The sequence below is a fragment of the Sporacetigenium mesophilum DSM 16796 genome (assembly GCF_059569055.1).
This window is the reverse complement of the sequence record NZ_JCANUR010000013.1, coordinates 1-88,487: the sequence shown is the minus strand read 5'-3', so window position 1 is coordinate 88,487 and position 88,487 is coordinate 1. Positions and strand designations below refer to the sequence as shown.

Annotated in this window: 102 protein-coding genes and 4 riboswitches; of the genes, 16 read left to right on the top strand and 86 right to left on the bottom strand. The window is 30.2% G+C overall.

The annotated features are described in order from the left end of the window. The 4 genes from BS62_RS11120 to BS62_RS11105 all read right to left on the bottom strand — a co-directional run. On the bottom strand, positions 1 to 476 hold a 476-nt coding region (locus tag BS62_RS11120), incomplete at its 3' end, for a cobalamin B12-binding domain-containing protein (RefSeq protein ID WP_496491349.1). Between the two features lie 38 nt (positions 477 to 514). Then, entirely contained in the window at positions 515 to 1,324 is an 810-nt protein-coding gene (locus BS62_RS11115; RefSeq protein WP_496491348.1) for a methyltetrahydrofolate cobalamin methyltransferase, read from the bottom strand. 199 nt (positions 1,325 to 1,523) lie between these two features. Further along, positions 1,524 to 2,528 carry an NADH:flavin oxidoreductase gene (locus BS62_RS11110; RefSeq protein ID WP_496491347.1) on the bottom strand — a complete coding sequence of 335 codons (1,005 nt, stop codon included), beginning with the start codon at positions 2,526 to 2,528 and terminating at the stop codon, positions 1,524 to 1,526. A 62-nt stretch (positions 2,529 to 2,590) separates the two neighbouring features. Further along, positions 2,591 to 3,013: a PH domain-containing protein gene (locus tag BS62_RS11105; protein WP_496491346.1), complete on the bottom strand. Its 423-nt coding sequence runs from the start codon at positions 3,011 to 3,013 to the stop codon at positions 2,591 to 2,593. Positions 3,014 to 3,150: 137 nt separating this feature from the next. Here BS62_RS11105 and BS62_RS11100 point away from each other — a divergent pair, with 137 nt between their 5' ends. Beyond that, complete coding sequence (locus tag BS62_RS11100) at positions 3,151 to 3,660, top strand: flavin reductase (RefSeq protein WP_496491345.1); 510 nt, start codon at positions 3,151 to 3,153, stop codon at positions 3,658 to 3,660. A gap of 50 nt (positions 3,661 to 3,710) precedes the next feature. On the opposite strand, the gene BS62_RS11095 is transcribed toward BS62_RS11100, so the two are convergent. The 11 genes from BS62_RS11095 to BS62_RS11045 all read right to left on the bottom strand — a co-directional run bounded on the left by BS62_RS11095 (position 3,711) and on the right by BS62_RS11045 (position 13,840). After that, complete coding sequence (locus tag BS62_RS11095; protein ID WP_496491344.1) at positions 3,711 to 4,562, bottom strand: GNAT family N-acetyltransferase; 852 nt, start codon at positions 4,560 to 4,562, stop codon at positions 3,711 to 3,713. Between the two features lie 2 nt (positions 4,563 to 4,564). Beyond that, complete coding sequence (locus tag BS62_RS11090) at positions 4,565 to 5,956, bottom strand: Na+/H+ antiporter NhaC family protein (protein ID WP_496491343.1); 1,392 nt, start codon at positions 5,954 to 5,956, stop codon at positions 4,565 to 4,567. 171 nt (positions 5,957 to 6,127) lie between these two features. Next, the gene (locus BS62_RS11085) at positions 6,128 to 6,679 is read right to left on the bottom strand and encodes a fascin domain-containing protein (protein ID WP_496491342.1); all 552 of its coding nucleotides are present in this window, start codon (positions 6,677 to 6,679) and stop codon (positions 6,128 to 6,130) included. A gap of 111 nt (positions 6,680 to 6,790) precedes the next feature. Further along, positions 6,791 to 7,393, bottom strand: a complete 603-nt coding sequence (locus BS62_RS11080) for a nitroreductase family protein (protein WP_496491341.1) — start codon at positions 7,391 to 7,393, stop codon at positions 6,791 to 6,793. A 213-nt stretch (positions 7,394 to 7,606) separates the two neighbouring features. Then, entirely contained in the window at positions 7,607 to 8,281 is a 675-nt protein-coding gene (locus tag BS62_RS11075) for a DUF4397 domain-containing protein (RefSeq protein ID WP_496491340.1), read from the bottom strand. 200 nt (positions 8,282 to 8,481) lie between these two features. Further along, positions 8,482 to 9,084 (bottom strand): nitroreductase family protein, encoded by a 603-nt coding sequence (locus BS62_RS11070; RefSeq protein ID WP_496491339.1) that lies wholly within the window; start codon positions 9,082 to 9,084, stop codon positions 8,482 to 8,484. 196 nt (positions 9,085 to 9,280) lie between these two features. Next, complete coding sequence (gene ftsH, locus BS62_RS11065; protein ID WP_496491338.1) at positions 9,281 to 11,113, bottom strand: ATP-dependent zinc metalloprotease FtsH; 1,833 nt, start codon at positions 11,111 to 11,113, stop codon at positions 9,281 to 9,283. A gap of 13 nt (positions 11,114 to 11,126) precedes the next feature. Next, on the bottom strand, positions 11,127 to 12,413 hold the full coding sequence (locus tag BS62_RS11060) for a sensor histidine kinase (protein WP_496491337.1): 1,287 nt from the start codon (positions 12,411 to 12,413) through the stop codon (positions 11,127 to 11,129). Next, complete coding sequence (locus tag BS62_RS11055) at positions 12,410 to 13,084, bottom strand: response regulator transcription factor (RefSeq protein WP_496491336.1); 675 nt, start codon at positions 13,082 to 13,084, stop codon at positions 12,410 to 12,412. Before BS62_RS11055 ends, BS62_RS11060 begins: the two co-directional genes overlap by 4 nt. Positions 13,085 to 13,266: 182 nt before the next feature. Then, complete coding sequence (locus BS62_RS11050) at positions 13,267 to 13,467, bottom strand: cold shock domain-containing protein (protein WP_490142172.1); 201 nt, start codon at positions 13,465 to 13,467, stop codon at positions 13,267 to 13,269. A 172-nt stretch (positions 13,468 to 13,639) separates the two neighbouring features. Beyond that, on the bottom strand, positions 13,640 to 13,840 hold the full coding sequence (locus BS62_RS11045; RefSeq protein ID WP_490142173.1) for a cold shock domain-containing protein: 201 nt from the start codon (positions 13,838 to 13,840) through the stop codon (positions 13,640 to 13,642). Positions 13,841 to 14,036: 196 nt separating this feature from the next. Here BS62_RS11045 and BS62_RS11040 point away from each other — a divergent pair, with 196 nt between their 5' ends. After that, a complete protein-coding gene (locus tag BS62_RS11040) occupies positions 14,037 to 14,411 on the top strand; it encodes a DUF3221 domain-containing protein (protein ID WP_496491335.1) in 375 nt (124 codons plus the stop codon). Between the two features lie 92 nt (positions 14,412 to 14,503). On the opposite strand, the gene BS62_RS11035 is transcribed toward BS62_RS11040, so the two are convergent. Then, a complete protein-coding gene (locus BS62_RS11035) occupies positions 14,504 to 15,835 on the bottom strand; it encodes a putative bifunctional diguanylate cyclase/phosphodiesterase (RefSeq protein WP_496491334.1) in 1,332 nt (443 codons plus the stop codon). A 361-nt stretch (positions 15,836 to 16,196) separates the two neighbouring features. Between BS62_RS11035 and BS62_RS11030 the strand changes: the two genes are divergently transcribed. The 4 genes from BS62_RS11030 (at position 16,197) to BS62_RS11015 (ending at position 19,017) form a co-directional block, all read left to right on the top strand. Then, positions 16,197 to 17,033 carry an arsenic resistance protein gene (locus tag BS62_RS11030; RefSeq protein WP_496491333.1) on the top strand — a complete coding sequence of 279 codons (837 nt, stop codon included), beginning with the start codon at positions 16,197 to 16,199 and terminating at the stop codon, positions 17,031 to 17,033. Positions 17,034 to 17,195: 162 nt separating this feature from the next. Further along, positions 17,196 to 17,534: a PadR family transcriptional regulator gene (locus BS62_RS11025; protein ID WP_496491332.1), complete on the top strand. Its 339-nt coding sequence runs from the start codon at positions 17,196 to 17,198 to the stop codon at positions 17,532 to 17,534. Between the two features lie 4 nt (positions 17,535 to 17,538). Then, complete coding sequence (locus BS62_RS11020) at positions 17,539 to 18,543, top strand: HAAS signaling domain-containing protein (protein WP_496491331.1); 1,005 nt, start codon at positions 17,539 to 17,541, stop codon at positions 18,541 to 18,543. Between the two features lie 87 nt (positions 18,544 to 18,630). Then, entirely contained in the window at positions 18,631 to 19,017 is a 387-nt protein-coding gene (locus BS62_RS11015; protein ID WP_496491330.1) for a DUF2500 domain-containing protein, read from the top strand. A gap of 30 nt (positions 19,018 to 19,047) precedes the next feature. On the opposite strand, the gene BS62_RS11010 is transcribed toward BS62_RS11015, so the two are convergent. The 3 genes from BS62_RS11010 to BS62_RS11000 all read right to left on the bottom strand — a co-directional run bounded on the left by BS62_RS11010 (position 19,048) and on the right by BS62_RS11000 (position 20,923). Beyond that, on the bottom strand, positions 19,048 to 19,605 hold the full coding sequence (locus tag BS62_RS11010) for a histidine phosphatase family protein (protein WP_496491329.1): 558 nt from the start codon (positions 19,603 to 19,605) through the stop codon (positions 19,048 to 19,050). 129 nt (positions 19,606 to 19,734) lie between these two features. Continuing rightward, complete coding sequence (locus BS62_RS11005) at positions 19,735 to 20,046, bottom strand: hypothetical protein (protein ID WP_496491328.1); 312 nt, start codon at positions 20,044 to 20,046, stop codon at positions 19,735 to 19,737. Between the two features lie 19 nt (positions 20,047 to 20,065). Then, positions 20,066 to 20,923, bottom strand: a complete 858-nt coding sequence (locus BS62_RS11000) for a PhzF family phenazine biosynthesis protein (protein WP_496491327.1) — start codon at positions 20,921 to 20,923, stop codon at positions 20,066 to 20,068. Positions 20,924 to 21,170: 247 nt separating this feature from the next. Here BS62_RS11000 and BS62_RS10995 point away from each other — a divergent pair, with 247 nt between their 5' ends. Beyond that, positions 21,171 to 21,905, top strand: a complete 735-nt coding sequence (locus tag BS62_RS10995) for a TrmB family transcriptional regulator (protein WP_496491326.1) — start codon at positions 21,171 to 21,173, stop codon at positions 21,903 to 21,905. A gap of 1 nt (position 21,906) precedes the next feature. Then, on the top strand, positions 21,907 to 22,797 hold the full coding sequence (locus BS62_RS10990; protein ID WP_496491325.1) for a PhzF family phenazine biosynthesis protein: 891 nt from the start codon (positions 21,907 to 21,909) through the stop codon (positions 22,795 to 22,797). Positions 22,798 to 22,838: 41 nt separating this feature from the next. Here the strand turns inward: BS62_RS10990 and BS62_RS10985 are convergent, their stop codons facing one another. The 16 genes from BS62_RS10985 to BS62_RS10910 form a co-directional block, all read right to left on the bottom strand. Continuing rightward, positions 22,839 to 23,405, bottom strand: a complete 567-nt coding sequence (locus tag BS62_RS10985; RefSeq protein WP_496491324.1) for a bifunctional transcriptional activator/DNA repair enzyme AdaA — start codon at positions 23,403 to 23,405, stop codon at positions 22,839 to 22,841. A gap of 14 nt (positions 23,406 to 23,419) precedes the next feature. Then, positions 23,420 to 24,073, bottom strand: coding sequence for a (Fe-S)-binding protein (locus BS62_RS10980; RefSeq protein ID WP_496491323.1), 654 nt, complete (start codon positions 24,071 to 24,073; stop codon positions 23,420 to 23,422). A gap of 92 nt (positions 24,074 to 24,165) precedes the next feature. Continuing rightward, positions 24,166 to 24,666: a GNAT family N-acetyltransferase gene (locus tag BS62_RS10975; protein WP_496491322.1), complete on the bottom strand. Its 501-nt coding sequence runs from the start codon at positions 24,664 to 24,666 to the stop codon at positions 24,166 to 24,168. A 74-nt stretch (positions 24,667 to 24,740) separates the two neighbouring features. Beyond that, on the bottom strand, positions 24,741 to 25,907 hold the full coding sequence (locus BS62_RS10970; RefSeq protein WP_496491321.1) for an outer membrane protein assembly factor BamB family protein: 1,167 nt from the start codon (positions 25,905 to 25,907) through the stop codon (positions 24,741 to 24,743). A 66-nt stretch (positions 25,908 to 25,973) separates the two neighbouring features. After that, the gene (locus BS62_RS10965; RefSeq protein ID WP_496491320.1) at positions 25,974 to 26,357 is read right to left on the bottom strand and encodes a hypothetical protein; all 384 of its coding nucleotides are present in this window, start codon (positions 26,355 to 26,357) and stop codon (positions 25,974 to 25,976) included. A 146-nt stretch (positions 26,358 to 26,503) separates the two neighbouring features. Next, positions 26,504 to 27,367, bottom strand: coding sequence for a cysteine ABC transporter substrate-binding protein (locus tag BS62_RS10960; protein WP_496491319.1), 864 nt, complete (start codon positions 27,365 to 27,367; stop codon positions 26,504 to 26,506). Positions 27,368 to 27,392: 25 nt separating this feature from the next. Further along, the gene (locus BS62_RS10955) at positions 27,393 to 28,151 is read right to left on the bottom strand and encodes an amino acid ABC transporter ATP-binding protein (RefSeq protein WP_496491318.1); all 759 of its coding nucleotides are present in this window, start codon (positions 28,149 to 28,151) and stop codon (positions 27,393 to 27,395) included. A 2-nt stretch (positions 28,152 to 28,153) separates the two neighbouring features. Beyond that, positions 28,154 to 28,831, bottom strand: coding sequence for an amino acid ABC transporter permease (locus BS62_RS10950; protein WP_496491317.1), 678 nt, complete (start codon positions 28,829 to 28,831; stop codon positions 28,154 to 28,156). Next, complete coding sequence (locus BS62_RS10945) at positions 28,812 to 29,477, bottom strand: amino acid ABC transporter permease (protein WP_496491316.1); 666 nt, start codon at positions 29,475 to 29,477, stop codon at positions 28,812 to 28,814. The genes BS62_RS10950 and BS62_RS10945 overlap by 20 nt, the downstream gene beginning before the upstream one ends. A gap of 198 nt (positions 29,478 to 29,675) precedes the next feature. Then, positions 29,676 to 30,548, bottom strand: a complete 873-nt coding sequence (locus tag BS62_RS10940; RefSeq protein ID WP_496491315.1) for an AraC family transcriptional regulator — start codon at positions 30,546 to 30,548, stop codon at positions 29,676 to 29,678. A gap of 93 nt (positions 30,549 to 30,641) precedes the next feature. Then, positions 30,642 to 31,253 (bottom strand): YgaN family protein, encoded by a 612-nt coding sequence (locus tag BS62_RS10935; RefSeq protein WP_496491314.1) that lies wholly within the window; start codon positions 31,251 to 31,253, stop codon positions 30,642 to 30,644. Beyond that, entirely contained in the window at positions 31,250 to 31,759 is a 510-nt protein-coding gene (locus BS62_RS10930; protein ID WP_496491313.1) for a GNAT family N-acetyltransferase, read from the bottom strand. Before BS62_RS10930 ends, BS62_RS10935 begins: the two co-directional genes overlap by 4 nt. Positions 31,760 to 31,791: 32 nt before the next feature. Continuing rightward, positions 31,792 to 32,244, bottom strand: coding sequence for a GNAT family N-acetyltransferase (locus BS62_RS10925; RefSeq protein WP_496491312.1), 453 nt, complete (start codon positions 32,242 to 32,244; stop codon positions 31,792 to 31,794). A gap of 10 nt (positions 32,245 to 32,254) precedes the next feature. Next, entirely contained in the window at positions 32,255 to 32,425 is a 171-nt protein-coding gene (locus BS62_RS10920; RefSeq protein WP_496491311.1) for a hypothetical protein, read from the bottom strand. Positions 32,426 to 32,595: 170 nt separating this feature from the next. Further along, a complete protein-coding gene (locus BS62_RS10915) occupies positions 32,596 to 33,342 on the bottom strand; it encodes a hypothetical protein (RefSeq protein WP_496491310.1) in 747 nt (248 codons plus the stop codon). A gap of 68 nt (positions 33,343 to 33,410) precedes the next feature. After that, positions 33,411 to 33,776, bottom strand: a complete 366-nt coding sequence (locus BS62_RS10910; RefSeq protein WP_496491309.1) for a DUF6483 family protein — start codon at positions 33,774 to 33,776, stop codon at positions 33,411 to 33,413. Between the two features lie 149 nt (positions 33,777 to 33,925). On the opposite strand from BS62_RS10910, the gene BS62_RS10905 reads away from it, so the two are divergent. Then, positions 33,926 to 34,399, top strand: a complete 474-nt coding sequence (locus BS62_RS10905) for a hypothetical protein (protein ID WP_496491308.1) — start codon at positions 33,926 to 33,928, stop codon at positions 34,397 to 34,399. Positions 34,400 to 34,428: 29 nt separating this feature from the next. Here BS62_RS10905 and BS62_RS10900 read toward each other — a convergent pair whose 3' ends face one another. From BS62_RS10900 to BS62_RS10780, 25 genes are all read right to left on the bottom strand, one after another. Further along, on the bottom strand, positions 34,429 to 35,112 hold the full coding sequence (locus BS62_RS10900; protein ID WP_496491307.1) for a hydrolase: 684 nt from the start codon (positions 35,110 to 35,112) through the stop codon (positions 34,429 to 34,431). A gap of 279 nt (positions 35,113 to 35,391) precedes the next feature. Further along, the gene (locus BS62_RS10895) at positions 35,392 to 36,822 is read right to left on the bottom strand and encodes a potassium/proton antiporter (protein WP_496491306.1); all 1,431 of its coding nucleotides are present in this window, start codon (positions 36,820 to 36,822) and stop codon (positions 35,392 to 35,394) included. Positions 36,823 to 36,865: 43 nt separating this feature from the next. Continuing rightward, on the bottom strand, positions 36,866 to 37,471 hold the full coding sequence (locus BS62_RS10890; protein ID WP_496491305.1) for a TetR/AcrR family transcriptional regulator: 606 nt from the start codon (positions 37,469 to 37,471) through the stop codon (positions 36,866 to 36,868). A gap of 157 nt (positions 37,472 to 37,628) precedes the next feature. Next, entirely contained in the window at positions 37,629 to 38,807 is a 1,179-nt protein-coding gene (locus BS62_RS10885) for an acetyl-CoA C-acetyltransferase (RefSeq protein ID WP_496491304.1), read from the bottom strand. A gap of 105 nt (positions 38,808 to 38,912) precedes the next feature. After that, the gene (locus BS62_RS10880; RefSeq protein ID WP_496491303.1) at positions 38,913 to 39,755 is read right to left on the bottom strand and encodes a 3-hydroxybutyryl-CoA dehydrogenase; all 843 of its coding nucleotides are present in this window, start codon (positions 39,753 to 39,755) and stop codon (positions 38,913 to 38,915) included. 11 nt (positions 39,756 to 39,766) lie between these two features. Further along, positions 39,767 to 40,531, bottom strand: coding sequence for an enoyl-CoA hydratase-related protein (locus BS62_RS10875; RefSeq protein ID WP_496491302.1), 765 nt, complete (start codon positions 40,529 to 40,531; stop codon positions 39,767 to 39,769). After that, a complete protein-coding gene (gene kamE, locus BS62_RS10870) occupies positions 40,528 to 41,334 on the bottom strand; it encodes a lysine 5,6-aminomutase subunit beta (protein ID WP_496491301.1) in 807 nt (268 codons plus the stop codon). The genes BS62_RS10875 and kamE overlap by 4 nt, the downstream gene beginning before the upstream one ends. Further along, positions 41,334 to 42,890: a lysine 5,6-aminomutase subunit alpha gene (gene kamD / locus BS62_RS10865; protein WP_496491300.1), complete on the bottom strand. Its 1,557-nt coding sequence runs from the start codon at positions 42,888 to 42,890 to the stop codon at positions 41,334 to 41,336. Before kamD ends, kamE begins: the two co-directional genes overlap by 1 nt. Further along, on the bottom strand, positions 42,880 to 44,370 hold the full coding sequence (gene kamC, locus BS62_RS10860; RefSeq protein ID WP_496491299.1) for a lysine 5,6-aminomutase reactivase ATPase KamC: 1,491 nt from the start codon (positions 44,368 to 44,370) through the stop codon (positions 42,880 to 42,882). The genes kamD and kamC overlap by 11 nt, the downstream gene beginning before the upstream one ends. Then, complete coding sequence (gene kamB / locus BS62_RS10855) at positions 44,363 to 45,388, bottom strand: lysine 5,6-aminomutase reactivase subunit KamB (protein ID WP_496491298.1); 1,026 nt, start codon at positions 45,386 to 45,388, stop codon at positions 44,363 to 44,365. Before kamB ends, kamC begins: the two co-directional genes overlap by 8 nt. After that, complete coding sequence (gene kamA, locus BS62_RS10850; RefSeq protein ID WP_496491297.1) at positions 45,363 to 46,640, bottom strand: lysine 2,3-aminomutase; 1,278 nt, start codon at positions 46,638 to 46,640, stop codon at positions 45,363 to 45,365. The genes kamB and kamA overlap by 26 nt, the downstream gene beginning before the upstream one ends. Positions 46,641 to 46,662: 22 nt before the next feature. Next, entirely contained in the window at positions 46,663 to 47,691 is a 1,029-nt protein-coding gene (gene kdd / locus BS62_RS10845; protein WP_496491296.1) for an L-erythro-3,5-diaminohexanoate dehydrogenase, read from the bottom strand. Positions 47,692 to 47,709: 18 nt separating this feature from the next. Continuing rightward, positions 47,710 to 48,381 carry a 3-oxoacid CoA-transferase subunit B gene (locus BS62_RS10840; RefSeq protein WP_496491295.1) on the bottom strand — a complete coding sequence of 224 codons (672 nt, stop codon included), beginning with the start codon at positions 48,379 to 48,381 and terminating at the stop codon, positions 47,710 to 47,712. 1 nt (position 48,382) lies between these two features. Next, positions 48,383 to 49,036, bottom strand: a complete 654-nt coding sequence (gene atoD / locus BS62_RS10835) for an acetate CoA-transferase subunit alpha (RefSeq protein WP_496491294.1) — start codon at positions 49,034 to 49,036, stop codon at positions 48,383 to 48,385. After that, positions 49,020 to 49,862, bottom strand: coding sequence for a 3-keto-5-aminohexanoate cleavage enzyme (gene kce, locus BS62_RS10830; protein ID WP_496491293.1), 843 nt, complete (start codon positions 49,860 to 49,862; stop codon positions 49,020 to 49,022). The genes atoD and kce overlap by 17 nt, the downstream gene beginning before the upstream one ends. Before the next feature lie 12 nt (positions 49,863 to 49,874). After that, a complete protein-coding gene (gene kal / locus BS62_RS10825; RefSeq protein ID WP_496491292.1) occupies positions 49,875 to 50,255 on the bottom strand; it encodes a 3-aminobutyryl-CoA ammonia lyase in 381 nt (126 codons plus the stop codon). Positions 50,256 to 50,276: 21 nt separating this feature from the next. Continuing rightward, positions 50,277 to 51,305 (bottom strand): electron transfer flavoprotein subunit alpha/FixB family protein, encoded by a 1,029-nt coding sequence (locus BS62_RS10820; protein ID WP_496491291.1) that lies wholly within the window; start codon positions 51,303 to 51,305, stop codon positions 50,277 to 50,279. Positions 51,306 to 51,322: 17 nt separating this feature from the next. After that, complete coding sequence (locus BS62_RS10815; protein WP_496491290.1) at positions 51,323 to 52,105, bottom strand: electron transfer flavoprotein subunit beta; 783 nt, start codon at positions 52,103 to 52,105, stop codon at positions 51,323 to 51,325. A gap of 16 nt (positions 52,106 to 52,121) precedes the next feature. Next, on the bottom strand, positions 52,122 to 53,261 hold the full coding sequence (locus BS62_RS10810; protein WP_496491289.1) for an acyl-CoA dehydrogenase: 1,140 nt from the start codon (positions 53,259 to 53,261) through the stop codon (positions 52,122 to 52,124). A 127-nt stretch (positions 53,262 to 53,388) separates the two neighbouring features. Next, positions 53,389 to 53,567, bottom strand: a riboswitch (Lysine riboswitch). 193 nt (positions 53,568 to 53,760) lie between these two features. Further along, a riboswitch (Lysine riboswitch) is annotated at positions 53,761 to 53,940 on the bottom strand. Between the two features lie 143 nt (positions 53,941 to 54,083). Next, positions 54,084 to 54,262: riboswitch (Lysine riboswitch) on the bottom strand. Between the two features lie 157 nt (positions 54,263 to 54,419). Then, a complete protein-coding gene (locus BS62_RS10805; RefSeq protein WP_496491288.1) occupies positions 54,420 to 55,175 on the bottom strand; it encodes a class I SAM-dependent methyltransferase in 756 nt (251 codons plus the stop codon). 33 nt (positions 55,176 to 55,208) lie between these two features. Then, a complete protein-coding gene (locus BS62_RS10800; RefSeq protein WP_496491287.1) occupies positions 55,209 to 55,673 on the bottom strand; it encodes a GNAT family N-acetyltransferase in 465 nt (154 codons plus the stop codon). A gap of 37 nt (positions 55,674 to 55,710) precedes the next feature. Further along, positions 55,711 to 55,899: a hypothetical protein gene (locus tag BS62_RS10795; RefSeq protein WP_496491286.1), complete on the bottom strand. Its 189-nt coding sequence runs from the start codon at positions 55,897 to 55,899 to the stop codon at positions 55,711 to 55,713. A 40-nt stretch (positions 55,900 to 55,939) separates the two neighbouring features. Continuing rightward, a complete protein-coding gene (locus tag BS62_RS10790) occupies positions 55,940 to 56,455 on the bottom strand; it encodes a GNAT family N-acetyltransferase (RefSeq protein ID WP_496491285.1) in 516 nt (171 codons plus the stop codon). Positions 56,456 to 56,526: 71 nt separating this feature from the next. After that, the gene (locus tag BS62_RS10785; protein ID WP_496491284.1) at positions 56,527 to 56,949 is read right to left on the bottom strand and encodes a GNAT family N-acetyltransferase; all 423 of its coding nucleotides are present in this window, start codon (positions 56,947 to 56,949) and stop codon (positions 56,527 to 56,529) included. 109 nt (positions 56,950 to 57,058) lie between these two features. After that, positions 57,059 to 57,223 carry a hypothetical protein gene (locus tag BS62_RS10780; protein WP_496491283.1) on the bottom strand — a complete coding sequence of 55 codons (165 nt, stop codon included), beginning with the start codon at positions 57,221 to 57,223 and terminating at the stop codon, positions 57,059 to 57,061. 155 nt (positions 57,224 to 57,378) lie between these two features. Between BS62_RS10780 and BS62_RS10775 the strand changes: the two genes are divergently transcribed. Continuing rightward, positions 57,379 to 58,119: a metallophosphoesterase family protein gene (locus tag BS62_RS10775; RefSeq protein ID WP_496491282.1), complete on the top strand. Its 741-nt coding sequence runs from the start codon at positions 57,379 to 57,381 to the stop codon at positions 58,117 to 58,119. Between the two features lie 53 nt (positions 58,120 to 58,172). On the opposite strand, the gene BS62_RS10770 is transcribed toward BS62_RS10775, so the two are convergent. From BS62_RS10770 to tenA, 4 genes are read right to left on the bottom strand one after another with little or no spacing between them, the layout of a single operon-like run. Next, a complete protein-coding gene (locus BS62_RS10770) occupies positions 58,173 to 59,165 on the bottom strand; it encodes an ABC transporter substrate-binding protein (RefSeq protein WP_496491281.1) in 993 nt (330 codons plus the stop codon). Continuing rightward, positions 59,146 to 59,928, bottom strand: coding sequence for an ABC transporter permease (locus BS62_RS10765; protein ID WP_496491280.1), 783 nt, complete (start codon positions 59,926 to 59,928; stop codon positions 59,146 to 59,148). The genes BS62_RS10770 and BS62_RS10765 overlap by 20 nt, the downstream gene beginning before the upstream one ends. Continuing rightward, positions 59,895 to 60,689, bottom strand: a complete 795-nt coding sequence (locus tag BS62_RS10760; RefSeq protein ID WP_496491279.1) for an ABC transporter ATP-binding protein — start codon at positions 60,687 to 60,689, stop codon at positions 59,895 to 59,897. Before BS62_RS10760 ends, BS62_RS10765 begins: the two co-directional genes overlap by 34 nt. Next, positions 60,690 to 61,358 carry a thiaminase II gene (gene tenA, locus BS62_RS10755; protein WP_496491278.1) on the bottom strand — a complete coding sequence of 223 codons (669 nt, stop codon included), beginning with the start codon at positions 61,356 to 61,358 and terminating at the stop codon, positions 60,690 to 60,692. An 89-nt stretch (positions 61,359 to 61,447) separates the two neighbouring features. Continuing rightward, positions 61,448 to 61,547: riboswitch (TPP riboswitch) on the bottom strand. Between the two features lie 181 nt (positions 61,548 to 61,728). Between tenA and BS62_RS10750 the strand changes: the two genes are divergently transcribed. Next, positions 61,729 to 61,887: a hypothetical protein gene (locus BS62_RS10750; protein WP_496491277.1), complete on the top strand. Its 159-nt coding sequence runs from the start codon at positions 61,729 to 61,731 to the stop codon at positions 61,885 to 61,887. 61 nt (positions 61,888 to 61,948) lie between these two features. Here the strand turns inward: BS62_RS10750 and BS62_RS10745 are convergent, their stop codons facing one another. The 6 genes from BS62_RS10745 to BS62_RS10720 form a co-directional block, all read right to left on the bottom strand. Continuing rightward, positions 61,949 to 62,695: an ABC transporter permease gene (locus BS62_RS10745; RefSeq protein ID WP_496491276.1), complete on the bottom strand. Its 747-nt coding sequence runs from the start codon at positions 62,693 to 62,695 to the stop codon at positions 61,949 to 61,951. Then, entirely contained in the window at positions 62,695 to 63,351 is a 657-nt protein-coding gene (locus BS62_RS10740) for an ABC transporter ATP-binding protein (protein WP_496491275.1), read from the bottom strand. The genes BS62_RS10745 and BS62_RS10740 overlap by 1 nt, the downstream gene beginning before the upstream one ends. 330 nt (positions 63,352 to 63,681) lie before the next feature. Then, on the bottom strand, positions 63,682 to 63,993 hold the full coding sequence (locus BS62_RS10735) for a PadR family transcriptional regulator (protein ID WP_496491274.1): 312 nt from the start codon (positions 63,991 to 63,993) through the stop codon (positions 63,682 to 63,684). A gap of 253 nt (positions 63,994 to 64,246) precedes the next feature. Next, complete coding sequence (locus BS62_RS10730; RefSeq protein WP_496491273.1) at positions 64,247 to 64,933, bottom strand: DUF4397 domain-containing protein; 687 nt, start codon at positions 64,931 to 64,933, stop codon at positions 64,247 to 64,249. A 264-nt stretch (positions 64,934 to 65,197) separates the two neighbouring features. Next, on the bottom strand, positions 65,198 to 65,845 hold the full coding sequence (locus tag BS62_RS10725) for a cyclase family protein (protein WP_496491272.1): 648 nt from the start codon (positions 65,843 to 65,845) through the stop codon (positions 65,198 to 65,200). A gap of 142 nt (positions 65,846 to 65,987) precedes the next feature. Further along, on the bottom strand, positions 65,988 to 67,052 hold the full coding sequence (locus tag BS62_RS10720) for a PQQ-dependent sugar dehydrogenase (protein WP_496491271.1): 1,065 nt from the start codon (positions 67,050 to 67,052) through the stop codon (positions 65,988 to 65,990). A gap of 160 nt (positions 67,053 to 67,212) precedes the next feature. Here BS62_RS10720 and BS62_RS10715 point away from each other — a divergent pair, with 160 nt between their 5' ends. Further along, a complete protein-coding gene (locus tag BS62_RS10715) occupies positions 67,213 to 67,824 on the top strand; it encodes a class I SAM-dependent methyltransferase (protein ID WP_496491270.1) in 612 nt (203 codons plus the stop codon). 58 nt (positions 67,825 to 67,882) lie between these two features. Then, positions 67,883 to 68,116 carry a hypothetical protein gene (locus tag BS62_RS10710; protein ID WP_496491269.1) on the top strand — a complete coding sequence of 78 codons (234 nt, stop codon included), beginning with the start codon at positions 67,883 to 67,885 and terminating at the stop codon, positions 68,114 to 68,116. Positions 68,117 to 68,142: 26 nt separating this feature from the next. Here the strand turns inward: BS62_RS10710 and BS62_RS10705 are convergent, their stop codons facing one another. From BS62_RS10705 to BS62_RS10660, 10 genes are all read right to left on the bottom strand, one after another. Beyond that, positions 68,143 to 68,829: a hypothetical protein gene (locus BS62_RS10705; RefSeq protein ID WP_496491268.1), complete on the bottom strand. Its 687-nt coding sequence runs from the start codon at positions 68,827 to 68,829 to the stop codon at positions 68,143 to 68,145. An 86-nt stretch (positions 68,830 to 68,915) separates the two neighbouring features. After that, complete coding sequence (locus tag BS62_RS10700) at positions 68,916 to 69,818, bottom strand: GNAT family N-acetyltransferase (protein ID WP_496491267.1); 903 nt, start codon at positions 69,816 to 69,818, stop codon at positions 68,916 to 68,918. Positions 69,819 to 69,918: 100 nt separating this feature from the next. Then, positions 69,919 to 70,374, bottom strand: coding sequence for a hypothetical protein (locus BS62_RS10695; protein ID WP_496491266.1), 456 nt, complete (start codon positions 70,372 to 70,374; stop codon positions 69,919 to 69,921). Positions 70,375 to 70,460: 86 nt separating this feature from the next. Continuing rightward, on the bottom strand, positions 70,461 to 71,198 hold the full coding sequence (locus BS62_RS10690) for a CPBP family intramembrane glutamic endopeptidase (RefSeq protein ID WP_496491265.1): 738 nt from the start codon (positions 71,196 to 71,198) through the stop codon (positions 70,461 to 70,463). 712 nt (positions 71,199 to 71,910) lie between these two features. Beyond that, a complete protein-coding gene (gene hcp, locus BS62_RS10685; RefSeq protein WP_496491264.1) occupies positions 71,911 to 73,563 on the bottom strand; it encodes a hydroxylamine reductase in 1,653 nt (550 codons plus the stop codon). A gap of 804 nt (positions 73,564 to 74,367) precedes the next feature. Next, positions 74,368 to 75,150, bottom strand: a complete 783-nt coding sequence (locus tag BS62_RS10680; RefSeq protein WP_496491263.1) for a SagB/ThcOx family dehydrogenase — start codon at positions 75,148 to 75,150, stop codon at positions 74,368 to 74,370. A gap of 25 nt (positions 75,151 to 75,175) precedes the next feature. Continuing rightward, positions 75,176 to 75,298, bottom strand: a complete 123-nt coding sequence (locus tag BS62_RS10675; RefSeq protein ID WP_496491262.1) for a hypothetical protein — start codon at positions 75,296 to 75,298, stop codon at positions 75,176 to 75,178. A gap of 116 nt (positions 75,299 to 75,414) precedes the next feature. Next, positions 75,415 to 77,175, bottom strand: a complete 1,761-nt coding sequence (locus BS62_RS10670; RefSeq protein WP_496491261.1) for a putative bifunctional diguanylate cyclase/phosphodiesterase — start codon at positions 77,173 to 77,175, stop codon at positions 75,415 to 75,417. 169 nt (positions 77,176 to 77,344) lie between these two features. After that, positions 77,345 to 78,055, bottom strand: coding sequence for an LEM-3-like GIY-YIG domain-containing protein (locus tag BS62_RS10665; protein ID WP_496491260.1), 711 nt, complete (start codon positions 78,053 to 78,055; stop codon positions 77,345 to 77,347). Between the two features lie 33 nt (positions 78,056 to 78,088). Next, the gene (locus BS62_RS10660; RefSeq protein ID WP_496491259.1) at positions 78,089 to 78,424 is read right to left on the bottom strand and encodes a hypothetical protein; all 336 of its coding nucleotides are present in this window, start codon (positions 78,422 to 78,424) and stop codon (positions 78,089 to 78,091) included. 231 nt (positions 78,425 to 78,655) lie between these two features. Between BS62_RS10660 and BS62_RS10655 the strand changes: the two genes are divergently transcribed. Then, complete coding sequence (locus tag BS62_RS10655; protein WP_496491258.1) at positions 78,656 to 79,381, top strand: DUF421 domain-containing protein; 726 nt, start codon at positions 78,656 to 78,658, stop codon at positions 79,379 to 79,381. 119 nt (positions 79,382 to 79,500) lie between these two features. On the opposite strand, the gene BS62_RS10650 is transcribed toward BS62_RS10655, so the two are convergent. Further along, complete coding sequence (locus BS62_RS10650) at positions 79,501 to 80,004, bottom strand: CarD family transcriptional regulator (RefSeq protein ID WP_496491257.1); 504 nt, start codon at positions 80,002 to 80,004, stop codon at positions 79,501 to 79,503. A 141-nt stretch (positions 80,005 to 80,145) separates the two neighbouring features. On the opposite strand from BS62_RS10650, the gene BS62_RS10645 reads away from it, so the two are divergent. Continuing rightward, positions 80,146 to 80,577, top strand: coding sequence for a MarR family winged helix-turn-helix transcriptional regulator (locus tag BS62_RS10645; protein WP_496491256.1), 432 nt, complete (start codon positions 80,146 to 80,148; stop codon positions 80,575 to 80,577). A gap of 92 nt (positions 80,578 to 80,669) precedes the next feature. After that, positions 80,670 to 80,879: a hypothetical protein gene (locus tag BS62_RS10640; protein WP_496491255.1), complete on the top strand. Its 210-nt coding sequence runs from the start codon at positions 80,670 to 80,672 to the stop codon at positions 80,877 to 80,879. A gap of 46 nt (positions 80,880 to 80,925) precedes the next feature. Here the strand turns inward: BS62_RS10640 and BS62_RS10635 are convergent, their stop codons facing one another. The 5 genes from BS62_RS10635 to BS62_RS10615 form a co-directional block, all read right to left on the bottom strand. Further along, on the bottom strand, positions 80,926 to 82,119 hold the full coding sequence (locus BS62_RS10635) for a glycosyltransferase (protein WP_496491254.1): 1,194 nt from the start codon (positions 82,117 to 82,119) through the stop codon (positions 80,926 to 80,928). Positions 82,120 to 82,364: 245 nt separating this feature from the next. Further along, positions 82,365 to 83,189: a class C sortase gene (locus tag BS62_RS10630; protein ID WP_496491253.1), complete on the bottom strand. Its 825-nt coding sequence runs from the start codon at positions 83,187 to 83,189 to the stop codon at positions 82,365 to 82,367. A 112-nt stretch (positions 83,190 to 83,301) separates the two neighbouring features. After that, a complete protein-coding gene (locus BS62_RS10625) occupies positions 83,302 to 84,207 on the bottom strand; it encodes a class C sortase (RefSeq protein WP_496491252.1) in 906 nt (301 codons plus the stop codon). A 122-nt stretch (positions 84,208 to 84,329) separates the two neighbouring features. After that, positions 84,330 to 85,808, bottom strand: coding sequence for a SpaH/EbpB family LPXTG-anchored major pilin (locus BS62_RS10620; protein WP_496491251.1), 1,479 nt, complete (start codon positions 85,806 to 85,808; stop codon positions 84,330 to 84,332). A gap of 51 nt (positions 85,809 to 85,859) precedes the next feature. Further along, positions 85,860 to 88,487, bottom strand: a 2,628-nt coding sequence (locus BS62_RS10615; RefSeq protein WP_496491250.1) for a VWA domain-containing protein, incomplete at its 5' end; no start/stop codon positions are given.

The window sequence follows — 88,487 nt, the reverse complement described above, 5'->3', positions numbered from 1 at the left end:
TCTTTCATTGCATCTATTGCAAGTGTTAATACTCCACTCATTCCTATTATTTGAGGTTTTACTTCTTTTACTTTTTCTATAAATGCATCTGCAGTTACATCTATACCTAAGTCATATACTTCAAATCCTGCAGCCTCTGACATGCTTTTAAATATATTTTTTCCTATATCATGAAGATCTCCACTTACTGTTCCAAGTACTATTGTTCCTACTTTTTCAGTGTTATCTGAACCTATTACAGGTTTAAGTACATCTATAGCTCCTGATAATACTTCACCAGCAAATATTAAGTCTCCCACAAAGTACTCTCCTTGATCGAATAAATCTCCTACTATTGCCATACCCCTTTGGCATGCATTTACTACCTTTTGAGCTTCTTCTTCAGTTGGGTTTGAAGCAACGAATTCATTTAACATTTCTACTACACTTTCTTCATCTAACTCCCCAACATATTGTGTTAATAAATTTAAATCCATAATTAAAATCCCCCTTAATTTTAGTTATCTATTTAGCCTTACGCTTCTTTTATAGGTCCTATTTTATTTTTTCTATATGCAGTAGAATATTTTCTACAGTGTCTATCTTTTCCTAAAAGAGCTTCTGTTGCAAGAAGTGTTGCTAAAAGATCTCTGTTGCATGGATCTATAATTGCAGAGTCCATACCTGCAAAAGCAGCAAGAGTTAAGAAGCTTTGGTTTACAACTTTTCTAAGTGGCATACCAAATGATATATTACTTAAACCTGAAGTTATTTTTATTGAAGGATACATTTTTTTTATAGTTTTGGTTGTTTCAGCAAAGTTAAGAAGTGACGTGTTATCTGCTGAAAGCGCCATAACAAGTGGATCTATATGTATTCTATCTGGAGTAATTCCATATTTTTCTGCCTTTTCTACTATTGTCTTTGTTATATCAACTCTTGTTTGAACATCACTTGGTATACCATTGCTATCACAAGTTAATGCTACTACTTGCCACTGTGTTCCTTGGATTAAAGGGAATATAACTTCACATTTATCTCCCTCTTCAGATACAGAGTTTATTATTCCTGGTTTTTTTGCATATTTAAATACTTCTGCAATTGTATTTGCATTCGGGCTATCTATACATAATGGAGTATCTACAGTGTCTTGTATAATATCCATTAACCATTTTAATGTTTCTACTTCAAATTCTGGTGCAGTACTTGCACATACATCTATATAATTAGCTCCTGCATCTACTTGTTTAATTGCTAAATTTCTTATAAATTCTTCATCTCTTGCTTCAATTGCTTTTTTTACACTTGGTATAGTTCCGTTTATTTTCTCCCCTATAACTATCATATAAATTCTCCCCTTTATTTTTAATATTTTTAACGTATACACTTGTGTATACAGGTTAATCTAAGTCTTAAACTTTTTTTGCTGATACTTATATATATGCAAGAAATTTTAGAGGTAGTACCAAGAATTCACAAAATTCACAAAACAAAAAGACTATATAAACACGGTTTAACTGTGTTTATATAGTCTTTTTTAATTATTAAATATTATTAACTTTGTTGTATTTTCTTCTTCCTGGACATTTAGATGAATCTATAAACCATTGACATGTTGAACATCCCATACACTCAACACTTAATTCTTTATTTAAAACTTCATTAGCCCAATTTGGATTTGTAAGTATTCCTCTTCCTATAGCTACAAAGTCTGTTAAGTTATTTTTTATTAAGTAGCTTGCTTGATTTGCAGTTTTTATTTCATTTACAACTATTATTGGAATATTTATAGCATCTTTTATCTTTGTTCCATTATAAACAATTGCGTTACAAGGAAAATTCTTTGGAACATTTGATTCTTCTTCTAATAAATTTCCAAAACCAGTTGAAATATGTAATATGTCTGCTCCTGATTTTTCTAAAGTTTTTGCAACTTCTTTTGCTCCATTAGAATCTGGAATATTACATCCCATTCTAACTCCAATAATAAAATCATCACCACAAACTTCTTTAACTTTTGAAATTATCTCTGATACAATTCTAATTCTATTTTCTGTACTTCCACCGTATTCATCACTTCTTTTGTTAGTTCTTTCATCAAAAAATCTATTAATTAAATATCCATGAGCTCCATGTATTTCAATTCCATCAAGTCCTGATTTTTTTGCTCTTATAGCTGCACTAACATACGATTCTTTGATATCACTTATATTATCCTTTGAAAGTAAAGCAATTTCACTATCATCTGCAAAACTAAGTTGAATTATTGCCAATGCTTCATTTTCTTTTATACTTTTTGCAAGTTTACTAATTCCTTCAATTTGTGAATCATCCCAAAGGCCTAGTCTATTACTTATAGGATTAACTGCAGTTGATTCTATTATAATAATTCCAGCTCCACCTTTAGAACAATCTTCGTAGTGTTTAATATGTATGTCTAATACTTTACTAGTTTCATCAGCATAACCAAAGGTTACCATTGGTGGCATAACTATTCTGTTTTTTATTTTGTGGTTTTTAATTGTAAATTCTGAGTTTAAATTATTCATAATACACCTTCTTATTTTATATTTTTACATTAGTATTATATTACCATATATCCAAAGGTTATCTATAAATGAATTTTAATATTTGGAGACTTTTCTGATAGTACTTTTACAAACTCTAATTTATCCTTTGGAGAAATATATGTTTTCAAACGACCATTACAATATATAGCAAGTCTATCAAGGGACAAGGCTGCAGATGACCAAGGTGCATTAGTAGATTTAACATCAGTTATATACTTATAGTAAATTTTTTCTTTTATAGGACCTGATCTAACCAAAAGATAATCATCTTCAAACTCATAGTATGTTCCAACCCACAGCCATGCCATAAATCCTATTATTAAAATCCAAAACATTGCCATTATACCAAAAATTTCTGTTCCTTTTATTATCTCCACAATAAATAACGCAAAACTAAATAACATTGGTACCCAAGCCAATAAAGTCAGCCATAGATCACGTTTTGAATAAAATCTTTTTTGCATATTCATCACCCCTATACTCTTATCTTTTTTACCTATATATTAAGTTTATTCATATGGATTGAAATTTCTATTTATTTATATAATAATATATATAAATATACTTTGCAAAACAGTATATATTACTAAAGGAGGCATATATGAATAATTTTGTTGAAGTAAAACCTGAAGAACTAAACAAAAGTCCATTTCAACTTATAGGTAATGAGTGGACTCTTATAACTGCCGAGAAAGATAATAAAGTGAATACAATGACTGCATCTTGGGGCGGTTTTGGTATTATGTGGCACAAAAATGTAGTTAATGTTGTCATAAGACCTCAACGTTATACTAAAGAATTTGTTGATAACTCTGATACTTTTTCTTTAACATTCTTTGATAAAAGCTTCAAAAAAGAATTAGGATACCTTGGATCTGTATCTGGTAGGGATGAAGATAAACTTTCTAAAATTAGTTTAACAGTTGGTCATATAGAAAATACACCTTACTTTGAAGAAGCAAACCTTGTTCTTATATGTAAAAAACTTTATGCACAAGATTTCAAACCTGAGTGTTTTATTCAGGAAGGACTTGATGAAGAGTTCTACTCTAATAAAGATTATCACACAATGTACATAGCTGAAGTACAAAAAGTTTTTATAAAAGAGTAGATACAAAAAGAGTTGCACAAATCAAACTGTGTAACTCTTTTTATATTTATTTATATAGTTAGATACATTTCATATTGAGAAATTTCATCTTTTTCGAATTTAACATGTTTTAAAAAACCTTCTATGTTAATATTGCTTGGAAAGCTTATATATAGTTTTTCTAAATTAAGGTCATCTACAGCTTTAGTTATAAGGCTTTGAGCAACTCCTCTATTTCGATATTCAGCCTTAGTATATATATAGTATATCTTTCCTCCTGGACTTACACTTATTGCCCCTATAAGTTCTGAGTTTTCATAAACTCCATAGTGTATTACGTTTTTTAAAGCTTTAATATAATCAAAATCATTTTGCCAATTCATGTGTGTATTGCCAGCCATATGTGATATGTTAACAATATCTTCAAAATCAACTTCTTTAATGTCCACAATATTATCTATTTTTCTTTTTATAACTTCAGTATCTTTGGTGTAGTAATATTTAAGGTCATAAATTTTATCATATCCGTATTTTTCATAGAACTTAATAGCCCTATCATTACCTTTAATTACTTCCAAAAACATCTGCTTGCATTTATTGTCTAGTGCAATATTCTTATGTAATTCAAATAGTTTATCACTTATCCCTTTCCCTCTATACTCTGGGTGAACACAAAGAGTCCCGCATCTAATAGTTTTAACCCCCTCATAATCCTTAATTCCCCCTAGGATTAATCCAACAGCTTTTTCTTCATCTAATGCTATAAATGAATACTCTAGTTTATTTCCTTCAGGTCCAAAAAAATGACTTGAGAAAACTTCCTTAGACATATCAAATTTTATAATATAATCTGAAAACCCTATTGAAAATGCCTTATATACTTTATCAAATTCAACTTCAGTGCAATTTTTATATTTAATCATAATCAATCTCCTTTTTCTATTTTTTCTGTAAAACATCTTGTATCGTTCTTTTGATCTATACTTCCAATAATAAGTGTTACAATTGGAGAAATATAACACAATACTGCAAATATAGCATACCCAGAAGTAACCCCTACTACAGTACCTATAATTAATGCATTTACATTCCAAGGCATTAACGGTGCAATAATAGTACCTGTATCCGATATAGTCCTTGCTAAAATATTTTTGTCTACGTTAAGTTCATTGTATTTATCCTCTAAAAGTTTCCCCGGAATTACAATCCCAGTTGTTTGATCACAAGTTACAATAGTTAAAGTACTACTTATAAAACTAGTTTTAGCTATAAGTTCCTTTTTTGAGTTTATCTTTGAAATAATTTTATTTGTAAAATAATCAATAACTCCAGTACCTTCTAAAATACTACTTAATGCAATTGCCCCCATAACAATAAACAAAACCTCAATCATAGATATAACCCCACCACTTATTAATATCTCATTTAACTTAGCTGATGTGGTATTCCCCCTATATCCTAAAAATATAGATTTAAGTATTTGAATAAGTGTCATGTTTTGATAAACAAAGCTTACTATTACTCCTCCAAGGAGTCCAGTTAAAATTGAATAAACCATTTTTACACCTAAAAATGACATTATCATAATTAACACAGGCATTAATAGCAGATATGGAGATGTATAAAAGGCATCTTTAATTGATAATTGAAACTGGATTATGCTATTTGTATCTATGTTTGTATCATACTTAATTCCAAGAAAGTAATATACAATAGATGTTAATATAAGAGTTGGTATTAAAGTTACAATCATTGACTTAAAAGCTTCTTTGTAATTTGTATTTGTTGTTGATAAAGTAAGATTTAAAAGCCCTGAAATTGGAGAAATCTTATCTGCTATAAATGCACCTGATACTATAACACCTAAAAGCACATAGCTTGGAATACCAAATCCCATTCCAATTCCCAAAATTGCAACTCCTATAGTACTTATCGTTCCAACTGCAGTTCCCATAAACACTGCGCTAATTGATATTATCAAGAAAGCTACAAATAAAAAGTTCGTTCCTTTCATATATTCAAATCCATAATATATCATAGATGGAACAACTCCAGAAGAAAGCCAAATAGACACTGTAGCTCCTATAAGAAGAATTACAATATATAAAATTCTACATTCTCTTAACGCCTTAGTCATCATCCACATTAATGCCCTAAGAGAAAATCCCTTTTTAGTAAATATAAAGCAAGATAATATAATGCTTGTACTAAAACCAATTACAAGGGAAATATTTAATAATACACACCCACCTATTGAAAGAAGACATGATCCTAATATAAGAAAAATGTCTTTCTGGTCTAAATTATCCTTTGTCATAATCTATCCCCCAAATTATTGAATTCATATCTATATTATACATGACTTTTTGCATATTAAATAACACCTTAGGTAAAATAGCTAAATATGTGTCAATTATATGTAGTTAAAGGAATATACCCTATACTCCTTTAACTAATAAAATATTAATATGGATTATATTATTCATTATTACATTACAAACATTCCTTGTTTTTCATATATAGGTACTATTGTAAATCTTTCCCAATCTCCTATTGCAAGTCTATTTGCCAATAATAAATTCGATGGCTCCTCAGCTACTAAGTAGTGCCCATTTTGAGTTCTAATTGCTATACTCTCTGGATATAATGGTATTATTTCAAATATTTCTTCTAATGTCGAACCAATATACGCTTTATTGGCATTTAGAGTTGATCCTCCACCGCCTGTAGCTGATAAAAAGTAACCGCCGGATGTCCTTATAGCACCTCGTCCTTGCTCAGGCCCTCTAGGTATTAACGTAAAAATTTCATATCCACCTATTTCATCTTTATTTGCAAGTAATATACTTCCTCCTCCATTCACTGCAGAAACATATTTCCCATTATGAGCTCTAAGTGCCATTTTTCTTATCATTCCTTTTCTTAAATCGAGAATTAACTTATATGTCTCAGTTTCATATATTTCTTGTAAATACTCAGGTATAATTTCATCTGATTCTGGCCTAAGATATTTTTGAGGTACTCTATTGTAAATATACATTTATACAATCACTCCTTTACTAGTATAGTATGAACTAGTATAAAGGTAGTGTAATAATTTTATAATATAAAAGCACCCATTTTCATGGATGCTCATATTTTAATAAATTGTTTATTTAAAAACCATAATACGTTCTTCTAATGGCATAAATTCCTTTTCTCCAGGGTATGCTTCTGGCTTACCAAATGGCATTTGTCCAATTAACTTCCAATTACTATCAATATTCCATTCTTTCTTAACTTCATCGTCAATAAGTGGATTATAGTGTTGTAGTGATGCTCCAAGACCTTCCGCTTCTAATGAAGTCCACACTACAAGTTGAAGCATACCTGATGATTGTTCTGACCATACTGGGAAATTTTCTTCATATAGTGGGAATTGTTCTTGAAGTGACTTAACTATATTAGTATCTTCAAAGAATAAAACTGTTCCATATCCAGCTCTAAATGAGTTCATTTTTTCTTTTGTAGGACCAAACTTATCTTCTGGAACAATCTTTCTTAAAGTTTCCTCTGTTATATCCCATAATTTATCGTGACTTTCTCCAAGTAAAACTACAACTCTTGCAGTTTGTGAATTAAATGCAGATGGAGTGTACATTACTGAATCTTCTACTAGTTCTATTATTTTTTCATCTGATATTGTTGTTTCCTTACTAATTGCGTATATACTACGTCTTTCTTTTAAAGGTTTTATAAATTTTTTGTATGACATATTGATTCCTCCCTTTATGTTTATTTTGCCTAGTTAGTATATGTATTTATATAATTTTAAGGTATTTATATACTAAGGCTATCCTATATATTTATATGAATATTCTTTTAAATTGTTACTATATTAATACCCATGGTTTTAAGTTCCAAACTTTTATTTCGGAATTATTAAAAAATTTATAATTAAAAAAGAACCTATATAAGGTTCCTTAATTTAAAATACATCACATTTTTTTAATACAGTGTTTCCATCTACAACCTGTAGTATTTGATATATATTATAAAATTTATATTCTGGAGAATTTGGGGGTACACTTTCAAGAACATATATTGTGTATATTTTCCCTGGATTTATACTTACTGTTATTGATATCTTGTGACTTCTGTGAGGTGGACGAATTTCTAATTTATAATCACCTGAAGACATTTTTATATACTCTGTTCCTTTATTAGATAATAATCCACTATATATGTTACCAATACTATATGTTAAATAATCATGAGTTAAGTTAAAAATTCTAACCATAGATTCATCTGGTTTTATAGTCTGATTAATATCATCTACTGCTGTTACTAGTTCTAAATTGTCTGCAGTTCCTACAATTAATACTGTAAGTATTTGATCTTGATATATTTGTACTTGTTTTAGTTCAACTATAGGATTATCTTTTGTACCAGTTAAATAAATTTGTATATTATATACACCTGATTGAAGTGGAAAATAAGGAGTTATTCCTTTATATGCTATATTCCTAGCTATTATAAATTCATCATTTATATATATATCTAAAGCTGGTGATTCTGGCATTGAGTTAAATAATCTAATAAATGAGTAGTTATGGATTAAACAAGGAATTATCAATTCATCTATTAACTCACGGTGATACATATTATCACACCTTTTATATTAATATAGTATAGTTATACTATATTAATATATGTTAATTAAGTATTAATTGTTAACTTATTGATAAGTATCAAAATATTTCTTAATATCATATCAAAGTAACACATTTAAAAGTATTATTTATTGGAATAATTAAAAAAAGAAACCAAATTGGTTTCCTCATATTATCTTTAATAACTTTTCTATTTAAAAATCTTAATACGTTCTTTTAGGGGCATAAATTCCTTTTCACCAGGATATGCTTCTGGCTTACCAAATGGCATTTGTGCAATTAACTTCCAATTACTATCAATATCCCATTCTTTCTTAACTTCATCGTCAATAAGTGGATTATAGTGTTGTAGCGATGCTCCAAGACCTTCTGCTTCTAGTGCAGTCCAAACTACAAGTTGGTGCATACCTGAAGCTTGCTCTGACCATATTGGAAAATTATCTTTATATGATCGAAATTGTTCTTGAAGTGATTTAACTATACTAATATCTTCAAAGAATAAAACTGTTCCATATCCAGCTCTAAATGAGTTCATTTTTTCTTTTGTAGAACCGAACTTGTCTTCTGGAACAATCTTTCTTAAAGTCTCCTCTGTTATATCCCATAATTTATCGTGACTTGCTCCAAATAAAACTACAACCCTTGCAGTTTGTGAATTAAATGCAGATGGAGAATACATTACTGCATCTTCTACTATTCCTATTATTTTTTCATCTGATATTGTTGTTTCCTTGCTAATTGCGTATATACTACGTCTTTCTTTCAAAGGTTTTATAAACTCTTTATATGACATGTTAATTCCTCCCTTTATTTCTCTTTTGTCAAGTTAGTATATGTACTTATAGAAATTTTAATTATTTATATACTAAGTCTATCCTATATATTTATTTCACTATTCTTTTAACTTGTTAATATATCAATACCCCTGGTCTTAAGTCTCAAACCTTTACTTCTGAATTTTTTTAAAAAAAGGAAACCAAATTGGTTTCCTAGCTTTCTAATATTCTCATGAATTCTTCTCCAGTTATAGTTTCCCTTTCTATAAGGTATCTAGATAACTGGTGAAGTTTATCAATATTGTCCTTTAATATATTAATTGCCTTTTCATGTGCTTTTTTTATAATATCAAGTACTTCTTTATCTATTTTGGATGCAGTTTCAGGTGAGCATATTAAAGATGCGTCTCCTCCAAGGTACTGATTAGAAACAGTTTCTAATGCCATCATATCAAAATCTTTACTCATTCCTAAACGTGTTACCATAGATCTTGCAATTTTGGTTGCCTGTTCTATATCATTTGATGCTCCTGATGTGTAATTTCCAAAAATCAATTCCTCTGCAGCTCGACCACCTGTATAAGTTGCAATTTTATTAAATGCCTCATCTTTTGTCATAAGTACATTTTCTCCCTCTGATATTTGCATAGTATATCCAAGGGCTCCTGACGTACGAGGAATAATTGTAATCTTATGAACAGGTGCTGATTCCATTTGCTTAGCTGCAACTATTGCATGACCTATTTCATGATATGCAATAATTTGTTTTTCTCTTGGTGAAATTACAGCTCCTTTTCTTTGATATCCAGCAATTACAACTTCTATAGATTCTTCTAAATCACTTTGTATTACATATTCTCTACCACATTTTACAGCTCTAAGAGCTCCTTCATTTATAATATTAGCAAGTTCTGCACCAGATGCTCCTGAGCTTGCTCTTGCTATTGCATTAAAGTCAATATTTGTATCTAACTTTACATTTTTAGCATGAACTTTTAAAATGGCTTCACGACCTTTAAGGTCTGGTAATTCTACTGGTACACGACGGTCAAATCTTCCTGGACGAAGTAATGCCTTATCAAGAGATTCAGGTCTATTTGTTGCTGCAAGAATTACAACACCTTTTTCCCCATTAAATCCATCCATTTCAGTTAATAACTGATTTAGAGTTTGTTCTCTCTCGTCATTTCCACCACCTATACCTCCGTTGTCACGTTTTTTACCAATTGTATCAATCTCATCTATAAATACAATACAAGGAGCCTTAGCTTGTGCTTGTTTGAATAAATCACGTACCCTAGCTGCACCCATACCTACAAACATCTCAACAAATTCAGATCCTGAAATTGAGAAAAATGGTACTTTGGCTTCACCTGCCACAGCCTTTGCTAGCAGTGTTTTTCCAGTACCTGGAGGCCCTACAAGTAAAGCTCCTTTTGGCATAGTTGCACCGATGTTTTTATATTTACTTGGATTGTGAAGAAAATCTACTATTTCAGTAAGTGCTTCCTTAGCTTCATCTTGACCTGCAACATCTGCAAAAGTCTTTCCGGTTTGGGCTTCAACATAAACCTTGGCGTTACTCTTTCCAAAGCTCATCATATTGCCACCACCCATTTTGCCTCCCATTTTCTTTTGTATAGAGTTTGCCAGCATTTGCCCAAGACCAATAAAAATAATAGCTGGTAAAATCCAAGTCATAATAAAATTCACAAGTGGTGAATTTTCTTTTGGTATAACTTTAGAAAATTCAACCTTTGACTCGTAAAGACGGTTTACAAGTTCTGGATCATCCATACGTCCTGTTACATATACCTTTTCTTTATCTTTTTCATCTTTTTTTACAAATGCTATTTGCTTTTCCTGTATTTCTACAGTTTTTACATTTCCACTATTAATTTCAGATAAAAATTTACCATAATCCACCTGAGTAATATTTTTACTAAACATAAATGGCAAAACAAATGTATTTAAAATCAATACAGCAACCATTATTACAACATAATAGTATGCTACTGACTTTTTAGGACCGTTCCGTTTTTTCATAAAATAACCCCCTCTATAATGGCAAATCAACAGTAAAGGTAGATCCTTCGTTTAATTTGCTTTTAACATGAATACTCCCACCACATAAATCTACGATACGCTTTACAAGAGATAATCCAAGGCCACTACCTTCATGCGAACGAGATTTATCACCTTGATAAAATTTTTCAAATATTCTACTTTGGATTTCTTCACTCATACCTATTCCATAATCAGTAATTTCAACTTTTATTGCTGATTGTGTTTCATAAAGCCTTACTTTTATATTACTATTCATATTTGAAAATTTTATTGCATTGTTTAAAAGATTAATCCAAACTTGTTGGAGTAATTCTTCATCACCTTTGTACTTAACACTATTTAGTCCAATGTCAAACTCAATATTTTTTTTGCTCCATTCATGTTCTAGTAACAAAATACTTTTTCTTATTTGTTCATCTAATGAAAATACATTCTTATTCTCTATAGTTTCTTGATTTTCAAGTTTTGAAAGCTTTAATATATTCGATGATAAATTAGATAATCTATTTGTTTCTTCTACAATAATACTTGTATATTCCTGTATTTCATCATTTGACAAGCTGTTATTTTGTAAAAGCTTTGCAAATCCTTGAATAGATGCTATTGGAGTTTTGAACTCATGGGATACACTACTTATAAAGTCCTTACGAAGATATTCTATACTCTTTAGTTCTCTTGTCATTTTGTTAAAATTCTTAGTAAGTTGACCAATTTCATCATCGCTTTCATTTGCAATTTGTATATCAAAATTACCTTTTGCAACTTCTTTAGTAGCCTCGGTTAATTTTAATATTGGCCTAACTGCTATTTTTCCTAGTAAGGTAATTAAGCAAGCTCCAATAATAACATATGATGTAAGAGTAAATCCTACACGGGAAGCAACAAGTTTAAATATATTGTTATTTGGATGAAGACTAATTTTAATATAATAATCATCTAACATTACTATTGTAGCTCCATGGGATTTTGGCGATGATAAAGGAACTATCTCATTATTTTGGATTTTATTTAGTTCCTCATTATTTATATCTAAGGAGTCAATATTTTCAACTATATCTACATTGTACATGGAAGTAGATGTTACACTAACAATTTCATCTATACCTAAATCTGTTTTTTGACCCATTTTCAATATAGAAATTGCTATTGCCTCTTGATCTAGTTTTATTTCACTTCCTATACTATTTGTGAAAAAAGTTAATACAACAAAAGATAAAATAGATGAAGTACACATAAGAGAAATGAAAAATAGTGCTAATTTCACTTTAATATTTCTCATATTTTCTTCTCTGCCTTATATCCAAGTCCACGGACTGTAACAATTTCAAATTCATCAAAATGTGCGAACTTTTCTCTAAGTCTTTTAATATGAACATCTACTGTTCTTTCATCAGCTTCTGCATCCATGCCCCATATTTCATCCATTAGTTGTTGTCTTGTAAATGTTTTTTGCGGATAACTAAGCAATTTAAATAAAAGATAAAACTCTTTCTTAGGCAGTAATATTGAATTATTGTTTTTGATTACAGTTAAATTATTATAATCTAGTACAACATCTCCAATTTTTAGTCGAGATTCATTTACAATATTAGATCGGCGTAGTAGTGCTGCTACTCTTAAAATCATCTCATCCATATCAATAGGCTTTACCATATAATCGTCAGTTCCAACTAGAAATCCCTTCTTTTTATCCTCAAGGGTTTCTTTAGCAGTTACCATTAAAATAGGTAGGTTGTAATTTGATTGTCTAAGTACATTAGTTAACTCATATCCATCTAAGTTTGGCATCATAATATCGCTAATTATTAAGTCTATATGTGATTTATCTAATATATCTAATGCTTCTAATCCATCTTCAGCACCTAAAGGGTTATAGCCATTTTGTTTTAAAACTGCCATCATTAGCTTCTGAAGGTTTTTGTCATCTTCAACTACTAAAATATTAACCATAATATCACCTCTGCCTACTATTATAATTTAAATAGAGTTAGTATAAATATATATTATTATATAAATGTGAATTTATTATGAATAAAAAATTCGAGTTTCTCACGTCTTAAGTAGTTATACTTATATAATTTGTGGCATAAAAAAAAGACCCTAAGGTCTTTTTTTGAATTAGAACATATATATTATAATATAGTTATGTTTTCAGCTTGTGGTCCTTTAGCTCCGTTAACTATATTAAAGCTTACTCTTTGTCCTTCTTCTAATGATTTGAAACCATCAGTTTGTATAGCTGAGAAGTGAGCAAATACATCATTTCCGCCTTCTACTGTTATAAATCCAAATCCTTTTTCGTTGTTAAACCATTTTACTATTCCGTTAGTCATTATTCATTCTCCTAAACCTGTTATCAAGTTAAACTTGATGTTATTTTTTATTACTTAACTAGTATAACATATGATATCTAAAATAGCTATATTTATTTTAAAATATTTTTCAAAGTATTTTAGATGTAAAAAAAAGACCCTAAGGCCTTTTTTGAATTAGAACATATATATATTATAATACAGTTATGTTTTCCGCTTGTGGTCCTTTTGGTCCATTAACTATATTAAAGCTTACTTTTTGTCCTTCTTCTAATGATTTGAAACCATCAGTTTGTATAGCTGAGAAGTGAGCAAATACATCTTTTCCACCTTCAACTGTTATAAATCCAAATCCTTTTTCATTGTTAAACCATTTTACTGTTCCGTTAGTCATTTATATAATCTCCTAAACCATTATCAAGTCTTGCTTGATTTTATTTTTTATTACTCACTTAGTATAGCATGGGTTTTATAAAATAGCTATCTTTATTTTAAAATCTTTGTAATTAATTGTATTACTACTATATCTTATATTCATAATACCTTATAATATAATTACTAAAAGTACATATAAAACTGGAGGTATTTCTATGAAAAGCAAATTAAAGAGAATAACTCTTCTAGTATTAGTCACTATCCTTACCTTTTCTATTATTGGATGTACTAAATCCGATGATAGCGCTAATAATATTAGCATTAGGGGTATCGTAACTCACATCACAGAAAAAAATGAAGAAGGCCAAATCTTTGTAGAAGGTAAAATTGAAGCCGATACAAGTCATGATAAAGCAAGTATCCGAGTAACTAAGGATACACTAATCAAAAAAGATTCATTAAGTAAATCACTTAAATTATCAGATATTAAATTAGGAGACAAAGTTGAAGTTGTGTTTAAAGGTCCTGTAGCAGAAAGTTATCCAGTACAAGCTAATGCTGGTAGTATTAGAATAATAACTTCAAAGTAGTCTATTATAATTGTTTTTTTGCATATTTTTATCCTACGATTAGATTTACAATATTAATTATACATTTAATCGTAGGATAATCTATTCTTATATTACTCAATATAGTTTTGAGTAAATTCATTTAAAAATATTTCTATTTCATTTATTGGAAGTGGCTTACTAAATAAATAACCTTGCACTTTATTGCAACTTTTGCATTTAAGAAATTTTAATTCTTCTTTATTTTCTATTCCTTCTGCAATAAAATCCATACCTATATTTTGCGCTATATATATTATTCCCTCAATAATAGCTGTTTTAGTGGAACAAGTAAATATTTGTTGGATAAAAGACCTATCAATTTTAATAGTATCTATTGGGAATTTATTCAAATATATCAATGATGAATACCCTGTTCCAAAGTCATCTAATGATATTTTAACTCCCATGTCTTTTAGCTCATTTAATATCATTTGAGCTTCTTTCATAGATTTTATTAATATACTTTCTGTAATTTCAAAGTCTATTAAAGATGGATTGACATTAGTTTCACTAAGTATTTTTTTTACAATATCTAAAAAATCTTTGTCTTGTAATTGAATAGCAGATATATTTATAGATGTCTTAATGTTAAGACCAACGTCTTGCCAATTTTTAGCCTGTATACACGCTTGTCTTAATACCCATTCACCTATTTCTATAATAAGTCCACTTTCTTCTGCAAGTGGTATGAATTTAGCCGGTGGCATATATCCTCGTTTGTAAGAATTCCATCTTAAAAGAGCTTCTACTCCATATACTTTATTCATCTGTATATCTATTTGTGGTTGATAATGTATAACAAATTCATTATTATTTAATGCATGCCTCAAATCTCTGGTCATTTCTTTTTTCTCAATCATGTCTCTATATATACTGTCTTCAAAAAAGTAATACTTATTGATACCTAACTCCTTTGATTTATACATTGCAACTTTAGCATTATTAATTAGCTCATTTAAACTATGCCCATGCCATGGGTAAATACTTATACCCACATTAGCACTATTATAAATATCACTTTCAGCCATTTCTGTTAATTGATCTAAATTTTTAAGTATTTTCTTTAGATTATTCTTAAAATAATTTATATTATCTATATCATATAACGCTATTAAAAATTTATTTTCACTAAGTCTATAAAGTTCGCCTCTATTTTGAATATGGGCTTCATATTTTTTTGTAATAACTTCTGAAAACCTATCTATATAATTAAAACTTAAGATATCATTTGTACCATTAAAATGATCTAAATCAACAAATAAAATAAATACTCCTTTAGAGTCTTTTCTCGATTTATTAAGCTCTTTATTTAACTTTTCTTCAAAAATATTTAAATTAGGTATTATTGTTAGTTTGGATTTAAGCGCAAAAATATTAGTTAAATTTGAAGTTTTGTTCTGCATACCCCTCACCTACATCCCCTTAATAGTTATTAAATATTTATACCCTGTTTTTTCCAAATATAATCGCTTAAATTGTGCTGATTTAGCCAAGGTCAATTAATTGCATTTTCTATTCATTTTATGATATCTGTTTTTATGAAATATGTAAACGAGTATCCTACAAAAGATAAACCTATCTTAATGGTATTTATTGTAATGTTGATAATGATAATTCATATCACATTATGTTATTATATAAAATGAGGTGATCTATGTGGAAAATATAAATAAATTTCAAAGTTTTATAATATTAGGGATGGTTTTCATTGGAATAATACTCGGTTAATTGCCATTTGTACAAAACTATTCAGAGTACATAATAATGCCATCGTTAATAATAATGCTATTTTTGGTATTTATCCAAATTCCATTAAAAGACATAACTAAATCATTTAAGAATATTAAATTTACATTTACAGCAGTCTGTATTAATTTTATATGGACACCAATAATAATATCAATACTTGGTAAATTATTTTTAGGAGATAGCCCTGAATTATTAATTGGATTTATTATGCTTATGGTAACCCCTTGTACAGATTGGTATCTTATTTTTACTGGAATAGCTAAAGGAAATGTTGCTCTAGGAGCATCAATTCTTCCCCTCAATTTTTTATTACAATTAGTATTACTTCCAGTCTATGTATTTGTAATTGGTGGCTCAAGTGTACAAATAGATATAGCTAACCTTACCCAAGGAGTACTTGTAAGTTTACTCATACCTTTACTAGGAGCTGTAATATATAGAAAGATTATTATACATAAGAAAGGTATAGAAAACTTTGAAGAAAATATAGTTCCTAGGGCTTGTGATTATCAAGGATATTTTTTAAATATAGCAATAGTTGCTATGTTTGCATCACAAGGAAAACTTCTTTTACAAAATCCTCAAGTGCTACTACAACTTTTAGTTCCTGTATTGTTGTTCTTTATAATTAATTTTTTTACTAGTCAGTTTGTAGGAAATAAATTGAAATTAACTCGTGAAGATAATATCGCTTTAAACTTAACTACCCTAGCTAGAAATTCACCAATAGCACTTGCAATAGCAGTTGCTACATTTCCTGACAAGCCATTAATATCACTTGCTTTAATAATTGGACCATTAATAGAGCTTCCAGTGTTGTTTTTAGTATCAAAAATATTATTATCTAAATAATTTATACACTTAATAACATGAGTATTTCCAAGGGTTGCATTAGTTTTTCTAATGGAACCCTTTTTTAAAACAATAATAAATTGTTAATAATATAAAAATATTAATATTAAAGTATTCACAATAGTGTACGTCATACAGTATAATAAACTAAGAGGTGATTAAATGAGTAATATAAATGAACAAATGGCTTCCCTTATAGTTGAACTTAGAAGAGGTACTCTGGTACTTTCTGTTCTTAGCCAACTTCATAATCCAGAGTATGGTTATTCTCTTGTTCAAAAATTGGAAAAGAAAAACGCACCAATTGAAGCTGGAACTCTCTATCCCCTACTTCGCAGATTAGAAAAACAACAACTTTTGACAAGTAGTTGGGATACAAGTGAAAGTAGACCACGTAAGTTTTACGTTTTAAGTGATGAAGGAAAACAAGTATACGAGCGATTAAAAAATGAGTGGAAATATATTTCAATCCAGATGTACGAATTATTAAAGGAGGACTAAAACAATGAAATTAATTGATCGTTATGTATATGCTGTTACCCAGCGTTTACCTGAAAACTCCCGTGAAGATGTAAGTAAAGAACTACGTGCTAATATATATGATATGCTACCTGAAAATCCATCTGAAAATGATGTTCGTAAAGTTCTTGAAGAACTAGGAAACCCAATAAAACTTGCTGATGAATATAATACAACGAAAAGATATTTAATAGGTCCTAGCCTATATGATAATTATATTTCAATACTTAAATTAGTATTGGGTATTGTTATATCTGTATTTGTATCTATAAATTTACTTAATGAATTATTCACTCAATCAGCAGATGTTGGATTATTTGAGATGGCAATTGATATTTTAGTTAGTACGATCCTTGCTGTAATTGAAGGAATAACTCAGACATTCTTATGGGTAACTTTAACATTTATTATACTCGAGAAAACTGGAGTTAACGGGAGTGATATCCCATTTGCAAATAAAAATTGGACTCCTGATGATTTACCAGAAATACCAGCTTCGACAACTGGAAAGATATCTCGTGTCGAAACAATATTTTCTATGTTTTTTACAATATTATTTACATCACTATTGTATTCTGCCCCTAAGCTCATCGGTATATATACAAAGGTTGGTGGAGAACTTACTTTAGTTGAACCATTATTTAATACTCAGCGTCTACAGTCTTATATTACTTTAATTATTGTATTTGCCATAGTTCAACTTATTATTTCTATTTATAAGTTTGTTACAAGGTACTGGAATTCTCCTTTAGCAGTTGTTAATTCAATTTATAATATAGCATCTTGTATACTTGTATATTTCATTGTAAATGATCCATCTTTGTTTAATCAAGGATTTATATCTTATATTGCAAATTTAACAGGAGCTTCAGTTTCCCAGCTGTCATCAATCTGGTTACTAATTAATACCCGAATATTTATAGCAGTTTTCGTAATAATTGCTATTTGGGATAGTATAAACGGATTTAGACTATCTAAAAAAAAGGCTTAATATCTTTATACTAAAATTTTTTATCTACTTTATAATAGATTAAACATATAATTTAAGTAAATAATAAAAAATTTGGATGGTGATTTTGTGAACCCATATGATACCTTTATGTTTGATATTTTCCCTGTTATATTTGTTATTATTTTTTTTATTGTTATAGGATCCATTGTCACAACTTCCGTAAAAGGAATATCTCAATGGTCTCATAATAATAAACAACCTATACTTGATATAAACTGCAAGGTTGTTTCTAAAAGATTTGAAGTTTCAAGAACTGCAGGACATACTGACTCCAATGGTCTGCACCACTCAGGGCGTACTTATACTACCTATTATGTAACCTTTGAGTTTGAAAGTGGCGATAGAATGGAGTTTAAAGTAAGTGACAGTGACTACGGTATGATAGTTGAAAAAGATGTAGGAAAACTTACTTTTCAAGGCACAAGATTTTTAGGATTTAATAGGAAAATATAGCAAAGCTCCCTAAAATCAAGGGAGCTCTTTTTATATTTGTTTATCTATATTATACTGAGCTAAGTCTTCTAATGAGAATCTACCTACAATTTCATACCCATTTCCTTGTCCTAGGGGTTTAATAATAACACTTCCCATATTTGGAATTTCATCTAATCCAATACCTTTTTTAAAGTTGTGAGCAATAATAACCCTATTAGTCCCTTGAGGTGGTTTTAGTTCTAGAATCGACTTAAAAGTGTCGAGTATTCTTTTACGTTCCTCATCTGATATGTTTTCATTTAATCTATGAAGTTCAGATAAAAATGGATAAATTTGAATACTTTCTATTCCAAAAGCCAGTTGTGCAGTTTCTAAAGTTCTACAATAAGGACTTGCTAAGATTGGGTAACCAATAGGAATTTGTAGTCTACGGAAAAGTCCCCCATAGTAAATTGCTTGTAGTCTACCTAATTCTGAAAGATTTCTTTGGGTAGAACAGTGCCAAAAATTCAAGTCTGGTTGATCTTCTCCAACTATTGCCTCCCCATGTCTAACATATAGTATATAACCGCCTTGCATTAGTAAATCTATTGGTAATCTATTCAAATTAATTTCCCCTTTAAATAAATTTTTATCATTTACTAATACAATATGATATTCATCTTGATGGTTGACCTATAATTTTTAAAAAATAAAAACCGAAAATTACGTAGCCTATATCCATAACCTTACTTTTTAAATAATTGTGCGTAGATAAAAGTATATAAGTAAGGAAATAACTCCGAAAATAATGCTTAATATTTTATCTTTTTTGTTAACCGCTGTTTCAATAAATAATACAGCCGCCAATAAAATCCATATCCTCTCAAAAAAAAACAACCCTAAAAGTGTCAGAATTGAAAATCCAAATATGGGAAGCACCAAAACTAATGATACTATAAAAAGTACACCTAAATAGAATAGTCTTGTCTTAAGTGGATGTTGTTTATAATATGAAAATGCTAAAAAGCATATAACAATTAGTAAAGCTATCCATTGAATAATCATCTACAAGTCCTCCACTTTATTAAACTAATTCACCCTTAGTTAAAATAACTGCTTTTCCACCAACCATAATTCTTGGATTATCTTTGTTTACAATTTTTGTCGTTATATTTGAAGGCCTACCCATACTGTGTCCCTGAAGGAAAGTATACTCATAATCAAAATCCTTTATAACATTATTTTTATATAGATAATATGTTAAAGCTCCATTTGATGTTCCTGTGGCAGCTTCTTCGTCAATTCCTAAGAGTGGTCCGAAGTTTCTACAAAGTGCAACTCCATCTTCAGTATCTAAAGTAAATGCATGAACACCGCCTACATTATTTATATCAGAGTATTTGGCAAGTTCTTCAAAGTCAGGATTAAGATCATACAAGGCATCCTTTGATTTCAATGGAAGCATAATATCCCAAAGTCCTGTACTTACAGATTGAGGAACTAAATTGTATTTAATATCACCTATGTAGTTTTTATCAATTTTAAATATATTAGATAAAGCTTCATAATCATCAAACTTTTCCCCAAGCTCAGGACTTGCTTGTTCCATCATAATAAATGAATTGTTAATATAAACAGGCAATGTGCCAGCGAGAGTTTTCATATAATATTTATTATTATCATCTATATGTTTACTGTCTAACAAAGCTTTAAATGAAGCAACTGTAGCATGACCACAAAGGTCAACTTCTGCAGCTGGTGTGAAAAATCTTATTTCAAAATTTAATTCATCAATTTTTTTAATAAAAGCCGTTTCTGAAAATCTAACCTCAGCAGCAAATTTTTGCATAAAGTCTTCACTTAAATCTTCATGAATCACTATCCCTGCTGGATTACCCCCAAATTTTGTTTCAGTAAAAGCATCAATTACATAATATAACATTTTAAATCACCCCTTATCTAACTATTATATCATATTCATATAACTACCTATAGTTAATATAGAACGGTATTAGTGCCTATTGTAACTTTTAATTTATTATTAATAATCCTAAAGTATATTGACAAAATTAATAAAAGAATGTATTTTCATTTTAGTACCTACTATAGTAGTTACTAATTCAATATGTAATTATTAATAAACAAAATAACAATTTATTATATTGATTTTTAAAGTAGGAGAAAACCATATGGAAGAATTAGTTAAAGAAATGCAGAAAATTGGTTTTACAAGTTATGAAGCAAAAATATATATAGCCTTACTTAAGCAAAATCCATCTACCGGTTATGAATTGAGTAAAATTTCTGGAGTACCACAGGCAAAAGTTTATGAAAACATTTCTCGTCTTATTAATTCAGGAGCAGTTATAACTGTTGGTAGTGAACCAATTAAGTATGTTTCCCTACCTCCTGAAGAATTATTAAAAAGTGTCCATATTAATTTTGAAAAGTCTATAAGCACAATACAAGATACATTATCAAAGCTAAGTACAACTCAAAATATAGAATATGTCTACAACATTAAAGGATACACTCAAACAATGGAAAAGGCCAAAGAAATAATTAATAATTGTAAGAATAGATTAATTCTTTCTTTATGGGAAGATGAAGCTTTGTATCTCTTTGAAGACCTTTCTAAAGCTATTTTCCGTGGAGTTATTGTTGATATTCTCCTTTATGGAAGTACTAAACTAGAAGGAATTGACAATGTTTATTATCATGGAAGCGATGAAAATCTCCAAGAATTAGCAGGTGGAAGGTGGTTAACTTTAGTATCTGATAGAAAAGAAGTTATTACAGGACAAGCTATATCTGAAAATGATGGGATTTCTATATGGACTTCTAATCCTAGTATTGTATTTATAAGTTCAAGATATATTGAGCATGAAATATACATTTCAAAAAAATTGAATGGAGGTAATTAAAATGAAAAAAGTTGGAATTATACAAGTAGATGCATTTACAAGTATTCCTTTTGGTGGAAATCCTGCTGGAGTTGTTTTAGATGCAGTATGTCTAAGTGATGATGAAAAACTAAAAATAGCAAGAGAAATGAATCTTTCTGAAACTGCATTTGTTTCTCCATCACAAGTTGCAGACTTTAAGGTGCAATTTTTCACTCCTAAATTTGAAGTAGACTTATGTGGTCATGCTACTATAGGTACATTTTCTGCTCTTTGCGAAGAAGGAAAATTAGATTTAAGTAAAAATAAGTTTTTTCAAGAAACAAAAGCAGGTGTTTTACCTGTAGAGTTAGTAGATATCGATGGTGAAAAAGTATTTATGATGACTCAAACAAATCCTAAGTTTGAAGCTTTTGATATGCCTAAAAGTGAAGTTGCAAAACTGTTAGGTCTTAGTAAAGAAGATTTATTAGATGTACCTGCCATGAAAACAAGTACAGGTCTATGGTGGTTAGTATTTGGAGTAAAAAGCTTAGATAAACTTATGAATGCAAAACCAGATTTAAATGCTATTCATAAAATAAGTGTAGATAATAATTTAATAGGAATTACACCATTTTGTATAGAAACATTAGATGAAAAGTATAGTTATCATTTAAGAGCTATAGCTCCACTTGTTGGTGTTGCTGAAGATCCTGTTTGTGGTACTGGAAATGGAAGTGTTGCATCTTATATTATACAAAATAAATTAATAGAATGTAATGATACTATTGATTTAATAGGTGAAGAAGGGATGGAAGTAGATAGACCAGGTTGTGTATATGTAAGTATTTCGAAGGAAAATGATGAAATATGTGAAGTAAAAATAGGCGGCACCGCTGTTACTGTTTTAAATGGAGAATTAATATATTAATCTAACTATGTAAGAGTATTTAGGCCTCTTTTATAAGAGGCTTATTTTATACTACTTTTTTTGTATTTAATTGGGGTATATCCGGTATGTTCTTTAAAACACTTATAAAAATTAGATAAGCTTTTAAAGCCTGTTGTATAAGCAACATCAATAATGCTTAAATCATTTTGATTTAGAAGTTCTTTGGCTTTATCTACCCTTTTTTTAGTAATATACTGCATAGGAGTAACACCGCTATACCCTTTAAAAAGCCTTATTAAATGATTTATACTAACTCCAAGCTCTTTTGAAACATCGCTTAAATTAATTTGCTTATTATAATCTACATCAAATATATCCTCAGCCTTTTTTATAAAATCTAATTCAGGCTGAAAAACTACTTTATCAGGACAACACCTTTTACATGGACGAAATCCCTTCTCTATTGCATTTGTTGCATTATCAAAAAAATTTACATTGTTACGTATAGGAGTTCTTGACTTACATGATGGTCTACAAAATATTTTAGTTGTTTTTACTCCATAAAAAAACAACCCGTCATAACTTCTATTACAACTTACAACCGCTTGCCATTTCTCATTATCAGAAATGCTACTAGGCTTTTTCATAATTTTTCTCCTTACTAATGCTCATCTATGAACTTTTGTAATTCATCATGCCATTTATCAGGTTCAAATGTACCTATTTCCGTTTCCTCTTTAAATAAAAGATCTACAATATAGCGTGGCTTTTTACCCCCTATATGCATTGCCTTAATACAGGAAACACAGTACACAACCACATTCTCACAAGGCATTTCATCTGATCTTTTTTTCATCTGCTCCTTTATAAGTTCTACGGGCAATGTAGGATAAAAACTATCACCGCAGCATATTGCTTTAGTACGAGTATTTTTTGGTTCAATAATTTCTATGTTCATTCTTTCAAGAAGTTTTCTTATTGCATCATGTACTCTTTTCTCAGTTTTTGTAGGACATGCATCATGTATTGTCATCTTCATACCATTATAGTTAGGAAACAAAAACGAATCGCTATTAGCTAATATCTCCCAAAGTGATATTGTGTTTATTCCATCATATAGTTCTCTATATCTTCTATCACAACCTGCACATGTGTTAATTACCTGTGTACCACTCTCCAGATTAGGTTCATGTCTACAGCAGATTAAATGTTCAGGAATACTTCCTAAATCATTATTTAAAAACTCTTGTACTTTTTTAGCAAGACTTGGTTTATAAATCATAAAGGCACAACCAGGTGCATAAACTTGTTTCATTTCAATCCCTCCAGTAATTTTAATTATAAAGATATTTTACATGAATCGAAACTATAAATCTTCCTATATTTCACCTAGTAATTCTATATGCCCTACACCCCTACTATTTTGCTTCTTCTTTCCATAAGTACTGTATCTTGCCATATTCCGTTACTATCACGACCAATTTTTTCTCTAATGCCCACAATTCTAAAACCACATTTTTTATGTAATGCTATGCTCGCTTCATTAATAGCAAATATTCCTGATTGTAATGTCCATATTCCTTTTTTTTCACTTTCTTCAATAACTTCATTAAGAAGTTTGTATCCCAAATTGTTTTTTCTGAAGGATTCACTAATATATACACTTACTTCAGCAACACCTTTATATACACATCTACTACTTGTAGGACTTAATGCTACCCAGCCTACAACTTTATCTTGATTATCAACTGCAACAAATCTTCCAATTTTAAGATGTCCTTTATCCCATTCTTCGTATTTAGGTGCTTCTGTCTGAAATGTAGCTACTTTTGTGTTTATTCCTTGGATATATATATCAACAACACTGTTCCAATCTTCTTTTTCCATTGTACGTATGTTAAACTCCATTTAATAACCTCCTTCCAATATATAACAAAAGGCTATCCATTTGGTTAGCCTTTTATTTAGGTTTTGCTAATGTATTATTTTATCTCTAACCCATATATTTTCATATTTCTCGTTGCTACTACCATATAGTCATTGAAAATAGCAGGAGAACTTTCTATGTTTCCATTAAGTGTAATCGTATTTAATGTTTCTGAAGTTTTTGGATCTATTAAATGTATTTGACCGGCTGAATCACATTGTATTAAATATGCCTTTCCATCTTTTTTATAAAAATCTACTGGTGAAGACCACATATAATTATCAAATTCTTTTTTCCAGATTTCCTCTCCTGTGTTTTTATCAAGGGCAACCATAACACCTTTATTAAATTCCTTGTATCTAGCAAGTGAAAATATAACCATATTGTCTATTTCATTTTTACCAATTACATTTGTAGATAAAAGGCCGCCATTTACAGGATGTGCTCCTAACTGTGATAAGCATTCATATTCCTTTTCCCATATAACGTTTCCACTTATACCATCTATCTTCTTAAGCTTTGCTACACCCCTAGTCCCTTGGAAATCTACTTCATTTCCTGCATAGATATATGGCTTATTATCCTTTACCTCAACTGTTAAACTAGCATCAATATCGTCACGTCCATCTATACTCCATACAGGCTTTAGTGTATTTAAATCTACACAATGTATATATCCACTGTTATCAGCAAAATAAACTAAATTTGCATATACAGCAACTGAATTTTCTATTCCTAGCTTTCCTTTTCTACTACTGTCATTTATTTTATATCTGTATTTAGTAATTTTAGGATCTATACTAATTTTATTATTTTCTTTGTCATAATTAGAATTTAATTTTACTAGATACAATAGACCATTTTCCCCACCTACAATTAATGTATCTGTATCTTTACTTACAATAGTCGATGAGTCAAATGCACCCCATCTTCTATATGCATCAGTATCTGAACCATTTATTGAATATAGTTTTTGGCAATCTATTAAACTATATATATTGTATTCCATTGACTTCTTTTCAGCTATTCCTTCTCCTACATATAAAAGAGGTAATCCCCTTGGATCAATGCTTAAACTACCTTTTATAGGATTTCCTATTCTAATCTTTTCTCTACTAGGTAATCCACTTTTTAAATCTAAGAAGTATATGTTACCATCTAAAGAAGAATATATTACTTCTGTGAAATCATCGTCATTTTTAAATTCTTCTTTTATATTCATCTTTTCTCTTATTTCTTTTGGCCATTTAACTATTGAAGGTTGTCCTGTCCAACCTGCTCCTCCACCTCATGAACTTGAAGATGTTGTATACTCCCATATTGTACTTAATTTCTTGTCTTTTATATTGCTATAACCGTAAGACGCTGAATCTCTATAATTGTTTCCCCTAAAACCCAATACTCCTTCAAGTTCATTGTATTTATCTTTGAATAATATGTTTTTAAAATCCACGTTTTCCCCATTTAAAACATCGGATTTTATTAGGTCAGAATTTAAGTAGTTTATAACCTCTACTTTATTTATAACTGGTTCTTCTACTTTTGGTTTCTCACTTTGTACACCATCAACCTTATTTACAGGTTCTTGAGTTTGTACATTGCTACTACACCCCACCATTAAAGCGCACAACAAAGTAATAGATATTAATCTATTTATTTTTCTACTTTTCATCTTTATCCCCCTGAAATCAAAAAAGTTCTATATATATTTACTTTAAATATTCGCTTTTTATATACAATTTCCTTTTATTTTATGGTAATTCGTCTTATTTGCAAAAAAATAGACAGTAGAATATTTATCTACTGTCTATTTAGCCATTATTTTAATTTTCCACCTTCGACTATAAGATCTTCAGGACTAACATCATCACCATATACTGGCTTTAATGTTTCTTCATAAGCCTTACGTACAAAATTTTCTTTACCTATTGTTTCAAGTTCAGCATTTATCCAATCTAAAAGTTCTTTATTTCCTTTTTTAACAGCTGGAGCAATTGTATCTTGGCTACCTAATGTTGGTAATCCAACAGTGAATCCTGGATTTGATTTAGCCCATGCAAGAACTTCCGTATTATCGTGTGCTAAAGCAACGCCACGACCATCTTTTAGTGCTTCAAAAGTTTCTGTATTTTGATCATACTTTAATAGTTCAATATCAGGATAATTTTTTGTGAAATAATCTTGTGCAGTAGTACCTTTATTAACCAAAAGTTTTTTTCCTTTTAGTTGATTAACAGAAGTTATTTGAGCACCGTCTGGTGATACTATACCAAGAGAAACCTTCATATAAGGGTTTGCATAATCAACCTTTTCTTTTCTTTCATCAGTAACAGTAAAGTTAGCCATTATTATATCAACCTTGTTTGATTCTAAAAACGGTACTCTATTTGCTGCTTCAACTAATACAAATTCAACCTTTGATTCATCCCCTAAAAGGTCCTTTGCAAACCTTTTCGCAATCATTACGTCAAAACCTTGGTTATCACCATTAGCATCTACATAACCAAATGGTGGTTTATCACTAAATACTCCAATTCTTATTGTTCCTCTTTTCTTAATTTCTTCTAAAGAACTTGTAGGTACTGATGATGTTTCTGTAGCTTCTTTACTACATCCAACAGCCCCTCCTATTACTGTTATACTAACAAGTAATAACGATAAAAGCTTTTTGATATTCTTCATTTCATTCATCTCCCTTTTTTAATATTTAATATTGAAATACATTTAAAAATTGCTTAGCACGTTCTGTTTTAGGATTTTCAAAAAACTCCTGTGGTTCAGCTATTTCGCATATATTACCTGCGTCTAAAAATACTATTCTGTCGGCAACAGCCTTTGCAAATCCCATCTCATGAGTTACTATTACCATTGTCATTCCTTGCTTTGCAAGACCTAACATAACTTCCAAAACCTCTCTAACCATTTCTGGGTCAAGTGAAGCTGTAACTTCGTCAAACAACATAATCTCTGGGTTCATACAAAGAGCCCTGACAATAGCTATTCTCTGTTTTTGACCTCCTGACAGTTGTCTTGGATATGCATCTATCCTATCCAAAAGGCCAACCCTATTTAGTAATTCCTTAGCTTGTTGTAATACTTCACTTTTATCTCTTTTTTGAACCTGTATAGGTCCTAAAAGTATGTTTTCTATAACAGTCATATGCGGGAAAAGGTCATAATTTTGAAATACCATACCTATTTGTTGACGAATTTCCCTCCAATCAACATTTTTTCCTATTAAACTTTTACCTGATAACTTTATATCTCCACCTTGAATAGATTCAAGTCCATTGAGACATCTAAGCAACGTACTTTTTCCACATCCTGATGAACCTAGTACAACAACTACTTCCCCCTTGTTTATTTGGAGGTCTATATTGTTTAGCACTTTTTTCCCATCGTATTCCTTATGTAGACTCTTTATCTCTAATAAAGTTTTGCTTTTTTCCTTATTAATAATAATCACCCCTAATTACTCCATTTTGCTTCTAGTCTTTTTGACAATATTGATAATGGATAACAAATTATGAAATATAAAATAAATATTAAACCATAAACCCAAAATGATGCTGATTGCACCTGAAAACGAGATAACTCTATAATTTGTTGACCTACTTTTAAAACCTCAACTGCACCTATTAACACAACCAGTGATGTTGTTTTAACCATTCTTGTAGCTAAGTTAATAGCACCTGGAAGCATTCTCCTTACTGCTTGAGGTATAAGTACATATCTATAAAGTTTCCAAAAACCAAGACCTAAGGCTTTCCCTGATTCTATTTGATGCTTAGGTAAGGATTCCAATGCACCCCTTACAATATCACCCATTTCAGCTATACCCCAAAGGCTAAACACAACAATAGATATAAATTCAGCCTCTAGATGAATATTTAAGGCACTTGTAATTCCAAAATACACAATATACAACCAAACAAGAATTGGTATTATCCTAAAGGTTTCAAGATATAATCTGCAGATAATTTTTATTGCCTTTTTTTTGGACGTCATCAAAAGTCCAAATCCTATACCAAGAATAGAACCAATAATAATTGAAACAAAGGCAATTCTAGCTGTTACTAATAATCCTTCAAGTAAACGCATTATATTCTGCTCAGTAAAAACAATACTAATTACCGAATTCTGCATATCGTACCTTCCTTTCCAGCCATGTTAGGAAAAATGACAACGGCAAAAGTATAATAAGGTATGCAACAACTAGCATTAGTAATGACTCAAAGGTCTGATAATACATTCCTATTAAATCCTTAGTGACATTCATTAAATCTAATATTGCAATTGCTCCAACTATAGACGTTTCCTTTAATAAAAATATACAATTTGCTCCTATAGATGGAATACTAAAAGAAAACGCTTGCGGAAGAATTACATGTCTTATTAGTTGCATTTTTGAAAGTCCTAAACTTAATCCTGATTCTATTTGAGACTTACTTACTGCTTCTATTCCACCCCTGAAGGCTTCTGCCATATAACTTCCTCCTAAAAATGATAATCCTATAATTGCACAAGTATTTTCACTTAGGGTTATACCAACTTTTGTAAAGCCAAAGTATAAAAAATATAACTGTATTAATAGCGGTGTATTTCTCGAAAGCTCAATATAAGCCCCTACAATATTTTTTAGTACCTTGACCCTAAAATATAATACAGCGCTGCAAATAATACCGATTACCAAGGATGCAAGTATACCCCAAAAGGCAAGTTTTAATGTCAGCAATGCTGCATCTTTATATAGTGGTATGTTATCCACTATAAATTTCCAATTTATTTCCATAGAATCTCCCCTTTTACTAGTAATTTCTAAATGAATTCAATCTCTTTAATTCCTATAGGATTACTATGTATTAATGATATTATATTAATACTCCCTATATTTGTCAACAAAATATTTATATTTTTCAATTTTTTCGTGTAACAAAAAAGAGTGGATTTAGATAAAATCCACTCTTTTTTGTATATAAGTTTCTTACTATTACTTCTTTGAAACTGGTATCCATATTTCACTTCTATAAGTTGGCGAACTTGTATCTTTATGCTCGTTCCATAGCATTTCCGGTCCTTCTGCTATTTCATAGTTTGATGATGGGAACCATTCAGAATAAATTCTTCCCCATACGTTTTGAAGAGTTTCAGGGAATGGTCCAACAGCTTCAAATACAGCCCATGTTGAAGGAGCAACTTCAAGTTTTGTAAAGTTATCTGGACACTCATTATTTGTTGCCACACCTATATAGTGGTCAAGCTCTCCTTTTTCTTCCATTCTTCCTTCAGAAAAATTAGCTGATGCGCTAAGTAGCCCCATAGGTTCTACATTAGAAAGGCTTTTAAGTTCATTTATTATATCCATATTTAAACTTTGCCACATTGATGCAATTTCTGGATTAACTCCATTAAAAACTATAGGAACTCTTTTGTGAATACCTACTATTCTAAATGCCTCTTTTTCTTCAATTCTATAATTCATTTCATTTCCTCCTTTAATTGTTAATTGAAAGGTCATTGGTGGATAAGCTTTTAGTAGCTGACCATTGTTTCTTGCTTCTGTTGGCGTTACACCATGAATACTTTGAAACGCTCTTGTAAAAGAGTCTGGTGAGTTGTATCCATATTTAATTGCAAGATCAATTACTTTTATATCGCTATTATTAAGTTCAAATGCAGATGCGCTAAGGCGTCTTCTTCGGATATACTCAGACAGTGCAACACCTGAAAGTAGCGAAAACATTCTTTTAAAATGATATTCAGAACAAAGTGCTATCTTTGCTACTTCTTTATAGTCGATGTCATTAGTCAAATTTTCTTCAATATATTTTAATGCTTTATTCATTTGTTTAAGCGAATCCATTTTTATGACCTCCCTCTTGTATATAGAATAACAGAAGTTTTATTTATACCTCCGACATTTGGTGCACAGTTATGTAGGATTAATTCAAATGAACTAATCCTCAACTAATTTAATCTTTATAAGTCTTACCTGATCATTTTCTTGTATATCTTTTTCTATAGAATTAAAATTATCCAAATCTATACTTGTGTCTCTACCATCATCATAAGCCTTAGAAAAGCCTAATATAGCTATATCTTGATTCGAATTTATATCAATCCCATTTAGTGAACTTCCAACCCCTTGAAGAAAATGAGCATCACTTTTCTTTTTAACAACCATAGTGTTTGGCACATCAGATAAAGTTCCAACAGATATCCCTAGGGTATTACTAGGACCGTCTTCAATATTGAATACTAAATATAAACTAGAATCGACGTTATTGTTTTCATTTATATAAAATTTTGATATATCATCTTTGGAAATTAACTTTCCATCTTTGTATTCTTCAATCCAACACAACAACTCATAGTTTTTGTTCTTTGAAATACCATCTATTTTATATACATAATTATGATATATTCCTGTTGAGTTAAAGAAAAACTCTTCTTTTTTTGTAAGCTGTTCCCTTTTTATTGTTAATTTATTAGACGAATTATTGCAACCTACTAAATATACTGCAATTAAACTAATTAATATAAGAAAAACTATTTTGTATTTTTTCATATTGTTAATCTACTTTGCAAATACTCGCTTTTTAGCATTGAGTATATTATTTGATCTAAATAGCCTCGTTTAGCTTTATAGTTCTGTCTTAATACTCCATCTTTGTGCATTCCAAGACTCTCATAAAGATTAATTCCTATTACATTATCAGGATATACGTCTAACCAAAAGCGATTAATATTTATTTCTTCAAATGCAAATTTTAATAATGCTTTCATAACCTCTTTACCATACCCCATTCCTTTTTCAGATATAACAATTCTTCTAAGTTCAAAAACTTCAGATTTAAAATCTAATTTAATTAATGCAAATCCAATAATTGAATTGTCTTCTTTTTTCTTAAATACAAAAAGTAAGTAACTTTCATCTTCAATTTCAGCTTTATGTTCATCAAATGTAGAGCTCCAAACGAAATCTCTATTTTCCTTGTGATTTTCCATTTCAATAATAGTTTCAATATCTTCTTCTATTGCATCAACTATATATAGTCTACTTGTTTCTATCATATACATATCCCCCTTTCTTTAATTCAAATATATTACATTCTTTTTTCAAACTTTGTTAAATAAACACCTTTACTAACTTCTATATCATTTATCTTTTTATATCCATTTTTTAGATATAAGTTAATAGCAGGTAGATTCTTTTTTCCCGTGCATACAACCACCTTATTTATATTACTATGAAGTCCTTCTACAAAATTAAGAAGTTCTCCTGCAATACCCATTCTAAAATATTGTGGATATACTGCAACTCTATGTATATCCACAATATTTTCAATAATTTTATATGAAATTATTCCTGCTATATTATTTTCTATATATAAACCATAAAATATTTCATCACATTCTTTTAAACTGTCTATTGTATCTTTTAATGGTGGTATTTCATAAAAGTTTATAATGTCAGCTTCAACCTTATATGAAGCTATTTGTAATTTTAATAGTTCTTTTACTATATCTTTATTATTTAAATTAAGTTTTTTAATCATAATATCTCCATTAATTATATTTAGCCCAATAATAAATCACATAAATCCAGCTCATTAACCCATGAATTATTGCCCAAGGTATAGAATTCCAAGCAGTATAAGATATAATCATTGCCAAACATGAACCAAACGAAATCCCTGCTTTTACTGAACTATCCACAGCATTTTTATTATGTGTCAATTTAATCCCCCCCATTTTTGTTGTATTTAATAGGTATATACAGTTAATTAATATACTTAATTTTAACATATTTTACCTATTTTCACTTTGTTCAATATTAATATATGAAAAAATAATATATATGTTATAAACGATAAAAAAATCCCTCTTTTTAGAGGGATTTTCAATGTTTATTTTCCAAAATACTGATCTATTTCAGCTTTTGTAAGAGCTTGTTCAATTTCTTTTATATCCTTAATTACCTTATTTTTAGAATGAACTAATATAGCTTTATCCGAGTTCTCTCTTGTATATATGTTGATTTGGTCTACTGTACTCTTTTTAAATACATCTATTTTAGAATTTTCTAAGTTGAATTTTTTATTGAATTCATCTATATTTTTGCCTACAAATTCATCTTTGTATTTTTTTGCATCAAAATCATCAGCTTTTATATTTTTATAATCAAAGTAATAGTTTACTCTATAGTCTGTATCTCTATAGTCATTATTAGGTACTTGTGCAAATGAACCAACATTTGTTTCTGTTATTGTGTTTTTATCTGTGTAAACATATAATGCACTTTTTTTCTCAGCTACCCTTGGATAAACATACTCTGTTACTGCAGCTTTATCTTCTACTATATTTCCATTTATATCACTGTTTATATTTACTATATTAATATCATCTGCATTTACAAAATATGTAACTCTACTTGGTTTATCTAATTCATTAAATAAATCATTTATATCTCTACCGACTAATTCTTCAGCATTTTTTTCGTCAGCATAATACTCTACATCTCTAGTTAATTCAGGGGAAGTTTCTTCCTCAGTTGCTGCTTTGCCGTTTTGATCATTATCTGTAGTGTTATTGTTATTAGTACATCCTACTAAACTTAATGTGATTAAACCCACTAAGGCTAATTTTTTTATCATTTTTATACCTCCAATATATTCTATTTCAAATATATTATTAGATTAAAAACATAAATTTATTCTCTTAACTATTTCCAAATTGAAACTCCAAATTTTTTTGAAATATCTTCAAGTCCACTTTTTATTTCATCTCTTGAGAAATCAGCTTTTTCTAGTTGTTCGTCACTTAGTTCATTTAATCTATTATAAAAATCAACTGCTATTTTTAAATAATTTAAGTCATCTGTTTTTATATTCTTAAACAATAAATCCTCAGCTTCATTTATCTTTAATAAATTTAACAATTCAATTAACTCTTTATGTAATAAATCAGTATCTGTACTTATTTCACTATTGGTAATTTCGTAAGTTATAGTATCTTTTTTGAAAACAATTCTTGCAATAACTTTGACCATATCTCCAATTTGTCTCATCATCCAATCTTGTTGATACATATATAAACTATCTCCCTTCATTATTTAATTCAATTAAATTATACAACAAAGTCTTATTAAAAACTTATTATAGTTTTTCAGTTAAAATAATTTTTCAAAATTTGGATATAATAATGCTATGAAATATTATTATAATAAAGGTGATTAATATGATAAAAAAATACAGATATTTTTTAATTGCAATACTGTTAGTACTTGCAACGCCAATAACTACACATAAACTTAATACATCATTGAATACATTTAGCGTAGAAAAAAATGAATATGTAGGCTTTATTGAGGAGTTTTTAAGTGATATAAGCGAAGTTCAAACTGAAAATCCAATTAATAAGGGTAGTTTTAAGTCACAAGGAGAAGTATACACTTACAATTCATTAAGAGAAAGAGAAAAGATACTAAATGAATATACCTATACTGATAACGCAGTGCCTTCTGAGTACATCGACCTCCATCATAAAGTGGTTGAGTTTATAACTATATATAGAGAAGGTATTAATACAGCAAAAGAAGGCGTTATGCTTATGAGAACAGATATTATAGAGCAGGGAATTTCTACAATATTACATGCTAATGAATTGTTTGTTAAACTTCAAGAATATTTTATTTTAATGCATTCTAAATAGAAAAAAGGCTGTTTTTTAACAGCCTTTTTTTAGTCATTACTTTCATTCTTATATATAACTCTATATCTCTCCATTGTATCACTAAACATATCAGCTATAGATGGTGGCGTATATGTTATAGCATTAGCCCCAGCTTCAATTGTTTCAAGGATAGTGGCATCAGTTGGTCCCCCAGTTGCCATAATAGGAAATTCTGGATATTTTTCTCTAATTTTTCTAACTATATGTGCAGTATTTTTCGCACCTGAAACATTCAGTATTGTTGTCCCAGCCTTAATTCTAGCCTCTATATCCTCATACTCTGAAACAACAGTAACAATAATAGGTATATCTATTGTATCCCTCATATTTCTTACAATTTCATTTGTTGTAGGGCTATTAACAACGACTCCCATTGCACCTTTAAACTCAGCATCTAATGCTAGGTTTACAACTCTCTTTCCCATTGTAGTACCACCGCCAACACCACAAAAAACTGGAACATCTGCTGTGGATACTAAAGCTTCAGTTATAAGAGGTTGAGGCGTAAAAGGATATACAGCAATTATTGCATCTGCGTTATTGTTTTTTATAATAGCTACATCAGTTGTAAAAATAAATGACTTTAATCTCTTGCCAAATATTTTTATGCCAGTAGCTTGTCTTATTACCGATGGCATCTCAATTATATGGCTTCTAAGCATTCCTTTAATCTCCGGTACATGTCTACTCATCTATCGTCCTCCTTATATTGAATGTAATTAGCTCCATACACTTAATACTTAATTATACAACAATATATAATGATTAAGAAACATACTTTTTTAATTTAAAATATATTCCTATTAAAATATCTAATATAAATATAATTTTATCACATTACCTACATGACTGAATAGTAAAAATTTTTGCATAAAAATACAAAACCACTAAAATATAAAAAATTCCAAAAATAATTACCTCAAGATAATTATATAATTATTTTGAGGTAATTATTTTTTAAGTTTATTAATTTACGTATATGACTCAACAAACTTAATAATACACTGTTCACTTCCACTTAAAACTAATATGTCGTTATGTTTTATCTCAGTAAATCCTTTAGGAACTATTACCTCATCACCACGTTTAATCATAACAATTAGAATCTCTTCTGGTATATTTGTATCAATTATTTTCTTATTTATCCATTTATTATTTTCATTTATATTAAGTTCTATTAATTTTGTACCTTCTTCCTCAGTATAGTCGTTGAAAGTTTTAAGAACCGGCATGTCATCATTAATTAAACCAAGTTTTTCAGCTACTTTTGGTATAAGAGATCCTTGAACTGTAACTGAAAACAATGCAATAAAGAAAATTATATGGAATATATCATTGTTAGTAGATACATTAGAACCGACTGCAAATATTGCAAATGCTATTGATGCAGCCCCTCTAAGACCTACCCATGATATAAAAAGTTGTTCTTTTATAGGAACCTTAAACCAACTTAATATACTAAAGGTTGCAATTGGTCTTGCTACGAAAATCATGAATAAAGATATAATAGTCCCACTAATCACTATTGATGGTAACTTTGAAGGGAATACAAGTAATCCTAATAAGAAGAATAATCCCATTTGAACAAGCCACGATACGCCATCAAAGAAATGAAAAAGACTTTTTTTATGAGGTATCTTACTGTTACCTAATACTATACCTAATATATAAACACTTAAATAACCATTTCCACCTATATAGTTAGTAATAGCAAAAGTTAATAGTGCTGCTGCAGTAGTAAATATAGGGTAAAACCCTTCTATTTCAAAAGGCATACTTCTTAAAAATTTCACCATTACTTTTGATGATATAAATCCAACTAATAAACCAAAGCCTATTTGTAATATTAACATCATCAAAATAGATTCTTCTTTATTTCCAGACATTAAAGTAATTACAATTATTGTTAGCATATATGCTATAGGGTCATTGCTTCCACTTTCAATTTCTAGTAATGATGCAATTTCAGCTTTTATATTAAGTTTTTGTGAACGCAAAATAGAGAAGACAGATGCAGCATCTGTAGAAGCAACTATACATCCAATAAGAAATCCTTCTAGCATAGTTGATTTAAGAACAAAAGAACAAAATAATCCTGTAAGAACAGCAGTTATAACAACACCCATAGTAGACATGAAAACAGACCTAGCAGCCACTGGTTTAGCTACTTCCCAATTAGTACCATATCCACCATAAAACATAATGAAAGCTAAACCAATTGAAGCTACTTGTTCTGTTAATTTAAAATTATCAAAATATATTCCACCTATTCCATCAGATCCCATTAACATACCAAAAACAATGAAAACTAAAAGAATAGGCACTCCAAATTTATATAAAGCTTTATTTGAAGTTATACATATTAAAACCACCAGAGTACTCAACAGTATTAAATAGTCCATAAATTACCTCCCTTTTGTAATAAATTTTGTTGACTTAATTATATTATGATTTTTTTAAAAGTCCATTTAATATTAAAGAAATAGTGTAATTAGTTTCAGATTCAATGGCAGAGTAATCAATTTCAGTAATTAAATGATAATCAATATGTTTAACTATTCGATTTGTGATTGCATTAGCCACTGTTATAATACTTCTTGCTACCTTTTTTTCGTCACAAGGCATTATTTCACCAGTATCTGTATAAATTTTAAGAATATCAGATAAGTACTCCACCTCCATATTAATAATATTTTCAATTACTTCATTAACTAAAGGTCGAAAACTCTTCATATTTTCAAGGACTAATTGATGAAGATTGCCAGTGTATTTTGTAAGTTTTAGCCTCTCGTTTAAATAAGCAGAGATTTTATTCTTACAGTTATCTTTTTCAGAAACCTTATTTAAAACAGTAATAAAAAACTGCTCTAATTCAAATAATATAACATCAGAAAAAATTGAATCTTTATTTTTATAATAATAATATAAAGAAGCTTTATTTAATCCTACAAGCTTTCCAATATCTTCAAGTGTAGTTTTATCATATCCATAATGTGCAAAACATTGGCTTGCAGCTTTTAGTATTTCTTTTTTTTTATCTTGAGCTACCATTTTCCACCTCTATTATCAACTTTTAATATTTTCAACCTTTCAAACATTATACCATTTTGTTTGAAAAATTGTCAATAAATTTGGATAATTATAAAAAGCCTGTATCTTAATTAACTAAGTAATTAAGATACAGGCTTTATTTATAAAACATGTGTTTTTACATTTCAACTATTAGTGAAGTTCCCATTCCCCCACCTATACAAAGTGTTGCAAGGCCGTATTTACTATTTCTTCTTTTCATTTCATGTAAAAGAGTTACAAGTATTCTAGCACCTGAAGCACCTATTGGATGACCTATTGCTATTGCTCCTCCATTTACATTAACTTTACTCATGTCAAGATTTAATTCCTTTGAAACAGCTAGTGCTTGAGCTGCAAAAGCCTCATTTGCTTCAATTAAATCAATATCTTCTATTTTTAAATTTGCCTTACTTAATGCTTTTTTCACTGCATCAACAGGTCCTATTCCCATTATAGAAGGATCTACCCCTGCTGAAGCATAGCTTACTATTTTAGCTAAAGGCTTAAGTCCTAAGCTTTCACATTTTTCTTTGCTCATAATAACAAATGCTGCAGCTCCATCATTTATACCAGATGCATTTCCTGCTGTAACAGTTCCATCCTTTTTAAATGCTGGTCTTAATTTTTGTAAACCTTCTATAGTAGCACCGTGTTTTATAAATTCATCTTTATTAAATACAATAGGATCTTTTTTTCTTTGTGGTATAACTACTGGAACTATTTCTTCATCAAACTTTCCTTCTATTTGAGCTTTCTCTGCTTTATTTTGAGAAGATGCTGCAAATGCATCTTGCTCATCTCTACTTATATTATATTGAGTTGCTAAATTTTCTGCTGTAACTCCCATGTGATAATCATTAAATGCATCCCATAATCCATCTTTTATCATTACATCCTTCATTTCACCATTGCCCATTCTATATCCCCATCTTGCACTATCAAGTACATATGGAGCTTTTGACATATTTTCAGTTCCACCTACAACTACTACATCATTATCACCAGATAAAATAGTTTGAGCACCTAATGATACAGTTCTAAGGCCTGATCCGCAAACCTTATTTAATGTCATTGTAGGAACAGTTACTGGTAGCCCTGCATCTAATGAGCATTGTCTGCTAATATTTTGACCAAGTCCTGCCTGAAGAACAGATCCAAATATAACTTCATCTACAACATTTCCTTCAACACCTGCTCTATTTAATGCTTCCTTAATAACTATACTTCCAAGTGTTCTAGCCTCAACATCCTTAAGACTTCCACCAAAACTTCCAACTGCTGTTCTAACTGCTGATACTATTACTACTTCTTTCATTTTTATTCCCCCTCAAAATATGTTAATAATAAAACAATCTCTTTTCAGCACGAAAGCCACTCTACTAATCTAAGATTAATATCATGGCTCTCTTATATAAATTATTTAATTGTAATCATAGAAACCTTTATTAGTTTTTCTTCCAAGTAAGTTACCTCTTACCATTTTTCTAAGAAGTGGATGAGGTCTATACTTGTCATCTCCAAATTCACTATGAAGTATTTCCATTATGTATAAAACTACATCGTTTCCTATTAAATCAGAAAGCGCAAGTGGCCCCATAGGGTGTCCTGCCCCTAGCTTCATAGCTGTATCTATTTCTTCTTTACTTGCAACACCATCTCCAAGTATTCCTATTGCTTCGTTTATCATAGGAATAAGTATTCTATTTACAATAAATCCTGGAGCTTCAACTACCTTTACTGGAGTTTTACCTATATTTTCACATACTTTATATATAGTCTCCGTAGTCTCACTTGATGTTGATATTCCATTAATAATTTCAACTAATTTCATAACAGTAGCTGGGTTAAAAAAATGCATTCCTATTACTTTGTCAGGTCTAGAAGTTGCTAATGCTATTTCTGTTATACTAAGTGAAGATGTATTAGTTGCAAGTATCGCCTCTTTTTTAACTACTTCATCTAATTCCTTAAATATTACTTTTTTTAATTCCATATTTTCAACAGCAGCTTCAATTACTATATCCATATCTTTTAAATCATTTACATCTACTGTTGTAGTTAAATTTTTTAATATAAATCCTTTTTCTTCTTCAGTCAATTTTCCTTTTTTAATTTTGCTATTTAAGTTTTTCTCTATTAATTCTAATCCTCTTTTTATATACTTTTCGTCCATATCTCTTAGAACTACTTCATATCCATTTTCTATAAGTACAGAAGCTATTCCGCTTCCCATTGTTCCGCTTCCAATAACCCCGATTTTCATAATGTCACCCCTTATTTATTTTTGAAGTCAGCTTTTCTTTTTTCTATAAATGCACTCATACCTTCTTTTTGATCTTCTGTAGCAAAACAGTTACCAAAGGCTAAAGCTTCATATTCAAAGTTTAAATTTTTAGAATATGAGAAGTTTATAGCTTGTTTTGATTGCTTTAATGCAATATAACCATTTTTAGCTATTAAATTACCCATCTTTATAGCTTCTTCAAGTGGATTATCGCTTATTTTATTTAATAAACCTATTCTTAAACCTTCAGTTGCATCTATCATAGAACCTGTAAATATTAATTCTTTAGCTTTTCCTATTCCTACTACATTAAATAATCTTTGTGTTCCACCAAATCCTGGTGTTACTCCAAGACCTACTTCTGGCTGACCAAATTTAGACTTGTTACTTCCTATTCTAATGTCACAAGATAGGGCAAGTTCCATGCCCCCACCTAAGCAGAATCCATTTATAGCACCTATTACTACTTTGTCTAGGTTTTCTATTTTTTCAAATACATCATTTCCAAATCTAGAAAACTCCATAGCATCAAATGCATTCATATCCTTCATTTCTTTTATATCTGCTCCTGCTACAAATGCTTTTTCACCTTCACCAGTTATAACAAGAACATATACACTTTTATCATCTTTTAGTTCATCTAAGATTACATTTAGTTCTTTTAATGTTTCATAATTTAATGCATTTAGATTTTTAGGTCTATTTATTTTTAGAACTCCTATATTGCCTAACTTTTCATAGCTTAAGTTAATCATATAGTCGCCCCCTGTTTCATAAGATCTCTATTTACTATTTCAGTTACAGCAAAGGTCGCAACATCATCTGCATATTTTCCTGGACCAAATCCAGCATCATATCCAAGTTCTTTGGCTAACTCATGGCTAATTCTAGGTCCACCACATACTAATATAACTTTATCTCTTAAACCTTCTGCTTCAAGCAATTCAACTAAATTAGTTAAGTTTTGTATATGAACATTTTTTTGAGTAACAGTTTGAGATACCAAAAGTACATTGGCATTAAGCTCTATAGCTTTCTTTATAAATTCTTCATTTGGAACCTGACTTCCTAGGTTATAAGCTTCTAACATCTCATATCTTTCTAGTCCATAGTGCCCTGCATAACCTTTCATGTTCATAATCGCATCTATTCCAACAGTATGTGCATCAGTCCCTGTACTTGCACCTACTACTACAACTTTTTCACCTATATTTTCTTTTATATATTCATTTACCTCTTCCATATCCATAGTGTCTACATCTACACTTTCAACATGGATTTGAGTATAATCTACACTGTGAGTTAAATTTCCATAAACAACATAGAATGTAAATTCTTTATCAAGACTACCGTGATGTGCAACATTTGGTTCATTAAGTCCCATTTTTTTTGCAAGTATCTTAGCAGCTTCAATACCTTTTTCATTATCTTCAACTGGTAAAGTAAAGCTTACTTGAACTTTCCCATCATTCATAGTGTCTCCATAAGGAGTTATTTTTGTTAAATCCAAAGTTTTATCGAATTCTTTTGAATCCATTGAATAAAGACCGCTGCTCATTATTTTTCCCCCTTTAACATTAAATCTATAAATGGATTGAAGTATGCTTTTTCCTTTTCAACTACTCCGTCAAGGCCCTTACCTCCATTAATAGGTCTTTTAACCCCTGCGAACTTACCTTGTTCTAATGTAGAGAATAATCCTTCTCTTTCTATTTCAGTTAATAATTCATAAGATTTATTTAGTACCTCATTAGCTCTATTTTGAATTATTCCGCCTTCTTTGAAAGTTATTTCTTCACCTAAAGAGCTCATGTTGTTGAATATATATTGTGCATTGTCTATTGATAATGCTCTATCTGACATAAATGGAGTGTGAATAGCTTCTGTTAACATTCCTAATAAATGAAGTTTTTGGCCAGTCATTATAGTTACCATATTAAACATTGCATTTTGAACGTGACCCTTAAACACATCTCCTGTCATGAACTTAGTTGGAGGCATATACTTAAGAGGAGCTTTTGGGAATATTTCTCTAGCCATTTGTGCTTGAGAAAGTTCAAGTAAAAATCCATCTTTAATATCTGGATGTATTTCAAATGCATGACCAAGACCCATTTGTTCTTCAGGAAGACCTGCAGTAAGTGCGAACTGCTCATTTATAAATTGAGAAGCAAGTACTGTATGTGCTTCTTCTACTGCATCTGCTGTAGTTAAGTAATTATCTTCTCCAGTGTTTATTATTACACCTGCAAATCCATTTATTATTCTTGAGAAGTATTGGTCTACCATAGTTCTCTTCATATTTATATCTCTAAATAATATTCCATATAATGCATCATTTAACATTACATCTAATCTTTCTATTGCTCCCATTGCAGCTATCTCTGGCATACAAAGACCAGAACAGTAGTTACAAAGTCTTATATATCTTCCTAGTTCACTACCTACTTCATCAAGGGCAGCTCTCATAAGTTTGAAGTTTTCTTGAGTTGCAAATGTTCCCCCGAAGCCTTCTGTAGTTGCTCCATATGGTACATAGTCAAGTAAACTTTGTCCAGTAGTTCTTATAACTGCTATTATATCTGCTCCTTGTTTTGCAGCAGCCTTAGCTTGAATTATATCTTCGTATATGTTACCTGTTGCAACTATTACATATAAATATGGTCCAGTTTTATCTCCATATTCATCTAAATATGCTTCTCTTTTTTCTCTATTTGCTTTTATTGTGTTTACAGTTTCTTTGGCAACTTTGTTAACTGCCATTTGTATTTCAAATAAATCGCCTGTAGGAATTTTAGTAAGGTCTAATTCTCCACTTGCAACTTTTTCAGCTACTTCTTGAGGAGTAAGGTTTAGATTTATCATTGCATTTCCAATGAAAAAAGATGCTCCAAGAGATAATCCATTGCCCTTTGCAATATTGTCTACAATAACGTTTGGAAGTGGTACCCCAAATTCATCTACTCCATCTATTCCAAGTAATCTACATATAGTTCTTTCAACTGCAACAGTAGTATGTTGATCTATAAACTCTTGTGTTCCATAAGCAATATTTTTTGCAGATTCTCTTGCCTTTTCAACTACTCCCCAATTTAAGTTCAATTTATTTTGCATATTCTTCCCCCGCTTCATAAAAGTTTTTGGCTATGTCTACAACAGATTTTTCAAGGCCTAATAATATGGATATATTAAGTGCATCCTTTGGAACTCTATTATTAGATGAAACTCTTTCTAATTTGTAGTCCATATGCTCTTGTATTATTTCTATAGAACTTCCTTTATTCAAATCAATTTTGTATCTTAAAGAATCAAAATTTACATTTTTAAGTCCTACAACCTGGTAGTGAACTATATCATCCTCTACTATTCCATCATAGTGAGTAGAAATTAAGCTAATCGTATAAAAATCATTTAAATATTTAGTAAGTGATTTTACTAAGAAGTAACCTTCCTTTGGATTAGTTCCCCTTGCAAATTCATCTAATGCAACAAAACCATTTTCTCTTTTTACACATTCTATAACTTCTTTTAGCTTAACAATTTCAGCTCCAAATGTACTAAGCCCCTTACTTATACACTGCATATCATCAGATATAAAGTATATAAAGTCTAAAATTGAAAATTTTAAGTTCTTGGCAAATACAAAGAATCCACTTTGAGCAAGAAGTAAGTTTAAAACTATAGTTTTTAATGTAACGCTTTTTCCTCCCATATTGGCTCCAGTAATTACACTAACTCCACTTTGAAGAGATATACTAACTGGAGTAAATTCCTTTCCCTTTTTATCTAATACACTTTGTATATAGGGGTTGGTGGAATCTTCAATATAAAGACTATTTTCATTACATATACTAGGTTTTGTTCCTTTAAATTTAATTGCAAGTTTTCCTTTTCCTATTAGAAAATCTAGTTCTCCAAGAGATTTTATATTGTTTTCTAATAAGTCTATATAACTTCTTATTTTTTCACTTAAATACTTCTTTATATTAAGTTCTTCTTTTTCTTCTTCTAAAACTATATCTAGCCTTTTTTCTTTTAATATTTTTAATTTTTCTTCATCCGCTTCTTTAAATATTTTTTCTTCTATTAGTCTTTTTTCATTTCTTATCTCTTTTAAAACTTCACTGTAAGAATCATATATATAAAATGTATGGATTCTTTGGCTTTCAGGATCTAGTAGTGAAATGATATCACCTAAATCATTGAATTTTATATTATCTATATCCAAATTTACATTTTTGTATTTTTGTATTAACTCTTCCATTACAAGCGAAAAGTTTTTTATTTCATAAAGCTCTACTTCATCTAATACAACAAATTCTCTACATCTTTTTAGTGAATTTCTTATATCTTTGAACTTACAAAACAATCTTTCTATATCTATGTAAACTTCTTTATTATCTTTTATACTTTCTACTATTTTTTCAACATTGTTTAGTTCATTTGTTAGTTCAACTTTTTCATTTTTCTTAAAGACTCTTATTTTCTTCTTTTTATCTACACCATAAGGCGTAGTTACATCTAATTCTTCTAGTATAAAATTAAATCCAATTGCAGATCTTTGTTCATTATCTAAAAACTTAATATTATTCACCCCCTAGAATATCAAATACTGGAAGGTCTATTTCACTTTTTAGCAATCCCAAGAACTTATCCTTATCGAATTCGTATCCGAAAGGGGATTTTGGATTTGCTGTTATGCAAATTATATTTATAGGAGACAAGGTTTTTATCCTTCCTCCAGTTTTTTCAAATTTATATAAAACTTCTTTACTTAAAAATAATTTTGTTCCGTCTTGAACTAAGAATGTAACACCTTTATATTTAGTGCTGTTTTTCATTATATTATCTAATAGCTTATCTCCTAGTATTCCATTAATAACAACATACTCTGAATTTTCATCTAAGACTTCTATTATTTTCTTTGATGAATCTAGAGCTGTTTTTAAGCCTAAATTTTTTATATTTTTATCTTTATCTATTATTGATACCTTAGAATAACTTGAAATTTCTTTAGCAAGTTCTATAATTTCATTATTTTCACAAACTGGTGTAGACAACAACTTAACACTATGTGCTGTTTCTTCTACAACCTTATATATATTTTTGTTTAGAGATGCTCCAGTACAAAGTATAGTTCCTTTTGTAACACTTGGAGATGCTAAACTTTTTCTCGAAATAGCTCCATCAGCTATTACAATATCACAGCCTAATCTTTGTAGATCGCTGCATATTTGTTCTAAGTAGTAATTAAATGAAGGACCTGCAAGTTGAATATATCCATCACTTAATGCTTTAAAAATTATAATTTCTCCCATAGGAGTGTTGATTCCCGTTGTAGATATTATTTCTTTAGTTACATCACTATCTAAAAAACAACTTTTTGCAGTTGCTATATATGTATTTTTTCTTATATATATCCTTGGTTTATGAGTACTTGTTACTACGTCTTCTTCTTCACCATCTCTACCTATAGAGGTGAGACCGAGGATAGTATTATCCTCAATCTCATTTATAATGTAGTTAAGTGTAGTAGTTTTTCCTACATTCTTATCCATTCCTATAATAGATATGCTTTTATATTTTTTAAGCGTGTGCAGTAGCTTCTTCATGATGCTTGTGCTCTCTTTGCTTTCTTTCAAGTCCTTCTGGCTCTAAAGTCATTTGTTGACCATTTAAAAGTCCTGCAACTCCAACCTTTTTAACTTCCTTTTCTCCTCTGCATACTTCACATTGGCATCCTGGAGTGTAATTAGTTGGCTCATCATAAGTTGTAATAACACCTTCAAAGTTTCTAAGTATTACCTTATTATGACTTTGAGATATTACGTAGTTTGGCATAACTGGAGTTTTTCCTCCACCACCAGGAGCATCAACAACAAATGTTGGTATACAATACCCTGATGTATGACCTCTTAATCCTTCTATTATTTCTATTCCTTTAGATACTGTAGTTCTAAAGTGCTCAAGTCCCATAGAAAGGTCACATTGATATATATAATATGGTCTAACTCTTATTTTTACTAAGTCGTTAACAAGATCTTTCATAACGTGAACACAATCATTTACTCCTCTTAAAAGTACTGATTGGTTTCCAAGAGGTATCCCTGCATTTGCAAGTAATTCGCAAGCTTTCTTTGATTCTTCTGTTATTTCATTTGAATGGTTGAAATGAGTATTTAACCAAATTGGATGATACTTTTTAAGCATATTTACAAGGTCTTCAGTTATTCTTTGAGGCATAACTACTGGAACTCTTGATCCAATTCTTACTATTTCAACGTGTGGTATTTCTCTTAATCTCTTGATTATGTATTCTAATTTTTCATCAGACATTAAAAGGGCATCTCCACCTGATAATAATACGTCTCTTATTACTGGAGTTTTTGCAATGTAATCTATTGCATTATCTATTTGAGTCATAGGAAGTGCACTATCATTTTGTCCAGCAAATCTTCTTCTTGTACAGTGTCTACAGTACATTGAACATTGATCTGTTACTAGAAGTAAAGCTCTGTCTGGGTATCTATGTGTAAGTCCTGGAACTGGTGAATCTCCATCTTCATGAAGTGGATCTAATTGATCTGCATCAGCTTTGTGTAGCTCTAAGCTCATTGGTATAGCTTGCTTTCTTACAGGATCATTAGCATCATCTTTATCTATTATTGATAAGTAGTATGGAGTTATAGACATTCTTAAAGTTTCTAAACACTTTCTAGCCCCTTCTTCTTCTTCCTCTGTTAAAGGTATGTACTTTGTAAGTTCATCTACAGTTTCAATTCTGTTTTTAACTTGCCATTTCCAGTCATTCCATTGTTCATCAGTTACATTTGGAAAAAGTTCAGCTCTTCTATTTACTTTCATTATTCCATCCCCCTTTTGAATTTTATAAATATAAATCTTTGAATATATTTCTTAAAGTTTCTGATTCTCTTAAATCTTCTAAAGTTACATCAGAATGCCCCTTTGTATATCCATTTCCAATTATCATATTTACGTCTTTTCCTACACCCTCAGCACCTAATGCTGATTTTGTAAAGCTTGTTGCCATAGAGAAGAAGTAAACTGTTCCATCATCTTTTACTGGAAGTATAGTTGACATTTCAGTATTTGGAACATTTACAACGTTTATAGCTAAATCTATTTCTTCTCCGTTGTTTACTTCAAGAACCTTATTTAAAACTTCAACTGGCTTTCTAGCATCTACTACTATTACATTGTGGCAGAAACCTGTTTTATCTAAGAATTCTTTTTCTTTTTCATCTTTAACAAGACCTATTACATTTTTAGCTTTTTTCTTTGCCTCATAACAACAAAGCATTCCTGATTTTCCAGCAGCTCCAAGTACTAAAACTGAATCGCCTTCTTTTACAAGCTTTCTAGCTTGTGCTGGTGCTCCTGCTACATCAAGTGCTGCAAGTGCTAAATTTTCTTCCATATCATTTGGTAAAACTGCATATATTCCACTTTCAAATAATATTGCTTTACCTTTTATCTCAACTCTGTCTATATCAGGCTTTATATCTATTATTTCATCTATTTTAAGAGGAGTTAATGAAAGTGATACTAGCGTTGCTATTTTATCGCCTTCATTTAAATCAGTTTTTCCTCTTAGAGCTTCCCCTATTTTTTCTATAGTCCCTATTAACATTCCACCAGAACCTGTAACAGGGTTTTGCATTTTACCTTTTTCTTCAACTATTTCTAGTATTCTATTCTTTATTTTTTCTACATCGTGGTGACATTCTTCTTCTATTTGAGTAAAACTTGCAGAGTCAATGTTTAGCGCTTGAACATCTATAAGTATCTCATTGTCAAATATAGTCATATCATTACATATTTTAGTTGCTGGTTGTGGTAGTACACCCTTTGGTTCTATTACTCTGTGAGTTCCGTATTTGCATCCTGTTTGCATATATTAATCCCCCCTTTATTAAGCTTCTACTTCTCCTAGCTCTACATCCATAACCTTTAAATCATCTGCTATTATTAAATCAGCATCTGTTAAACTCTTTATTTCTTCTACAGTTACACTTGGATTTATTTCCTTTAATAAAAGTCCATCACTTGTAACTTCCATTACTCCAAGCTCTGTAACTATTAAGTCAACTGCACCTTTAGCAGTTAGAGGTAGAGTACAGTTTTTTAATATCTTTGAGTTTCCCTTTGCTGTGTGTTGCATAGCTACTATTACTTTTTTAGCTCCAGTAACTAAATCCATTGCTCCACCCATACCTGGTACTAGCTTCCCTGGTATTATCCAGTTAGCTAAGTTTCCATGTTGGTCAACTTCTAAAGCTCCAAGAACTGTCATATCAACATGGCCCCCTCTAATAAGACCAAATGACATTGAAGTGTCAAAGAATGCTCCATGAGGAAGTATAGTTACGTATTGTCCACCAGCATTAGTTATATTTACATTTTCTTCTCCACGCTCTGGAGCTACTCCCATTCCAACCATTCCATTTTCTGATTGGAAAGTTACGTTTATTCCTTCAGGTATGTAATTTGTAACTAAAGTTGGAAGGCCTATTCCTAGATTTACTAATTGACCATCTCTAAGCTCTTTTGCAACTCTACTTGCTATTATTTTTTTAGCGTCCAAATTACTCTCCTCCTTTCACTATGTGGTGAACTAGTACTCCAGGTGTCATTACTGCATCTGGGTCTATTTCTCCAACATTAACTACACTGTCAGCTTCTACTATTACAGTATCCGCTGCCATAGCTATTAAAGGATTGAAGTTTTTTGTAGTTCCTTTATAGAATGTGTTTCCAAAGCTATCTACTATGCTTCCCTTAACTAAAGCTAAATCTGCTCTTAAAGGAAGTTCAAGTAAATAATCTACTCCATTTATATTAAGTTTTTCTTTGCCATCTTCAACTAAAGTACCAACTCCAGTTGGAGTAAGTATTCCACCAAGGCCAAATCCACCTGCTCTTACTCTTTCAATAAGTGTTCCTTGAGGAGAAAGTTCAACATCTAAAACTCCTTCATTCATAAGCTTTCCTGTTTGAGGATTAGTTCCTATGTGAGAAGCTATAACCTTCTTTACTTGATTATTTACAATAAGTCTACCTATTCCCTTATCAACAAAACTTGTGTCATTACCTATAATAGTTAGGTTTTTTACATCCATTTCTATTATTAAATCTATTAGTTTTTCAGGTGTACCACAACCTAAAAATCCGCCTATCATTATAGTCATATCATCTTTTATTAATTCTTTTAAGTCGTTAGCATTAACAATTTTGTTCATATGCTACCTCCTTAAGTCCTAGAATTTTTCTAGCTTCAGCAGGAGTTGCTATTTCTCTTCCAAACTCTTTTGCTATTCTTACTACCTTCTCAACAAGTTCAGCATTTGATTTTGCTAAAACTCCTTTAGATATATAAACATTATCTTCAAATCCAACTCTTACATGGCCACCCATAATTATTGAAAGTGCTGCCATTTCAAATTCGCTTCTTCCTATACCTGCTACAGTAAATGTTGCATCATGAGGTATACTTTCTCTCATAAATACTAAATCTCTAGGAGTTGCACTAATTCCACCATTTACTCCCATTACGAAGTTAAAATGCATTGGAGCTTTTATGTATCCTTTTCTTTGAAGTCTTAAAGCCATATCTACCATACCTTTGTCAAATACTTCAATTTCTGGCTTTATATCAAGTTCTATCATTTTTTCTCCAAATTCTTTTATTGTATTTTCAGTGTTTACAAATATATCATCTCCACCAAAGTTACAAGTTCCGCAATCAAGAGTTGCCATTTCTGGACTTAAATTAACTGGTTGAAGTCTTTCTGCATTGCTCATTCCAACAGCTCCACCAGTAGATGGCTGAATTATAGCATCTGGGCATCTTCTTTTTATTTCTTCTATACATTCTCTAAATCTATTTATATCTTGTGTTGGAGTTCCATCATCATTTCTAACATGAAGGTGAATAACACTAGCCCCTGCCTTGTATGCTTTTTCTGCTTCTTCACCTATTTCAGTTACTGAGTAAGGAACACTAGGGTTGTGCTCCTTAGTAACTTCTGCTCCACATATAGCCGCAGTTATTATTAACTTTTCCATAATATTCCCCCCTTAGCCTCTTTGCTTATCCTTTGGGACTACACAAGTTCCGCTTGCTCTACATACAACAATTGGCTCTGTAAGTACATCTGCAGCTGAATCATTTATATCTGGTCTTGGAACTATAACCTTTCTAGCTTCAAATACCATTTTTCTTGATGTATTCCCATACTCAACTATTTCTCCAACTGCTTCAATATAGTCTCCTGCATAAACTGGAGCTAAAAACTCTACAGAATCATATGCTCTAAAAAGACCTTCGTCTCCATCATTTAATATTAAAAGTTCTGTTGCTACATCCCCAAATAAATTAAGCATTCTAGCCCCATCAACTAAATTTCCACCGTAATGAGCATCATGCATACTCATTCTCATTCTTATAACTGATTTCATATTTATAGCCCCCTTTATTTATTAAACAGTTGCAGCTACTTCTTCACTTTCTTTAGATAATTTTAATTCTTCTATAAGAGCTGGTATTACTTTGTTTACATCTCCTACTATTCCAACATCAGCTATTTCAAATATTGGTGCAGAAGGGTTTTTATTTATAGCTACTATAAATTCAGATTCTTCCATACCTGCTACGTGTTGTATTGCCCCGGAAATACCACAAGCTATATATAGGTCAGGTCTTACTGTTTTACCTGTTTGACCTACTTGTCTTGCGCTATCCATTATTCCAGCATCTACCATAGCACGAGAAGCTGATACTACTCCACCAAGGTGTTTTGCAAGTTCTTCTAGGTGTGTGAAGTTTTCTTTAGTTCCAACTCCTCTACCACCAGAAACTAATATATTAGCTTCTTCTATATTAACCTTTTGCTTTTCTTCTTTTACAACTTCAAGTATTTCAACATTCATATCTGCTGCTGTAAATTCAACCATAAATTCTTCTATGTTTCCAGATCTACTTTCATCTTTAGCAAGCTTTTGCATAACCCCTGGTCTTACTGTAGTCATTTGTGGTCTGTGATCTGGGCAAACTATTGTAGCCATTATATTTCCACCAAATGCTGGTCTTGTCATAAGTAAGTTATTAGTTTCTTCATCTATATCAAGTGAAGTACAGTCTGCTGTAAGTCCTGTATGTACTCTAGCAGAAACTCTAGGTGCTAAGTCTCTTCCTATTGCAGTTGCTCCTATTAACATAGCTTCAGGCTTTTTATCATTTATAAGAATTGTAAGTGCTTTTGTATAAGGTTCTGTCATGTATATATCAAGTGCCTTATCATCTACTACGATTACATCATCCGCTCCGTATTGTATAAGATCATTTGCCTTAGCTTTTATTTCGTGGCCTAATATTACTGCTGTAAGTTTAGAACCTAATTTATCTGCTATTTCTCTTCCTTTTCCTAAAAGTTCTACTGATACACTTTGAACTTTTTTATCTCTTTGCTCTACGAAAACCCAAACGCCTTTATATTCTGAAATACTCATATTTAGCCCCCCTTAAGTTATATAATGTATTTTTCCTTTAGTTTTTCAACTATTATTTGTGCTCCTTCTTTTGCATCTACATCAAATACTTTACCAGCAGATTTTGCTCCCTTAGTAAATGATTTTTTAACTTTAGTTGGAGAACCTTTAAGACCCATATTTGCCATATCAACTTCTATATCATTAACATTCCATATTTCTACTTGCTTTTCTCTATAAGCATCAAATATGCCTCCTACACTCATGTATCTAGGCTCATTCATTTCCTTTAATGTAGTTATAAGACATGGAGTTTTAACTTTTATTTTGTGGTATCCATCTTCAAATACTCTTTTTAATACAAGATCTTTTTCATATACATCTAGATCTTCTACGTAACTTACGTGAGGTATTTGTAAATGTTCTGCTATTTGAGGTCCAACTTGTGCTGTATCCCCATCTATTGCCTGTCTTCCAGCTATTATAAGATCATAATCTAATTTTTTAAGTGCTCCTGCTATTGTACTTGATGTAGCCCAAGTATCTGCTCCTGCAAATGCTCTATCACTTAAAAGTATTGCTCTATCTACACCCATTGCAAATGATTCTCTTAATGCTTCTTCAGCTTGTGCTGGTCCCATAGTAATTACTGTAATATGAGCTCCTATTTCATCCTTAAGTCTTAAAGCAGCTTCAAGTCCACTCTTATCATCTGGATTTATTATACTTGGTATCCCATCTCTTATTAATGTTCCTGTTTTAGGATCAAGTCTAACTTCTGTAGTATCTGGTACTTGTTTTATACAAACAACTATATTCATCTTTAATCCCCCCTATTTATTTAAGTACGTTTGCTGATATAACCATTCTTTGAACTTCTGAAGTTCCTTCATATATTTCAGTTATCTTTGCATCTCTCATCATTCTTTCAACTGGATATTCTCTTGTATATCCATATCCACCGTGTAGTTGTACTGCCTTTGTTGTAACTTCCATTGCAGTTTCTGAAGCATATAATTTCGCCATTGCAGCTTCTAAAGAATAAGCTACTCCTCTATCCTTAGCTTTAGCAGCCTTGTAAACAAGTAATCTTGCTGCTTCAGTTTTAGTGCTCATATCTGCAACTTGGAATTGAGTATTTTGGAAGTATGATATTGGCTTTCCAAATTGTCTTCTTTCTTTAACATAAGAAACAGTTTCATCTATTGCTCCTTGAGCTATACCTAAAGCTTGAGCTGCTATTCCTATACGTCCACCGTCTAGCGTTTTCATAGCTATACCAAAGCCTTTACCTTCTTTACCAAGTAAGTTTTCTTTTGGAATTCTGCAGTTTTCAAATATAAGTTCACAAGTTGCAGACCCTTTTATACCAAGTTTGTGCTCTTGTTTTCCTATGCTGAATCCTTCAGTTCCCTTCTCAACTATAAATGCTGATATTCCTCTTGTTCCTTTAGATTTATCTGTCATTGCCATAACTATGTAAGTTTCAGCATATCCAGCATTAGTTATAAATATCTTAGAACCATTTAATATGTATTCATCTCCATCTAAAACTGCTGTAGTTTGTTGTCCAGCAGCATCTGTTCCTGCATTAGGTTCAGTTAATCCAAATGCCCCTAATTTTTCTCCCTTTGCAAGTGGAGTTAAATATTTTTGTTTTTGTTCTTCTGTTCCAAATTCATATATAGGTGCTGCACATAATGAAGTATGAGCTGAAACTATTACCCCAGTAGTTCCACAAACCTTAGATAATTCTTCTACTGCCATAGCATAAGCTAAATTATCTGCACCTTGACCGCCATATTTCTTAGGAAAAGGTATTCCCATAAAGCCATATTTCGCTAATTTTTTAACAGTATTTATTGGAAATTCTTCCTTTTCATCTACCTCTTGAGCAAAAGGTTTAACCTCTTTGTCAGCAAATTCCTGATACATTTTTTGGAGCATGTTATGCTCTTTTGAAAAACAAAATTCCATTGTAATTCCCCCTTTGATTATTGGACTATATTGTTTGTGGTTATGAATAAAAGACGTTGAAAGATTTCCAGTACTTTTTCCTGCAATAGAAAAAAGCTACTCATGTAATGAAAACCCTTCTTTTCACTACATAAATAGCTCTCCATAATAAACTATGGCAGTTATAGGGCATTTCTGCTCTATACCCAAGAACACACTTAAGAACAAATATATTCTTTCGGCAAAGAAACCATTCACCTTTAATATCGGAGGTTCTTCTCCTTAACACCTAAAGGTTACCCTTTTCTTCGCACCTCTATTTATGATAATTTTTAATTTTTCCTTTATTCATAATCTTTATTTATTACTTGAATTTATTGTAAATCATTGTCTAAAGTTTGTCAATCATATTTTTACAGTCGTAATTTTCAGAAAATACCGCAATTTAATATATGTATATGTAGTTAATTTTCTTATAATTTAAAAGAGCTATTTATGTAATGAAAATCTTTATTTTCACTACATAAATAGCTCTCCATAATAATCTATGGCAGTTATAGGGCATTTCTGCTCTATACCCAAGAATACACTTAAGAACAAATATATTCTTTCGGCAAAGAAATCATTCACTTTTAGTATCGAAGGTTCTTCTCCTTAACACCTAAAAGTTACCCCTTTCCTTTGCGCCTCTATTTATGTTAATTATTGTTTTTATAATATTCTCAATATTCTTAATCTAATTATATATCTACAGTTATATTTTGTCAATTAATTTCATGGAAGTTTTTAGAAAATATTAGAAATTAAAAAAGCTATTTATGTAATGAAAATTTTTATTTTCATTACATAAATAGCTCTCCATAACAATCTATGGCAATCATAGGGCTTTGTGCTCTATAACCAAGAACATACTTAAGAACAAATACATTCTTTCGGCAAAGAAATCATTCACCTTTAGTATCGGAGGCTCTTCTCCTTAACACCTAAAAGTTACCCATTTCCTTCGCACCTCTATTTATGTCTAGTTACGTCACATTCCTATTGTTGTTTTTATTTGTAATTTTTGAAGTATCCTATGTTTTTATTATATATTTTTATCCATATATTGTCAATATTGTTTCATATTTGATTTTTTAATCATAATATATTTTTTGATTATTTTAGCCTATATTCATAATCCTATTTTTTAATTGCTCTCGTTGTATAGAAAGTTGGTATATTGAATTCATGTAGTTTACCTGCACCGTTTGTATCTTGATATATATCTGTTAGCATAAATCCTGCCTGTAATTGTCCACCTATTTGTTCTTCAATGGTATGTGAGAATTGAATTCCCCAGTCATTTTTTATTGAATCATCATACTGTTGATTATCCTTTAGCGGGTTAAATGGCAATTTATAGGTTACCTTTGTTTCTTCGTCATTGAAAATATAATTAATACCATTATCTAGTCCTGATAATAATATTCCGCCTTTTTTTAACACCCTATAACATTCTTTCCATATAGGAAGAACATCCTCAACATAGCAATTAGAAACTGGATGAAAGATCAAGTCGAAGGACGCATCCTCAAAAGGCAAAGGCTTTGTCATATCCGCCCTAACTGTTTTAATATCGTAGCTTTCTCTTTTCGCTACTTCATTTTCACTTAACAATTGTTTTTCTGAGTAATCCAATACCGTACACTTTGCACCTAATGCAGTAAATATAGGCATTTGCTGACCACCACCAGAAGCTAACCCTAATATTTTTTTATTCTTCATTTCACCAAACCATTCCTTTGGTACTGGTTTGGTAGGTGTCAGTAAGACAAACCACTCATTATTTTTAGCTTTTTCAAAAATATCGTGGCTAATAGGTTGGCCCCATTCCCAGCCTTCCTCAACCCACTTATCAAAAATTTTGGAGTTAATTTCTGTATAATTTTTATCCATATAAACCGCTCCCCTTTTTATATATTAATCAGTTTAATAAACATAAACTTCTGACTGCCATTTATCTATCCATCCATCATATACAAAACCTAATTTAAGCAACAAATTTTTAGAAGGAATATTTTCTTTTTCAGTCATGGCTATTATTTCACAGCCGGAATATTCTGCTTTAAGTTTTGGTAATAATACTTTCAAAACTTCACTTATATATCCTTTTCGAGAATGAACTGGATCAATAGTATATCCAATTGTAATAGTTTTTTCTTTTTTTACTAGATATAAATCTCCTAAAAGATTATCTGTGGTATTATGAACAATAGCAAGTTGAATTCCATTTTCAACATTTAAAGGAACTAATAATGCTTCTCTATATTCATCTTTAGTTAAATTCTTAAAACTTTGATGCTTCATCCACTCTTCGTTATTTCTATAAATCATGAATGAGTCTAAATCTTTTTCTTCAAAGGACCTTAATATACATCTATCCGTTTCAATCACAAAATCACCCCATTTTAAATTTTTTTGTAGCTAATGTTTACTGACTTTTATCTTTTCTAAATATTAAATTTGTTATAGTTCCTAAAATAAAAGCAGGTATTGTACTCAATATCAATATCCCAATTATAATATTAAACGATATATTATATACTTGAACTACAGGTAAAACTACAGAGATTATATAAAATATTATATAATCTAATTTTCTAAACGATGAAAAATTCATGTTATCCCCCTATCCTAAATACTTCATTAGCTACTTAATACTATATTTCTATCCAATATCTTTGAGTTGTTTCTCCGTCTTTAGTAACTTCATTTTCTAATACTCCGCCATTATTTATTATAGTTCTTGCTGATGCAATATTTTTTTTATTACAAATAATTAATACTCTTTTCATACCTAATCCTTCTACTATTGATAGTGCTAACGCAAGTGCTTGAGTTGCATATCCTTTTCTACGTTCAGAAGGCCTTATTCCATAACCTATATGCCCTCCATGGTTTAGTAAATAATCATTTAACTCATGCCTTATATGTAAAGAACCATAAATTTTCTTATTTTCATCTACTAAAAAATATATTGAAGCTGGGACAAAACCTTTGTCATATGCTTTATTAGTTTTTTGTTCACTCCATTTATTTATTAAATCCTTATAAATAAAATTACTTCTTATTGATGCAGACGGAATAATATTTTCTCCTAATTTCTCCCACTCGTCTATATACTCATTGTATTCTTTTTCTATTTCAAGATTTGGTTCTATTAACTTAAATATCACGAAACTCACCCCTTTATTTCATTAACAACTATGTAATAATTTATAGTTTAGATATAAACTAAATATAACTTTTATTCAGTAAAATTATTTTTCTTCATTTTCTCTGGGTTAAGAAATAAGGCCATTCCTGTTTTCATTTTTTTAAAATTAAGTTTTTCATAAAAAACTTCTTTGCCAGGGGCAGCATATAATATAAAGTTACATTGTGGTATACGTTCTACAATGCTATTTACAATTGTACTACCTATCTTTGTCCCTTGATATTGTGGTACTACTGCTACATCGTATATAGCAGCTTGATAAGCGCCATCTGAAATTGCACGACCAAAGCCAATTAGTTTATCTTCATCAAAGACAAATACAACAGTGTGGCTGTTTTCAAAGGCCTTCTTATGTATTTCCCCTTCAAAATATGCCATACCTACATTTTTTAATGTATTTGATACAATATCCCAATGTATGCCTTCACAATTATATTGAATTCTTAAATCCATTTATTCCCCTCCTAAATACCTTAAACAAATTTATTAGTTCTATTATTATATTATAAAGTATTACACAAAAAAAGACGACAATTGCCGTCTTATATTACTAATATATAAATTACTCTTTATCTTCTTCTAATGACTCATTCGTATCGTCTGCTTGGCCACCAGTTGTATTTTCGCCTTGTCCAGGATTTGATTGTTCATTTTGATCAATTGATTTGTTAGTGCATCCAGCCAAACTTAAAATTATTAATCCAATTAATGCTATTTTTTTTATCATTTTTATTTTCCTCCTAATATTGACTTTAAATATATTATTTTATTAATAATGTAAATTTATTTAACAGAATTTAGTTTAAATTGAAAGTTAAACCTAATAATTTAATAAGTTTTTGGAAATACATTAATATATAAATATATTAATCGGAGGTATTTATGAAAATTGGTTTAATAACTGATATACATGGAAATTATCCAGCTCTAAAAGCTGTATTAGATGATATTGATAAAAATAAAAATATAAGCGAAATTTACTGCACTGGAGATATGATTGGAATTGGTCCAAATTCAAATGAGGTGTTAAATACACTTTTTTCTAGAGATAATATACATATGACTTTAGGAAATCACGATGAATATGTTTTAGCCTTATTAAACAATGAAGAACATCCTCCTAGAGATAAGAAATCAATTGAACACCATAAGTGGATAGCTAATAGATTAGATAAATCTTTGGCATCAAAGTTAGAAAAACTACCACGTTTTATAAGAAAAACCTTTTATAATAAATCTGCATTGTTTTTACATTATCATATAAAATCAAATATGATAAATGAACACATTAGCAAAGATCCTTATCATGAAATTGTTCAGCCATCCCTTGAAAACCTTAATAATCTTTTTGATGAATGTAGAGAAGATATTATATGTTTTGGACATCATCATCCTCTCCATTTTTTCAAAACTGAAGACAAGATTTATTTAAACCCAGGGTCTCTAGGTTGTTATCACAAGCCTATAGCTCGTTATGCCATAATATCCTTTGATAATTATAGTGTAGATGTTGCACTTAGAGAAGTAGAATACGATAATACTGAATTTCTTCAGACTTTTAAAAACTTAGATATTCCGAATAAAGAATCTATTTTTGAAGATTTTTATGGAAATCAAATTTAATTTCCTTTTAATATAAAAATCCAGCAGTACTTAAGCTGCTGGACTTTTATATATTATTTAAATAAATCTTTGCTATTAACTTCTTTTTTAAGCAATTTCTTTTCTTTTAACCACTTAGCATTCTTAGTCCAGTTTTCTTCATCTTGGGTTAAGAATTTACCACTTTCATTTTCCATAAGAGGCATTAATATTTCTAAGCTCTTTTTTTCTATTTCTGAATCAAGTGGGAAGTTTTCATTTTGAACATTTAGCACTAAATCTAGGGCTTTATCAGGATTGCTCTTAGTATATTCAAATCCTTTTTTAGCAGCATCTAAGAAAGCTTGTATAGTCTCATTATTATTCTTAATTCCATCATCACTAGCTATAAATGCTAATTCATAATTGTTAGGTACTCCATAGTCTGCTGGGTTGAAAGTATCTAATTGTATTCCTTCTTTTTCTAATAATATCTTTTCATGGTTTATGTATCCGCCTATTATTCCATCAACTCTTTTAGTTTGAATTGCAGCCATTAATTCATAACCTACATCTACAAACTCTATCTTTGAAGGGTCACCACCAGCTTCACTAACCATTGCCATAACAGTTTCCTTATCAATATCAAAAGATGGATAACCTATTTTTTTACCTTCTAGATCCTTTAGTGTTTTAACCCCTGCATCCTTATTTACCATCAGTTGGTTTAGAGAACTTCTAACTATTGCACCAACTGACTTAACAGGTATATCTTCACCTCTAGCTAAAATTATTTGCTTTGGATAACTTATAGCTAAATCAGCTTGACCTGATGCTACTAACTTAATTCCATCATCTGTACCTGCTGGTGTAATTAAATTAACCTTTAGCCCTGCTTCTTCAAAATATCCTTGTTCCTCTGCAGCATACAAGAATGAATGAACTGCATTTGGATACCAATCTAATAAAACATCTACCTCTTTTAATTCTTTAGTAGCCTTTGTCTCTCCCTTAGTAGAACATCCACTTAAAAGCAAACTAAACATCATAACAACTACTAATAAAATACTAACCTTTTTTGATTTCATAATTATCCTCCTTATTTCCTCTTCTGTATTTTAATAAAATCTTTTCTAGTAAAAAGCCTATTGAAAATAGGGTCATTCCTAAAAATGATAAAACTAACACTCCAGCAAAAACTGAATCAGATTGCAACATTCCTGATGCTCTTTTCACATATATACCTAGTCCTTTTTCAGCTCCTAACCACTCTCCAATAGTAGCCCCTGCAACACTATAAGTAGCAGCTATCTTAAAACTACTTAAAAAGTTAGGTAATACAGAATTCATATGTAGTTTGAAAAATATCTGTAACTTACTTCCTCCTAATGCTTTTAATACATCCTCTAAGTCTTTGTCTACACTATTTAACCCATCTAAAGTACTTATAACTATAGGGAAAAAACAAAATAACACTACAACTGCTACCTTTGACCATATTGTATATCCAAACCACATAATCATAATAGGAGACAGTGCAATGGTTGGAATTGTTTGAGAAAATATAATAATTGGATATAATGTTTTCCCTACATGTTTCCAAAGATATATAGAAAGTGCACAAGATACACCTATTACTACAGATATACTAAGGCCTAGTATTGCTTCCCCTAGTGTTATTAAAGAATGCTTGTATAAAAGTTCTCTTTGAGATATTAACGCCTCAATAACCGCAGAAAACCTAGGTAAAATATATCTTGGTATGTTTAAATATGGTATTAAAAACTCCCAAGCTAAAACTATTAATAATAAAAAAACTAAAGGGAATATGTAATTTTTAAGTCTTTGCATTCTTCCATTCCCCCTTTGTAATCTACATCATCGAGGATGTTTAAAATATCTCTTTTGAGACTAATAAACTCACTTGAAAGTGTTGTTTCATAGTTTCTAGGCCTTTTGAAGTTTACATCTATAGACCTTAGATTTTTATATGGAAGCTCAGTACAAATAAGTATTCTATCAGATAAAAGTAGTGCCTCATCTATATCGTGAGTTATCATAAATACAGTATTTCTTTGTTTTTGACAAAGGTCAAGTAGCCATGATTGCATCTTTCTTCTAGTTAGTGCATCTAGTGATGAAAATGGCTCATCTAACAAAAGTATTGAAGGATTATTTACTGTAGCTCTTAAAAATGATGCTCTTTGTCTCATACCACCTGATAATTCATGGGGATATAATTTTTCAGTACCTTTAAGTCCAAAGTCTTCAAAATATGTAACTGCTATTTTTCTAGCTTCTTTCTTTTTATAACCATTTAACTCAAGCCCCACTGTTATATTGTCTAGGATATTTCTCCAAGGCATTAATGAATCTTTTTGAGGCATATATCCTATAATGTTTTTGTTATTTTCATTATATATTTGTACACTACCCCTTTGTGGTTTTAGTAGTCCTAAAATCAGCCTAAAAAGAGTACTTTTTCCTGTACCACTAGGTGCAATAATTGTAATAAACTCATTTTTATCTATGCTAAAGGATAAATCATCAATAATAACTTTTTCTGAATCCTTGTATCTAAAATATAAATTGTTAATCTCTAATGCCTTCATCTAAATAACCCAACTTTCTTTTTTATAACATCCATCCCAAAACATATATTCATATTTTGAAGAAAGGATGAATAGATCTTCTAGTTTTTGAAGTTGTCTTTCTGGAAGTCCTTCAGCAAGTCTGTCCATTAATTTTATACACCAATCATTTTGCTTATTGTATTCTTCATCTGCATATGTAAGTATCCATTCTTTATAAAGTGGATGCTCTAATGCTTTTTTGTCTTTAGCTAAAGTTTTACCAATAAAGGCATAACTCCACATGCAAGGAAGCAATACCGCTACTAATTCAGCTAATGATCCTTGGTTAGATACCTGAAGCATAAACTTAGTGTATGATAAGTTACTTGCATTTGGCTTTGTATCTTCAAGTTCTTCTTTAGTAATTCCAAACTTCTTTGCAAATTCAACATGTGCATCCATCTCAATATTCACTATAGCATTTGCACATTTTGAAAAAGCTTGCATGTCTTCTAAAGTATCTGATTTAACCATCCCTAATGCGAAAATTTTTATGTAATCTATTAAATAAACATAGTCTTGCTTAACATAAAAACTAAACTTATCATCTTCTAATGTACCTTGACTCAGCTCTTTAAGAAAAGGATGCTCCAGGTATGATTCCCAAATAGGTTTAGCTTTTGAAAATAATCTTTGTGAAAATTGCATAAAAAAACTCCTTCCAAAGGTATTTGATATACCATCGAAAGGAGTTTATAATCCATTAATCATAAATCTAAAAAGCTAGATTTAACTTATGTATTATACTATAACTTCCCTTCGCTGGCATTATCCAGTGCAGGTTCAAAGGGTCTGAATAAATTCATCTCAGCCATAAGGGCTCCCCTAGTACGCATCTTGATTTTATACTTTTTTAATTTTTTTGTCAATATATAATAAATTATGTATAAATTAAAGACAAAGTAAGTATTACATATATAACTAAATATAGTCTTCATAGTTAAATAATAACTAGATTTTTAAGCTATTTATATAGACATAATAATACTGTATAAAATAATAAATAAGGAGTGATATTATGTTTAAAATGTCTAATTTAAAACCCGAAGAATTAAAAGAAGTAAAAAAAGCAGAACAACAATTACAAGATAAATTAGGAAAAGATGTTGCGTTAATTGCTTGGAAAGATAAAGATAAAAATGATATTAGAGATAATAATAAACAAGGACTTGTTTAAATAATTAAATTTTATTGATGACTTATTAATATTATTTTAAGGAGCTAATTTTTATATAAAACTAGCTCCTTAACTGACATCTTTCATTGTAAAAACTTTTATATGCTAAGTAAGTTGCTATTAAAGTTGATATAGATGATGACGATACTATCATAAATGTAACCATAATTTGAAATTTAACTGCTATTATAGGAGATACCCCACCTAAGATTAACCCTGTCATCATGCCCGGAAGAGAAACTATTCCTAATGTTTTGGCTGAGTCTATAGTTGGTGTTATGGCAACCTTAATACACTCTCTTAATATATCTTTAGAAGCCTCTTTAACGGATGCACCTAAGGATAGTTTAGTTTCAACCTCTGCTCTTCTTAGATTAAAGGAAGTATTTAAATTCTTGTAACTTAATCCAATAGCTACCATGGAATTACTAATTATCATTCCTGATATAGGTATTATTTCATTAGGTTTAAAATTTATAACCCCTGAAAAAACCAAAATATATATAGTTATAATTGAACCTATAAATATTGAAATAAATGATATACCAAATACATTTTTTATATCTTTACCTCGCTTTACAATATTTAGCGATGCATTTACACACATAATCAATATTAAAATCATTATAACTATTGGGTTGTCCATTCCAAAAATTATGTCAAGTATATATCCAACAGCGACTAATTGAATTACCGCTCTTATTACACTTATAATTATTTCACTTTCTAATCCTAATTTCTCCTTGTATGATATTGCTATAGGTATAAACATAAGACAAGATGCTACTATTAAAGATGTTGTACTCATTATACTATTTCCTCCACTTTGCTGATTCGTCCCTCTGATATAACCATTCTTTTATTAAAAATAGATTTGCTTTGCTCTTCGCTATGGGTTATCCATAATACTGTAACACCACTTTGATTAAGTTCTTTTATATATTCTTCAACTTTGGCTTCATTTTCTTTATCCAAAGATGCAGTAGCTTCATCTAATAATAAGATCTCAGGAGTATATATCAAGTTTCTTATAATTGCAATTCTTTGCATTTCTCCACCAGATAGTGAATTTATATTTTTTTCTAAATAACTTTCATTTAAATTAAATTTATCTAAAAGTAGGACTAATCTACTTTTATCTACTTTTTTGTTTCTAATTTTAAATGGAAATTCTAAATTATCATATACGGTCTCACCAAATAAGTGTGGAGTTTGAACACAGTAGCTAATAGATTTTCTTAATTCTATTGGATTATAACTTGTATAACATTTTTCTTTAAAATAAATATTTCCACTTGTTATAGGTATCAAATCTGCACATATTTTTAACAATGTACTTTTTCCACTTCCTGATTTACCAACTATAGATATACAATCACCCTTATTTACATCTAATGATATTCCTTTTAAAACTTCTGTATTACCGGAGTTATAAGTAACTTCTTTTATGCTAAGTATTTTCATGCTAATTCTCCTTTTTAGACTACCATTTGTTGAAATGTATTTCACTTGAATCAAACTCATTTTTTCTTTTTTTGATTTCATCATAGTATCCTATTGCGATTAATGATATTGGCACTATATTCTCAGGCTAACATAGCCGATTCTATTATCTGGATTATTTTTTCTTGTTCTACTTCTTTTTGATTAAAACTTCTTATACTTTGTCTTTTGTTTATTATACTCATAAATTTATTCCTCCTTATTATCGCATTTCGATATCGCAATATGATAATATCATGTTTTATAATTTATAGCAATACAAAAGGTTAAGTAAAATCAAATTTACTTAACCTACTTTATTGCTATATCATTAAATAGCTCTTTTAAATTATTTTTTAGTTCCTGTAAAAGTTTATTCCCTTTTTCTGTAGTTTTATAATATTTTCTAATTCGACCATTTACATTTCTATCTTCTTTTTCTATTAACTCTTCTTCTACCATTGACTTTAATAATGGATATAATGTACCAGGACTAATATTATAGCCATGTTCTTTTAATTCTTCTATCATCCAAGAACCATAAAATTCTTCTATATTTCCATGATGAAGTATATGAACATATATTAATCCATTAAATATTTTTCTTGTAATTTGCTCTTTCAAATACTTCCACCTCAATATCTAATTATGTTATATGCATTATATCATTTTGTAACCAAGAAGCACACTATTATATTATATATTTTTAATAACCCCAAGTATCAATTTGACATCAATACAATTACATTCTTGGCATTAGACCCATTTTCGGAGCCACGACCATACTTTAAATAGTCTTTAACAAGAGCATTTGATTTATCTTCGGCATACCACAATTCAGTGAGATTGCATCCCTTAAAACTCCTAAATTTCATTCTTAGATTATACATTTGCTGTATAAAGTATTTCCATCAACAGATAATATAATTTGAGGTATGTTACCAGCTAAATATAGAGGAGAATTAGTGTCCATACTTCCTGTAATATACAATGTATATATTCTTCCTGATTTAAGCTCAATACGTATATCTATTGGCTTTACGTTTGTGTTATTTGATTTAACTTGAAATCTATGTGTGCCTGGATTTATTAGATTATAGTTAGTACTTTGATTATAGGACAGTGTTTGAGACATTGAACCTTGAGGGAAACTCATTTCAAATGATATATCAGAGTTATCTAAATTGTAAAATCTAATTTTAGTTTGATCAGGCCTAATGCGTTCATTGATGTCATCTATTATTGGTACTATATCTATATCTTTTATGCTTCCAGTTATTGCATAGGTCACTATTTGTCCTAATGGTACTTGTATATTTTCAATAACTGTTAAAGGTGTATCTGTAGTACCTGTTGGGAAAATTTTAACGTTTTGTGTTTCAACACATTGAGTTTTGTATTGTGACATATCTTTAAATTGAAAATTTCTAACTACTAGTATATCGTTTACATACACATCTACTGGTGGTAGTTCTGGTATGCTTTGAAATCCTCTAATTAAGGCACTTATACGTGTAACACAAGGCTCTTCTAATTCATGTATGACCTGTCTATGATTGTACATTTATATATCACACCTTTTAATTTTTATTAGGATAGAAATTCCTAATTCTAATATATTAATATAAACTGGACGGTGTTCATAAAAGCTTACAATTTCCTAGATTTAAATTTAGAAATCCTTTATATTTATGAAATATAGTCTAATTCAGTATGCAATATTATACAATCATGCAATGAATCTAGTTAAATTATATATTAAATATCTCTATATATTTATATTTTTAACGTCAATTTAAAGTATAGCCCATTTATTGAGTTGCATTATCTACTTTTCTAAGATTGCAATAGCACGAATAGGTGCACCATCAGAGTTTGCATATTTTATTGGAAGAGCACAGAATGTAAATAATTCATTTCCTATTTGATCTAAACAATTTAAATTTTCAATTATAACTATCTCATTTTCTGATAAAAGCTTTCTATGAATACTTAAGTTTTCATCATAAATAGGATCAATTCCTATAACATCTAATCCAACTCCCTTTTTAGTACTACTTATTAAATACTCAGCAACTTCTTCAGTAATATAAGGATAATCTCCAAAATATGAATCTGTACCCCAACGTTTATCCCAGCCAGTATAAAACAAAATAAATTCTGCTTCGTTAGCTTTTTCTATTAAATCATCAATATAACTCATAGTGATTCTCTCACCTTCTTGTAAATCACTACAGTTGATAACCAACCCTTTTCCAACAAATTGCTCTATCGGTAATGAATCTAGTGTAGTTCTTTGTTCAAATAAATGTGCAGGTGCATCCATATGAGTTCCTGTATGAGAATACATTGTAAGTAAAGTTTCTTTGAAACCGTCTTTTTCATATGTATTTGAAATTTGTAATTTGGGACCTTCTGTTCCTGGGTAAACTGGCATAATTTCTGAAATCGTATGTGTTAAATCAATAATTTTCATAATAAATCCTCGCTTATTTGTATATTTTATAAGAAATGTAATTAACTCATAATTTAGTATTATTTAATACTTCTATTTTACCTATATTAATCCCTGTAATATTAATTAATATAGGTGCTATCTCTAGCACCTATTCATATGATTAACTCGGAGTAAGTTTGATAATTCTATCATCCGCTACATCAGGATTCCCTCTGCCATCTCTATTACTTGTTGATATATAAATTGACCCATCTTTTCCCATAATAACCTCACGTAAACGGCCATATTCATCTCTAAACCATGACTCTACATTCCTCACTGTTGTTCCATTTCCATTAAGGGACATAGATAATAGTTGTTGTCCACGCAAATTAGTAACTAATAACTTTCCTTTCCATGGACCTTGATCTACAAAAGCAATACCAGATGGCGCCCACGTCACATCACCGCTGTGTATTAATGGTTTTTGTATTGTAACTTCTGTTGAGTCTTCATCTCCTTGAACAAGAGGCCACCCGTAATTGGCTCCTGGTTGTATTATGTTTATCTCGTCGTGAGCTGACTGTCCATGTTCTGATTCATAAAATATACCTTGTGGATTCCAAGCTAATCCTTGAGGATTTCTATGACCTAAGCTGTAAACAGGTGAATTTGCAATTGGATTGTCACTAGGAATACTTCCATCTAATTCTAATCGCAGTATTTTCCCAGCTAAACTATTGATATCCTGTGATAATTCACGATTTCCTGCATCTCCTGTACCTATATATAATTTCTTATCTGGACCTATTTTTATCCTTCCACCATTGTGGATTCGTCCACCAGGGATTTTATCTATAACAACTTTATCAATAGTTGCCCTGTTATTGTTTTCAACTAATCTGACAACACGGTTAAATGTTGAATTACCTTCTATATATGTGTGCATAACATAAATATAATTATTTTGTGAAAAATTTGGATCTAGGGCAATACCCATCAAACCGCCTTCACTTTGACTTATAAATGGCGCACTAAATGTCATAAGCGGCTGTGGATTTAGCTCTCCATCTTCAATAACTCTAATTCTTCCAGGCCTCTCTGTAAAATATATTTTTCCTTCATCACTTATATCTATGGCCCAAGGTACAGTTAAATTTTCAGCTATAACTTCAATTTCATAAGGAAATTGTCTTGTCGTAATTGATTTTACCTTAGCCAAAATGTTATTAATTATTTTTTTCATAACATTATCCTCCAAAATTAAATAACTACATAATTATTTATCCAATTACTATAATATTCTACCTGGAGGCTAAGGGTACCATGTTTGCTTATATATCCTTGATTACTTTAATATAAAGCACTACAATATAATAATTAAGATATATGAAAGGTATGATAAAATGCAAGAACAATATTATGAAAAATTATTAAATATAAAAACAACTGGTGAGCAAAAGTGGAATAGTAAAACTATTCATTATCACCCATATGAGCCAACATCATATTCTGCACTTGAAACATTGTTTCAACAATACAAAGTTGAAAGCGACGACTATATAATTGACTTTGGATGTGGCAAAGGTAGACTTATTTTTTATATAAACCACTTTTTTAAAGCTGAAGTTACAGGAATAGAAATGAACAATGAATTTTATGAAGAAGCTATGGACAACAAATCAAGTTATTTAAAAAAGAATAAAAAATGCACAGATAAAATTAAGTTTTTGTGTTGTTTTGCCCAAGATTATAATATAAAACCACAAGATAATAAATTTTATTTTTTTAATCCATTTTCTATACAAATATTTATGAAAGTTGTAGAAAACATCTTGGATTCAGTTGAAAAACACAACAGAAAAGTTGAGTTGATTTTGTATTATCCAACAGATGATTATATTTATTATTTAGAAAATAGTACATCTTTTGTACTTAAAGATGAGATTATATTGCCTGATATAAATAAGAATGATGCTAATGAAAAGTTTTTAATTTACGAGTTAAATTATATGTAAGTTTGTTAAGTCGAACTAATATAATTTATTATATTGTAGAAAGGTAGTGATTATAAATATGAATGGATTGATGATTCTAACAAGCATGGGTTTTGTAGCCTTTATTATATATAAAATAACTAAAATTAGAATATTGAAGTATATCTTATCTCCAATAATCAGTATTTTATATGGATTTATGCTATTCTTTGTAGGTATGGGTGTAGGTGGAATATTATATTTTATACTTCTTGTAGCTCCAGTTGTTGTTGATATAATTAATAAAATTTATGCAAATAAAAAACCACATTGATATTATCTCAATGTGGTCTTTATTTTCTAATTTTCTTCTTCTGTTATATCTTCTTCTACTTCTATTAGCTTATTTTCTAGATTTTCTCTTCTGTTATCTAGTGGGTTTAGGTTTATATGATGAACTCTTTCATCTTCACTTGGATTCATTAAAACATTTTCCATTATAGCTCTTCCATTTGGAGTATGAGCTACAACTTGAGGTTGTCTATATCCTTTATGATAAACCCATGTATAGTCGTCATTTACTAATTTATCTAAATCACTAGGAGATATTAAAGCTTTTGCTTGAGGTTTACCGTATTTATCTTTTAGTATTATAGCTATAGTTTCATCGTCTATAACTTCATATTCATTTTTTGCTTTTGGATCAAAAATCTCTAAGTTACATTTTCTATTATCTAATGTATCTCCATTTACATGCTTAATTGGAGCTGATGCTATAGTATCTAATATTACTGATTGGATATTTCTCTTAGTACTTTTTATTTTTTTGTTTTCTTTAGTTTCAGTTACATTTTGAACTAAGTAGCTATTAAAGTCTTTGTGCCACTCTGCAAACCAAGTTCCCATTGCTTGAACTTTTTCTAAATCCTCAGTATCTATTTTAGCTACAAATTCAGCATTCTTTTTGTTAAGTATTGTTATAAGAGTAACTGAACCTTGAGTTTCATACTTATTTTCTTTTGTCTTGTAGTTATTTATGACAAACACCTCTTTCTTTTATTCATATCCTTTAAGTGTAACAGAATTAAACAATAAAAGCTAATAAGTTTTATTTTTTACTTGTTGGCATATTTTCATGCTTTAATTTCATAATAATCCATTGTCGATGTCTCCATGAAGCCACAGGACTTATACAAGTTTAGAGCATTGGAGTTTTCAGCAGCCACTTGAAGCATAATTTCACTTGCATTGGCCTCTTTTAACTTTTCTATAGCCATCATTAAAATTGACCTTCCATATCCCTTCCCACGATACTCCGGTAATACACCTAATCCATATATTCCACCGGTTCCAGAATGCAATTGAATATGGACCTTTCCAACAATATTCTGGTCTACTTCTGCCAGATATATAGTCATTCCTCTCTTTTCTTCCTCTTCAGGTAATATCATATCTTGTTCAGCATCAAATTCACCATTAAAATATATTGTATTTTGTCTAGCAATCTCAGTTGCATCTGCATTGGTTGCTTTTCTAAATATGCTTGCATCAAATTCACTTTGAAGTAATCCTAAGTTATCTTTTTTAAGATACATTTCATATTCTGAATGTCTGTACTGTGCTCCAGTTTCTTTTATGAATTTCTGGCCAGAATTTGACTTTCTGTCGCATAGTAAAAGCATACACCCGGAATTTCTTTTCTTATAATCTTCTATAACTAAATCACTTAATGTCTTAAACACTCCTTGGCCCCTATATTCAGGATGTACCATACCATTTGCTTCTATTGGCCCTCCAAATCTACAAGTTCCAATATATCCAATAAGTTCATCTCCGTCAAAATACATAAATTCATTAAATTCTTGAATACTTGTGTTCTTACTTTCAGAAGAAACTGCCAGTTTATAATCAAGTTCAAGTTTTAGGGCTATTTGATCTTCATTTATACATTTTTCTTGAAGTTTATTTATCAATTCATAATCCTCATGATCAATAAACTCTTTAAGTTTTATCCAAGGCCTTTGTATAGTTTTCATGTAAATATCTCCTTATATTAATATAGTGATAGCATATTATTATTCTTATTATCGAAAGGATAAAAAAAGTACCAGAGTTATCCTCTGATACTTACAATTATTATTTATCATTTATTAAATCATATCCAACTACTGTCCATATTCCTTTATCTTCTTGCTTTACAAGTCTCTTTAGGTATACTTTTTTTATAGAAGTATTTTTTGCATTTACTTCTACTACTGCTTCATTATTGCTACTTTCAACAAGCATAAGTTCCTCATACTTTACAGGATAATCACCTTGGATTCCTTCAGGAGAAATCTGTAGACTTACAAATACCTGAGATACGAAAATTGGATCTAGCTTCCATGGTGAGCTTCCTTTATCAGCATTCTTTTGGTCCCCTTTTTCTATTTCTAGATTAACAGGAACTTCTACATATGATTTAGATTGTGTAGATGTCTGGTCTATAGCATCTGCAATATTAGCTTTACCACTAGGGCTTACTATATTTATTGTAATAATTAGTGCAGTTGCAGTTATAATGCCGTAAAACCATTTTTTTGTCATTTTCATTTAATATCGCTCCTTTAATATATTATTGTATTTAGTTGCCTACAATAATAAAGACGATAATAATTACTAAATGTTACAACAAAAATTTATATTAATTTCTCATAATCTTTTTTGATCTTCAATGCTCTCACTAAATAGGCAGAATACAATGCACAAATTATTACTGTTATAATAACCATATGAGTTTCCATTTCAAGATTGCTGTTTGTAATCGTTCCACTAATATTAAATAATATGTGATACAATACGCATGGTATAATATTGTTTGTATAAGCGACTATCAACGCCAGAACAATTCCTATAAAAATCCCAATTACAATCTGGTTTATTTGGTCAGCCATGGAATATCCCCTTAGTAAATTTACAACGTGTCCTATACCAAACGTTGCTCCTGAAATAATAACTGCTCTTGTTATTCCACTTTCTTTTAAAATACCTTGATATAAGAATCCTCTAAAAATCAATTCCTCGATAAATCCAACACATATCATCAGTATAATTCCAATAGAAAACCCGCTATACCCAAGTTCTACATTTATACCTCTAAAATAATGAGTAAATATTGTTATTATAAGTGGTATATAAAATAGAGTTTTATATAAATCGGATTTTTTTATTTTATTAAATCCATAAAATGCAAACCAGTTGTTCTTTTTCAAGTAAAGCAGCAATAATAGAGAAAAAGCAATTAATAAAAACACCGTTGCAAGATTATCTATTCCTAATATTTCTGGCATGTTATCACCAATATTAACAATTACAATATATGTCAATATCCAAATCATAGCATGCCAAATTGGTTTGTTTTCTTGTAGCTTATTCATTTATATATCTCCCCCAGTAAATTGTATATAATATTTGATTCCTTACTATTATATACATCTACTACAATTATGTACCATAACAAAGGGTATTCTTTTTTTACGGGTTTACTTTTGAGGTGCAAATTATAAAACCACAATAGAAACAACACACTCCTTTTATTTAGAGTAAATTGCACAGTTTATAAAAACTGAGTCTTTACTATATAGATTTTGTTTACTACATAATAAAATTTACTCTGGAAACTCTTGATGTAAAGCTTTCAAGAATATGTCAGCTACTCCATTAGGATTTCCATTTTGAGTTGCTTCTCCTGAATACCAAGAAGATTCTATATCTTAACTGCTAATGAAATAACACTTAATGTGTACCCAAATATACCAATATCTTATATAATTTTACCCTCTGGTCAAGGCACCAATTTTATTTCAATAAATCCAGGTAGTTATAATCTACAGGTAAATTTCCTTAATCAACGTCCAAAAAATATATCAATTAGCTTTAAACCTGGAAGAATTTATACGGTGTATATTTTTAACAGTGTAAACCCTGATTCTCAAAATTATTCTGAATTAAATATACATCAAGTTGCATTAGTTATTGATGGAAACACCTTATTTAATCAATGTGTTAAAACTATATTTTAGTATCTGTTATAAATAAAAAATTGACTTGGAATAAAGATATATCTTTATTCCAAGCCAATTAAATTGCTTAGTGCATTTGGTTTAGTGAGTTTCTTAAGTCATCTTCTGGTATACTTATTGGCTTTATGTCAAATGTATCTACTAAGTATTGTAACACATTAGGAGATAAGAAAGCTGGTAAACTTGGTCCAAGGAACATTCCTTTTATTCCAAGAGATAATAGCGCTAATAAGTCAGCAACTGCTTTTTGCTCATACCAAGAAAGAACTATAGTAAGTGGTAGAGCATTTACATTTGTATCAAATGCATCTGCAAGAGCTGTAGCTATTCTAACTGCTGAATATGCATCATTACATTGACCTACGTCTAATAATCTTGGTAGTCCTGCTACTGTTCCAAAATCTAACTTATTAAATCTATACTTACCACAAGCCAATGTTAAGATAACACAGTCCTCTGGAACTTGTTTTGCAAATTCTGTATAATAGTTTCTTCCTGGTCTTGCTCCATCACAACCACCTATTAAGAAGAAATGTCTTATTTTTCCTTCTTTAACTGCATTTACTATTGTGTCAGCATGAGATAATGTTGCATGATGTCCAAATCCTACTGTAATTTCTTTTACTTCTTCATCTTCTTTAAAACCACCAAGTGCTAATGCTTTTTCTATAATTTTAGTAAAATCCTTAGTACCATCTTCATTTAATTTAACATTTTCTATTCCATCCCAACCAACTACGTTAGTAGTGAATATTCTATCTTTATAACCTTCTCTAGGTCTCATTAAACAGTTAGTAGTCATTAATATACATCCTGGTATATTGTCAAATTCCTTTTGTTGATTTTGCCATGCTGATCCAAAGTTACCTACTAGATGTGAATACTTTTTAAGAGATGGATATCCATGGGCAGGTAGCATTTCTCCATGTGTATATATATTTATTCCTTTTCCTTCTGTTTGTTGAAGTAACTGTTCTAAGTCTCTTAAGTCGTGACCTGATACAATTATAAAAGGTCCTTTTTTAACATTTACATTAACTTTTTGAGGAGATGGATTTTGATATGTATGTGTATTTGCTTCGTCTAATATTCTCATTACTTCAACACTTATCTCACCAGTTCTCATTGTCATACGTATTAAGTCTTCAGTTCTGAATTCTTCATTAGTAGTAGATTCTAATCCTAAGAAATAGAAATGGTCTACTTGGTCACTATAAAAATCAAGATATCTTGCTTGATGTCCGTATGCACTTACACCTTTTAACCCATAAAGTATTGTAGATCTTAAAGAACGAATATCTTCATCAAGATCTCTATCAAACATAATTCCAGCTCTTACTGCATCCTTTAACATTTCTTCTTTTGTGTCACTAAGGTTGTATGTAGCTGACTCATGGTAATGTCCATTAGGTGCTTTTTTTCTTAGTATTTCTTTAAGTCTTTGAGACTCTTTTAATAATTCAACATGAACTTGTGCATCAAAGTTTACATTAGTTAATGTTGTAAATAGTGAATTTTCTACAAACTTTACAATTTCCTTATCTATTATTTCCCCTTCTTCAATTAAAGGTCTTGCATAACAAGACATACCTTTTAATTGATATATTAATAAATCTTGTAGGTTAGCTATTTCTGGTGTCTTTCCACAAACTCCACTTTTAGTACAGCCTTTTCCCCCCATAGTTTGTTCACATTGGTAACAAAACATTGCATTATCCATGTTTATCTCTCCTTTTAATCTTAATATTTTACTATTTGTATCATTTCCAATTTCTTATAATACATACACTAACTAAGTCAAAACTTAGTTATAAAATTAACATTAGTTATACCCTAATTTTAACATTATTCACATTATTATAAATATAAAAACTAACTATATCAATTCTAATATAATGTTATTTATAATTTTTTTATTATGTTAATATAACTCGCTAAGTATGCGCTCTTTGCACTCTTAAGGGTATCTCTATAAATAAAATAAAGGTATCATATCTTTAAGAGATGATACCTTCCTTTATTATTATATTATTTAGTCCTATAGTGCTTCGAGCTGTTTATATAGTTCCTCTTTTATCTAAATTGATCAAACATACCTCTTATATCTAATAATCCATAACCATAAGATACATTTGGATATGTTATATCTGGTATCTATGCATCACTTTATCACCTCGAAAAAAATATATATCCTATATTATATATATGTTTTTCGAGGTGATATAATAATAAATAAAAACAACCTTTATGAGTTCACCTTAACTTTTCTATTGGCTGTCTTTTTTTATATTCAAACTTCACTCTACAATTTAGATTACAAAATTATACTATTGCTATTCTCTATTTTTCAAAAGTATATCATGTGATTTGAGTTTAATAAATCTTGCCTAAATTATAATAGAAAAATATTTTTATTTTACCCTACTTTTTCACATAGAGAATCACATCAACTATAAACGCTTAAATTTCAATAAAAAACACATCCAACAATCGTGTGATTTTAGATGTGCTTTTTACTGTAATTTTATTTTAATTTGCCTACAGCAGAAATATAAACGACGTATTCATTTTGACCATCTATACGAATAAGATCATCAAAAGCTTCTTGGACATACCCTGCAATTGCACAAGCTCCAAACCCAAGTCCTTCACATGCTAGATATAAATTTTGACATACATGCCCAATGTCTAAAAGCATTAATCGGTGGGCTTCACAATGATATCGCCATTCTCCACGATATGGTATACACGACCATAAAAATACAACAGGTGCTTTTCCCAACCATATAGCTTCGTCTATATAATTTTCACCGCCATAAGCATAGGTAAGTTTCTTTGGCAGACTATCATCTGAATAACAAAATGCAAGTTTATGCTCTAATGGTAAATACATATAAATACCTTTTTCTAAACCTTCTACATTGTTTACCGCAAGATATGTTTCGTATGTATGTCTACCCCCTGCAGAAGGAACTGGGCGCAAAGTAATATGACCTGTCTTCTTATATGCAGGAATAACTTCTTGTACACCTTGAGTTGACCATAACAAAAATGATAACTCTTCTAATGTAATTGGCATATCTGTATAATTTCTTCTGCTTCTGCGGTTATTAAAACAAGAGTATAAATCACTTTGTTTGATAATAGTTTTGTTAACTGTTGGAAGTTCAATGATTTTTAAATTAATATCGATTTTTTTCTCAACTGGTGGTGCCAAAATGCCACGTTCTTGGTCAGAAACAAATTCACGCTCAGGAAGGTCAAATCCACTTTTCATAAAGTTTCGATTACTGTTAAAAGAGTCCATACCATATCCCCCTCTATTATATATCTTATTTAATAAAATTAAACAATAATTGAACTATTATAATCATTGCAAGTAGTGCCATTGAAAAAATTTTCATATCTCTTTCCTTAGATCCTATTATTGCTTTTAATGCTTTTTCAAATTTCATGTGTACCCTACACTCCTTTTTATTATTCTAAGTATTATTCCAGATATAATTATAGACATAAAATCAAACTACTATAATCTAATAAAACAAAACCCATAACATTTTTGTTGTGGGTTTTAATCTTGAATTTCAATTAGTTTAACAAATTCTTCTGAAGTGATCGGTTTACTTATAAGGTATCCTTGAACCATGTCACTGTTATGCTTTTTTAAATAATTCAGTTGATGTTTTTCTTCAACACCTTCTGCTATAACCTTTAGCCCTAACTGTTTTGCCATAAGAATAATAATGTTGGTCATATTTCTTGTATCATCTTCAGATTGTATATCGTCAATAAAAGACTTATCTATTTTTACTATATCTATAGGCAACATCTTAAGATAAGTAAGTGAAGAATATCCACAACCAAAGTCATCTAGTGCTATTTTCATATTATTATTTTTAAGTTCTTTTAGCTTGTCAATTGCAAAATCTAAAGATTCCATTAGTACTGATTCAGTTATTTCTATTACTATCATTTCAGGTGAAATACCTATTCTCTTAATAGTATTAATTACAAAATCTGTGAATCCTGTCTGCAGTAACTGATGTGCCGATATATTAACCGAAACATAAAAGTCAGTATACCCCCTAGAATACATCCTTTTTGCATATTTACAAGCACTTTCAAATACCCATTTTCCTATTTCTATTATAGTTCCATTTTCTTCTGCTACACTAATAAATTTTCCTGGAGGAACCATTCCTTTTTGAGGATGTTTCCATCTAATTAAAGCCTCGCATCCTTTTATTTTTCTATCTGCTGTACTAACTATAGGTTGATAATACAATTCAAATTCATTATTTTCTATAGCTCTATGTAAGTCTGCTCGAATTTCAGCTTTTTCTATGGCAGCTTCTCCCATTTTCACATCATAAAAAGTATTAATGCCTTTACCTAACTCCTTAGATATATACATAGCCGTATCAGCATTTTTTAATAACTCTGGATAATTATTTCCATGTTCTGGGTAAAGAACTACACCACTACTGTGAGTTACATGGAACATATGGTCATTAATACAAAAAGGGCTTTCTATAGATTTATGCACATACTTAATATATTTTTCTACATCATCTTTGTTATTAATATTTTCTATTAAAATAATGAACTCATCTCCACCTAGCCTAAAGGACATAATTTCATTATTCTTCATTTCATTCAATCGTTTTCCTACTTCTACTAGTAGCTGATCACCTACTAAATGACCAAAAGAGTCATTAACAAATTTAAAATTATCTAAATCTATAAAAATCATTGAGAATTTGCTTTTATTCTTTTGTGCATTTTCAATTTTTTCTGTTATTACATTACCTAGCATAACCCTATTTGGTAGTCCAGTTACAGAATCATAATAAGCTAAATCATGTATTTTCTTTTGCTGCTCTTTAAGTTCAGTAATATCGGTAAATGCTCCAAATGCAGCAATAGCTTCTTTATTTTCATCAAATTCACATTTCGTATTAGAAAATAACCATTTATAAATTCCATCTTTTGTTTTTACTCTATATTCAAAGGTTTCAACATCAATTTTATTAACAATTTGTTTTCTAATGCCTGCTTTCACAGCATCAAGGTCATCTGGATGAACAATATCAAACCAATTATCGAAATTCTCCAACTCTTCTCCGCTATATCCAAGAATTTCATAAAGCTTTCCTGAGAAGTATCTCTTTTTAGTAATTAAATTACCTTCCCAAATAATATCCTTAGTAGCTTCTGCAACTATTTTATATCTCTCTTCACTTCTTTTTAGTTCTTCTTGCTTTTTTATTAATTCTTTAATGGTTTCCCCAAGCTTTATATCACATACATCGTTTGATTCATAAGTCTCCATTATTTTACTCCCTTATATCATGTAATACCAAATAACTACCTTATAATTATACATTTTTTTATTGAATTTTTAAATACCATATGTTACAGATAATGTCTTTCCTATATCCTTGTCATTAAAAAAGTAGCATATTGTATGCTACTTTTTCATAATTTATTGTTTAATAGAACTATAATAAATTTATATATCTAAAACTCCATTGATTATTATTAAGATAATGAGACACATCCTTATCTATAAAGTCCTTATAATTTTCAGGTATATATCCTTCAAAACATCTTTTTATGACCCCATTATTATCCTCAATATTATCCCATTTTTGAGGAACATATATTGTTTTTACAAGTCCATGATATACTCCAAGTACATAATTACATTGTTTTGCTTTATTAATATTACAAAGCCAATTTCCCTTTGTTATCTTGTATAGTTCTTCTTCTGGCATATCTTTTTTATAACTTCCATTTATACATACTAGCAATATCTTAGTGTTATCATCTACAATAAGCTTTTCTGCATCATATTTTAGTTGTATCTCAGTTGCACTCATAATACCCCTATCACTTTTGTGCCCTGCTTTAATATTAGCTAGATTCTCCAACCCAAATATGTCTATTAGTGCTGATTCTAACTCAAAAGCAGTGTCCTCATCTAACCCATGTCTTATAATTATAGGTTCTAGTTTATAACCGTTACTTATTATACTTTGTATTGTGCTTATTTTATCTAGTTTTTTTCCTCTTCCCCTTAGAGCTTCTTCTACATGAGAAAAAGCTCTATTTCCTGTTCCTTTGCCAATATAAAAATACTTATTATTTCTTGGGTCCTTTAGTCCGTACACATAATATCCTAGTTTTTCCTTAACTAATTGAGAAAACATCTAAAATCCCCCTTTATAATGTATTTACACTATCTAATCAATGTTTATATACTGTATTTCTTTATATCCCTTTCTAACTCCCATTTCCTTAAAATTTATACCTTTCACTATATTAGAAAGATCTTCATTACTCTTAAATATTATTCTTCCATCTTCTTTTCTTATCTGTATTTCATCTACCTTATAACAACTTACCCCTATTCCATTTTTAAGACCTATAACATACTCAATCTTTGATGCTTTTTTAGTATTCATTTTCCACGCGGATAACGTTGCTTCTTTTATTTGCTCCTCTGTTGATGTAGTACAAACTGAATTATTTATAACAACTAATAATACTTTTTGATTTAATATATCTTGTAAGTTCATGTAGTAACCCCCTTCTAATTTATATTTATAATTCAATATATGAATCTTCTTTATCAAAGTTTACATTTTGGATAAAGGATTTTTAATTTTTCTTTTATGTAAAATAGAATCTGAACTATATCACAGGTAATTAATCTGATTGTAGGTCATAAAAGCAAACATAATATGGTTGTATCTCTATTTTTATTTTTGGTTAAAATAACATAAATACTAACTAAGTGGTATACTTCTATGATGAAGGAGATATGTTATATGGAATTTTTACAAGGTCAGGAAACACTTACTACTATTGAATGGGCTCTTCGTGCTGTTATTGCATTTTTCTTTTTGTTAATCGTAGCAAAAATTTTAGGACAACGTTCAATATCTCAATTAAGACTCCTTGATTTTGTTATAGCTTTAGTAATTGGAAATATTATAGCCCAACCCTTGTCTGACGAAAGACTTGGGTTAGAAGGGTCTGTTATTTCAACAATTGTATTAGTTGTTCTATATCTTTGTGGAATATTTATAGTTCTTAAATTCCCATCTATAAGAAAACTTATTAATCATAAACCCATCACAATTGTCAAAGATGGAGAAATTCTTTATGAAGGATTAAAAAAAGCAAAAATATCCCTCGATATGTTGTTAGAAGAATTACGTGAAGAAAAAGTAGAAGATGTGAAAAAGGTAGCATTAGCAATTTGGGAAACTGACGGCAAGGTCTCTGTTTTTCTAGATCCAAAATATGAACCTATTACTCCTTCATTCTATCAAATGGAAACAGAGCCTTTTGATTTACCTAGAACTATTATTAAGGACGGTAAAATTAATTTCGAGGAGTTAAATCAAACTAATAAGGATGAAAGCTGGGTTGTTTCAAGATTAGAAAAATTATATCAAACTAGTGTAAAGAATATTCTACTTGCTACTCTTGATAATAAAGATAACCTAAAAATATTTTTATATAAGTAATCCATTTAAGCTCAAAAATTCGCTACTCTCATGTCGCCAACGACCTTGAAAAACAGGTCCGTTGCTCAAAAAAGGTATTGACGCTTTAGTCAATACCTTCACCTTTTATATATAATAATTTAATGCTTATTCTCAGTTATAAGCCTAGTAATTTCTTCGCTTATTGCTTCAGCAGTAGTGTTTAACGAGTATGCTAATTCTGCAAACAATATATTTTGAACATATTCTAAAATTTTCCTATCTTTTTCATGGAATTTTCTTGTAGTTGCTTCAATTTTAATCTTCTCTCTCATTAAAGTATTAACTACCTTACAGATTTCTTCACGATTTCCCGACTTTACAATTTCAGAATACATTTGACTTCGTTGATTATCTATTTCTATCCAGTCTATACCTGGAAGTTTGAAAGTTTGTAAAATATCATTTGCCTTATCTTTATTTAGAAGTTCTAACATAACCACCTTATCGTTATCTACTGGAGTGCTTATTTTCAAATTGCAATCTTCAAGTGGATGTAAAACGTAATAGCTTTTGGTAATACCAGAATATGTGTTTTCAACTATATCATCTATTTGGCAAATACCATGTGATGAATAGATAATACAATCGCCAATATTAAACATTGCACTCTCTCCTTATTAAATATTGTTAACTTAGTTTACTAATTTATTTTACCTTATTTTTTAAAAATTGTCAACTTAGTTGACATTCTAAAATGTTTTGTATATATTTAAGTAATGAAAACAATGATTGGAGTGAAATTGATGGATTTTGAATTACAAAACTTAGATTTAATTGATTTAATAAGTGAACGTCATGTTCTACTCCGTAAGATATTTGAAAAATCTTGGAACTATAGCAGCCATATATCTATTTCAAATTCTGAATGGTTTATCATGGCTAGAATATATAAAAAACAACCAACTATTTCTTATGTAACAAAACATGTTGATATTTCTAGACAAGCAATTCATAAATTAATAAAAAACCTTGAGTCAAAGGGGTTAGTAGAAGTTAAAAATTCTGAAACTAATAATAAAGATAAATGTATACAGTTAACTCAATTAGGGGTAGAATGTTACGAAAAATCTTTGTCTCAAAAAGCAACTCTAGAACAAAAAATTGCTGAGAAAATTGGGGTTGAGCAATTAAGTATACTTAAAAATATTTTAAAATCTGATTGGGAATTAATATAATTATAATAGAAAATTTTTATGCTAAACTTGTTATTCTTTGATATATATTCTATAAAACTGGATATACTTCAAAGAAACAAGGAGGTGATATTATGAAACCTGTAAAAGGAAACTTTTTATCAGGGCTTATTGATTATGCTATAGATAGATTTCCACAAAATATGGATTTTGTAGATGATGATGAAGATGATGACTTTAATTATGATGAATATTACGATTTTGATGATGATTATAGTGATGATCCTACACCTAATGATTCTAAAAATACTTTGGACAAAAACTATACTAATAGGCTTAAATAAGACGGCTAGTAGCCGTCTTTTATATATATCGTTTAATTTGAGTTTATTATAGTAGTTCCTGTATGAATTCTGCAGCTTTCACTGCTCCGTTAATATTAATCTTACTATAATCAACTTTCTTTCCTAAGTTTTCTAGAACAGCTTTTGAAAGGGTGATTTCATCATTTTCGGAAAAGTTCATTTTAACTCCTCCACCAAGTCTTTCTAATTTATCAGAAACAAGCTTTTGTTCATAGTGCTCTGCCAAAGGAAAATACAGAAAATTCTTGTTCAAGGATACAAGCTCCATAGTCGTAGTTCCTCCACCCTGTACAATAGCAAGATCACATGCTGCAAAGTGCTCATATAATTTAGGTACATATCCTTTTATCTGAATTCCTTCAGTTGTAATAATTGAATCAGGATTAATTCGTGGCCCACATATTAAAACCATATTAAGTCCAGGAAGCTTAGATTTTAAAATTTTGTATGTACGAGAGCATAGATTTAAAAGGTCCACTCCAATAGCAGTTCCACCTACAGAACATATAATAAGAGGCCCTTCCCCATAACCTAGTTTGCTTTTCATCTCTAGAGTATTACTATAATCCTGTGGGTTAAAAGCTAAAATGTTACCCAAAAACTTATAATGCTTTCTTGCGTGTTTTCTGAAGTTTGGCAAGAATAATCCATATGACTTGTCCGCAATATCTTCTGCATCTCCTACAAATAAAGACATGTCTTCCACCCAGGGAGTACGATTGCCTGTAACCCAAGCAAAATTCCAAAAGTATGTACCCATTTTTTCAAAGGGACTTTTTGTTGTTGCATCGAAACCAAAAAAATCATAAATCATTACAAAAGGAGCTTTCTTCTTAATACCTGGAAATAATAAGAAAGCTAATATTAACTCATAAGCCTCATCAGCTATAATTAAATCGAATTTTTTCTTTTTTGTAAGCCTTGTTATTGCAAGTATGCTTTTTCTCCACTCCAATAGCACACTAAATAAATACTTATTTACATTCAATCCGTACCCAGTTGACACCTTTTCAGCTAAATGACTGTCCTTACCAAGCAGGTCACACTCAGGCAGTAAGTATTCCCCCGCCTCTTCTATTACCCTTCGTGCAGGATCTCCAGCTAGCCAGGAAATTTCTACGTCAGGGTTTCGTTTTTTAATTTCTCTTGCAATTGCCAAATCTCTTGCTGCATGGCCAAGACCTATGGAACTGCTGAGAAATAACACATTCTTTTTCATGTTTCTGTTCCCCATCTCTAATAATTAAACATTCTATTTTTACATAAATGAATTATATCATAAAGGGCATCCTCTTTGTTTTATCCTCTAAAAATTTCACAGATTCATCAAGTGAATTTTATTGCCTACTTACTGTAGATATTTACCTTTTTCAAATTTAACTCAATAAAAGACACGGAATCATAGAAGATTATTGTCTTCCATTTTCCGTGTTTAATATAATATACAGTAAGATTTTCAGTATCTTATCTTTTATTAACAAATGTATATATGAATAAGCAAGACAGTACCCCTACAACGCCTATAACAAACATTTGTGGCTTTTCATACCATGATTTTGCTTTAAGCTCTACCTCTGAAAGATATGAATATAAGTCTACATCTTCATTATATGCTGTTTTCTTTTCTCTATTTTCCTCTGGATAATATCTCTTTGCAAATACCAAAAGACGGTCATTTTTAGTTGTGCCATGGTAGCAGGTAAGAAGGGTTATAATATCTTCTCCTGTAACTACAGATAAATATTCCTCTTGATTAGGCAATATAATCTTATTTCCTGTCACTTTATAATAAAGAGTTTCCCATGGATTTTCAATTTTTATTTTATCTCCTGGTTTCAATTGTGGTAAATCAGTAAAAAACTTCTGAACTTTTCCAGTATGACCTGCAATTACTGAGTTTGTGTTTTGTCCCCCTACTGGAATACTGGTACCATTAATTACAGCTACCCCCTTGTTTAAATTCTCATCAGTAGCCCCAAGATAAACAGGAAGTGTAGCATTGATCTTCTCTATTGTAATGTATGCAAATATTGCAGCTCCATTTTTATCTTCATCAATTTCTATTTCAACATATCTTCCATCATTCTCACCAAAAGGATCTATTGTATCTCCAACGGTATTCCATATCTTTTTATTATATGCCTTAATATATTCTAAGTCCTTACTCAGAAGTGGCCTCATTAAAGGGTCTGACTCAATTTGATAAAATTCCTTGTCACTAACAGTAATGTTAATGTTTTCTGATACTTCCCCTAAATACTCATAATTATCATTAACCGGTCTTCTCATTGTAATATAATCATAATAAAGATTTGTAAAAGTGGGATAAAGAAACACAAGCATACCTAGAATAAAAAGAAATATATAAGTTTTTCTGCCTTTAAATTTATTTGATTTCAATTTACTCCTTCTCCTTATTATCATCTTTTGATGTTAGTTCTGTATTTGCCTGTATTTTTGCTATTCTTTTATTTTTGAAATATTCATATAAAAAATAAGTTAATAATATAACTAGAATTATCAGTATTACAAAGAAAATATCGTTATAAATATTTTTAATGTTGTTGTCGATAATTTCATTTTTCATTACTTCCTCAACATAATTTATTCTATCTCCTCTAACCAAAAGTCTATGGGAGTTAATAATATAAGGAGTACATGTCAAAAGAGTAATATAGTCATGATTTGGTATTATAGCTAAATCTCTAAATTCTGTCGGTTTCACTATTTTGATTTGATTCACCTTATAGGCTAGAGTACCTCCTATATTCTTTATATAAAATTTATCTCCAACCTCAAGTTTATTCAAGTCAGTAAATAGTTTAGCTGTAGGCAATCCTCTGTGTCCTGTAAGTACAGCATGGGTATAGTTGCCTCCAACAGGAAGTGAGGTCCCTTCCATATTCCCTATTCCTTTTTGTAATACTTTCTCAGAAGTACCAACGTACAATGGAATATCGATATTAATCTTTGGAATAACAATATGACCTATCTGTTCATTTGACTTAAGCATTCTAGCATATTCATCTAACCCATCATTTACTTCTCTCTCATTATATGCATATCCTAAGGCAGAAACACCAGGCATTCCTGAAAGATAATTGTTGTATGCATAGGCAAGATTAAGCTTTTCCTTTACTACATTATCCTCAACTTTTGTAACTCTTGTGTCAAAGTCTTGAATAACTCTCTTTGCTGCCCTTTCATAAACTATATTACTAATAATTGGATAGGCAAAAATCCCAAGACCTAAAATAAAAATAATTGTAATAACTATAGTTTTATATATTTTTTTGTCTTTTCTCATAATGTCACCTACTACTTTCTAGATAAAATTGATTAGATTACAAAAATTTTACATGTTTTCTAGAAAACAAAAGAGCGAGATTTTACTCGCTCTTTTATTCAGTTAATACTGACTAATTTTTTCTATTTTTTTCTTTTTAATGCCACTACTGCAACACCCATCATTGTAATACCAGATGCTATGAAAACTACTGTTCCAATTCCACCAGTTTGAGGAATAATAGGTCTTTTAACGTTAGTAACTTTTGTATTATCATCTATACTTATTTCATCACCATATGAATTTGCATCAATTGTGAATGCTAAATCGTCCATATCTACATAACCTGCTGGCACGTTAACTTCTTCTAACTTGTAGCTAAAAGGCTCACCTTTGTCTCCATATGCAAGACCTGTAACTTCAAAGCTACCATCAGATTCATTTACATTAATTATTGTTGCATCTTCAGTATTTACTACCCAACTTATATTACCATTATCATCTTTTTTCATATACTTATTCTCATTATTCTTAACTACAAAAGTTGCTTCACTCAATACTCTATCGTATTCTTGTGTTACATTGTCAACTTTAATGAACTGACGTCCACCAGTATGAACTTCAGGACGATTGATTTGAGGAGTTTCTTTTGTCTCATCAACTGTAAAATAACCATTGTTGTATGTCAATACAGCATTATTATAAATCTTTGTACCCATATTTGCACTATCATTAATTCTAGCTTGGAATTTAATTTCTAAATCTTTCAATGTTTCATTATTTGGTCTGTTATCAGCTATTTTTTGTAGCCCATCTTCAGTAAAAGTTAAAGTGAAAGTTCCACCTGCAGTACCATTTTCACTTTCAGATAATATATAATCAGAATTTAATATTAAATTAACTGCTCCATACTTAACTTCTACATTTCCCATATAATCAAGTGCTGAATCTAGTGTATCAGATACTTTAAATACACTGTAACTTTGGATTCCTACAGGTGCTTTTGGATATATAAGATAATCAAATGTATCCCCTACATTAAAACCAGCGCTATCTTGATTCTTTATTTCTACATCTTTATCTATTTCAGGCATATCATCTTCAATTAAATTTTTAGGATATAGATGTAATTCATTTAAATATGCATTACCTGCTACATTTAAAACTGGAAGTTCCATAATAAAAGGAACACCTACTTGCTCTTCAAGTGTTGCTGGATGCATAGTTTCTCTTACATAATAGGTTCCTGTGTTAAATGAATATGCTTTTCCTGCATCTATTGTAACAGGAGTTCCTGTTAATTCACTAGCAGTTACTTGAGCATCTGTTATTCCATCAAACTCACTTACACTAGTACCAGGTGTTACAGGCCATGCTGTAAATTTAACACCTTTATTATTTTCAACCGCATTTGTTCCTAAGTCAGCTATTTCTTCTGGTAAAAGCACTCGCCCATCATGGTCACGAAGGACAAATCCCCCTGTTCCAACAACTTTATGAATTATAACTGATGTGCTAGTTGGCACTGTTGGAGCTGCAAATAACGGTGTTATGCCCATTGCAAATATCATTATAAAAGTTGTTAGAAACCCTAAAAGTTTCCTAAAACTTGTTTTTTTCATTTATTTAATCCCCTTTTATTTATAATTTATTTAATCCCCTTTATTTTATTTTCATTTGATATGTTTTTTTATTATTCCTAGGTATATTGCTAAGGTCATCAGTACTAATCCGCCTGCAACAAATAATACTGAACCCATACCTCCTGTAGCTGGAAGTTTTTGTATAGGTTCGTTTTCAACTGTGATAATATAGTTTCCTGTTGTTTCATCTTTTGATACTATATTAGAGTCAGGGCCTGTTATCTCCCCATTAGTAACTACTATTGGCCCAATATCATTTATTAATCTATATCCAATTGGTGTTTTTGACTCTACAAGCCAATAAATTCCATTTTCCAAATGTGAAAATGTAGCTTTTCCATCTGAATTTGTAGTAATTGAATCTAGTGGACTTCCAGTATATCCACTATCATTACCTAAATATAATTTAAATTCTGCACCAGATAATGGTGTATTATCAAAGCTTGAAATTTTTAAAATAATAATTGAAGGTTTGTAGATATTAGTTACTGTAAGACCATTTTCAATCTTCTTATAACCATTTGGTGTATAGTCATCTCCTGTTGAATTTACCTCTTTTACACTGAAGATATAAGGTATCCCGCTAGGATTATATTTTGTCAAGTTATTCCAAGTTAGAGAAGTCAATCCATTAGCAATATGCTTAATTTGAGCCTCAGTTATAGGTACCTCTTCCAATGTACCACTACTACTTATTTGTCTATATAGTTTAAACCAGGTTTCTGGCTTAATTGATGGACCTCCATCCCAAACCTTTTTTGCAGTTGCTGTCACTGATGCATCCTTATTGGTAACAACAATGTTCTGATCAGCTCCATTTATAGCTAAAGATATTGTATTCTTCGTAACATTATTAACCTTTATAGACGTAAGTGTATATCTATCAGTAGGATTTGATGCATCCTCTGTAACGGTGTATTCACCAACAGTCCAAACCTGTTTAAGTGTAACTACTGGATTGTCATCAGTGGTAACCAAAACATTTTGTGGCGTACCTGAACCAATAGAAAGCTTTACATTAAATTTATCTGTAGAACTCTTTTGATTTCCATTTACATCATGTAATACTTTATCAACTGTGACGAATACAGGGTCAACAGTAGGAATTTGAAAATTATTTGTGCAATACATCCCATCAATGTCATAAAAACTCATAGGCGTAGTCCCATTAGTTGGATAACTTATAGCATTAGTGGGTGTATCTCCACTTATTTCAATTCTATAGTTCAATTCCTCGTATTTTATACCACGTGTTGAGTCAAGTATCTTTGTTAATGAATCAATGTTCCATTTCAAAGTTTTGGTAATTGAATCATAATTTGTTGCCCCATTAGTAGCTATAATTGAGTTTGGGGTGCCTATTATAAATCCAGATGCCATAGGGTCTGTTACTGTAGCTGATGAAACAGGGGACCCAAGTTGCCCTACTATTTGCCCAAAAATAGCATTTAGACTTTCATTGTCAGATGTATATGACTTACCTGCAGATGCTATTGAATTTAAAACCTTTGTACCATCTTCCCCTGCATATAGAGAAATCGTATATACAGTTTGACCTGATGCTTTAGCATATCCTGCTTGGGCAATTGCACTGTTTCCAAAATTATAATAGGTTAATCCGCTAACATATCGAGTTGGTCTAGTGGTATAAGGCCATCCAACAGTCCCATCTGTGTATGCTTGAGGAAGCCATTGATCCCCATACCATGTGCTCCACATTTCACTTCCATTTCCAACTATAGTATTATATTTAAAGCTAGATTGTGGGACATTTGAAGTAGTCTCAAAGTCATTAGTATATGTTCCATCTATATTAGGATTAGAGTTTGTAATAGTGTGAGTCCAAGGTTGTTTATATGAATTCAAATTAGTTATTTCATACCCATAGGTTGGCACACCATCTGAAAGAAGTATTATAGTCTTCTTTGTTGCTGTAGATGTATTTAACAAATTCTGTGCTGTTCTTATTCCACCTTGAGTCAGTGTTCCGCCGTTAGCTGACAGTTTATTAATAGCATTACGTAAATTAGTAGCTTTGTTTGTAAAACCGCTGTCAGTACTTATATCACTTGAAAATGAAACAATAGCAATTCTAGTATTTGTAGAATCTTCTCCCAAAACAGTACTCACAAAGGTATTTGCTGCATTTTTTGCAGCTTGTATCCTTGTTGTGCCATTTACGCTAGCTTCCATACTTCCAGATCTGTCAATGACAAGAACAATATCTGATGTTACAGTTTTTGATCGCCCTACAACACGTAGCTTTATATCCCAAGTATTAACCTTACCTGCAACGGGTGTAGCAACTTTTGTCATCTTTACCTGACCAGGTAACAAATCCGTATCTTTAGTATAGGGATTTACTACGTAGGTTGATTCGCCAGGTTCTTCAATAGTCAAAAGAGATGATATACTCTTATTATTTGTAATAATAGGAGTTTCTGAATAATCATCTGTTTTAGCACCAGTTGTAACTATTGGATTCTCAGTAGTACTAGGTGTATCAATCGTTGTATCTACGGGACTTTCAGTAGGGCTAGGCGTATCAATAGCCACATCTCCCGGATCTTCAGTAGTACTAGGTGTATCAATAGCCACATCTCCTGGATCTTCAGTAGTACTAGGTGTATCAATAGCCACATCTCCTGGATCTTCAGT

What these genes read in the sequence shown, in the direction of transcription:
- BS62_RS10635 (WP_496491254.1), bottom strand. Translation starts at nt 82,119, where the DNA reads ATGAAAAAGAATGTGTTATTTCTCAGCAGTTCCATAGGTCTTGGCCAT.
- BS62_RS10700 (WP_496491267.1), bottom strand. Translation starts at nt 69,818, where the DNA reads ATGAAAACTATACAAAGGCCTTGGATAAAACTTAAAGAGTTTATTGAT.
- BS62_RS11020 (WP_496491331.1), top strand. Translation starts at nt 17,539, where the DNA reads ATGAAATTAATTGATCGTTATGTATATGCTGTTACCCAGCGTTTACCT.
- BS62_RS10775 (WP_496491282.1), top strand. Translation starts at nt 57,379, where the DNA reads ATGAAAATTGGTTTAATAACTGATATACATGGAAATTATCCAGCTCTA.
- BS62_RS10620 (WP_496491251.1), bottom strand. Translation starts at nt 85,808, where the DNA reads ATGAAAAAAACAAGTTTTAGGAAACTTTTAGGGTTTCTAACAACTTTT.
- BS62_RS10805 (WP_496491288.1), bottom strand. Translation starts at nt 55,175, where the DNA reads ATGGATAAAAATTATACAGAAATTAACTCCAAAATTTTTGATAAGTGG.
- BS62_RS10690 (WP_496491265.1), bottom strand. Translation starts at nt 71,198, where the DNA reads ATGAATAAGCTACAAGAAAACAAACCAATTTGGCATGCTATGATTTGG.
- BS62_RS10990 (WP_496491325.1), top strand. Translation starts at nt 21,907, where the DNA reads ATGAAAAAAGTTGGAATTATACAAGTAGATGCATTTACAAGTATTCCT.
- kal (WP_496491292.1), bottom strand. Translation starts at nt 50,255, where the DNA reads ATGAAATCAGTTATAAGAATGAGAATGAGTATGCATGATGCTCATTAC.
- BS62_RS10725 (WP_496491272.1), bottom strand. Translation starts at nt 65,845, where the DNA reads ATGAAAATTATTGATTTAACACATACGATTTCAGAAATTATGCCAGTT.
- BS62_RS10720 (WP_496491271.1), bottom strand. Translation starts at nt 67,052, where the DNA reads ATGAAAAAAATAATTAATAACATTTTGGCTAAGGTAAAATCAATTACG.
- BS62_RS11040 (WP_496491335.1), top strand. Translation starts at nt 14,037, where the DNA reads ATGAAAAGCAAATTAAAGAGAATAACTCTTCTAGTATTAGTCACTATC.
- BS62_RS11045 (WP_490142173.1), bottom strand. Translation starts at nt 13,840, where the DNA reads ATGACTAACGGAACAGTAAAATGGTTTAACAATGAAAAAGGATTTGGA.
- BS62_RS11080 (WP_496491341.1), bottom strand. Translation starts at nt 7,393, where the DNA reads ATGTCATACAAAAAATTTATAAAACCTTTAAAAGAAAGACGTAGTATA.
- BS62_RS10995 (WP_496491326.1), top strand. Translation starts at nt 21,171, where the DNA reads ATGGAAGAATTAGTTAAAGAAATGCAGAAAATTGGTTTTACAAGTTAT.
- BS62_RS11000 (WP_496491327.1), bottom strand. Translation starts at nt 20,923, where the DNA reads ATGTTATATTATGTAATTGATGCTTTTACTGAAACAAAATTTGGGGGT.
- BS62_RS11110 (WP_496491347.1), bottom strand. Translation starts at nt 2,528, where the DNA reads ATGAATAATTTAAACTCAGAATTTACAATTAAAAACCACAAAATAAAA.
- atoD (WP_496491294.1), bottom strand. Translation starts at nt 49,036, where the DNA reads ATGAACAAAATTGTTAATGCTAACGACTTAAAAGAATTAATAAAAGAT.
- kamD (WP_496491300.1), bottom strand. Translation starts at nt 42,890, where the DNA reads ATGCAAAATAAATTGAACTTAAATTGGGGAGTAGTTGAAAAGGCAAGA.
- BS62_RS10880 (WP_496491303.1), bottom strand. Translation starts at nt 39,755, where the DNA reads ATGAAAATCGGGGTTATTGGAAGCGGAACAATGGGAAGCGGAATAGCT.
- BS62_RS11055 (WP_496491336.1), bottom strand. Translation starts at nt 13,084, where the DNA reads ATGGTTAATATTTTAGTAGTTGAAGATGACAAAAACCTTCAGAAGCTA.
- BS62_RS10760 (WP_496491279.1), bottom strand. Translation starts at nt 60,689, where the DNA reads ATGAAGGCATTAGAGATTAACAATTTATATTTTAGATACAAGGATTCA.
- BS62_RS10935 (WP_496491314.1), bottom strand. Translation starts at nt 31,253, where the DNA reads ATGAAAAAATACAAAATAGTTTTTCTTATATTAATTAGTTTAATTGCA.
- BS62_RS10640 (WP_496491255.1), top strand. Translation starts at nt 80,670, where the DNA reads ATGAAACCTGTAAAAGGAAACTTTTTATCAGGGCTTATTGATTATGCT.
- BS62_RS10985 (WP_496491324.1), bottom strand. Translation starts at nt 23,405, where the DNA reads ATGAAAAAGCCTAGTAGCATTTCTGATAATGAGAAATGGCAAGCGGTT.
- BS62_RS10950 (WP_496491317.1), bottom strand. Translation starts at nt 28,831, where the DNA reads ATGCAGAATTCGGTAATTAGTATTGTTTTTACTGAGCAGAATATAATG.
- kdd (WP_496491296.1), bottom strand. Translation starts at nt 47,691, where the DNA reads ATGCAAACAGGATGCAAATACGGAACTCACAGAGTAATAGAACCAAAG.
- BS62_RS10730 (WP_496491273.1), bottom strand. Translation starts at nt 64,933, where the DNA reads ATGTACAATCATAGACAGGTCATACATGAATTAGAAGAGCCTTGTGTT.
- BS62_RS10765 (WP_496491280.1), bottom strand. Translation starts at nt 59,928, where the DNA reads ATGCAAAGACTTAAAAATTACATATTCCCTTTAGTTTTTTTATTATTA.
- BS62_RS11050 (WP_490142172.1), bottom strand. Translation starts at nt 13,467, where the DNA reads ATGACTAACGGAATAGTAAAATGGTTTAACAACGAAAAAGGATTTGGA.
- BS62_RS10900 (WP_496491307.1), bottom strand. Translation starts at nt 35,112, where the DNA reads ATGAGTAGACATGTACCGGAGATTAAAGGAATGCTTAGAAGCCATATA.
- BS62_RS10625 (WP_496491252.1), bottom strand. Translation starts at nt 84,207, where the DNA reads ATGAGAAAAGACAAAAAAATATATAAAACTATAGTTATTACAATTATT.
- BS62_RS10875 (WP_496491302.1), bottom strand. Translation starts at nt 40,531, where the DNA reads ATGATTAACTTAAGCTATGAAAAGTTAGGCAATATAGGAGTTCTAAAA.
- BS62_RS10750 (WP_496491277.1), top strand. Translation starts at nt 61,729, where the DNA reads ATGTTTAAAATGTCTAATTTAAAACCCGAAGAATTAAAAGAAGTAAAA.
- tenA (WP_496491278.1), bottom strand. Translation starts at nt 61,358, where the DNA reads ATGCAATTTTCACAAAGATTATTTTCAAAAGCTAAACCTATTTGGGAA.
- BS62_RS10715 (WP_496491270.1), top strand. Translation starts at nt 67,213, where the DNA reads ATGCAAGAACAATATTATGAAAAATTATTAAATATAAAAACAACTGGT.
- BS62_RS10970 (WP_496491321.1), bottom strand. Translation starts at nt 25,907, where the DNA reads ATGAATATAAAAGAAGAATTTAAAAATGACGATGATTTCACAGAAGTA.
- BS62_RS10745 (WP_496491276.1), bottom strand. Translation starts at nt 62,695, where the DNA reads ATGAGTACAACATCTTTAATAGTAGCATCTTGTCTTATGTTTATACCT.
- BS62_RS10655 (WP_496491258.1), top strand. Translation starts at nt 78,656, where the DNA reads ATGATGAAGGAGATATGTTATATGGAATTTTTACAAGGTCAGGAAACA.
- BS62_RS10895 (WP_496491306.1), bottom strand. Translation starts at nt 36,822, where the DNA reads ATGGACTATTTAATACTGTTGAGTACTCTGGTGGTTTTAATATGTATA.
- BS62_RS10890 (WP_496491305.1), bottom strand. Translation starts at nt 37,471, where the DNA reads ATGGTAGCTCAAGATAAAAAAAAAGAAATACTAAAAGCTGCAAGCCAA.
- BS62_RS11105 (WP_496491346.1), bottom strand. Translation starts at nt 3,013, where the DNA reads ATGCAAAAAAGATTTTATTCAAAACGTGATCTATGGCTGACTTTATTG.
- BS62_RS10630 (WP_496491253.1), bottom strand. Translation starts at nt 83,189, where the DNA reads ATGAGAAGACCGGTTAATGATAATTATGAGTATTTAGGGGAAGTATCA.
- BS62_RS11035 (WP_496491334.1), bottom strand. Translation starts at nt 15,835, where the DNA reads ATGCAGAACAAAACTTCAAATTTAACTAATATTTTTGCGCTTAAATCC.
- BS62_RS10810 (WP_496491289.1), bottom strand. Translation starts at nt 53,261, where the DNA reads ATGGAATTTTGTTTTTCAAAAGAGCATAACATGCTCCAAAAAATGTAT.
- BS62_RS11095 (WP_496491344.1), bottom strand. Translation starts at nt 4,562, where the DNA reads ATGATTAAATATAAAAATTGCACTGAAGTTGAATTTGATAAAGTATAT.
- BS62_RS10660 (WP_496491259.1), bottom strand. Translation starts at nt 78,424, where the DNA reads ATGAACTTACAAGATATATTAAATCAAAAAGTATTATTAGTTGTTATA.
- kamB (WP_496491298.1), bottom strand. Translation starts at nt 45,388, where the DNA reads ATGAAGAAGCTACTGCACACGCTTAAAAAATATAAAAGCATATCTATT.
- BS62_RS10915 (WP_496491310.1), bottom strand. Translation starts at nt 33,342, where the DNA reads ATGATAAAAAAATTAGCCTTAGTGGGTTTAATCACATTAAGTTTAGTA.
- BS62_RS10795 (WP_496491286.1), bottom strand. Translation starts at nt 55,899, where the DNA reads ATGAATTTTTCATCGTTTAGAAAATTAGATTATATAATATTTTATATA.
- BS62_RS10710 (WP_496491269.1), top strand. Translation starts at nt 67,883, where the DNA reads ATGAATGGATTGATGATTCTAACAAGCATGGGTTTTGTAGCCTTTATT.
- BS62_RS10820 (WP_496491291.1), bottom strand. Translation starts at nt 51,305, where the DNA reads ATGAGTATTTCAGAATATAAAGGCGTTTGGGTTTTCGTAGAGCAAAGA.
- BS62_RS11100 (WP_496491345.1), top strand. Translation starts at nt 3,151, where the DNA reads ATGAATAATTTTGTTGAAGTAAAACCTGAAGAACTAAACAAAAGTCCA.
- BS62_RS10670 (WP_496491261.1), bottom strand. Translation starts at nt 77,175, where the DNA reads ATGGAGACTTATGAATCAAACGATGTATGTGATATAAAGCTTGGGGAA.
- BS62_RS10770 (WP_496491281.1), bottom strand. Translation starts at nt 59,165, where the DNA reads ATGAAATCAAAAAAGGTTAGTATTTTATTAGTAGTTGTTATGATGTTT.
- BS62_RS10905 (WP_496491308.1), top strand. Translation starts at nt 33,926, where the DNA reads ATGATAAAAAAATACAGATATTTTTTAATTGCAATACTGTTAGTACTT.
- BS62_RS10780 (WP_496491283.1), bottom strand. Translation starts at nt 57,223, where the DNA reads ATGATAAAAAAAATAGCATTAATTGGATTAATAATTTTAAGTTTGGCT.
- kamE (WP_496491301.1), bottom strand. Translation starts at nt 41,334, where the DNA reads ATGAGCAGCGGTCTTTATTCAATGGATTCAAAAGAATTCGATAAAACT.
- BS62_RS10940 (WP_496491315.1), bottom strand. Translation starts at nt 30,548, where the DNA reads ATGGATTCGCTTAAACAAATGAATAAAGCATTAAAATATATTGAAGAA.
- BS62_RS10930 (WP_496491313.1), bottom strand. Translation starts at nt 31,759, where the DNA reads ATGATAGAAACAAGTAGACTATATATAGTTGATGCAATAGAAGAAGAT.
- BS62_RS10960 (WP_496491319.1), bottom strand. Translation starts at nt 27,367, where the DNA reads ATGAAGAATATCAAAAAGCTTTTATCGTTATTACTTGTTAGTATAACA.
- hcp (WP_496491264.1), bottom strand. Translation starts at nt 73,563, where the DNA reads ATGGATAATGCAATGTTTTGTTACCAATGTGAACAAACTATGGGGGGA.
- BS62_RS10740 (WP_496491275.1), bottom strand. Translation starts at nt 63,351, where the DNA reads ATGAAAATACTTAGCATAAAAGAAGTTACTTATAACTCCGGTAATACA.
- BS62_RS11075 (WP_496491340.1), bottom strand. Translation starts at nt 8,281, where the DNA reads ATGTATCACCGTGAGTTAATAGATGAATTGATAATTCCTTGTTTAATC.
- BS62_RS10680 (WP_496491263.1), bottom strand. Translation starts at nt 75,150, where the DNA reads ATGGACTCTTTTAACAGTAATCGAAACTTTATGAAAAGTGGATTTGAC.
- BS62_RS10645 (WP_496491256.1), top strand. Translation starts at nt 80,146, where the DNA reads ATGGATTTTGAATTACAAAACTTAGATTTAATTGATTTAATAAGTGAA.
- BS62_RS11060 (WP_496491337.1), bottom strand. Translation starts at nt 12,413, where the DNA reads ATGAGAAATATTAAAGTGAAATTAGCACTATTTTTCATTTCTCTTATG.
- BS62_RS11030 (WP_496491333.1), top strand. Translation starts at nt 16,197, where the DNA reads ATGCCATCGTTAATAATAATGCTATTTTTGGTATTTATCCAAATTCCA.
- BS62_RS10675 (WP_496491262.1), bottom strand. Translation starts at nt 75,298, where the DNA reads ATGAAATTTGAAAAAGCATTAAAAGCAATAATAGGATCTAAGGAAAGA.
- BS62_RS11085 (WP_496491342.1), bottom strand. Translation starts at nt 6,679, where the DNA reads ATGTATATTTACAATAGAGTACCTCAAAAATATCTTAGGCCAGAATCA.
- BS62_RS11090 (WP_496491343.1), bottom strand. Translation starts at nt 5,956, where the DNA reads ATGACAAAGGATAATTTAGACCAGAAAGACATTTTTCTTATATTAGGA.
- BS62_RS10925 (WP_496491312.1), bottom strand. Translation starts at nt 32,244, where the DNA reads ATGATTAAAAAACTTAATTTAAATAATAAAGATATAGTAAAAGAACTA.
- ftsH (WP_496491338.1), bottom strand. Translation starts at nt 11,113, where the DNA reads ATGAAAAAACGGAACGGTCCTAAAAAGTCAGTAGCATACTATTATGTT.
- BS62_RS10945 (WP_496491316.1), bottom strand. Translation starts at nt 29,477, where the DNA reads ATGGAAATAAATTGGAAATTTATAGTGGATAACATACCACTATATAAA.
- BS62_RS10665 (WP_496491260.1), bottom strand. Translation starts at nt 78,055, where the DNA reads ATGTTTTCTCAATTAGTTAAGGAAAAACTAGGATATTATGTGTACGGA.
- BS62_RS10965 (WP_496491320.1), bottom strand. Translation starts at nt 26,357, where the DNA reads ATGAAAAGTAGAAAAATAAATAGATTAATATCTATTACTTTGTTGTGC.
- kce (WP_496491293.1), bottom strand. Translation starts at nt 49,862, where the DNA reads ATGGAAAAGTTAATAATAACTGCGGCTATATGTGGAGCAGAAGTTACT.
- BS62_RS10785 (WP_496491284.1), bottom strand. Translation starts at nt 56,949, where the DNA reads ATGGATTTAAGAATTCAATATAATTGTGAAGGCATACATTGGGATATT.
- kamA (WP_496491297.1), bottom strand. Translation starts at nt 46,640, where the DNA reads ATGAAAGTAAATAGAAGAGCTGAACTTTTTCCAAATGTAACTGATGAA.
- BS62_RS10885 (WP_496491304.1), bottom strand. Translation starts at nt 38,807, where the DNA reads ATGAAAGAAGTAGTAATAGTATCAGCAGTTAGAACAGCAGTTGGAAGT.
- BS62_RS11005 (WP_496491328.1), bottom strand. Translation starts at nt 20,046, where the DNA reads ATGATTATTCAATGGATAGCTTTACTAATTGTTATATGCTTTTTAGCA.
- BS62_RS10975 (WP_496491322.1), bottom strand. Translation starts at nt 24,666, where the DNA reads ATGGAGTTTAACATACGTACAATGGAAAAAGAAGATTGGAACAGTGTT.
- BS62_RS10695 (WP_496491266.1), bottom strand. Translation starts at nt 70,374, where the DNA reads ATGAAAATGACAAAAAAATGGTTTTACGGCATTATAACTGCAACTGCA.
- BS62_RS10980 (WP_496491323.1), bottom strand. Translation starts at nt 24,073, where the DNA reads ATGAAACAAGTTTATGCACCTGGTTGTGCCTTTATGATTTATAAACCA.
- BS62_RS10650 (WP_496491257.1), bottom strand. Translation starts at nt 80,004, where the DNA reads ATGTTTAATATTGGCGATTGTATTATCTATTCATCACATGGTATTTGC.
- BS62_RS11115 (WP_496491348.1), bottom strand. Translation starts at nt 1,324, where the DNA reads ATGATAGTTATAGGGGAGAAAATAAACGGAACTATACCAAGTGTAAAA.
- BS62_RS10815 (WP_496491290.1), bottom strand. Translation starts at nt 52,105, where the DNA reads ATGAATATAGTTGTTTGTATAAAACAAGTACCAGATACTACAGAAGTT.
- BS62_RS11070 (WP_496491339.1), bottom strand. Translation starts at nt 9,084, where the DNA reads ATGTCATATAAAGAGTTTATAAAACCTTTGAAAGAAAGACGTAGTATA.
- BS62_RS10910 (WP_496491309.1), bottom strand. Translation starts at nt 33,776, where the DNA reads ATGTATCAACAAGATTGGATGATGAGACAAATTGGAGATATGGTCAAA.
- BS62_RS11025 (WP_496491332.1), top strand. Translation starts at nt 17,196, where the DNA reads ATGAGTAATATAAATGAACAAATGGCTTCCCTTATAGTTGAACTTAGA.